104 protein-coding genes, 1 tRNA gene and 1 pseudogene are annotated in these 111,198 nt (G+C 69.4%); 49 read left to right on the forward strand and 57 right to left on the reverse strand.

The features are described 5' to 3' along the window. A pseudogene (locus AB4112_RS24945) lies at window positions 1–218 on the reverse strand (hypothetical protein); the annotation flags it as partial. Between the two features lie 181 nt (window positions 219–399). Between AB4112_RS24945 and AB4112_RS24950 the strand changes: the two are divergent. Further along, window positions 400–918, forward strand: coding sequence for a hypothetical protein (locus tag AB4112_RS24950; protein WP_309799403.1), 519 nt, complete (start codon window positions 400–402; stop codon window positions 916–918). Window positions 919–951: 33 nt separating this feature from the next. Continuing rightward, window positions 952–1,995, forward strand: coding sequence for an L-glyceraldehyde 3-phosphate reductase (gene mgrA / locus AB4112_RS24955; protein ID WP_309799405.1), 1,044 nt, complete (start codon window positions 952–954; stop codon window positions 1,993–1,995). A 145-nt stretch (window positions 1,996–2,140) separates the two neighbouring features. Here the strand turns inward: mgrA and AB4112_RS24960 are convergent, their stop codons facing one another. The 7 genes from AB4112_RS24960 to AB4112_RS24990 all read right to left on the reverse strand — a co-directional run bounded on the left by AB4112_RS24960 (window position 2,141) and on the right by AB4112_RS24990 (window position 9,899). After that, complete coding sequence (locus tag AB4112_RS24960) at window positions 2,141–3,586, reverse strand: glycoside hydrolase family 15 protein (protein WP_441723602.1); 1,446 nt, start codon at window positions 3,584–3,586, stop codon at window positions 2,141–2,143. Next, on the reverse strand, window positions 3,583–3,819 hold the full coding sequence (locus AB4112_RS24965; protein ID WP_441723604.1) for a hypothetical protein: 237 nt from the start codon (window positions 3,817–3,819) through the stop codon (window positions 3,583–3,585). The genes AB4112_RS24960 and AB4112_RS24965 overlap by 4 nt, the downstream gene beginning before the upstream one ends. Window positions 3,820–3,886: 67 nt before the next feature. Continuing rightward, on the reverse strand, window positions 3,887–5,188 hold the full coding sequence (locus tag AB4112_RS24970; RefSeq protein WP_441723606.1) for a glucoamylase family protein: 1,302 nt from the start codon (window positions 5,186–5,188) through the stop codon (window positions 3,887–3,889). Continuing rightward, window positions 5,185–6,936, reverse strand: coding sequence for an ABC transporter ATP-binding protein/permease (locus AB4112_RS24975; RefSeq protein WP_374710652.1), 1,752 nt, complete (start codon window positions 6,934–6,936; stop codon window positions 5,185–5,187). The genes AB4112_RS24970 and AB4112_RS24975 overlap by 4 nt, the downstream gene beginning before the upstream one ends. Window positions 6,937–7,533: 597 nt before the next feature. Beyond that, window positions 7,534–7,932, reverse strand: coding sequence for a VOC family protein (locus AB4112_RS24980; protein ID WP_309799414.1), 399 nt, complete (start codon window positions 7,930–7,932; stop codon window positions 7,534–7,536). A 72-nt stretch (window positions 7,933–8,004) separates the two neighbouring features. Next, entirely contained in the window at window positions 8,005–8,937 is a 933-nt protein-coding gene (locus tag AB4112_RS24985) for a 3-keto-5-aminohexanoate cleavage protein (protein WP_441723609.1), read from the reverse strand. A 17-nt stretch (window positions 8,938–8,954) separates the two neighbouring features. After that, a complete protein-coding gene (locus tag AB4112_RS24990) occupies window positions 8,955–9,899 on the reverse strand; it encodes a 3-hydroxyacyl-CoA dehydrogenase (protein ID WP_441723611.1) in 945 nt (314 codons plus the stop codon). Window positions 9,900–10,096: 197 nt separating this feature from the next. Between AB4112_RS24990 and AB4112_RS24995 the strand changes: the two genes are divergently transcribed. After that, a complete protein-coding gene (locus tag AB4112_RS24995) occupies window positions 10,097–10,873 on the forward strand; it encodes an SDR family oxidoreductase (protein ID WP_441723613.1) in 777 nt (258 codons plus the stop codon). Window positions 10,874–10,876: 3 nt separating this feature from the next. On the opposite strand, the gene AB4112_RS25000 is transcribed toward AB4112_RS24995, so the two are convergent. Further along, complete coding sequence (locus AB4112_RS25000; protein ID WP_441723615.1) at window positions 10,877–11,776, reverse strand: LysR substrate-binding domain-containing protein; 900 nt, start codon at window positions 11,774–11,776, stop codon at window positions 10,877–10,879. A 159-nt stretch (window positions 11,777–11,935) separates the two neighbouring features. On the opposite strand from AB4112_RS25000, the gene AB4112_RS25005 reads away from it, so the two are divergent. From AB4112_RS25005 to AB4112_RS25015, 3 genes are all read left to right on the forward strand, one after another. Continuing rightward, entirely contained in the window at window positions 11,936–12,277 is a 342-nt protein-coding gene (locus AB4112_RS25005) for a cupin domain-containing protein (RefSeq protein ID WP_441723617.1), read from the forward strand. A gap of 20 nt (window positions 12,278–12,297) precedes the next feature. After that, window positions 12,298–12,891, forward strand: a complete 594-nt coding sequence (locus tag AB4112_RS25010) for a DUF4865 family protein (protein ID WP_441723619.1) — start codon at window positions 12,298–12,300, stop codon at window positions 12,889–12,891. 228 nt (window positions 12,892–13,119) lie between these two features. Continuing rightward, window positions 13,120–13,854, forward strand: a complete 735-nt coding sequence (locus tag AB4112_RS25015; protein WP_441723621.1) for a response regulator — start codon at window positions 13,120–13,122, stop codon at window positions 13,852–13,854. Window positions 13,855–13,858: 4 nt separating this feature from the next. Here AB4112_RS25015 and AB4112_RS25020 read toward each other — a convergent pair whose 3' ends face one another. The 10 genes from AB4112_RS25020 to AB4112_RS25065 all read right to left on the reverse strand — a co-directional run bounded on the left by AB4112_RS25020 (window position 13,859) and on the right by AB4112_RS25065 (window position 21,634). After that, window positions 13,859–14,776, reverse strand: a complete 918-nt coding sequence (locus tag AB4112_RS25020; RefSeq protein WP_441723623.1) for a LysR family transcriptional regulator — start codon at window positions 14,774–14,776, stop codon at window positions 13,859–13,861. A gap of 81 nt (window positions 14,777–14,857) precedes the next feature. Beyond that, complete coding sequence (locus AB4112_RS25025) at window positions 14,858–15,739, reverse strand: LysR family transcriptional regulator (RefSeq protein ID WP_309799430.1); 882 nt, start codon at window positions 15,737–15,739, stop codon at window positions 14,858–14,860. 32 nt (window positions 15,740–15,771) lie between these two features. Further along, complete coding sequence (locus AB4112_RS25030; RefSeq protein WP_441723625.1) at window positions 15,772–16,269, reverse strand: DoxX family protein; 498 nt, start codon at window positions 16,267–16,269, stop codon at window positions 15,772–15,774. Between the two features lie 11 nt (window positions 16,270–16,280). Then, window positions 16,281–17,024 carry an HvfC/BufC family peptide modification chaperone gene (locus AB4112_RS25035; RefSeq protein WP_441723627.1) on the reverse strand — a complete coding sequence of 248 codons (744 nt, stop codon included), beginning with the start codon at window positions 17,022–17,024 and terminating at the stop codon, window positions 16,281–16,283. Continuing rightward, window positions 17,014–17,892 carry an MNIO family bufferin maturase gene (bufB, locus tag AB4112_RS25040; protein ID WP_441723629.1) on the reverse strand — a complete coding sequence of 293 codons (879 nt, stop codon included), beginning with the start codon at window positions 17,890–17,892 and terminating at the stop codon, window positions 17,014–17,016. The genes AB4112_RS25035 and bufB overlap by 11 nt, the downstream gene beginning before the upstream one ends. Window positions 17,893–17,924: 32 nt before the next feature. Continuing rightward, window positions 17,925–18,218, reverse strand: a complete 294-nt coding sequence (locus AB4112_RS25045) for a BufA1 family periplasmic bufferin-type metallophore (RefSeq protein WP_309799437.1) — start codon at window positions 18,216–18,218, stop codon at window positions 17,925–17,927. A 173-nt stretch (window positions 18,219–18,391) separates the two neighbouring features. Continuing rightward, window positions 18,392–20,542, reverse strand: coding sequence for an FAD-dependent oxidoreductase (locus tag AB4112_RS25050; RefSeq protein ID WP_441723632.1), 2,151 nt, complete (start codon window positions 20,540–20,542; stop codon window positions 18,392–18,394). Between the two features lie 347 nt (window positions 20,543–20,889). Continuing rightward, window positions 20,890–21,117, reverse strand: a complete 228-nt coding sequence (locus tag AB4112_RS25055; RefSeq protein ID WP_441723634.1) for a hypothetical protein — start codon at window positions 21,115–21,117, stop codon at window positions 20,890–20,892. Between the two features lie 25 nt (window positions 21,118–21,142). Further along, window positions 21,143–21,322 (reverse strand): hypothetical protein, encoded by a 180-nt coding sequence (locus AB4112_RS25060; RefSeq protein ID WP_441723636.1) that lies wholly within the window; start codon window positions 21,320–21,322, stop codon window positions 21,143–21,145. Window positions 21,323–21,424: 102 nt separating this feature from the next. Further along, the gene (locus AB4112_RS25065; RefSeq protein WP_309799445.1) at window positions 21,425–21,634 is read right to left on the reverse strand and encodes a cold-shock protein; all 210 of its coding nucleotides are present in this window, start codon (window positions 21,632–21,634) and stop codon (window positions 21,425–21,427) included. Between the two features lie 324 nt (window positions 21,635–21,958). Here AB4112_RS25065 and AB4112_RS25070 point away from each other — a divergent pair, with 324 nt between their 5' ends. Next, a complete protein-coding gene (locus tag AB4112_RS25070) occupies window positions 21,959–22,270 on the forward strand; it encodes a hypothetical protein (RefSeq protein ID WP_441723638.1) in 312 nt (103 codons plus the stop codon). Here the strand turns inward: AB4112_RS25070 and AB4112_RS25075 are convergent. Next, the gene (locus AB4112_RS25075) at window positions 22,267–23,262 is read right to left on the reverse strand and encodes an ABC transporter transmembrane domain-containing protein (protein ID WP_441723640.1); all 996 of its coding nucleotides are present in this window, start codon (window positions 23,260–23,262) and stop codon (window positions 22,267–22,269) included. The genes AB4112_RS25070 and AB4112_RS25075 overlap by 4 nt on opposite strands. Window positions 23,263–23,702: 440 nt before the next feature. Here AB4112_RS25075 and AB4112_RS25080 point away from each other — a divergent pair, with 440 nt between their 5' ends. From AB4112_RS25080 to AB4112_RS25115, 8 genes are all read left to right on the forward strand, one after another. Next, complete coding sequence (locus tag AB4112_RS25080) at window positions 23,703–25,100, forward strand: PAS domain S-box protein (RefSeq protein WP_441723642.1); 1,398 nt, start codon at window positions 23,703–23,705, stop codon at window positions 25,098–25,100. 118 nt (window positions 25,101–25,218) lie between these two features. Then, entirely contained in the window at window positions 25,219–25,533 is a 315-nt protein-coding gene (locus AB4112_RS25085; protein ID WP_441723644.1) for a response regulator, read from the forward strand. Window positions 25,534–25,730: 197 nt separating this feature from the next. Continuing rightward, complete coding sequence (locus AB4112_RS25090; RefSeq protein WP_441723646.1) at window positions 25,731–27,953, forward strand: cation:proton antiporter domain-containing protein; 2,223 nt, start codon at window positions 25,731–25,733, stop codon at window positions 27,951–27,953. A gap of 92 nt (window positions 27,954–28,045) precedes the next feature. Then, window positions 28,046–28,315, forward strand: coding sequence for a hypothetical protein (locus tag AB4112_RS25095; protein ID WP_309799456.1), 270 nt, complete (start codon window positions 28,046–28,048; stop codon window positions 28,313–28,315). Between the two features lie 106 nt (window positions 28,316–28,421). Then, the gene (locus AB4112_RS25100) at window positions 28,422–30,254 is read left to right on the forward strand and encodes an AI-2E family transporter (protein WP_441723648.1); all 1,833 of its coding nucleotides are present in this window, start codon (window positions 28,422–28,424) and stop codon (window positions 30,252–30,254) included. 69 nt (window positions 30,255–30,323) lie between these two features. Continuing rightward, window positions 30,324–30,530, forward strand: coding sequence for a hypothetical protein (locus AB4112_RS25105; protein ID WP_309799459.1), 207 nt, complete (start codon window positions 30,324–30,326; stop codon window positions 30,528–30,530). A gap of 57 nt (window positions 30,531–30,587) precedes the next feature. Beyond that, window positions 30,588–30,884: a DUF2934 domain-containing protein gene (locus tag AB4112_RS25110; protein ID WP_309799461.1), complete on the forward strand. Its 297-nt coding sequence runs from the start codon at window positions 30,588–30,590 to the stop codon at window positions 30,882–30,884. A gap of 91 nt (window positions 30,885–30,975) precedes the next feature. Next, a complete protein-coding gene (locus tag AB4112_RS25115) occupies window positions 30,976–31,641 on the forward strand; it encodes a GntR family transcriptional regulator (protein ID WP_309799462.1) in 666 nt (221 codons plus the stop codon). Window positions 31,642–31,674: 33 nt separating this feature from the next. Here the strand turns inward: AB4112_RS25115 and AB4112_RS25120 are convergent, their stop codons facing one another. Continuing rightward, window positions 31,675–33,276, reverse strand: coding sequence for a GH39 family glycosyl hydrolase (locus tag AB4112_RS25120; RefSeq protein WP_441723651.1), 1,602 nt, complete (start codon window positions 33,274–33,276; stop codon window positions 31,675–31,677). A 319-nt stretch (window positions 33,277–33,595) separates the two neighbouring features. Between AB4112_RS25120 and AB4112_RS25125 the strand changes: the two genes are divergently transcribed. The 5 genes from AB4112_RS25125 (at window position 33,596) to AB4112_RS25145 (ending at window position 39,313) form a co-directional block, all read left to right on the forward strand. Next, window positions 33,596–35,494, forward strand: a complete 1,899-nt coding sequence (locus AB4112_RS25125; protein WP_441723653.1) for an ABC transporter substrate-binding protein — start codon at window positions 33,596–33,598, stop codon at window positions 35,492–35,494. A 73-nt stretch (window positions 35,495–35,567) separates the two neighbouring features. Then, on the forward strand, window positions 35,568–36,572 hold the full coding sequence (locus AB4112_RS25130; RefSeq protein ID WP_309799469.1) for an ABC transporter permease: 1,005 nt from the start codon (window positions 35,568–35,570) through the stop codon (window positions 36,570–36,572). Between the two features lie 4 nt (window positions 36,573–36,576). Beyond that, window positions 36,577–37,437: an ABC transporter permease gene (locus AB4112_RS25135; RefSeq protein ID WP_441723655.1), complete on the forward strand. Its 861-nt coding sequence runs from the start codon at window positions 36,577–36,579 to the stop codon at window positions 37,435–37,437. Further along, window positions 37,437–38,426 carry an ABC transporter ATP-binding protein gene (locus tag AB4112_RS25140; protein WP_441723657.1) on the forward strand — a complete coding sequence of 330 codons (990 nt, stop codon included), beginning with the start codon at window positions 37,437–37,439 and terminating at the stop codon, window positions 38,424–38,426. Before AB4112_RS25135 ends, AB4112_RS25140 begins: the two co-directional genes overlap by 1 nt. Continuing rightward, a complete protein-coding gene (locus tag AB4112_RS25145) occupies window positions 38,423–39,313 on the forward strand; it encodes an ABC transporter ATP-binding protein (RefSeq protein WP_441723659.1) in 891 nt (296 codons plus the stop codon). The genes AB4112_RS25140 and AB4112_RS25145 overlap by 4 nt, the downstream gene beginning before the upstream one ends. Before the next feature lie 27 nt (window positions 39,314–39,340). Here the strand turns inward: AB4112_RS25145 and AB4112_RS25150 are convergent, their stop codons facing one another. The 3 genes from AB4112_RS25150 to AB4112_RS25160 form a co-directional block, all read right to left on the reverse strand. Continuing rightward, window positions 39,341–40,180 carry an ATP-binding cassette domain-containing protein gene (locus tag AB4112_RS25150; RefSeq protein WP_441723661.1) on the reverse strand — a complete coding sequence of 280 codons (840 nt, stop codon included), beginning with the start codon at window positions 40,178–40,180 and terminating at the stop codon, window positions 39,341–39,343. Then, window positions 40,177–41,253: an ABC transporter permease gene (locus tag AB4112_RS25155; protein WP_309799477.1), complete on the reverse strand. Its 1,077-nt coding sequence runs from the start codon at window positions 41,251–41,253 to the stop codon at window positions 40,177–40,179. The genes AB4112_RS25150 and AB4112_RS25155 overlap by 4 nt, the downstream gene beginning before the upstream one ends. Before the next feature lie 92 nt (window positions 41,254–41,345). After that, window positions 41,346–42,419: a sugar ABC transporter substrate-binding protein gene (locus tag AB4112_RS25160; RefSeq protein ID WP_441723663.1), complete on the reverse strand. Its 1,074-nt coding sequence runs from the start codon at window positions 42,417–42,419 to the stop codon at window positions 41,346–41,348. Between the two features lie 104 nt (window positions 42,420–42,523). On the opposite strand from AB4112_RS25160, the gene AB4112_RS25165 reads away from it, so the two are divergent. Continuing rightward, window positions 42,524–42,877: an aldo/keto reductase gene (locus tag AB4112_RS25165; RefSeq protein ID WP_441723665.1), complete on the forward strand. Its 354-nt coding sequence runs from the start codon at window positions 42,524–42,526 to the stop codon at window positions 42,875–42,877. 23 nt (window positions 42,878–42,900) lie between these two features. Here the strand turns inward: AB4112_RS25165 and AB4112_RS25170 are convergent, their stop codons facing one another. Further along, window positions 42,901–43,677: a LytR/AlgR family response regulator transcription factor gene (locus tag AB4112_RS25170; RefSeq protein ID WP_309799481.1), complete on the reverse strand. Its 777-nt coding sequence runs from the start codon at window positions 43,675–43,677 to the stop codon at window positions 42,901–42,903. Continuing rightward, a complete protein-coding gene (locus tag AB4112_RS25175) occupies window positions 43,665–44,774 on the reverse strand; it encodes a sensor histidine kinase (RefSeq protein WP_309799483.1) in 1,110 nt (369 codons plus the stop codon). The genes AB4112_RS25170 and AB4112_RS25175 overlap by 13 nt, the downstream gene beginning before the upstream one ends. 321 nt (window positions 44,775–45,095) lie before the next feature. Between AB4112_RS25175 and AB4112_RS25180 the strand changes: the two genes are divergently transcribed. The 5 genes from AB4112_RS25180 to AB4112_RS25200 all read left to right on the forward strand — a co-directional run bounded on the left by AB4112_RS25180 (window position 45,096) and on the right by AB4112_RS25200 (window position 59,282). Then, entirely contained in the window at window positions 45,096–51,686 is a 6,591-nt protein-coding gene (locus AB4112_RS25180; RefSeq protein ID WP_441723668.1) for a hypothetical protein, read from the forward strand. Window positions 51,687–51,728: 42 nt separating this feature from the next. Beyond that, window positions 51,729–54,074 (forward strand): hypothetical protein, encoded by a 2,346-nt coding sequence (locus AB4112_RS25185; protein ID WP_441723670.1) that lies wholly within the window; start codon window positions 51,729–51,731, stop codon window positions 54,072–54,074. 103 nt (window positions 54,075–54,177) lie between these two features. Further along, window positions 54,178–55,356: an efflux RND transporter periplasmic adaptor subunit gene (locus tag AB4112_RS25190; protein WP_441723672.1), complete on the forward strand. Its 1,179-nt coding sequence runs from the start codon at window positions 54,178–54,180 to the stop codon at window positions 55,354–55,356. Between the two features lie 39 nt (window positions 55,357–55,395). Beyond that, window positions 55,396–58,560, forward strand: coding sequence for an efflux RND transporter permease subunit (locus tag AB4112_RS25195; protein ID WP_441723674.1), 3,165 nt, complete (start codon window positions 55,396–55,398; stop codon window positions 58,558–58,560). Window positions 58,561–58,595: 35 nt separating this feature from the next. Then, window positions 58,596–59,282, forward strand: a complete 687-nt coding sequence (locus tag AB4112_RS25200; protein ID WP_441723676.1) for a DUF3313 domain-containing protein — start codon at window positions 58,596–58,598, stop codon at window positions 59,280–59,282. Between the two features lie 52 nt (window positions 59,283–59,334). Here the strand turns inward: AB4112_RS25200 and AB4112_RS25205 are convergent, their stop codons facing one another. The 5 genes from AB4112_RS25205 to AB4112_RS25225 all read right to left on the reverse strand — a co-directional run bounded on the left by AB4112_RS25205 (window position 59,335) and on the right by AB4112_RS25225 (window position 63,729). Continuing rightward, on the reverse strand, window positions 59,335–59,625 hold the full coding sequence (locus AB4112_RS25205) for an acetyl-CoA carboxylase biotin carboxyl carrier protein subunit (protein ID WP_441723678.1): 291 nt from the start codon (window positions 59,623–59,625) through the stop codon (window positions 59,335–59,337). 109 nt (window positions 59,626–59,734) lie between these two features. Continuing rightward, window positions 59,735–60,709 (reverse strand): biotin-dependent carboxyltransferase family protein, encoded by a 975-nt coding sequence (locus AB4112_RS25210; protein WP_441723680.1) that lies wholly within the window; start codon window positions 60,707–60,709, stop codon window positions 59,735–59,737. A 10-nt stretch (window positions 60,710–60,719) separates the two neighbouring features. After that, entirely contained in the window at window positions 60,720–61,589 is an 870-nt protein-coding gene (locus AB4112_RS25215) for a 5-oxoprolinase subunit B family protein (RefSeq protein WP_441723682.1), read from the reverse strand. Window positions 61,590–61,614: 25 nt separating this feature from the next. Beyond that, window positions 61,615–62,973 carry an acetyl-CoA carboxylase biotin carboxylase subunit gene (locus AB4112_RS25220; protein ID WP_441723684.1) on the reverse strand — a complete coding sequence of 453 codons (1,359 nt, stop codon included), beginning with the start codon at window positions 62,971–62,973 and terminating at the stop codon, window positions 61,615–61,617. A gap of 27 nt (window positions 62,974–63,000) precedes the next feature. Next, window positions 63,001–63,729, reverse strand: a complete 729-nt coding sequence (locus AB4112_RS25225) for a LamB/YcsF family protein (protein WP_441723686.1) — start codon at window positions 63,727–63,729, stop codon at window positions 63,001–63,003. Window positions 63,730–63,994: 265 nt separating this feature from the next. On the opposite strand from AB4112_RS25225, the gene AB4112_RS25230 reads away from it, so the two are divergent. Next, window positions 63,995–64,912: a LysR family transcriptional regulator gene (locus AB4112_RS25230; protein ID WP_441723688.1), complete on the forward strand. Its 918-nt coding sequence runs from the start codon at window positions 63,995–63,997 to the stop codon at window positions 64,910–64,912. 18 nt (window positions 64,913–64,930) lie between these two features. Here AB4112_RS25230 and AB4112_RS25235 read toward each other — a convergent pair whose 3' ends face one another. From AB4112_RS25235 to AB4112_RS25285, 11 genes are all read right to left on the reverse strand, one after another. Further along, window positions 64,931–66,154: an ABC transporter substrate-binding protein gene (locus AB4112_RS25235; protein WP_441723690.1), complete on the reverse strand. Its 1,224-nt coding sequence runs from the start codon at window positions 66,152–66,154 to the stop codon at window positions 64,931–64,933. Window positions 66,155–66,243: 89 nt separating this feature from the next. Next, a complete protein-coding gene (locus AB4112_RS25240) occupies window positions 66,244–67,290 on the reverse strand; it encodes a CobW family GTP-binding protein (protein WP_441723692.1) in 1,047 nt (348 codons plus the stop codon). Further along, window positions 67,287–67,610 (reverse strand): hypothetical protein, encoded by a 324-nt coding sequence (locus AB4112_RS25245; protein WP_441723694.1) that lies wholly within the window; start codon window positions 67,608–67,610, stop codon window positions 67,287–67,289. Before AB4112_RS25245 ends, AB4112_RS25240 begins: the two co-directional genes overlap by 4 nt. 155 nt (window positions 67,611–67,765) lie before the next feature. Continuing rightward, window positions 67,766–68,647 (reverse strand): polysaccharide deacetylase family protein, encoded by an 882-nt coding sequence (locus AB4112_RS25250; protein WP_309799511.1) that lies wholly within the window; start codon window positions 68,645–68,647, stop codon window positions 67,766–67,768. Between the two features lie 31 nt (window positions 68,648–68,678). Next, window positions 68,679–69,776 (reverse strand): ABC transporter ATP-binding protein, encoded by a 1,098-nt coding sequence (locus AB4112_RS25255; protein ID WP_309799513.1) that lies wholly within the window; start codon window positions 69,774–69,776, stop codon window positions 68,679–68,681. 27 nt (window positions 69,777–69,803) lie between these two features. Next, window positions 69,804–71,039, reverse strand: a complete 1,236-nt coding sequence (locus AB4112_RS25260) for an ABC transporter substrate-binding protein (protein WP_441723697.1) — start codon at window positions 71,037–71,039, stop codon at window positions 69,804–69,806. A 69-nt stretch (window positions 71,040–71,108) separates the two neighbouring features. Next, window positions 71,109–71,867, reverse strand: coding sequence for an SDR family NAD(P)-dependent oxidoreductase (locus AB4112_RS25265; protein ID WP_441723699.1), 759 nt, complete (start codon window positions 71,865–71,867; stop codon window positions 71,109–71,111). A gap of 16 nt (window positions 71,868–71,883) precedes the next feature. Further along, window positions 71,884–72,630, reverse strand: coding sequence for an SDR family NAD(P)-dependent oxidoreductase (locus AB4112_RS25270; protein WP_441723701.1), 747 nt, complete (start codon window positions 72,628–72,630; stop codon window positions 71,884–71,886). Then, on the reverse strand, window positions 72,627–73,478 hold the full coding sequence (locus AB4112_RS25275; protein WP_441723703.1) for an ABC transporter permease: 852 nt from the start codon (window positions 73,476–73,478) through the stop codon (window positions 72,627–72,629). Before AB4112_RS25275 ends, AB4112_RS25270 begins: the two co-directional genes overlap by 4 nt. A 3-nt stretch (window positions 73,479–73,481) precedes the next feature. Then, window positions 73,482–74,390, reverse strand: coding sequence for an ABC transporter permease (locus tag AB4112_RS25280; RefSeq protein ID WP_309799523.1), 909 nt, complete (start codon window positions 74,388–74,390; stop codon window positions 73,482–73,484). An 11-nt stretch (window positions 74,391–74,401) separates the two neighbouring features. Then, window positions 74,402–75,475: an ABC transporter ATP-binding protein gene (locus AB4112_RS25285; RefSeq protein ID WP_309799525.1), complete on the reverse strand. Its 1,074-nt coding sequence runs from the start codon at window positions 75,473–75,475 to the stop codon at window positions 74,402–74,404. Window positions 75,476–75,856: 381 nt separating this feature from the next. Between AB4112_RS25285 and AB4112_RS25290 the strand changes: the two genes are divergently transcribed. The 10 genes from AB4112_RS25290 (at window position 75,857) to AB4112_RS25335 (ending at window position 86,590) form a co-directional block, all read left to right on the forward strand. Next, window positions 75,857–76,879, forward strand: coding sequence for a GntR family transcriptional regulator (locus AB4112_RS25290; protein WP_309799527.1), 1,023 nt, complete (start codon window positions 75,857–75,859; stop codon window positions 76,877–76,879). Window positions 76,880–76,999: 120 nt separating this feature from the next. After that, complete coding sequence (locus AB4112_RS25295) at window positions 77,000–77,899, forward strand: MurR/RpiR family transcriptional regulator (protein ID WP_441723707.1); 900 nt, start codon at window positions 77,000–77,002, stop codon at window positions 77,897–77,899. After that, on the forward strand, window positions 77,896–78,651 hold the full coding sequence (locus tag AB4112_RS25300; protein ID WP_309799530.1) for a COG4280 domain-containing protein: 756 nt from the start codon (window positions 77,896–77,898) through the stop codon (window positions 78,649–78,651). The genes AB4112_RS25295 and AB4112_RS25300 overlap by 4 nt, the downstream gene beginning before the upstream one ends. Further along, window positions 78,648–78,854: a hypothetical protein gene (locus tag AB4112_RS25305; RefSeq protein WP_309799532.1), complete on the forward strand. Its 207-nt coding sequence runs from the start codon at window positions 78,648–78,650 to the stop codon at window positions 78,852–78,854. The genes AB4112_RS25300 and AB4112_RS25305 overlap by 4 nt, the downstream gene beginning before the upstream one ends. A 296-nt stretch (window positions 78,855–79,150) precedes the next feature. Beyond that, a complete protein-coding gene (locus tag AB4112_RS25310) occupies window positions 79,151–80,149 on the forward strand; it encodes an ABC transporter permease (RefSeq protein ID WP_309799534.1) in 999 nt (332 codons plus the stop codon). Window positions 80,150–80,198: 49 nt separating this feature from the next. Further along, a complete protein-coding gene (locus AB4112_RS25315) occupies window positions 80,199–81,233 on the forward strand; it encodes a sugar ABC transporter substrate-binding protein (protein ID WP_309799536.1) in 1,035 nt (344 codons plus the stop codon). An 87-nt stretch (window positions 81,234–81,320) separates the two neighbouring features. Further along, window positions 81,321–83,444, forward strand: coding sequence for an ABC transporter permease (locus tag AB4112_RS25320; protein WP_441723710.1), 2,124 nt, complete (start codon window positions 81,321–81,323; stop codon window positions 83,442–83,444). After that, a complete protein-coding gene (locus AB4112_RS25325; protein ID WP_441723712.1) occupies window positions 83,441–84,517 on the forward strand; it encodes an SMP-30/gluconolactonase/LRE family protein in 1,077 nt (358 codons plus the stop codon). Before AB4112_RS25320 ends, AB4112_RS25325 begins: the two co-directional genes overlap by 4 nt. Window position 84,518: 1 nt before the next feature. Further along, window positions 84,519–86,015, forward strand: a complete 1,497-nt coding sequence (locus tag AB4112_RS25330) for a sugar ABC transporter ATP-binding protein (RefSeq protein WP_441723714.1) — start codon at window positions 84,519–84,521, stop codon at window positions 86,013–86,015. 215 nt (window positions 86,016–86,230) lie between these two features. Continuing rightward, window positions 86,231–86,590, forward strand: a complete 360-nt coding sequence (locus AB4112_RS25335) for a hypothetical protein (protein ID WP_441723716.1) — start codon at window positions 86,231–86,233, stop codon at window positions 86,588–86,590. A 400-nt stretch (window positions 86,591–86,990) separates the two neighbouring features. Here AB4112_RS25335 and AB4112_RS25340 read toward each other — a convergent pair whose 3' ends face one another. After that, window positions 86,991–87,452 carry a DUF4126 domain-containing protein gene (locus AB4112_RS25340; RefSeq protein WP_441723718.1) on the reverse strand — a complete coding sequence of 154 codons (462 nt, stop codon included), beginning with the start codon at window positions 87,450–87,452 and terminating at the stop codon, window positions 86,991–86,993. A gap of 506 nt (window positions 87,453–87,958) precedes the next feature. On the opposite strand from AB4112_RS25340, the gene AB4112_RS25345 reads away from it, so the two are divergent. Beyond that, window positions 87,959–88,912 carry a D-2-hydroxyacid dehydrogenase family protein gene (locus AB4112_RS25345; RefSeq protein WP_441723720.1) on the forward strand — a complete coding sequence of 318 codons (954 nt, stop codon included), beginning with the start codon at window positions 87,959–87,961 and terminating at the stop codon, window positions 88,910–88,912. Between the two features lie 108 nt (window positions 88,913–89,020). Then, window positions 89,021–89,110: transfer RNA gene (locus AB4112_RS25350), tRNA-Ser, on the forward strand. A 56-nt stretch (window positions 89,111–89,166) separates the two neighbouring features. On the opposite strand, the gene AB4112_RS25355 is transcribed toward AB4112_RS25350, so the two are convergent. The 3 genes from AB4112_RS25355 to AB4112_RS25365 form a co-directional block, all read right to left on the reverse strand. After that, on the reverse strand, window positions 89,167–89,646 hold the full coding sequence (locus AB4112_RS25355) for a TIGR02391 family protein (protein ID WP_441723722.1): 480 nt from the start codon (window positions 89,644–89,646) through the stop codon (window positions 89,167–89,169). After that, window positions 89,639–90,310 carry a DUF5343 domain-containing protein gene (locus AB4112_RS25360; protein WP_441723724.1) on the reverse strand — a complete coding sequence of 224 codons (672 nt, stop codon included), beginning with the start codon at window positions 90,308–90,310 and terminating at the stop codon, window positions 89,639–89,641. Before AB4112_RS25360 ends, AB4112_RS25355 begins: the two co-directional genes overlap by 8 nt. An 88-nt stretch (window positions 90,311–90,398) precedes the next feature. Continuing rightward, window positions 90,399–90,959: a hypothetical protein gene (locus tag AB4112_RS25365; protein WP_441723726.1), complete on the reverse strand. Its 561-nt coding sequence runs from the start codon at window positions 90,957–90,959 to the stop codon at window positions 90,399–90,401. A 291-nt stretch (window positions 90,960–91,250) separates the two neighbouring features. Here AB4112_RS25365 and AB4112_RS25370 point away from each other — a divergent pair, with 291 nt between their 5' ends. Together AB4112_RS25370 and AB4112_RS25375 are read left to right on the forward strand one after the other, a co-directional pair. Beyond that, window positions 91,251–92,318, forward strand: coding sequence for a hypothetical protein (locus AB4112_RS25370; RefSeq protein ID WP_441723728.1), 1,068 nt, complete (start codon window positions 91,251–91,253; stop codon window positions 92,316–92,318). 24 nt (window positions 92,319–92,342) lie between these two features. Then, window positions 92,343–92,708 carry a DUF4180 domain-containing protein gene (locus tag AB4112_RS25375; RefSeq protein ID WP_309799551.1) on the forward strand — a complete coding sequence of 122 codons (366 nt, stop codon included), beginning with the start codon at window positions 92,343–92,345 and terminating at the stop codon, window positions 92,706–92,708. A 123-nt stretch (window positions 92,709–92,831) separates the two neighbouring features. On the opposite strand, the gene AB4112_RS25380 is transcribed toward AB4112_RS25375, so the two are convergent. From AB4112_RS25380 to AB4112_RS25395, 4 genes are all read right to left on the reverse strand, one after another. Next, window positions 92,832–93,650, reverse strand: a complete 819-nt coding sequence (locus AB4112_RS25380) for an isocitrate lyase/PEP mutase family protein (protein ID WP_309799553.1) — start codon at window positions 93,648–93,650, stop codon at window positions 92,832–92,834. A gap of 64 nt (window positions 93,651–93,714) precedes the next feature. After that, window positions 93,715–94,254: a methylated-DNA--[protein]-cysteine S-methyltransferase gene (locus tag AB4112_RS25385; RefSeq protein WP_309799555.1), complete on the reverse strand. Its 540-nt coding sequence runs from the start codon at window positions 94,252–94,254 to the stop codon at window positions 93,715–93,717. Next, complete coding sequence (locus tag AB4112_RS25390) at window positions 94,247–95,740, reverse strand: AlkA N-terminal domain-containing protein (RefSeq protein WP_441723731.1); 1,494 nt, start codon at window positions 95,738–95,740, stop codon at window positions 94,247–94,249. Before AB4112_RS25390 ends, AB4112_RS25385 begins: the two co-directional genes overlap by 8 nt. A 52-nt stretch (window positions 95,741–95,792) precedes the next feature. After that, window positions 95,793–96,725: a LysR substrate-binding domain-containing protein gene (locus AB4112_RS25395; protein ID WP_441723733.1), complete on the reverse strand. Its 933-nt coding sequence runs from the start codon at window positions 96,723–96,725 to the stop codon at window positions 95,793–95,795. A gap of 91 nt (window positions 96,726–96,816) precedes the next feature. Here AB4112_RS25395 and AB4112_RS25400 point away from each other — a divergent pair, with 91 nt between their 5' ends. The 5 genes from AB4112_RS25400 (at window position 96,817) to AB4112_RS25420 (ending at window position 103,098) form a co-directional block, all read left to right on the forward strand. Next, a complete protein-coding gene (locus AB4112_RS25400) occupies window positions 96,817–98,856 on the forward strand; it encodes an oxidoreductase (protein ID WP_441723735.1) in 2,040 nt (679 codons plus the stop codon). Window positions 98,857–98,858: 2 nt separating this feature from the next. Continuing rightward, window positions 98,859–99,797 (forward strand): ornithine cyclodeaminase family protein, encoded by a 939-nt coding sequence (locus AB4112_RS25405; protein ID WP_441723739.1) that lies wholly within the window; start codon window positions 98,859–98,861, stop codon window positions 99,795–99,797. A 59-nt stretch (window positions 99,798–99,856) separates the two neighbouring features. Next, window positions 99,857–101,527 (forward strand): ABC transporter substrate-binding protein, encoded by a 1,671-nt coding sequence (locus AB4112_RS25410; RefSeq protein WP_441723741.1) that lies wholly within the window; start codon window positions 99,857–99,859, stop codon window positions 101,525–101,527. A 285-nt stretch (window positions 101,528–101,812) separates the two neighbouring features. Beyond that, entirely contained in the window at window positions 101,813–102,679 is an 867-nt protein-coding gene (locus AB4112_RS25415) for an alpha/beta fold hydrolase (RefSeq protein WP_441723743.1), read from the forward strand. An 8-nt stretch (window positions 102,680–102,687) separates the two neighbouring features. Beyond that, the gene (locus AB4112_RS25420) at window positions 102,688–103,098 is read left to right on the forward strand and encodes a hypothetical protein (RefSeq protein WP_441723745.1); all 411 of its coding nucleotides are present in this window, start codon (window positions 102,688–102,690) and stop codon (window positions 103,096–103,098) included. 60 nt (window positions 103,099–103,158) lie between these two features. On the opposite strand, the gene AB4112_RS25425 is transcribed toward AB4112_RS25420, so the two are convergent. Then, on the reverse strand, window positions 103,159–103,968 hold the full coding sequence (locus AB4112_RS25425) for an AraC family transcriptional regulator (protein WP_441723747.1): 810 nt from the start codon (window positions 103,966–103,968) through the stop codon (window positions 103,159–103,161). 71 nt (window positions 103,969–104,039) lie between these two features. Between AB4112_RS25425 and AB4112_RS25430 the strand changes: the two genes are divergently transcribed. Next, window positions 104,040–104,981, forward strand: coding sequence for a DMT family transporter (locus AB4112_RS25430; protein ID WP_441723749.1), 942 nt, complete (start codon window positions 104,040–104,042; stop codon window positions 104,979–104,981). Window positions 104,982–105,030: 49 nt separating this feature from the next. On the opposite strand, the gene AB4112_RS25435 is transcribed toward AB4112_RS25430, so the two are convergent. After that, on the reverse strand, window positions 105,031–105,897 hold the full coding sequence (locus AB4112_RS25435) for a hypothetical protein (protein ID WP_441723751.1): 867 nt from the start codon (window positions 105,895–105,897) through the stop codon (window positions 105,031–105,033). 136 nt (window positions 105,898–106,033) lie between these two features. Between AB4112_RS25435 and mazG the strand changes: the two genes are divergently transcribed. Both mazG and AB4112_RS25445 read left to right on the forward strand, forming a co-directional pair. Then, window positions 106,034–106,867: a nucleoside triphosphate pyrophosphohydrolase gene (gene mazG, locus AB4112_RS25440; protein ID WP_441723753.1), complete on the forward strand. Its 834-nt coding sequence runs from the start codon at window positions 106,034–106,036 to the stop codon at window positions 106,865–106,867. Window positions 106,868–106,869: 2 nt separating this feature from the next. Then, the gene (locus AB4112_RS25445) at window positions 106,870–107,361 is read left to right on the forward strand and encodes a hypothetical protein (protein ID WP_441723755.1); all 492 of its coding nucleotides are present in this window, start codon (window positions 106,870–106,872) and stop codon (window positions 107,359–107,361) included. A 46-nt stretch (window positions 107,362–107,407) separates the two neighbouring features. Here the strand turns inward: AB4112_RS25445 and AB4112_RS25450 are convergent, their stop codons facing one another. The 5 genes from AB4112_RS25450 to AB4112_RS25470 form a co-directional block, all read right to left on the reverse strand. Then, window positions 107,408–107,764, reverse strand: coding sequence for an FKBP-type peptidyl-prolyl cis-trans isomerase (locus tag AB4112_RS25450; protein WP_309799580.1), 357 nt, complete (start codon window positions 107,762–107,764; stop codon window positions 107,408–107,410). 40 nt (window positions 107,765–107,804) lie between these two features. Next, complete coding sequence (locus tag AB4112_RS25455; RefSeq protein ID WP_309799581.1) at window positions 107,805–108,620, reverse strand: inositol monophosphatase family protein; 816 nt, start codon at window positions 108,618–108,620, stop codon at window positions 107,805–107,807. Window positions 108,621–108,633: 13 nt separating this feature from the next. Further along, window positions 108,634–109,890, reverse strand: coding sequence for a GTPase HflX (gene hflX / locus AB4112_RS25460; protein WP_309799583.1), 1,257 nt, complete (start codon window positions 109,888–109,890; stop codon window positions 108,634–108,636). Window positions 109,891–109,955: 65 nt separating this feature from the next. Then, window positions 109,956–110,198 carry an RNA chaperone Hfq gene (gene hfq, locus AB4112_RS25465; protein ID WP_026870608.1) on the reverse strand — a complete coding sequence of 81 codons (243 nt, stop codon included), beginning with the start codon at window positions 110,196–110,198 and terminating at the stop codon, window positions 109,956–109,958. Between the two features lie 117 nt (window positions 110,199–110,315). Next, window positions 110,316–111,170 (reverse strand): D-amino-acid transaminase, encoded by an 855-nt coding sequence (locus tag AB4112_RS25470; RefSeq protein WP_309799590.1) that lies wholly within the window; start codon window positions 111,168–111,170, stop codon window positions 110,316–110,318. Window positions 111,171–111,198 lie beyond the last annotated feature (28 nt).

Raw genomic sequence — 111,198 nt, forward strand, 5'->3', positions numbered from 1 at the left:
GGGCCGGCGGCGGACTGGGCCGCGGCGGCACGGTCGGCCAGCGCCAGTTCGGTCTTCAGCTCCGCGATCTTGCGGTCCATGGCGGCGCGCAGGGTCGAGGAGGTGTGCATGCCGAGATGGGCGCGCTTCTGCTCCAGCTCCTGCAGCTGCTTTTCCTTTTCCTGGCGGTTCCGGCGAATCGGGGCGCCATCGGACCGTTGCCCGTCGAACGAACGCATGTCGATACCTTAGCTGGGTTTCGAAGGGATGCCCGGACATGACCCCGAAGGCCACGCCGCATCCGCGGAGGCGATGGCCTAGCCGATCTGGGGACGATTGCGCAAGCTGGTATGTGCTCCGGCCCCGCGCTAGGGTCGCCCGATCACAGCGAACGGGCGGGATATGGACGGGGAGGGCATCGTGCGGCCATCGAAGCGCATCCTGCGGCCCTGGCGTGCCCTGCTGGCCGCCTGCGCGCTGATTCTCGTGGCCGCGCCGCAGGCCGGCGCCGGCCCGAAGGAAGACCGCTTCCGCATCACCGACGAGCTCGGGCAGGGCCAGATCGAGGAGCTGATCACGGTCGGCATCGACGGCCGCACCATCGGCGTGCTGCACGTCACCAAGGACGAGCCGACCGCCGAGCTGTCGGTCAAGGTGCCGCCCGGGCGCACGCTGCGCTACGAGCTGTGCGGCTTCCTGATCGTCGAGACGCCGGAGGGCGGGCGGCAGCAGCACCCGGTCAACCACACCGGCACGATCCAGAACGCCGCGGGGCGCGAGCTGCGCGCCTTCAACTCGAACAACGAGATCTTCTACCTGCAGGACGGGTCGCCCGGCGACGGCGACGCGGCGCAGACCGTGATCGGCGGGGCCGGGCAATGCGCCCAGCCCGTCGCCCTGCAGGACGGGATTCGGGCCGGCACTCCGCCGGCCGCGTGACGCCAACGACATTCGACAGGTAGGACGACAGCCATGCAGAAGCCCTGGATCGCCGACGAGGCGCGTTACGAGGCCGCGAAGTTCCGCCGTTCCGGCCGCAGCGGCCTCCAGCTGCCGGAGATCTCGCTCGGCCTGTGGCAGAACTTCGGCGGGGTCGACCACTACCAGACCGGCCGCGCCGTGCTGCGCCGCGCCTTCGACCGCGGCGTCACCCATTTCGACCTGGCCAACAACTACGGCCCGCCCTACGGCTCGGCCGAGGAGAATTTCGGCCGGATCTTCGCCGCCGATTTCCAGCCCTACCGCGACGAGCTGCTGATCTCGACCAAGGCCGGCTACGACATGTGGCCGGGCCCCTACGGCAATTTCGGCTCGCGCAAATACCTGATCGCCAGCCTGGACCAGAGCCTCAAGCGCATGGGGCTCGACTATGTCGACATCTTCTACTCCCACCGCCTCGACCCAGAGACGCCGCTCGAGGAGACCATGGGTGCGCTCGACCATGTCGTGCGCCAGGGCAAGGCGCTCTATGTCGGCATCTCCTCCTACTCGCCGGAGGCGACGCGCCAGGCCGCCGCGATCCTGAAGGACCTCGGCACGCCCTGCCTGATCCACCAGCCTTCCTATTCCATGCTCAACCGCTGGGTCGAGGACGGGCTGCTCGATGCGCTGGAGGAGCTGGGCATCGGCTGCATCGCCTTCTCGCCGCTGGCGCAGGGCATGCTGACCTCGAAGTACCTCGACGGCGTGCCCGAGGATTCGCGGGCCAAGCGCGGCGGGTCGCTGCGGCCGGCGCTGCTGTCGGAGGGCAACATCGCGCGCATCCGCGGGCTGAACGGGATCGCCAAGCGCCGCGGCCAGACCCTGGCCCAGATGGCGCTGACCTGGGTGCTGCGCGACCCGCGCGTCACCTCGGCCCTGATCGGCGCGCGGTCGGTGGCCCAGCTCGACGACAGCCTGGACGCGCTGAAGGGCGCGCCCCTGACCGCCGAGGAGCTGGCCGAGATCGACCGGCACGCCCTGGATGGCGGCATCGACCTGTGGCGGACGTCCTCGACCGCGAAGGCGGCGGGGTAGGAGGGGTCGTCAGACCCGCTCCACACTTCGGTTCTTTCACTGTCATGCCCGGGCTTGACCCGGGCATCCAGGGGTTTTCGAAGGCGGTTCTTGGTGGCCCCTGGATTGCCGGGTCAAGCCCGGCAATGACAGCTATGGGTTGTTGTCAGCGAGCCCGGAGGCTCACCGACGCTTTCCTCCGCGCCGCCAAGGCGGAGATGAAGCCGGCATAGCTCCAGCCCAGGTGCTTGGCTGACGTCTGCGCCCCGGTCGTCCGGTCGAACTGCTCGGACAAGGCGCCGTCATCGGGCGTGTAAGCCCGGACCGTCGCGAGGAAGGCGTCGCCGCGGGCCAGGAAGGCGTCCGCCAGCCGCCGGCGTCCGGCCGGGGATGCGGCGTCCTCCGCGCGGGGCTCGGCGCCCAGCGCCCGGGCCACGAAGCCGCGGTTGTCGGCGGTCAGCGCGAAATCCGTGCCGCCGGCCAGCGCCCCGGCCAGGCGGAAATGGAACTCCGCGGCGCCCAGCGTCGCGATGTACCAGGCGCCGCCGCCGTAATACTGGTCCTCGCGGTAKCGGCCCAGCGCCGGAGCCCGACCGGACGGGCGGTCCTGGTTGATCGGGTAGAGCCCGGCGAACAGGTCCTCGAGAGCGGCCAGCGTCGCCTGGGCGCGCGGATCCAGCACACTGTGCGGACCGTCGGTCAGGCCGGCATGCAGCACGCCGAGGATGACAGCGATGTCGAGCGCCCGGCGCGGCGCGTCGGACGACGCCGGCAGCAGGCTGGCATAGGCCCCGGCATCGGCCTGCCAATGGCCGTCCAGCGCCGTCGCCAGCGCCGCCGACGCCTGCCGGCATCGGTCGGCGGTCCCGGCATCGCCCTGCGCCTCCAGCCACCCGGCGCCCTCGCGCAGGGCGGCGCATTGCACGGCCTGGGTGTAGTAGTCGTGGCCGAGGCTGTCTTCCCAGATCTCGAAGCTCGGTTCGCGGTGATGCGCCAGGGTGAAGGCGAGGTCGATGTGAAGCAGCTCGGCTGCCCCGGCCCGGTCCAGCCCGTCGAGGTCCAGGCCGCGCAGCAGGGTCAGGGCGCGCAGCGCCGGCCCGTCATGCTGCGGCCGCGACCAGTTCAGCGTGTCCAGGGTGCCGTCCGGATTGACCCGGACCTCGCCCCAGATGCGGTCGCCGGCCACGCCGCGCAGATCGGCATCGGAGCGGACATGCTGGACGAAGGCGGGATCGACGCCGCGCTTCGGGTCGCCCGCAGCCAGGACCGCCGCACCGGTCAGGCCGCGCAGATCCAGGCTGAAGCGGATGAAGTCGCGGACCAGGCCGGCATCCGCGGCCGGCCGGCTGCCGTCGGCGATCGCGATCCGCAGCGCATCCATCACCAGCGCCGAATCCCGGTACCAGTGGAAGAAATAGTCGGGATCGGGGTCGTAGGCCCCCATCACCGCCGTCGCCACCACCGAGCCGGGCTTCGGCACGATGCGCTGGCGGAACGGCGGCCGCTGCTTGACCAGATGGGTGGCGGAGACGCCGAGCGTCAGGTTGCGGGCGGAGACGGCGTATTGCCGCTCCGCCCAGCCGGCCAAGCCGTGGCCGTCAGACCAGATCAAGCGTCAATCAGCCCAAGACGGGTTTCGATCTGGTCGAGCCGCCGTTCGACCTTGTCAAAGCGCACAGAGTGCTCGGCAAGAGCAACTTCGGTGCGGGCGAATCCCTGGGCGATGTTCACCTCTAGGCGCCCCACACGAGCGGTCAGGTCGTCCAGGCGATCATGGATGCGATCCATGCCGGCGCGGAGATGCCTGAGATGTTCAAGCACGAGGTTTTCGGTGTTCTCGTTCATGATGCGGTCAGTTTAGCAGAATTCCGGAAAGAAGGGCGGTGAACCTCGGAAGGAGCCCGCCCCGCCGTCAGCGCTTGCCCAGATGCGGGCTTTCGAAGCCGAGCTTGCGCAGACCCTGCTGCACGTCCGGGATGCTCATGAACAGCTTCCACAGCAGGCCGCTGCGGTGGTTCTCGATCATCGCCACGATCGGGCCCTGGTCGATCGCCAGATAGGTGTCGGCGGCCCAGCCGGCCTGTTCCGAGAAGGCGTCGACGAAACCGAACCTGTCCCAGATCTTGTCGCCGAGCGTTTCATAGAAGTGCCGCAGCGCCCGCATCGACTGCTCCGGCGCGTAGGGCATCGCCGACAGCGCCGCGGTCGGGCTGATGACGCCGATGTCGTTGTCCGGCGCATGGGCGGAATAGCCGGTCGGGTTGTCGCTGGCGGTCAGGCCCCAGCAATCCGGCCCGTACCCCTTGAAGTGGTTCGGGTTGCGGACGCAGTGCTCGTAGTTGATGAGCGTGTGCCGGCGGTTCTGTTCCCAGTAATCGGCGTACTGGTCCTTCAGGCCGCGCGGATCGAGGCCGAGGAAGGAGTAGTGGGTGAAGAACAGCGGCCCGCCATAGGGCATGCCGAGCGGCAGCTCGATGTCGTAGTAGGTCCGCTGGCTCAGGAAGTACCGACCCATGGCCCAGCCCTTATGGTAGACCTCGGCGTCGATGGCGTAGCGCGGCGACGAGGCGGCCAGGATGTAGGTGATCAGGCACTCGTTCCAGCCGCGGATCTCGTGGCCCATGCCCCAGCCGTTGTTGGCGCCCCAGTGCCAGAACAGGACGTTCAGCCCGCCACGGGTGTACCAGTTCCACTCCGTCTCGTTCCACAGCCAGGTGATGTGGTTGCGCAGCTCGGTCTCGTTGGCGGCGTCGCGGTCGAAATAGGCGCGGGCGCAGAGCAGCCCCTGGAACAGGAAGGCGGTCTCGACCAGGTCGCCGCCATCATCCTTGCGGCTGAACGACACCGTGGCGCCGGTGCTGCCGTCGAGGAAATGCGGGAACACGCCGTGATGCGAGGTGGTGTGTTCGAGGTGGCGGATGATGACCATCAGCCGTTCCACCGCGGCCGCCCGCTCGATCCAGCCGCGTTCCGCCGCGACGATGATCGCCATGACGCCGAAGCCGGACCCGCCGGTCGTGACCCAGTTGTTCGGCGGCTTGCCGGCGCGGTCGGTGCGGTCGGGGATCATGCCGCTGACCGGGTGCGCCGCATCCCAGAAGAACTGGAAGGTCTGGCGCTGCACGAGATCGAGCAGGGCGTCGTCCGACAGCGCCGCCGCGCCAGACTTCTTCGAGGAGGCGCGGCGGGTCGGGGCAGCAGGCCGTTTCGTCATTCCATCGGTTCTCGGTGATGCAGCAGGGGGGCGTAGCCGGCGGAGGAGGGGATCGCCCGCCGCGGCTGGCGGCCGACCGGCATCCGGCGCGCGCCGGTGACCTCGTCGGTCATGTGCAGCTTCAGGACGCGGGTGTAGAAGCCGTTCTTGACCTCGCGCCGGGCGATGGTGATGACCGCGGTGCCGGGCAGCTCGTGCTCGAAGATCGACATGGCGATCTTGCGCCGCTCCTCGTCCATCGAATCGACCATCTCGTCGATGAACACCCAGTCCGGCTTGTGCAGCAGCAGCCGGGCGAAGGTCAGGGTCTGCAGCTCGTCGCCGGTCAGCTCCTTGTCCCAGTGCTTCACCTGGTCGAGCGAGATCTCGTGATGGCCCATGTCGGTGCGCTTCAGCGCGGCGCAGATCTGGTCGTCACCGAAGCTGGCGGCGTCCTTGGGATAGGCCAGGGCGGCACGCATGGTGCCCGGCGGCAGGTAGGGACGCTGCGGCAGGAACATCATGTTGGCGTCGGGCGGCACCAGGATCCGCCCGGTGCCCCAGGGCCACAGCCCGGCGAAGGCGCGGAACAGGGTGCTCTTGCCGCCGCCGGTGCGGCCGACGATCAGCACGCGCTCGCCCGGCGTGATCCGGACCTTCTCGTCGTCGAGCACGGCCATGCCGCCGGTCGACAGCACGCCGAGCTTCTCGAAGCCGATCTGCTTCGCCGGGCCTACGGCGAACTCGATCTTCCGCGGCTCGCCGTTGAGGTTTTCGAGCGTCAGCAGCGTCTCGCGGAAGCTCATCACCCGCAGCAGCGTTGCCCGCCAGTCGGCGAGGTTGCTGAAATTGTCGACGAACCAGCGCAGGGCCTGCTGCACCTGGATGAAGGCGCCGACCGCCACCATCAGCTCGCCGAAGGTCAGGTCGCCGCCGAAATAGCCGGGCGAGGCGACCAGGATCGGGGCGACGATGGTGAACCAGCCATAGCCGGCGGTGATCCAGGTCAGGCCGGTCACGGCCCGGACATAGCGCAGCATCACCGCGATGACGCGGTCGAGATCGAGGTCGAGCCGCCGGCGCTCGTCGGTCTCGCCGCCGTCGAGCGTGATGCTGTCGACATGCTCGTTGACGCGGACCAGGGCCGACCGCAGGTCGGCCTCCCGGGCGTAGCGTTCGGCGTTGATGCCGATCAGCGGCCGGCCGACGCGCCAGCTGAGCCAGGAGGCGGCGGCGGCGTAGAGCAGGGCGCACCACACCATGTAGCCCGGGATCGAGAAGGCCTCGCCATTGAGCTTGAGGGCGATGCCCTGCGACAGGATCCAGAGCACGCCGACGAAGCTGATCAGCAGCAGGGTCGACTGCAGCAGGCCGATGCCGAGATCGGTGGACAGCTCGGTCAGGTGGCGGGCGTCCTCGTGGATGCGCTGGTCCGGGTTCTCGCCGATCTCGCCGGCCCCGGCCAGGCGGAAGGCGCGCTTGGGCTTCAGCCATTCGCCGAACAGGTCGCGCGTCAGCCCCGCCCGCAGGCGGACCTTCAGGGTCTGGTTCAACCAGGTCTGGGCGACGTTGAGGACCAGCAGCACGCCGGCGATGGCGACGAAGACGAACAGCTGGCGCACGAAGCCGCTGACGCTCTTCTGCGCCAGGGCGTCGTAGAAGGGCTGGTTCCAGGCATTCAGCCGGATCTGCGTCGCGGCGGTCAGCGCGATGACCACGACGATGCCGGCGCACAGGCCGATGATGCGTTTGCGGTCCTGCGACGCCATCAGCGTCCGGAACAAGGTCAGCAGCTGAGCGAGTAAACCCTGACTCGCGATCGAATGCTTATCACCAGTGGTCGTGCCTGACGGCGGCGCCTCGGACGCCTTTGCCATTGAACCTATCCGTTCCCTACTGCTTCCTGCGCTCCCCTTCGGGATGCTTGCCCCCATCATACCGGTGCAGGTGATGTCGGTCGTGCATCGAATCAATAGTTGAGGATTTGTGCGGCTTTGCGCGCCCTTCACGACACGGATCCCTCTTCATCGAGGGCGCCTGCGCGACAGACTCGATCAAACCGAGCGCCGAGGCTCGCGGACAGCAAACACTGATCCGATCGTACCGAAGCGGTAATAGAATCCATCTCTCACACGTCCGCATTGACAATCACTTCGCTTCCGACATCTTCGTGCCGTAGAAACAAAATGACGGGTCCCTGAACAGTCACGCCTTTATTCAGTGTTGTAAGTCGATTCTTGACGACAATCGTAACACTCAATTCCCGATAGCAGATCAAAGCATGCCGTTGGAAGCCGGCAAAACGAAGGCAAGCGGCGACATTCCTGGCGGTAGTGGGATTTCGGCCACATCCGGATGGTAAAGCCCTAGAGATCATTTGGCGGACGGTGGCACACCGCTTCGATCCGGTTGCCGTCGGGGTCGAGCAGGAAGGCCGCGTAATAGGCCGGGTGGTAGTCGCGCAGGCCCGGCGGGCCGTCATCCTGCCCGCCCGCCGCCAGACCGGCCGCGTGGAAGGCGTCCACCGCCGCGCGGTCCGGCGCCCGGAAGCACCAGTGCCGATTGTCCGGCACCAGGGAAGGACCGGAGCTCTGTCCGATCGAGAGATAGGTATGGCTGTCGTCCCAGGGCCGGTTGCGGGTGCCGTAGCCCAGCTGCCGCTCGCTGCGCACCACGCAGGGCACGCCCAGCGCCGTCATCACCGCATCCCAGAACGGGGCAACGCGACCGACATCGGAGACAGTGATGGAAACGTGATCGAGCATAGCCGGAATCCTCGTGAACAACGATGATTCCAGCATAACCCACGACCGCGCGATGTGACCGGCGTTACAGCCCTAGAAGGCGACGCGGTCGCCGCCCTTCAGCTCCAGGATCTCGCGGGCTTCGTCCGGCGAGGCGATCTCCAGGCCCAGGCCCTCGATCACCTGGCGGGCAAGGCGGACCTGCTGGGCGTTCGATTCCGCCAGCCGGCCCGGACCGGCCCACAGCGAATCCTCCAGCCCGACGCGGACATGGCCGCCCATCGCCGCGGACATCGCCGCGATCGGCAGCTGGTTGCGGCCGGCCCCCAGCACCGACCAGCGGTACTGGTCGCCGAACAAGCGGTCGGCGGTGCGCTTCATGTGCATCACGTCCTCGGGATGGCCGCCGATGCCGCCGAGGATGCCGAACACGGTCTGGACGAACAGCGGCGGCTTCACCAGCCCGCGTTCGAGGAAGTGGTGCAGGTTGTAGAGATGCGCGGTGTCGTAGCATTCGAACTCGAACCGGATGCCGTCGTCGCCCAGCGTCCGCAGCACGAATTCGATGTCCTTGAAGCTGTTGCGGAACACCAGGTCGCGCGACGCCTCCAGCGCCTCCGGCTCCCAGGAATGCTTGAACTCCTTGAAGCGGTTGAGCATCGGGAACAGGCCGAAATTCATCGACCCCATGTTCAGCGACGCCACCTCCGGCTTGAAGGTCTGGGCCGGCAGGATGCGCTCCTCGACCCGCATCCAGGGCGCGCCGCCGGTGGTCAGGTTTATGACGCAGTCCGAGCGCTGCTTGATCACCTTGAGGAAGGGCTCGAAGGCCTGCGGCGTCTGGTCGGGCTTGCCGCTCTCCGGGTCGCGGGCGTGCAGGTGGACGATGGCGGCGCCGGCCTCCGCGGCGCCGATCGCCGCCTCGGCGATCTCCGCCGCCGTCACCGGCAAATGCGGCGACATCGACGGGGTGTGGATCGCCCCGGTGACGGCGCAGGTGATGACGATCTTGCGGGATTGGGCCATGGCTGCGGTCCTTCAGCTCAGGAATCGGAGGGGGCGTCGGGCTGCGCCGCCTTGTGGGCCCGCAGCGCCGCCAGGCGGCGGTCGCGCCAGGCGCTGCGGGCGGCCAGCTGCGCGGCGTCGGGGGCCTGGCCCCAGCCGGCCAGCAGGCGGGCGACGGTGGCGTCGTCCCACACCTCCGGCGGGGCCGGGTCGGCGGCGAGGCGGCGGTAGAACCCGGTGTAGCGGGCGCAGTAGTCGGCGATGCCGCCCGGCGCGTTCAGCTCGATGGTGCCGAAGGGGCCGAGGAAGGACCAGCGCAGGCCCAGCCCGTCCTTCACCGTGGTGTCGAGATCCTGCGGGCTGACCACGCCCTCGCCGACCAGCCGGAAGGCCTCGGCCAGCAGCGCGCCCTGCAGGCGGTTCAGCACGAAGCCGTCGACCTCTCGGTTGACCGTGATCGGCTCCTGCCCGACGGCACGGTAGATCCGCCTTGCCCGTTCCACGGTCTCGGGCACGGTCCAGGGCGCGCCGCATAGCTCGACCACCGGCACCAGATGCGGCGGGTTGACCGGATGGGCGACCAGGCAGCGGTCGCGGCCGGCAAGCTCCTCGGTGAAGCGCGAGGCGACGATGGCGGAGGTCGAGGAGGCGAGGATGGCGTCGCGCGGCGCCAGCCGGTCGAGCTCGGCGAACACCGCGCGCTTGACCTCGACCGCCTCGGGCAGGTTCTCCTGCACCAGTTCCACGCCCGCCACCGCCTCGGCCAGGGACGTCGCGGTCGCGACCCGCGCGGCGGCACCGGCCGGATCCTCGGCCAGGCCATGGCCGGCAAGGTCGGCGAGGCCCTCGGCGATCAGGGCTGGTGCTGCGGCCAGCGCCGCGGCGCTGGCATCGGTCAGCCGGACCTGCCATCCGGCGCGGGCGAAGACGATCGCCCAGGATCGGCCGATCAGCCCGGCACCGATGATCGCGACGGTGGGCATGCCCTGCATCCTCCCTTGGCCTGTGCGCCCTGCCACGGTCGGACAAAGCGCCGGCCAGGTCCAGATCGCGATCGGCGAGGCCGGGCTGCGTTTTCGGCGGCTTGCGATTCTCCGCCGGACGCGGCGATGGTTGGGCATTGCGTCATCGATCGCGCCCGGCACGAGGCGGACGAGCGCCAACCCAGGAGGACAACGCCATGGATCTCGGCATCAGGGGATTGCGGGTTCTGGTCACCGCCGGCGCGTCCGGCATCGGCCGCGAGATCGTCAACGCCTTCGTCGAGGAGGGGGCGCGGGTGCATGTCTGCGACGTCGACGCCAAGGCGCTCGCCGCGCTGACCGCGAGCAGCCCTGCCATCACCGGCACCTTGTGCGACGTGTCCGACCGGGCGGCGGTGGCGCGGCTGTTCGACGAGGCGCTGGCGGCGCTGGGCGGGCTGGACTGCCTGGTCAACAATGTCGGCATCGCCGGCCCCACCGGCCGCGTCGACCAGATCGATCCGGAAGCGTGGGACCAGACCCTGACGGTCAACGTCACCGGTCAGTTCAACTGCACCCGGCTGGCCGTGGCGCATCTGGCCAAGAGCGGCAACCCCAGCATCATCAACCTGTCGTCCTCGGCCGGGCGGCTCGGCTTCCCGCTGCGCACGCCCTATGCCGCGTCGAAATGGGCGGTGGTCGGCTTCACCAAGTCGCTGTCGATCGAGCTCGGGCCGCTCGGCATCCGGGTCAATGCGATCCAGCCCGGCATCGTCGAGGGCGACCGCATCCGCCGGGTGTTCACCGCCAAGGCCGAGCAGCACGGCATCTCGATGGAGGAGATGCAGGCCCAGGCCATGGCCCAGGCCTCGATCCAGGAGCTGATCCAGCCGCGCCAGCTGGCCGACACCATCCTGCTGCTGGCGTCGCCGCGCGGCCGCACCATCTCCGGCCAGGCCATCAGCATCTGCGGCGACCTGCAGTCGCTGTCCTGAGTCTCACGCCGCTTCGGCCAGGCCCGGCAGCGCGTCGCGGACCGCCTGCACCAGGATGGCGGCCAGGCGGCGCGTGACCGGGCCGGGCTCGGCCTCTGCCCGGTGCAGGGCCACGGCCAGCGACGGCAGGGGCGGCGCTTCGGCCGGGTCCAGCACGCGCACCCCGGCGGGCAGGCCGAACTCGGTGCGCACGGTGACGCCCAGCCCGGCCGCCACCGCGGCCCACAGCCCGCCCAGGCTGGGGCTGACGAAGGCGAGGCGCCAGGGGATGCCGGCACGGTCCAGCGCGTCGGTGGCCGCCTTGCGCAGCAGGCAGGGCGCCTCCAGCGCTGCGAGCGGCAGCGGTTCGCCGGCTTGCAGCCACGGATCCCAGGAGTCGCCACCGACCGGGCCGACCCAGCGCATCGGCAGCTCGGCCACCCGTTCGGCGTGGGGCGCCCCGGCCGCGTCGCCCCAGGCCAGCGCCAGGTCGAGCTGGCCCGACGTGACCCGGTCGAGCAGGTCGCCGGTGCGGGCGATCCGGGCCTCGATCCGCACCCGGGGATGGGTGCGGGCGAAGCGGCCCAGCACCGCCGGCAGCAGCGCCTCGCCGAAATCCTCGGACAGGCCGAGCCGGACCCAGCCCTCCAGATCGATGCCGCGGACCGCCGCCGCCGCCTCGTCGTTGAGGGCGATCAGCCGGCGGGCATAGGCCAGCATGGTCTCGCCCGCCCCGGTCAGGGCCAGGCCGCGCCCGGCCTTGCGGAAGATCGGCGTCCCCGCATGGTCCTCCAACTTGCGCAGCTGGGCGCTGACCGCCGAGGTCGAGCGGCCCAGGCGGTCAGCCGCCCGGCTGAAGCTGCCCAGCTCCATGCCGGTGACGAAGCTGCGCAGAACGTCGAGGTCGAAGGTGATCCGTCGCATGGAAATCATCCTGTTTTCTGGAATCGATCGTGCGGATCTTCCTGATTTTCAGGATGAATTTGCGACCCCAATGTCAGAGGCGTCAAGACCACCAGATCCAGGAGCTCTATGATGTGCAATCCCGAGGAAATGACCATCCGTCGGGCTGGAACCGGAATCGTGCGTGCGCCGGACGGCATCGCCAGCGGGCCGTTCTGGGTCGAGCGGCTGCTCGACGGCAGCCGGGACGGTGAAATGACCGCGATGCGCGCGACCCTGGATCCCGGGGTGCGCACGCATTGGCACAGCCATCCCCTGGGGCAGCTGCTTTACGTCCTCTCCGGCGTCGGCCTCGCCCAGCGTGACGGCGGCCCGGTGGCGGAGGTCAGGGCAGGGGACTGCGCCTGGTTCGCCCCGGACGAGCGGCACTGGCACGGCGCGTCGCCGGACAGCGCCTTCGCCTATGTCGGCATCCAGGCTGTCCGGGAGGGGACGGCGGTGCATTGGCTGGAGCCGGTCTGATCACACGAGGAGCATTCGCCATGTACGCCATGCAGTACGAGATCACCCTGCCGGCCGACTACGACATGGCGGTCATCCGCCATCGCGTCACGACCAAGGCTCCGGCGCTCGACAATCTTCCTGGGCTCGGCCTCAAGGCCTATCTCATCCGCGAGCGCGGGGTCGACGGGTCGCCGGTCAACCAGTACGCCCCGTTCTACCTGTGGGACTCGACCGACGGCATGGGCGCCTTCCTGTGGGGCGGCGGCGGCTTCGGCGGCATCGTCGACTCCTTCGGCCGGCCCGCCGTGCAGCACTGGACCGGCATCGCCTGCCTCGCCGGGCCGGCACGGAACGCGGCCCCGCGCGCCGCCACCCGCCACACCGAGCCGATCCCGGCTGCGGCCGACCTGACCGCGGTGATCGCCACGGCGGTCGCCGACCTCGGCCGGCGTGCCCGCTTGTCCGGGGTGCACACGGTGGCCTTGGCCGTGGATCCCAGATCCTGGGGGCTGGTGCGCTTCACCCTGTGGGACGACCCTGCCGCGGCGGAGGACGGGATCCGCTACCAGCTGCTGCACCTGTCCACGCCGCATCTCGAAGCGATCACCGGTGGCGGGGTGTCGGGCCTCTGACGCTGAACGATACATTTGATTCGCGGCAAATCTGTTGAAACGTCGCGCGGGCAGGTGACCCAGGTCACCTCCGGAACCGCGACGCGGTGCGATGGTCCCTCCGGTACAGCGTCGGCGGCGAATCTGCGACCAGGTTGGGAGTTGGGTTCGCCGCCGGTCATCCAGTCGGATGCCACTCTGCCCCATGGGCCGAGGCAGGCATGCGACCGCAACCGGCACGATCAGGACATGAACACCATCAGCAGACCGTCGATCCGGGTCCTCATCGTCGATGACGATCCGGCCATCCGGGACATGGTCGTCAACTATCTCGAGGACCAGGGCATCCAGGCGATCTCCGCTTCCGGGCGGCAGGACATGGTTCGCCACTTCGCCGACAGCAAGCCGGACCTCGTGGTCCTGGACCTGCATCTCGGCCAGGAGGACGGGCTCGACCTGCTGCGCGACATCCGCTCGGATTTCGACACGCCGGTGATCATCGGCACCGGGCATCGCCGCGAGGAGATCGACCGCGTCGTCGGGCTGGAGCTCGGCGCCGACGACTACCTGACCAAGCCATTCGGGCTGCGGGAGCTTCTGGCCCGCATCCGGGCGGTGCTGCGGCGGCGCGAACTCGGCCGCGCGGCGGTGCAGCGCGGGCCGGAGCGGGGACGCTACCGGTTCGGCGGCTGGCTGCTCGACCGGCGCGCCCGGCGCCTGACCGACGCCAACGGCACGGTGGTCACCCTCTCGAAGGGCGAATACGCCCTGCTCGTCGCCTTCATCGAGGCGCCCCAGCGGCCGCTGTCGCGGGAGCAACTGCTGCAGGCGACCCGCATCCATGAGGATGTCTACGACCGCACCATCGACGTCCAGGTGCTGCGGCTGCGGCGCAAGCTGGAGACCGAGGCGGCTGCGCCGCAGATCATCCAGACCGAGCGCGGCGTCGGCTACGTCTTCGCCCTGCCGGTCGAGGTGCTTTGATCGCTCACGACTGGCCCGCGGCCTGCAGCGCCAGCGGCTCCTTGCCCAGCCACTGCATCCGCATCGACTCCCGCACCAGCATGCCGAGCGCGGGCGAATGCGGGCGGCCGCGGACGGTCACCAGCGAGACGTCACGCCAGAATTCCGGTTCGACGCAGGCGCGCGCGACCACGCCGGGGTGGGTGATCGAATACTTCGGGATGAAGCCGAAGCCGAGGCCCGCGGCGATCATCGCCAGGACCCAGTCGTCGCGCTCGCTGCTGTAGATCATCGGGCAGCGGACATTCTGGGCGGCGAACACGGCACTGGCGCATTCGTAGATCTCGCAATTGCGGCGGTTGACGTAGCTCTCGCCATCGAGGTCGCGGACGCGGATCTCGCTGCGGTCGGCCAGGTCGTGGCCCGCCGGAATGGCGATCATGAAGAACTCCCGGAACAGGTCGATGTAATGCAGCCGTTCGTTCGCCCGCGCACCGGGAATGCAGTAGATCGCCGCCTCCAGCTCGCCGGCCAGCAGCTGTTCCTCCAGCGCCCGCGCGCTGGCATCGACCATCATCAGCTCGAGCGCCGGGTAGCGCTTGCGCACGACCTCGATCAGGTCAAGCACGATGGCCGGGGCGATCGTGCACATGATGCCGAGCCTCAGCTGCAGCCGCTTGCCGGTGGTCAGCTCCAGCGCGGTCTTCTTCGCAGCCTGGGTCTGGTCGTAGACCTGCTGCAGATAGGGCAGCAGCATGCGGCCGAGCTCGGACAGATGGGTGTTCGCCCGCTCGCGGTGGAACAGCGGGCCGCCCAGTTCTTCCTCCAGCAGCTTGATCGCCCGGGTCAGCGACGGCTGCGCCACATGGCAGATCTCAGCCGCCCGCGTGAAGTTCAGCTGGTCGCAGACGGCGAGGAAGTAGCGGATCTGGTGCATTTCCATGGCGGCTTCCCGGAGACTCGGCTTCGGTGCTCTGTTCGGTGGCAGGTCCGGGATGGGTACGCCGTGCCGCACAGGATGCCGTCAGGCGGCATCCCAGTCGAAGTGCCGGGCCATGCGGATGACCGTCGACACCGCCGGCGAATGCGGCCGTCCGGCCACCGTCGCGATCACGATCCGGCGCGTCACCTCGGGATCGACCAGGGGGCGCGAGGGCAGCCCCGACAGCATCAGCAGGCGCTCCGGGATGAACGAGATCCCCAGCCCCGCCATGACCAGGCCCTGGACCCAGTCTTCCCGCGGGCTCTCGTAGCGTTCCCGCACGGCGACGCCGCGTTCCGCCAGCATGTCGTCGAACACGGCGATGAACTCGCAGTTGAGCCGGGACAGATAAGGCTCGCCGTCGACCTCGGCCAGGGCGACCCGGTCGAGCGCGGCGAAGCGATGGCCGGGCGGAAACGCGACCCGGAACCGTTCCCGGTAGAGCGGCAAGGTGCGCAGCCGGCCAGGGCAGTCCGTCGGCTCGGCCAGGATCGCGAGGTCGAGGTGCCCGGCCAGCAGCAGCCCCGACAGCTCGCCCGGCGCCGCCTCGGTCAGCCGCAGGTCGATCGCCGGCTGGTCCTGGTGCAGCCGCCGCAGCAGGCCGACCAGCCGGGTCGGCCCGATCGTGCACATCACCCCGAGATGGAGCACGGCGCGTTCGAGCGCGACATAGCTCCGGGCCCGCGCCTTCGCGGCTCTGGCCTGGGCCACGGCCATCTCGAAATGCGGCCGCATCAGCCGACCCAGATCGGTCAGGTGGGTGCGCTGGCGCTCGCGGTGGAACAGGGGGGCGCCGAGCTCCACCTCCAGCTTCCGGATCGCCCGCGTCAGCGAGGGCTGGGCGACGTTGCAGGCCGCCGCCGCCCGCGTGAAGTTCAGCGTCCGGCACATCGCCAGGAAATAGCGGAGCTGGTGCATCTCCATGACCACGCGCCCCTGAACGGCAGCACGCCGGCTCAGGGCCGCAGCGGCTTGATCCAGCGCGACAGCAGGTGGTCGAGCGAGATCGGCCCGGGCCCCCGGATCACGATCATCAGCAGCAGGAACATCCAGTAGAAGTGCTCGGTGTTGTCATAGTCCGGGTTGCTGGCCCCGAGCACGAACTGGATTACCAGGCTCATCCCCAGCAGGGGCAGCGCGGCGCAGCGGGTCAGCAACCCGGCCACCAGCAGCACCGGCATGCCCAACTCGAAGGTGGTGCCCAGCAGCGCCGCGACCGGGACCGGCAGCAGCGGCACCTTGTACTCCTCCTGGAACAGGAAGAGCGTCGCGTTCCAATCCGCGATCTTGGTCAGACCCGACAGGAAGAAGACGCGCGCGATCCACAGCCGGATGGCGAGCTGAAGCAAGGGCGCGGCCCAGACCTCGATCGCATCCGTGACTCGCCGGTAGATCGCCGCCGCACGGGCAACGAGAAGAGCGGCCCGGCCGGATGCCGGGACGGTGATGGCCATGTCTGTCTCCCTCAGGCCGGATGCAGCGAGAAGCCGCAGAAGGTGCCGCGCGCGAACTGGGCGGCGAGCACGGCCTGCAGCGCGAAGCCGGGATCGGCGGCTGCGGCGGTGGCGGCTGCGACATCGAGCGTCGTGCCGGCGCGGACCATGCGCAGGAAGGCGAACTCGCCGGTGCTGAGCGCCGCCATCTCCAGCGCGCCGCCGCTGCGCAGCACCAGCACCGCGCCGGCGGCCGCCCTATCCGGCGCCGTGCCGGCCCACAGCGCCAGCAGCGGATAGGCCGAGGCGACCATGCGGACCGTCGGATGCAGCCGAAAGCAGATGTCCGAACTGCGATCCGGCGGCACGGCGGCCAGGCGGTCTGGCCGCAGCGGCTCGGCCTCGGCGGCGAAGCAGGCCTCGACGCGCGCCCATTCCAGCCGGGCGAGGTCCGGCAGCGCGGCATCGCCTGGATCCGGCAGATGGGTCGCCAGGAACGCCGGGAAGCCGTCGCCATAGGCCAGCAGCTGCGGTCGCCGCGGCGGTGCCGCCTCGACGAAGGCCTGGGCCAGCGCCGGGAAGCGCTCGCCCAGCCGGTCCGCGGCGACCGGGAAGGTGGCGCGCAGGGCCTCCGTCAGCGAGGCCAGCACATTGTGTCGATGGATGGCAAGGCGGCGGTCTGCGGCCACGCGGTCACTGACCAGCCCGCTGCAGGCGGCCGCGGCGTCGCCCAGCAGGACCGCGCTGCGGAAGGCAGCCTGGAGATCATGCAGCATGGCGCGCCGCCCGTACGGCCTCCAGCAGCCGATCGGCCTTGGCGGCCTCGGCCAGCAGTACCGGCAGCTCCGGGATCGCCGTGTCCCATTCCACCAGGACCGGCAGGGGGCCGGTGCGCCCCAGCGCCGATTGCAGCAGCCGCCACACGGCGTCGGCGACCGCCGAGCCGTGGTCGTCGATCAGCATCGGTTCGGCGTCGAACTGCGCCACCGCGTGCCCGGCGACATGGATCTCCTGCACCGCATCCCAGGGCACGCCCTCGAGATAGCGGTCCGGGTCGAAGCCGATGTTGAAGCCGGAGACATGGATGTTGTTGACGTCGAGCAGCAGGCCGCAGCCGGTACGGTCGACGATCGCCTGCAGGAAGTCCCATTCCAGCATCGTGGTCTCGGCGAAGGCCAGGTAGCTCGACGGGTTCTCGATCAGCACCTGCCGGCCGAAGGCCTGCTGCGCCTGGTCGACATTGCGGCACAGCACGGCCAGGGCCTCGTCGGTGAAGGGCACCGGCAGCAGGTCGTTCAGGAAGACGCCGCCGGTGACGCTCCAGGCCACATGCTCGGAGACGAGGCCCGGCTCGAACCGGTCGAACAGGCCGCGCAGGGCCGCGAGGTGCGGCCGGTCCAGCCCCTCGGCCGAGCCGAGCGACAGGCCGACGCCGTGGCAGCTGAGCGGGAAGTCCTGCCGGATCCGTTCCAGCGCGGCCAGGCGCGGCCCGCCGGCCGACAGGTAGTTCTCGCTGTGGATCTCGATCCAGCCGATGGCCGGCGGCTGGCGCAGGAAATCCACCACATGGCGGTGACGGAGGCCGATACCCGCTCGCGCAGGTATCGGCGCCGCCGCCGCATTCGCACCGGGGGAGGCACTCATGCGGATCGACCTCGGCTGTCTCGGGGGCTCGATCAGGCCTTCTTCGGGTTCACGCCCTTGAAGGCCTGGGCCTGGCCGCCGAGTTCGGTGCAGATCGCAGCGCTGCCGACCGCACGCCACTCGCTGCCGTCGTAGTTGACCTTTGACTGGCCGGCGCAGGAATGGGTCCCGGCCTGGTTGGCGCAGCTGTTCTGGCCGGCGAGCGAGATGCCGTAGCACTTCGCCAGGTCGGCGGCATTGGCGGCCGGCGGCGCCACGATCGCGGCCAGGGCCACCGCTCCGAACAGGGCGGAGGCAATGTTCAAGGCGGCTGTCTTGCTGGTCATCTGTCGTCTCCTGAAGAAGGGGCGCCGTCCTTGGCGCCGGGACAGGCAGACGCTAATCCGCTGATGTTACAGGACAAAATGCCGTGTCGTTATGAGTTCGATAGCCAGTGGCTATGAAACCTCAGGCCGTCCGGCCGCGAACCGAAGGGCCGGGTCAGCCCTGGTCCCCGGGGTCAGCCCTGATCCCCGCCGGTGATCAGCCGGGTGCTCCGCCGGAATGTCAGATAGGCCCAGAACCAGTCGAAGGCGACGGCGATGCGGTTGCGGGTGCCGGCCAGGAAGGCGATGTGCACCGCGCCCCACAGCCACCAGGCCGCCGGCCCGCTCAGGCGCAGCCAGCCGAAATCCGCGACCGCCTCGCGCCGGCCGATGGTGGCGAGGCTGCCGAGATGGCGATAGCGGAACGGGGCCGGCGCGGGCCGGCCATCGAGCCGAGACCGGATCACCCGTGCGACATAGGCGCCGCCCTGCTTCGCCGCGGGGGCGAGGCCTGGCACCGGCTTGCCGTCCCAGGCCTCCGACCAGGCGGTGTCGCCGATGGCGAAGATTTCGGGCAGCCCGGGCACCGACAGGTCCGGTCCGACCTTCAGCCGTCCGGCCCGGTCGGCCTCGGCCTGCAGCCATTTCGCCGCGGGCGAGGCGACCACGCCCGCGGCCCAGAACACGGTGCGGGCCGCGATCCGCTTGCCGCCGACGACGACGCCGGCCTCGTCGATCGCCTCGACCGTGCGGTCCAGCAGCAGCTCGACGCCCAGCGCCTCCAGCGCGCGGGCCGCCGCGGCGGACAGGGTTTCGGGGAAGGTCGGCAGCAGGCGCGGGCCGGACTGGACCAGCAGGACATGGGCGAAGGCCGGCTCGATCGTCCGGAACTCACGCGCCATGCCGTGGCGGGCGAGCTCGGCGATGGATCCGGCGAGTTCGACCCCTGTGGGGCCGCCGCCGACCACGACGAAGGTCATCAGCTCCAGCCGCTGCGCCGCATCGGCGGTGCCCTCGGCGTGCTCGAAGGCCAGCAGCAGGCGGCGGCGGATGCCGGTGGCGTCCTCGATCTGCTTCAGCCCGGGGGCCACCGGTTCCCACTCGTCATGGCCGAAATAGCCGTGGCGCGCACCGGTCGCGAGCACCAGGTGGTCGTAGCCGACGGGCTGCTCCCCGATCAGCACGGTCCGGTTCGCCGTGTCCACGCCGGTGACCCGGCCGAGCAGGATGCGGGCGTTGGCCTGGTCGCGGAACAGGCCGCGGATCGGGGTGGCGATGTCGGCCGGCGACAGGCTGGCCGTCGCCACCTGGTACAGCAGCGGCTGGAACAGGTGGTGGTTGTGGCGATCGATCAGGGTGATGCGGCAAGGCGCATGGCGCAACGCCCGGGCCGCCGCCAGGCCGCCGAAGCCGGCACCGACGATGACGACATGCGGCCGGTCGGCAAGGGCGGAGAAGGGCATGTCCCGCATCGCCGGGAATCGCCGCAGCAGGCTGCGGCCGATCACCGTGTCGAGCGACAGGGCGCCGGGCCCGCGCAGTGCGACCAGGCCGAGCAGAGCCATCCAGGCGAGAGCATCGGCAGGGTGTGGCGTGGTCATCCCGATCATGGGCACCAGGACGACCAGCGCCAGGGCCACCGGCCGCGCGGCGAGGCCGAGCCCGACCAGAACGGAACCGACGAACGCCGCCGCCGCGCCGAGGGGCGCGGCGTCCGTCATGGCCAGGCCCGCGACGAAGACGGCCGACGCGATCCACAGGCGCAGGACCAGCAGATAGGGCGGTCCGGCGAAGCGGGTGAGGGCGGCGAAGCCACGCGCCACCGGCCGGGCCAGCGGGACGGCCGTCGCCGTGGCGCCGCGGCCGATGCGGCGGTCGAGCGAGATCGGCCCGGCCCCCATCACCGCATACCACCCGAACAGCGCCGCCTGCAGCAGGTTGGTGTCGAGCGGCAGGTAGGCGTATTGCACCACCAGCGCCAGGGCCAGCATCGGGACCGCGGCGAACCGCGTCGCCAGGCCCAGCGCCAGCAGCACCGGCCCGACCAGCTCGACCGTGACGCCGAGCCACGCCGCCAGCACCGGGTTCATCCAGGACACCGGGTATTCGTGCGCGGCTAGGAACAGGGCGGCGTTCCAGTCCGAAGCCTTGACGATGCCCGACACCCAGAAGGCCTGGGCCAGCCCCAGGCGGATCGCGAGGTCCAGCACCGGGACGGCGCCGGCCTCGCCGATCCGGACCAGGTCGCGCCAGGCGGCAAGCGCCCGGGCGACGGGGATCGCCGCCCGGCTGCGCCAGGGCGCACCGGTGCGGGGATCGGCCGGTGTCGGCCGGTCGACGGTCATGATCCACTCCCGTGTCGAGGTCTGCCGACCCGCGCCTGGCGGAGTTTGTCCGCGACGGGTGCGGCTGCGAAGGCCGTGCCTGCATGGCTACCACCGCCCGGACGGGCCGGAGAAATACCGGCTGCCTTCGGATTCGATGCCCGGCGTCTATGGTTGGCGGCAGGCGGACCGCGCCCATCGACGCCGCGAGGTGGAGCCTGGCGCCGGTCTCGATGACAAGGGGGGATGTTCTGCTGGGTGGGCCGGCACGTCAGCGTGCCGAAGCCGAACCCGGGCGGATCGTGGCAAAGTCTCGCCCACGATCCGCGGATGCCGTGGCCCGGGCGGTGCGCCGGGCCGGCGGCCTGCTATTGGCCGGGCAGCCGGCTCATGGTCTTGATCGGGCCGCGGGGATTGCCGGACATCTCGGCGATCTTGCGGTCCTGGGCCTCGATGAAGGCGCGGGCCGGGGCCTCGCCGTCCAAGCCGTCGGCATCGGCGCGCGGAACCTTGCGGTTCGAGCTCAGCGACCCGTCCTGGTAGATGATGTTGAACAGCACAAAGGGGCTGTCGTTCGACTGCTTCTTCCGGGCCATGGCCGGTCTCCGATCACGGTTCGTGTCAGGACGGCTCGGTCTCGCCGTCCTGTTGCGGGGCGTCGCCGTCCTGCGGGGCTTCGCCGTCCGGCGTCTTGCGGCGCGCGGCTTCTTCTTCCCGGCGCTGCTGCTTCTCCAGCTTCTTCGCTTCCTTGGCGCGGTTGCGCTCGCTGCGCTGCTGATTGTAGTTCGGCTTGAACGGCATCGCCGCCTCCGATCCCCCGTGACGCCGTGGCGCCCCGGTTTTGCCCAAGGAAAAGAAGCGCCCGAGCGATCGGGCGCTTCTTCACGGCTTCAAACTGAAGGCTTAGACGGCCTTCAGGTTCTCGGCAGAGGTCTTGTTGCGCTTCGGGTCGCGCTGCTCTTCGTACGAGACCTTCTGGCCTTCATTCAGGCTGCGTAGACCGGCGCGCTCGACGGCGGAGATGTGGACGAACACGTCCGCGCCGCCGTTCTCCGGCTGAATGAAACCAAAACCCTTGGTGCTGTTGAACCACTTGACGGTGCCGGTCGGCATCGCTGTTCTCCCAGAAAAAATGGCGCCGCACGGGATCGCGCAACGCATCAGACGGTAACCGGGAAAGGCAACGATCCGAGGCCGCAATCGCGTGTGGCAGGCCGGCCGTCCGAACCAGAATGACCCGCCAAAGATGGGCGGGTTGCGTCGGAATGGCAAGGTTGAAAGGTTGCCGACCTGTTCCGGGCCGGTTTCGGCGCGGCAAACCACCCGCCATCAGGGGAACGGTAGCACGCAGATCGACCGCTGGAGACCCATGTTTGGGTTTGCCGCGGCGGCCGGCGTGGCGGATGCTCCAGCGAGGCGAAGCGCAGGGCCGTGACCATGGAACGCAGTCCGCGGATCGAACCACCCATCCTGTTCCTGCGCCGGAACGGGATCACCGCGACCATCGCTTCGGCGCTCGAGGCCGCGGCGTGGCTGGAAGGCCTGTACGACAATCTCCATGCCGCGGGATCCCACGACCGGCAGGAGGCCGGGGACAACCGGCCGGCGGATCTCGGCGAGATCGAGGCCCTGCTGTTCCGCCTGGTCGAGGAGATGGAGGCTGAGCCCGAGACGCTGAGCGCCGATCTGCGCGAGGCGCTGGTCGGCCTGATCGCCCGCTACCGCGAGGCCTACCCCGGCGGCGACTAGGAGGCTGGAGCTTCGGGCGCGTGCCGGCCGAGCGCCTTCGCGATCAGCCGGTACTTGACCCGGGCGTTGGTCATGTCGCGGAAATAGTTGACCAGGTCGCCCCAGGGGTCGTTGACCCGGGTCAGGCCGGAGATGAAGGCCACCACGGTGCCGACCTCGGTGCGCCCCTGGATCACGAACCAGCCGCCGACGAACAGGATGCCGATGACCCCGAGCTGGTGCAGCAGGTTCATCAGGAAGTTCATGCCGAACTTGCGGCGGAAGATCTGCATGTTGAGCTTGTAGATGTCGCCGACCCGCCGGCGATAGGTGCCGGGCTTGCGCGGGCCCCGCCGCTCAGCCGCCTCGTCGACGATCTCGACGCTCAGCGCGCGCAGCACCTTGATCCGCGATTCCGTGCGCCGGTTGATCGCCTTCTGCAGGAACGGGATGAACAGGAACTGCGGGAAGAACAGCACCACGGCGACCAGGGCCATCCAGGGCTGCAGCACCAGCATGTAGCCGAACACCGCGAGCAGGAGGCCGCCATTGAGGATGGCGTCGGAGATGCTGGCGCCGATGAAGCCGCCGACCGCCTCGACCTCGGACACGATGATCGAGATGTCGACGCCCTCCTGGCGCGCCGTCTCTGCGCCCTCTGTCCTCTTGGTCGTCTCCGGGCTGAGCTGCAGGCGCAGGCGGCGGTTGGCGGCCTCGCTGACCGCGCCGCGATAGACGTTGAGCCCGTACTTCAGCCCGCCCTGGACCAGCACGGCCGCGACATAGAGCAGGCCGAGCACGATGAGGTCGCGCAGCTCGTGCTTGGCCAGGGCGCCGTTGACGATGCGGCGCTGCAGCTCCAGCGGCGCCAGGTCGAGCAGGAACACCGCCACGGCCAGCAGTGACAGGAAGATCTGGTTCCGCCCGCTGACCTGCCAGATGTAACGATAGAGGCTGCGGGGCATGGTCGATGTCTTGCCGGCGGCGGCCCGCGGGGCGGCGACGTCATTCATGATGGTGCGGCGCCGATCCGACGGGAAAGGGGACGACAGCTAGCCGGATTTGCATTGGCGCAGCCTTGGCCGATCATCGCTTGCGGACGCGGTGGCAATAGGCCTTGGTTTCCCCAGGTTCCACGACCATGCATACAACCCCGCACATTCGTGCAATGATGGGCCGAATGCGATCGGCAGGCGGCGACACGGATGAAGATGTCAAAAGTTAACTTTTGCCACGTGACTGATGACTGTCGAGAATTGGATGGGTGGTTTGCAATCAAAGCTTTGATCTTTCGGCCACAATTCGCTTGTATGTTGGGAGGTTGCGGTCGATCGGCCGGATCGCAACGGATGGTCGGCTGAATGCAGCGGCAACTGGGCCTTGCGCCTTGGCGGAGGCGGCCTTTTCTCCAAAAGGTTACTCGATGACTAGCACTGCCGGTGCAGCGACGCCCTTGACGCCCGAACGAACCAAGCCGGGGATCCCGGCGGGAGAGGACCTGCTGCAGGCGTTGCCGGCAGCGGTCTACACCACCGATGCGACAGGGCGGATCACCTTCTACAACGATGCGGCGGTCGCGCTCTGGGGCGTCCGCCCCGAGCTGGGCCAAGCCGAATTCTGCGGCTCCTGGAAGCTCTATTGGCCCGACGGCACCCCGATGCGGCATGACGAATGCCCGATGGCGCTGGCGCTGAGGGAAAAGCGCGCGATCCGGGGCATGGAAGCCATCGCCGAGCGCCCGGACGGGTCGCGCGTCTCGTTCATCCCCTATCCGACGCCGCTGTTCGATGCCTCGGGTGAGCTCGTCGGCGGGGTGAACATGCTGATCGACATCACCGGCCGCGATCGGGACGACCAGTCCCGGAAGGCGGCCGAGCAGTCGGCGCGCCGGCTGGCCGCGATCGTCGAATCCTCCGAAGACGCGATCCTGGCCAAGGACCTCGACGGCATCATCACCGATTGGAACCAGGGTGCCGAGCGGCTGTTCGGCTACACCGCTGAGGAAACGATCGGCAGGCCGGTCACCATTCTGATCCCGCTGGAGCGGCTGGATGAGGAGCCGGCGATCCTGGCGCGCATCCGGCGGGGGGAGCGGATCGAGCACTACGAGACGATCCGCCGCCGCAAGGACGGCAGCCTGATCGAGATCTCGTTGACGGTCTCGCCGGTCAAGGACGGCAATGGCCGTGTCGTCGGCGCATCGAAGATCGCCCGCGACATCACCGAGCGGCGGCGCGCCGAGGAACGCCAGGCGATGCTGCTGCGCGAGATGAGCCATCGGGTGAAGAACCTGTTCGCCCTCTCGGGCGCCGTCATCACCCTCAGCACCCGATCCGCCAAATCGCCCGAGGACCTGGCGGAGCAGGTCCGGAACCGGCTGGGCTCCCTGGCCCGCGCCCATGATCTGACGCTGCCGGACCTGAAGCACGAGCAGGCGGTGACGCCGACCACGCTGCAGGCCCTGCTGCGGACCGTCGTCTCGCCCTACGAGGAGCAGGGCCGCGACCGCGTCACCACCGTCGGGCCGGAGGTGACCATCACCGGGCATGCGGTGACCAGCCTTGCCCTGCTGCTGCACGAACTCGCGACCAACGCCGCGAAATACGGGGCCCTGTCCACGCCGGCCGGCAGCCTGGCGGTCGAATGGGCGGTCGAGAACGGGACGCTGTCGTTGACCTGGGCGGAGCGGGGAGGGCCGTCGGCCGGGGACGGCGTCGGTGCCGAGGGCTTCGGGACCTGGCTTGTCGACAGCACGATCAAGCGCCAGCTACAGGGCCAGATCTCCCGTCGCTGGGATACCGATGGCCTGACCATCGAAATGTCGATGCCCCTGGACCGCCTGGCGGGGTAGGCGATGATGCACGCATCGGTTGGTCGACGGAACCCGACCGGCCTGCTCCCGTTGAAGTCAATGCCAGCCGGCCTGCCCCCGGTCCGCTTCGGCGGGACAACCATTCGTGGAGCATCCGATGGCGGCGATCCTCATCGCGGAAGACGAACCCTTTTCCAGGATGGTCGTGGAAGCGGCCGCCCGGGATCTCGGCCTGGAGCCGCTGGCCGTCGCCGATGGCGATGCCGCGATCGCCCAGGCCAGGGCCGCGGAGTCGCTGGAGGTGCTGTTCACCGACATCCACATGCCGCCCGGCCCCGACGGCTGGGCCGTGGCCCGGGAGGTGAGGCGGATCCATCCCGATATCCGCGTCATCTACACCAGCGGCCAGGCCGGGCCAGAGGATTACGAGCGCTTCGCCGTGCCCGAATCCTGCCTGCTGCCGAAGCCCTAGACATCCATCGAGCTGGTGGCGGCGATCGCCGGCGAAGGCCTCTCCCACTGACCGGGCGGCACACGGCACGCCACCGCCGCTAAGCTGGGCCGCCGGGCTGGATTGCCGCGGCAAATCTCGAGGGGGGCTTCGTGCCGATCCATCCATCGCCCGGGCCGGGCCCTGCCGCACCGACCTCAGGCCCCCGCACATTGTGGGTGGGCGTCGCCCTGGCGGCCGTCCTGCTGCTGCCGATCGCGGCTCTGGCGGCAGAAGGCCGCGGCGGCGCGCCGTCCACCGCCCTGTTCGTGGCGCAGATCGTCGTGCTGATGCTGGTCGGCCGCCTGTTCGGCGAGGGCATGCAGCGGATCGGGCAGCCGGCGGTGATGGGGGCGATCGTCGGCGGCATCCTGTTGGGCCCCTCGGCCCTCGGCGCGCTGTGGCCCGACGGCCAGCGGATGCTGTTCCCGTCCGATCCGGCGCAGAAGGCGATGATCGGCGGCGTGGCGCAGTTCGGCGTGCTGATGCTGCTGCTCCTCGCCGGGATGGAGGCCGATCTCGGCCTGGTGCGCCGGGTGCGGCGCGCGGCGGCCAGCGTGTCGCTCACCGGCATCGCCATCCCCTTTGCCTGCGGCTTCGCCCTGGGCTGGTTCCTGCCCGAAGGGCTGCAGCCGGACGGCGGGTCGCGGCTGATCACGGCGCTGTTCCTGGGCACCGCGCTGTCGATCTCCTCGGTCAAGATCGTCGCCATGGTGGTGCGCGAGATGGGCTTCGTCCGGCGCAATGTCGGGCAGATCATCCTCGCCTCGGCCGTGATCGACGACACGCTGGGCTGGATCATCATCGCCATCACCTTCGGCCTGGCCGGCAGCGGCAGCCTGGACCTGTTCGCCGTCGGCCGCACCGTCGTGCTGACGCTGCTGTTCATCGTCGCCAGCCTGACCATCGGCCGGCGCCTGGTGTTCTGGATCATCCGCTGGGTCAACGACCGCTTCCGCAGCGAGCTGCCGGTGGTCACCGCGGTGCTGGTGATCATGGGCGGCATGGCGCTGATCACCGACGCGATCGGGGTGCACGACGTGCTCGGCGCCTTCATGGCCGGCATCCTGGTCGGCGAATCCCCGATCCTGACGCGCCAGATCGACGAACAGATCCGCGGCCTGACCACGGCGCTGTTCATGCCGGTGTTCTTCGGCCTGTCCGGGCTGGAGGCCGACCTCACCATCCTCGGCGACCCGCGCCTCCTGGCCATCGGCCTCGGCATCGTCGCCATCGCCAGCATCGGCAAGTTCGGCGGCGCCCTGCTGGGCGGCTGGTTCGGTGGCCTGTCCGGGCGCGAGGCCCTGGCGCTGGGCTTCGGCATGAACGCCCGCGGGTCGACCGAGGTCATCGTCGCCTCGATCGGCCTGTCGATCGGCGCGCTGAGCCAGGACCTGTTCAGCATGATCGTGGCCATGGCGGTGATCACCACCCTGATCATGCCCCCGACCCTGCGCTGGTCGCTGCGGCGCCTGCCGGTGGAGGCGGAGGAGAAGCAGCGCCTGGACCGCGAGGCGTTCGAGGCCCAGGCCTTCGCCCCCAATCTGGAGCAGTTGCTGCTGGCCGCCGATGACGGGCCCAAGGGCCGGTTCGCGGCGCGGCTGGCCGGGCTGCTGGCCGGCAGCCACCGCATCGCCGTCACCGCCTTGATGCTGCGGCCGGAGGAGGGCGGGAAGGAATCGGCCAGGGCCGAGCGGCCGGACGGGATCGTGGCCGCCCAGGCCGAGGCCGGCGCCGCCCGGGTGGCGGAAGGCGAGATGGAAGGCGAGGGCGGGGCGGTCGACGTCGTCTCGATCGAGACCGAAGCGCTGAGCGGCGACAGCGTGGCGGCGGAGGCGGGGAAGGGCTACGACCTGCTGATGATCGGCGTCGAACCCACCGCCGCGCGCGGCGGCGGCTTCGACCCGCGGGTCACCGAGCTGGCCACCGGCTTTCACGGCCCCGTCGCCATCGCGGTGGCCCGCGGCGTGCACCAGGACGACCCGCTGGGCGGCCCGCTCGACATCCTGGTGCCGGTCAACGGCACGGAGGTCTCGCGCCGGGCGGCCGAGGTCGCCTTCGCCCTGGCCCGCGCCGGCAACGGCTCGCTGCACGCCCTCTACGTCGCCACCGGGCAGGAGGGCGCGGCCCGGAATCGGCTGCTGGGGCCGGTGCCGGGGGAGGCGGGGCTGAAGCAGCTGGTGCCGATCGCCGAGCACTATGGCGTGACGATGGAATCCTCGATCCGGGTCGATGTGGCACCGGCCGACGCGATCCTCCGTCAGGCCCGGCGCGGCCGGCATACGCTGATCGTGATGGGCGTCCGCCAGCGGGCGGGCGACGGCCTGTCCTTCGGCGAGGTGGCGGACGCGGTGCTGGAGAGCGCCGACCGCTCCATCCTGTTCGTGTCGCAGGAGGGGTAGGAATCGCAAGGCAGGCCGGGAACCTTTTGGGTTCCCGGGCCTTATGTTACCCAGATGGGCCTTCCGCCATCCGCTCGCAACGGAGTCCGGCGATGATCATGATCAAGTCAACGGTCCTTGTGATAGCCGCAGGTACGGCGCTCGTCGCCTCTCCGGTGGCCAGCGTGCATCGGGCTCAAAGCGATACCGCGATTCAGGGTTTTGCCTCGCCCGATGCGGCCGAAATCGATGCCGTCGCCCTGGTCGGCGCGGACGGGCATGCGCTCGGCGGCATTGTGCCCGCCAGCATCGTCGGCACCCGCAGCGCCGCGGCCGGCCTGGGCGCCGCGGCCGGCGCCGCCGCAGCGACGATGCATTACTAGCCAGCCGGCCGGCGACGTCGGGGACAGCTGAGCGGAGCCAGGGGAACCGGCGGCACGGTCGTCCTGTTCCCTGTCCACGCCCCCTCCCAGCGCCAGGCCGGATGTAATGCAGCCAGACAACGGTCGATCCCCGGGCAGCCTGCCGGCCCTGTCGGCCGACAAGATCGCCGCCCTGTCGCCCAGCGGGGTCCTGCTGATCCTGGCTGCCATCGCGGCGCTGTATTTCGGCCGCGACATCCTGATCCCCTTCGCCCTGGCGATCCTGATCAGCTTCGCCATGGCGCCGGTGGTGCAGCAGCTGCGCAAGCTGGGCGTGCCGCGGATGCCGTCGGTCCTGATCGTCGTCGCCTGCCTGTCGCTCGCCGTCGCCAGCTTCGTCGTGGTGCTGGCCAGCCAGACCATCGACCTGGCCGGCAACCTGCCGCGCTACCAGACCAATCTCGAAGCCAAGATCCAGTCGGTGAAGGAGGTTGCGCCGGGCGGCGGGCTGATCGACCGCCTGTCGGGCATGGTGGTGCGACTGACCAAGGAGGCCCGTTCCCAGGCCACCACGGCGCCGATGGGCGCGGGCGACGACCAGAGCCGCCCGGTGCAGGTCCAGGTGCTGCCCAACCCGCTGTCGCCCTTCGAGCTGGCCTGGGAGGTCGGGCGACCCCTGATCGAACCCTTCGCTATCGCAGGCATCGTGCTGGTCTTCTCCGTCTTCATGCTGTTGGAGCGGGAGGACCTGCGCAACCGGCTGATCTGGCTGCTCGGGCCGCAGGACCTGACCCGCGCCACCGCGGCGATGGACGACGCGGCCCAGCGGCTGAGCCGCTTCCTGCTGGCCCAGGCCCTGCTCAATCTCGGCTACGGCACCGCCTTCGGCCTCGGCCTCCTGATCATCGGGGTGCCGAACCCGGTGCTGTGGGGCCTGCTGGCCGCCGTTCTGCGCTTCATCCCGCTGGTCGGCGGCCTGGCCGCGGCGATCCTGCCGACAATCCTGGCCTTCGCCATCGACCCCGGCTGGCTGATGCCGATCGAGACCATCGGGCTGTTCGTGCTGCTCGACATCATCGTCGTCAATGCCGTGGAGCCGCTGCTCTACGGCTCCAGCACCGGCCTGTCACCCTTCGCCGTGCTGTTCGCGACGATCTTCTGGCTCACCTTGTGGGGCATTCCCGGCCTGCTGCTGGCGACGCCGCTGACCGTCTGCCTTGCCGTGCTCGGCCGCCACGTGCCGCAGTTCGGCTTCCTCGACGTCATGCTCGGCAGCACCCCGGCCCTGGCGCCGGAGGCGCATTTCTACCAGCGCATCCTGGCCGGCGATCCGCTGGAGGCGTCGGAGCTGGCGGAGCGCCACATGCTGCAGCAGTCGCGCCAGGCGCTGTTCGAGACCATGCTGCTGCCGGCGATCCACATGGCCCAGGCCGACCGGCGCCGCGGCGCCCTGGACGGGCCGCGACGGTCGGCGGTGTGGTCCGGCATCCTCGCCGCCGTGGTGGATCTCGAGGACGACGTGCCCGACGGGCCGGCGGCGGTGCTATGCCTCGGCGCGCGGGACGATCTGGACCAGGCTGCGGCGCATATGGTCGCCCAGCTGCTGACGGATGCCGGCATCGCCTGCCGCTGCGCCGAGGGCGCCGGCGCGCTGCCGGGGGCGCCGGAGGCGGCGGTGGTCGTGGTGACCAATGCCGGGCCGGCAACCGAGCACCAGCTGGGCCGGCAGATCCGCCGGATCCGCCGGCGCATCGGTTCGCAGGCCGTGCTGCTGATCGCCCTGTTCGAGCCCGACGACGTCGAGGCCCGGGTGCTGGAGCCGACGGAACCCAGGACCATCGTCACGCGGGGGTTCGCCGCGGTGACGACGGTGGTGTCGCAGCAACTGCCGCGGCCGGCGGCGCCGGACGAGCCGGCCGCCGCCGTCGAAGGCCTGCCCCCGGACATCGCGGCGGCCTGACCTCCCTGGCCGGAACCAAGGCCGCGACGGTCCCGTTCCCCAGGGGTGAGACCCGCATGGGAGGCAGGAATGACGACGTCGCGAAGCCACACCACCCCCGAACAGCAGCCGAAATCCCCCGAGCACAAGGCGGCCAAGGCCAGCCGCAAGGTCGACGAAGCGTCGGCCGACAGCATGGATGCCAGCGATCCGCCGTCGTTCAATCCCGGCACCGCCGGGACCGGGGAGGACCGCCGGTCGGCAAAGCCGGTGCCGAAGGCCCCCGCGCGCCGCTGACGGCCTGCCGGTCGCCTTAAAAGCCCAAATCTGTTCGCCTGAAGAGGAGAGGCCGTCGTGGACGACCTGGACCAGCGCATCCGCGCGCATGCCCATCGGATCTGGATCGAGGAGGGCCGCCCCGAAGGTCGGGAAGAGGCGCATTGGGAGATGGCGCGAGAGTTGGTGGCGATCGAGGACAACCAGCGAGACGCGACCCGGCCCAACCCGGTGGCGACCGAGGGCGAGACGGCCCTGAACTCCGAGCCGGTCGAGCCGATCGAGGCGGTGGAGTCCCTCGGCGACGTGCCGGGCATCACCGACCAGGGCGAACGCCCGGCCTATCCGAAGCGCAGGCGCAAGCAGGCCGGCTGACGCCGCCATCGCCGCGACCAAGGGCTGGCCGGCCCGTCCCGGCTTGAATCAGTGGTAGCCTGTGGCGGACGAGCAGCCGGAGAGGGGCGCCTTGGACGTTGCAGATGGATTATCCCGGGACGGGCATGACGATCTCGCCATCGCCCGTGCCCTGGAGGAGGACATCATCTTCGGGCGCCTGGCGCCGGGAAGCCGGCTGACCGAGGACAGCTTGCTGGCCCGCTTTGCCGTCACCCGCCACGGCGCCCGCCAGGCGCTGGCGCAGCTGGAGACGATGGGCATCGTCATCCGCGAACGGAACAAGGGCGCGACGGTGCGCTCGCTAAGCCCACAACAGGTGCGTGAGATCTACGATGTCCGCGAGCTGCTGCAGCGGCAGGCGGCGCTGTGGATCCCGTTGCCGGCCCCGGCCGAGCTGATCGAGCGGCTGTCGGCGATCCATCTCGACCATGGCCGCTGCATCGCCCAGCGCAACCTGCGCGGGGTGCACGAGGCCAACGACCGGTTCCACCTGACCATGTTCGCCGCCTGCGGCAACGCCCAGCTGGTGCAGACGATCGAGCACTACATGCGGCTGAGCCTGCCGGTGCGCGCCCATTCCATGGCCGATTCCGAGGCCCTGAAGGTGTCGCACGAGCATCACCGGCTGATGATCGAAATGCTGAAGGGGCGCGACAGCTGGGTGCTGGCCCAGCTGTGCGTCGACCATCTGCAGCCGAGCAAGCGGCACTACCTGTCCCTGATCCAGCCCGGCTGACCCGGCGGCCCGAAGCCGCCGGGATGCGGGCCCTTAGGCCTCGATGCGGATCAGCGACACGCCCTGGCGCGGCAGGGCCAGGCGCAGGGTCAGCCCGTCGCCGGACCGGTCCGCCGCGACCGCCTCGTCGACCCGCTGCAGCCGGCCCGCCGCCTCCAGCCGCTCGTACTCCGCGCCGGTCAGGGTCTGCGGCGCGCCCATCGCCTGCCACACGCCGAAGGCGTTGGAATGGTCGGCATCGATGCGGTAATGCCGGATCGCCGCGCCCGACGGGACACCGACGACGGAGAGAGTGACCTCGGCCGTCGGACCGGCCTCGTCGTCGTCGTGATAGTGCCAGACCAGGACGCTGACGCCGCCCTCATCGCGGGTGGCCACGGCGTTGACATGGGGCGTCTCGCGGACGCCATGCGCCATCACGTGCTCGATGCCGACCGCATGGGTGCTGGTGGTGGCGAGCCAGTCGCCGCCGAGCATGCCCAGCATGCGGAAGGCGTTCATCACCGCCTTGTCGATGCCGTTGGTGGCGAGGTCGCGGAAACCGTCGAAATAGGGCTGGTCCTCGAACAGGAACGCCCAGGTGACGGCGCCCTCGATCGGGATGCCGGCGCGCTGCGACAGCTCATAGGTCCGCAACATGGTCTCGACCACATAGACGCTGTAGAGCGGGCCGTTGCGGTAGCCGTTCTGCGGGTGCACCCGGGCCGAACAGGCGGCGCAGCCCTCGGGGTCGGATTCGCCAATCACGACCGGCAGGCCCTTCAGCGACGGGAACTCGTTGATGATCGACAGGTTGGTGTCAATGTCGCGCAGGTGCTTGTGGGCGCCCATCCGGACATGGTCCCGGTAGATCACCGGGTTGCCCTTGGCGTGGAAGGCGATGAAGTCGATCGGCGAGTCGTTTTCGACGACATGCTTCAGGAAGCCGCGCAGGAAGGTGATGGCCTTCTCGTTGCCGAAGGCGCCGCAGGTGTGCGGCCCGCCGACCCGGGCGTTCGGCAGCGCCCGCTTCACCGCCCGGGCGCTGACGTCGTACATGGCGCAGAATTCGGGGATGGTGCCGGTCCAGTAGTGCCCGTCGGGCTCGTTCCAGACCTCCCAGGGCCAGCCCGAGACCACGTCCTCGCCATAGCGGTCGGCCAGGTGCCGCGCCCAGGCCTCGACCAGGTCGCCCCATTTCTTCAGATCGTTCGGCGGCGACGCCCAGCCGGTGGTGATGCTGGCGTAGCGGTCCTCCGGCACCCAGCTGTGCTGGTAGGGGCCGGGGTCGCTGGACAGGGCCTGCGGGGTAAATCCGATCTGCACCAGCGGGATGGCACCGGCCTCGACATAGGCGTCGAAGATCCGGTCCATGATGGTCCAGTCATAGACGGGCTTGCCGTCCGGGCCTTCGGTGTAGGCGTTGGTCGAGCCCCATTTCAGGGCCGGCGTGCCGTCGCCCGTGGTCAGCAGGTTGTGGGTGCGGACCCGGATCGGCTCGGGGCTCAGCTCCGCCAGCTCGCGCAGCAGCTTCCGCCCGTTGTCGGTGTAGGTGAAGTTCGGCTCGTCATAGCCGAACCAGTTCCACAGCGGCCGGTAGGGCCCGGTCGGGCGGTCGGACCGGACATCTATTCCCACAGCGAATGAACTGACCATCGGTTGTCCTTCTCGATCCGTCCGGGACTGCCGGCCGCAGCGGCGCCGGAAGGGCCGCCGCTGCGGCCGCTTCAATCGGACGAGGCTAGGCGATGGAGGTATTTTGTCAATAATCCGATTTGCGGCGCGCTCCCGCTCGACCCACGGTTTGCAAGGAACTGGCTGATAAATGCGAATTTTTTAAACTTCGTGGGTTGCCGTACTCGAAATATTGTCGATAAATGACGAGCGCGCTTCGGGAGGCGCGCCGGCCGACGCCGTCACGGCGGGATCCGAAAGAGAAGAGCTCGCGATGCACGAGTTTTCGAGGAGGAGCCCCATGAAGGTCTTGCGAAACGTGGCGCTGGTCGTGGCGATGTCCCTGCTGGCGCTGCCGGCGCTGGCGCAGGATTTCATCGCCGGCATTCCACGCAACGAGGCCCTGATCATCCAGGGCACGCCGGCCCAGAACGCCGACTGGTTCAACGTCTGGGCCCCCGGCGGCGGCTCCAACGTCAACGGCCTGCAGCAGCTGACCACCGACACGCTGTGGTTCATCAACCCCGAAGGCGGGGCCGACGCCTGGCAGAACGCGCTGGCGTCGGAGCGGCCGATCTACAACGACGACTTCACCCAGATGACGGTGAAGCTGCGCGAGGGCATCTACTGGAGCGACGGGGTCGAGTTCACCGCCGACGACCTCGTCTACACCGTGCAGACCCAGATCGACCATCCCGGCATGGGCTGGAGCGCCCCGTTCGCGCTCAACGTCGCCAGCATGGACAAGCCGGATCGCGACACCGTCGTGTTCCACCTGAAGGCGCCGAATTCACGCTTCCACACGCTGTTCACCTCGCGCTGGAACGCCGCCTGGATCATGCCCAAGCATGTGTTCGAGAAGGCCGGCGATCCCCTGGCCTTCCCCAACAACCCGCCGGTCTCGCTCAGCGCCTATGTGCTGAACAGCTACGACAAATCGGGCAACTGGGCGATCTGGCGGCTGCGCGACGACTGGCAGCGCACCAGCATCGGCATGGATTGGGGCCAGCCCGCGGTGAAGTACGTGGTCTACCGCGCCGCCGGCAACCCGGACGCGCGCGTGATCGAACAGCGCAACCACAACCTCGACGTGATCAACGACATCACGCCCGAGGGCATGTTCACCATCATGCGCGACGCCGCGACGTCGTCGACCGCCTGGCGCAAGACCTTCCCGTTCGCCCATCCCGACCCGACCCTGCCGTCGGTGCTGTTCAACACCAAGGAGAAGCCGTTCGACAGCAAGGATGTCCGCTGGGCGCTGACGCTGGCGATCGACATCCGCGCCGTCGCGCTCGGCTCCTACCGCGGCGCCGCGACCCTGTCGGCCCTGGCCGTGCCGCCGACCGGATCGGCTCCGGACGACTATTTCCGCCCGTTGCAGCAATGGCTGACCGATTTCGAGCTCGACACCGGCAGCCGCAAGATCAAGCCCTATGACCCTGCCATCTCTGGCCAGATCGCCAACATGGTGCGGCCGACCTGGGGCGACCAGATCCCGACCGACCCGGCGGAGCAGCAGAAGGCCTTCGGCTTCGGCTGGTGGAAGCAGGACCTGCAGGCGGCCACCGAGCTGCTGCAGAAGGCCGGCTTTACCAAGCAGGGCAACCGCTGGATGAAGCCGGACGGCACGCCCTTCCGCTTCCGCCTGCAGGTCGAGGGCGACGCCATCCCGACGCTGGCCCGCGCCGGCACCACCATCGCGCAGCAATGGTCGCAGTTCGGCGTCGACGCCAAGGTCGAGGTGGCGGGGCCGACCAACGGCCAGCGCCTGACCGCCGGCGACTTCGACACCGCGATCTATTGGTCGATCGAGACCTGGGGCGGCCATCCCGACCTCAGCTTCTTCCTCGACAGCTACCACTCCCAGTTCATCAAGCCGCTGGGCGAGATGCAGCCGCCGCGCAACCTGCAGCGCTGGGAATCGCCGGAGCTGGACCGCCTGATCGAGGCCAACCGCTCGGTCGCCTTCGACAGCCCGAAGGTGCTCGAACTCGGCCGCGACTTCCTCAAGCTGGCGGTCGAGCAGATGCCGATGATCCCGCTGATGGCCTACAACAAGTTCGCGCCCTTCGACACGACCTACTGGACCGGCTACCCCAGCGTCGACGACCCCTATTCGGCGTCCGGGCCCAACTGGTCCAACCTGCGCTACATGATCGCGCGGCTGAAGCCGAACCCGGCCGCGCCGAAATCCTGATCCCCGCGCCATCGGGCGGGCGGCCCCGGCGCCGCCCGCCACGCCTTCCCCGGCAACCGAGAACGGGACGCCGATGAGCGACTTCTTCGTCTATCTGGCCAAGCGCTTCGCCCAGTTCGTCTTCGTGGTGTTCACCGGCGTCACGCTGGCCTTCGTCATCGCCCATCTGTCGCCGGTCGACCCGATCGAGCAGACGCTGTCGCTGCTGACCTCGTTCGGGTCGACCGATCCGCGCTCGGTCGCGGTTCTGCGCCAGGCTTTGACCGAGCTGTACGGCGTCAACGGCTCGCTGTTCCACCAGTACCTGGCGTTCTGGGGCCGCGTCGTCACCGGCGATTTCGGCCCGTCGCTGTCGGCCTTCCCGACGCCGGTGATGACGGTGATCCTGCGGGCGATGCCTTGGACCGTCGGCCTGCTGACGCTGTCGACCATCTTCTCCTGGATCGTCGGCAACATCCTGGGCGCGCTGGCCGGCTACTACCGCAACAGCCGGCTGCTGAAGCTGTCCGGCATCGTCATCATGGCGATGCAGCCGATCCCGACCTATATCGTCGGCCTGACCCTGGTGCTGCTGCTCGGCTATGTCTGGCCGGTCTTCCCGATCAGTGACGGGGCGCAGATGAACCTGACGCCGGGGTTCAACGGGGCCTTCATCGGCAGCGTGATCCTGCACGGCACGCTGCCGGCCCTGACCCTGGTGCTGGTCGGCCTCGGCGGCTGGTTCATCTCGATGCGGTCGCTGGTCTCGAACATCGTCACCGACGACCATGTGGTCTACGCCGAACTCGGCGGGGTGCCGTCGCGCGCCATCTTCAGCCGCTATGTCGCGCGCAACGCCATGCTGCCGCAAATCACCGGCCTGGCCCTCAATCTCGGCCATGTCTTCGGCGGCGCCGTGATCGTCGAATTCCTGTTCGCCTATCCCGGCATGGGCCGGCTGCTGATCGCCGGGATCTATGCCGGCGACTACAGCCTGGTCCTCGGCGTCACCACCATCTCGATCGTGGCGGTCGCCCTGGCCGTGTTCCTGATCGACATCCTGTACCCGCTGATCGATCCCCGCGTGAAACTGGGCTGACCCGATGTTCAAGATTCTGCGCGACCTGCTGCGCTACAATCTGGAGTTCCTGGCCGGGGTCGTCCTGACGGGCATCGTCCTGGTGCTGGTGATCCTGTCCTACGTCTCGCCCTATGACGAGATGGCGATGTATGCGGTGCCGCCCGACATGCCGCCGTCCTGGGAATACTGGCTGGGGACCACCTCGCGCGGCCAGGACGTGTTCTGGCAGATCACCGCGTCGCTGCGGAACACGCTGTATTTCGGCGCCATCGTCGCCGCGGTCAGCCGGGTCATCGCCCTGGTGGTCGGGCTGGTCTCCGGCTATGCCGGCGGCCGCGTCGACCAGGCCATGATGGCGGTGAACGACACGCTGGGAGCGCTGCCCAACATCCCGATCCTGCTGCTGATCTACTTCGTCATGCGCGACCAGATGTCGTGGTGGCTGCTGGCCCTGGTGGCCGCGCTGCTGGGCTGGACCTACGATTCCCGGCTGATCCGGTCGGTCGCGCTGAGCCTGAAGACGCGGGAGTTCACCCGGCACGCCGTGTTCTCCGGCATGCGGACGCCACAGATCCTGCTGCGCGAGCATCTGCCCTATGTCATGCCGATCGTGTTCTTCACCACCATGAACAACCTGATCTGGGCCATCGGCCTGGAGGTGACGCTGTCGGTCCTCGGCTTCTCCGACATCAACCGGCCGACCGTGGGCGGCATGATCTACTGGGCCAACTCCCACTCCGCCATGGTCGCCGGTGTGTGGTGGTGGGTGGCCTTCCCGATGCTGTTCGTCGCCATCCTCTTCCTGGGGCTGTTCATGCTGGCGATGTCGGTCAACGAGTACATCGATCCGCGCAGCCGGCTGAACCGCATGGGGGCCCAGTGATGCAGGACGTGCTGACGATCAGCGACCTCCGGGCCTATTACGTCAACGATCTGTTCGGCGTCAGGCGTGAGGTCCGCGCCGTCGACGGCATCAGCCTCACGGTCCGGCGCAACGAGGTCTACGGCATCGCCGGCGAATCCTCGAGCGGCAAGACCTCGCTGATCAAGACCCTGGCCGGCGCCATCCGCCCGCCGATGCGGGTGATGGGCGGGTCCGTGGTGTTCGATTTCGGCGGCCGCACCATCGACGTGTACCGCCAGCCGGAGGCGATGCGCCCGGCGCGGTGGCGGCACCTGTCGTACATCATGCAGGGGTCGATGAACGTGCTGAACCCGGTGCGCCGGGTGAAGCACGCCTTCAAGGATTTCGCCGCCCGCCACATCAGGCTCGACCCGTCGGCCTTCCGCCGGCGGGTGGAGGCGCATCTCGACCGGCTGCACCTGGCGCCTTCGGTGCTGGAGGCCTTTCCGCACCAGCTGTCCGGCGGCATGCGCCAGCGCGTCTGCATTGCCCTGGCCACCGTGTGCGAGCCCGAATTCATCATCGCCGACGAACCGACCACGGCGCTGGACGTGCTGGTGCAGCTCGACGTGCTGCGCCTGCTGAAGGAGGTGCAGACCCGCCTCGGCTCCTCGATCGTCTTCGTCACCCACGACATGTCGGTGCACGCCGCGATCTCCGACCGGCTGGGCATCATGTATGCGGGGCGGCTGGTGGAGGAGGGGGCGACGGCGGCGCTGTTCAGCCGGCCGCAGCATCCCTACACCGCCCATCTGATCGCCAGCCTGCCGCGCATCGGCGACACCCGGCCGCGCCGCAGCCTGCAGGGCCGGCCGCCCAACCTGTCGGCGCCGCCGATGGGGTGCCGCTTCCACCCGCGCTGCCCGCTGGCGATCGAACGCTGCGGCCGCGAGGTGCCGGACCTGCTGCCCAGCGCCACCGGCGGCCGCGTCGCCTGCTTCCGCGCCGGCGAGATCTCGGCGCCATGACCGGGGCCCTGCTCCAGCTCGACCGGGTGGTGAAGCGCTTCCCGGCCGGCGGCTTCTTCTCGCGGCGGCACATGACCGCGGTGCGGGATGTGACGTTCACTTTGGCCAGCGACCGGCCGGAGATCTTCGCCATCGTCGGCGAATCCGGCAGCGGCAAGTCGACCCTCGCCAAGATGATCCTGGGCAGCGAAAAGCCCAGCGCCGGCACGCTGCGCTTCGACGGCACCGACCTGGCGACGATCAGGACGCGGGCCGGGCGCGAGGCCTTCATGGCCAAGGTCCAGCCGGTGTTCCAGAATCCGTTCGAGGCCTTCAATCCGCTGACCCGGGTCGACGACTACCTCACGACCACGGCGCGGCGGTTCCGCGGGGCGGCGTCGCGGGCGGAGGCGGAGAGGCTGGCCGACGAGGCGCTGCAGCGGGTCGGCCTGTCGCTGGCCGAGGTGAAGCAGCGCTTCTCGCATGAGCTGTCGGGCGGCCAGCTGCAGCGCGTGGCCATCGCCCGTGCCCTGATCCCGGCGCCCCGGCTGATCGTGGCGGACGAGCCGGTGTCGATGGTCGACGCGTCGCTGCGGATGTCGATCGTCAACCTGTTCCGGGCGCTGCGGGACGACCTCAAGGTCTCGATCGTCTATATCACCCACGACCTGGCGACGACCTACTACATCAGCGACCGCGTCATCATCATGCAGAAGGGCGAGGTGGTGGAGAGCGGCGACACCCGCACCGTGTTCGACGCCCCGACCCATCCCTATTCGATCGCGCTGAAAGCCGCGGTGCTGCCGCCCGATCCGACCCAGGCCGCCGCCGCGATCCGCGGCGAACCGCTTCCGGCCGCCACGCCGGATGCGGAGCGGCCATTGGAACCGGTTCTCGTGGGTCCCTGAGGCCAGCGGGCGAGGGGAGGGTCGCGCCTACGCCGGTAGCGGTCCCGCCTCGGCCGCTGCAGCGGCGATCGCCTTTCGGCCCAGCCCCGATTTGACGATCCGGATCAGCTCCTCCTCGCTGGTCTCCGAGGTCGAGGCGTCGAACACGATCTCGCCGGCGTGCAGGAAGTTGATACGGTCGCAGACCTCGAAGATCTGGTTGTAGTTGTGGACGATCAGGATGACCGAGACGTTGCGCTCGCGGCGCAGCTTCTGGATCAGGCCGAGGACATGGGCGCTCTCGCGGACGCCCAGCGCCGCCAGCGGCTCGTCGAGGATCAGGATGCTCGGCGAGGCGTAGATCGACCGGGCCACCGCCACGCATTGGCGCTGGCCGCCCGACAGCAGGTCGACGGTGCTGTTCACGCTCGGGATCGAGATGCCGAGATTGTCCAGGTACTGCCGCGACAGCTCGCGCATCTTCTGGTTGTCGAGCAGGTTCAGACCCAGCACGCGCTTCTTGTACTCCCGGCCCAGGAACATGTTGTGGAAGACGCTGAGGTCGCCCACCAAAGCGAGGTCCTGGTAGACCGTCTCGATGCCGTGGCTGCGGGCGTCGCGCGGCGAGGCGAAGCGCACCTCCTTGCCCTTCGAGGTGATGGTGCCGGTGTCCGGCTGGTGGAAGCCGGACAGGATCTTGATCAGGGTCGACTTGCCCGCGCCGTTGTCGCCGACCAGCGCCAGCACCTCGCCCTGGCGCAGCTTGATGCTGACATCCACCAGCGCGGTCACGGCGCCGAAGCCCTTGCTGATGTGCGACATCTCGAGGATGACGGGGGCGTCGGGGCCCAGCGGCGCGATGGCCTGCGGGCCAGTTTCCGGATTCATACGCGCCTCCGCGTGCGCAGCCTGTCGACCTGGACGTTCAGGATCATCGCCGCGACGATCGCGGCCCCGAGATAGACGTCGGACACCGTCGCCTGGGCCCCGACCATGACCAGGCCGTTGTTCAGCGAGGCGACCACGAAGGCGCCGATCAGCGCGCCGATCGGCGTCCCGGACCCGCCGAGCAAAGAGGTGCCGCCGATCACCGCCGCCGCGATCGCCTGCAGGGTCAGGAAGGGGCTGCCGCCCTGGGGATCGGCCGAGGCGAACTGGGCGGTGTTGATGATGCCGGCGAAGGCCGCGCAGCCGCCGGCGATCATGAAGTTGTAGACCTTGATCCGGTCGGTCCGGATGCCGATCTCGCGCGCCCCGACGATGTTGCTGCCGGTGGCGATGGTGTGCAGGCCGAAGCTGGTCCGGTTCAGCACCAGCGCGATCGCGCCGACCACCAGGAGAGTCCACAGGAACGGCGTAAAGGCGGTGATGCCGAGCAGGGAGAAGACCGATCCCGCGGGGTCGGACAGGTTCTCGCCGAAGATCGCGTTGAACGGCTCCTCGACCGGGGCGATGATCGGCTGGCTGTTGTAGATCGAGACCACGATCCCCTGCAGGAAGAACAGGGTGCCGACCGTGGTGATCAGCGACGGCACCCGGAAGCGCACCGTGATCAGGCCGTTGATCGCGCCGACCAGCACGCCGACCGCCACGCTGATCACCGCCCCGACGGCCAGGGGCACGCCCCAGGTGATCGACAGCAGCACCATGATGTAGGGCGCCAGCGAGAAGGTGCCGCTGAGCGACAGGTCGATCTCGCCGGTGATCATCAGCAGGACCTCGGCCACGGCGATCAGGCCGAGCCGGCCGGTGTCGCGCAGCACGATGCTCTGGAACTGGGCGGTCAGGAATCCGCCGTCGCTGCCGAACTGGAAATAGATGACCAGGACGACCGCGACGACCGCGATGCTGACCTCGCGGTAGCGGGAGAGGAGGACCAGCGCCCTCTCCAGGATCGTGTCCGGCACCTTGACGCCGACCTTGCGCGCCTTCGCCCCGCCGCTGTCGTTGATTGGCACCATCTGCGCTTTCTCTGGCTCCGAATTCCGGAAGGGATCTCATCCGGCTTCGCCGCGCGGGAGGGCGGCGAAGCCGGATCCGCGGGACGCAGGTGTCAGGTCGGCTCGGCCGTGCTGCGGCCTTCGAAGCGCGTCTCGCCGACATAGGCGTCGACGTTGTCCTTGGTCACATAGGCCTGGCTGGTGTCGCTGTTGGCCGGGCCGACCAGCCCGCCGGAAAGCTTGTAGAGGTACATCTGCTGCACCGGCAGGAAGCCCTGGAGATAGGCCTGCTGGTCGGTGGTGAAGGCGACGTCGCCGGACTTGATGTAGCCCAGCGTCTGCGGGAACAGGTCGAAGCCGGCGGCGACCACGCCGGTCTTGGCCAGCCCGTATTTGTTCGACACGAAGCCGCAGGCATAGGTGTCGGACCCGCCGGTGCCGAACAGGCCGCCGACATTCTTGTGGCTGAGGTAGTAGCTTTCGACCCGCGAGATTTCGGTCGCCGGGTCCGGTCCGGTGTTGACCACGTCGTAGGTCATGCCTTCGCCGTGATCCTTGATCGCCTGGATGTAGCCGTCGAGGCGCGGCTGGGTGTTGAGCGAGCCGGGAACGCCGATCGACAGCATGACATGCCCGCCCTTGGGCACCATCGGGATCCACTTCAGGGCCGAGTTGTAGCCCGACTGGTACAGCGGCTGGCCGACATAGGACAGGCGCTTGTTCGGGCTGCCGGTCGGCACGTCGGCGTTGAAGGCGACGACCGGAATGCCGGCGGCGCTGGCCGCGGCCACCGCGGCGTCGAACGCCTTGGGGTCGACCAGGCAGACGGCGATGCCGTCGGCCTTCTGGGCGATCGCGGTCTGCACCGCGCTGACCATCTCGGACACCACGTTCTTCTGCGACCCGGTCCACTGGTAGCTGCAGCCGAAGGCCGCGCAGGCGTCCTGAATGCCGTAGATCGTCGGGGTGAAGAACTGGTCCAGCGTCACATGGCAGACGAAGAAGAACTTGTAGGGCTTCTTCGGCAGGCCGCTGGAGGCGTCCTCGGCCAGCGCCGTGCCCATCCCGCCGGCCAGGCCCGCGGCGCCGAGCCCCAGCGTGGCCGCGGTCCTGAACATGCCGCGCCGGCCGACCGCGCTGCCGATCAGCGCCGGCGCGTTCCTCTGGTTTCGGGTGTCGTCGTCCACGTCGAACCTCCCTCACTTGGCTTATGGGGACGGGCTGACCTGCCGCTGCAACACGAGCCAGAAGTCATCCAGTCCTCCGGTTACATTGTTGTATGACAAATTATGTGTCAAGCGGCACCAGGATCGTGATCGGCGGCCCCTACAATTCCGGCATCCTGGCCACCGGCGCCGTCCAGCGCGCGACCTTCAACACCCGGCTGGCGCCGAAGCCGGTGCTGCAGCGGGTCCGTCGGATCGAGGCGGTGTGTGCCCGGCATGGCGTGGCGCTGCCGGCTGCGGCCCTGCAGTTCCCCCTTGGACATCCGTCAGTGGTCGGCGTCATCCCGGGGGGCCGGTCGGTCGGGGAGTTCCAGCAGAACCTGGGGTCCCTGCAGCAGAAGATCCCGGCAGCGCTGTGGGCCGACCTCAAGGCCGAAGGCCTGATCGAGGCCGCGTCACCGGTGCCGCGAGAGGTCTGATCCGAGGGAGGGCAGCAATCCCGTCAGGCGCTGACCATGCGGTTGGTCTCGATGCTCTGCCGCAACCGCCGGGCGGCGATGCGGCCGAGGGAGACCGGTCCGATGCCCTCTCCCAGCGACAGGCTGCAGCGCCCGGCGTCCAGCCACTCGACGCGCTCCAACTGGTCCAGGTTGACGATCAGGGAGCGGCTGATGCGGACGAAGGGCGGCTTCGGCAGCTGCTCCTCGAAGTACCGCAGCAGCCGGCACACCAGATAGTCGCGCGCCCCCTTCAGGAAGACGCGGGTGAAATCCGCCTCCGCCGCCAGCATGGCCACGGTGCCCAGCGGCGCGATCACCGACCGGCCGTCGATGCGGAGATGGATGCGCTGGTGCGTGCCGTCATCCAGCTCGACATCGTCCTGCCGCTCCTCCCGTTCGGCAGCCACCGCGGCCCGGGCCGCGTCCTGGCCGTGCCGGCGCAGCCGGTCGATGGTGGCCGCCAGGCGCTGCGGGTCGACCGGCTTCAGCAGGAAATCCAGGGCGGACACGTCGAAGGCCCTGACGGCGTAGAGATCGTGGGCGGTGACGAAGACGATCGCCGGCGGCCGTGGCAGCTGGTCGATCAGGTCGAAGCCCCGGCCGTCGGTCAGTTCGACATCCAGGAAGATCGCGTCGGGACGCTGGGCCGAAGCTTGCGCCCGCGCCTCGGCCACGCTGCCGGCTTCGGCCACGATCTCGATATCCGCATGCGCCTGCAGCAGGCGCCGCAGGCCGCGGCGGGCAGGGGGCTCGTCGTCCACGAGCATCACGCGAAGCATGCGGGGCCTCTCAGCATCAGCCGGGCCAGGACGGTGTCGCCGTCCTCGGTCAGGGTCAATTCGTGGCGCTGGGGATAGTGCAGCTCCAGCCGGCGCCTGGTGTTGGCCAGGCCGACGGCGGGGCGGTCGCCGCTGCGCGCCACCAGCCGTCCGGGGTTGGTGACCTCGATCACGGTGGTGTCGTCGCCCGTCCGCCGCGCGGTCACCCGGATTTCCAGGGTCTCGGCGGAGGATCGCAGGCCGTGCTTCACCGCATTCTCGACCAGCCCCTGCACGATCAGATGCGGCACGGCGACGGAGCGGGCGGCGGGGTCCATCTCGACGACGCAGCGCAGCCGGCCCTCGAAGCGCAGCTCCTGGATGCGGACATAGGCCCGGACGGCCTCGATCTCGTCCGGCAGGGCGCAGACCGGCCGGCTCTGCTGGTCGAGGGAATAGCGGAGATAGGCGGCGATGCGGTGGGTCATCTCCAGCGCCGCGTCGGGATGGTCGGGGATTTCGGACGCCACGGTGTTCAGAGCGTTGAACAGGAAGTGCGGGTCCAGCTGCTGCCGCAGCTGCCGCAGCTCGGCCCGGGTCGCCGCCGCCTCCGCCTCGCTGCGCCGCACCCGCTCCGACCGCGCCTCGACATCGGCCTGGATCCAGAAATACGCCAGCGACCACCCCAGGAAGATCGCGGTGTAGTAGATCGCCGGGATCGCGTCGGCACGCGCCATGCTGGTGTGATCGAGCCCGGCAAAGAAGGCGTCCTTGACGGCGTTGACGATCGCCATCTGCAGCAGCCCGCCCAGGATCGAAAACACCACCACCAGCAGGACGATCACGGCCGGCCGACGCTGCGGCCAGGCCATCAGGGCCTTGTGCGCCAGGGCGGTCAGCCCGAAGCCGATCGGTTCCAGGATCAGCGTCACCGTCAGGGTCAGCGGGATGTCGTCGAAGGCGGCGACGCGCGAGACCAGGCCGAACAGCGCGATGAAGACCCAGGTGGCGACATGCACCCGCCAGAACGATCCCGCCGGGGCGGCCGGGGCGGGCGCCCTCTCCGCGGCGAAGCGGCCCTCATCGCCGGGCGATCCGTATCCTGCGACCGCGCTCATCGACTGCCGCCTTTTGTCCCGCAATGCCGGTGCGCCATCCGTCACCGTGACGTTTCATCGACCCGATCAGCCGATTCATCGAATAAAGAGTGCCACCAGCCGGCAATAATATAAGCATCTTATCCCATTGAAACGCTATTTCGCGTCCACCGGGAGGTCCGCCAAAAAACCTGACTGCCGGCTTGGGAGCCGGCCGAAGGGTGGCGAAGCCTCGTCGGTCGAGCAAGGGGGCATTGCATCATGCGGGCAAAGATCGACGGATCCCGGGGCATCGTACGCGCAGCAACGGCCGGAACCGTCCCGGCGGCATCCCGGCCCGGCATGCTGTGGCCCCGCCTGGCGCTCTTGTCCTCCGTCTCCGCCGCCGGCCTGCTGGCGGCGGTGCCGGGACATTCGGGCGAGATCGGCTGTTCCGGCAGCAATCCGGCCACCTGCAATATCGCCGGCGGCTCCTACAACCAGCGCGAATACGTGTTCCTCACCGGCGCGGCCGGCGATGACGACGTCAAGACCGGCGGCGCCTCGGACAATCTCAGCGTCACCAACAGCGGGACCTTCAATCTCGGCAGTGAGATCTCCCCCTTCATCATCCGGGCCGGCATCACCGCGGCGACGGAGGGCGGTGTCGGCCAGGACGAGGGCGGCGGCGGCGCCGGCGGCGCGGTATCCTTCACCAACAACGGCACGATGACGGCGACGCTGTCGACCTCCAGCTATCCGCTGTTTTACCTGATCGAGGCGATATCCGTCGGCGGTGAGGGCGACCAGGACAACAAGAACGACAACTCCAACGGCGGCACGGGCGGCGCCGGCGGCACGGTCACGGCCACCAACAACAGCCAGCTGAGCGTGACCGGCACGGTCTTCGACGGCATGTACGGCATCTTCGCGCTGAGCGAAGGCGGTAGGGGCGGCGAACAGAACAGCGCCGTCATCGACGACCAGAGGGGCGGCACGGGGGGCGCCGGCGGCAGCGTCACGACCACCAACAACAGCTCCATCCTGTCCGGCAACAGCTCCAATCGCCTGCAGGGCATCGCGAATGGCGGCGGCGTGGTCGCGAGTTCGCTCGGCGGGTCCGGCGGGAACTACAACGGCAATGCCGGATCGGGCGGGTTGGCCACCGCCACCAACAGCGGCACGGTCCAGATCTATTGGAACGCCGCCGCCGGCGGCGACCGGCTGCTCGGCATCGGCGCCCTCAGCGCCGGCGGCAATGGCATCGAATCGACCGATGACAGCGACAATGGCGGCAACGGCGGAAGCGCCAGCACCGCGACGGTCAACAACAATGGGCAGATCCTGGTCGACGTCACCAATGGCGGCAGCCTGGTGGGCGCCGCCATGGCGGCGGAGAGCCGTGGCGGCGACGGCGGCAAAGGTCCGGACAAGGACCAGTATGGCGGCGATGGCGGCATGGGCGGCAGCGCGGTCGCGAACCTGACCGGCGCCGGCACGCTGACCACCCATGGCGATTCGCTTTACGGCATCCTGGCGGAAAGCCTGGGCGGCCAGGGTGGTGACGCCAGCGACGGCACCGCCCTGGCGGGCACCGGCGGCGGCGGCGGGTTCGGCGGCAACGCCGGCGCTGTGACGGTCACCACCGATGCCCAGACCACCATCACCACCACCGGCACCTATGCCGCCGGCATCGCCGCGCATTCGATCGGCGGCGGCGGCGGCACCGGCAGCGATTTCCAGAGCGTGCTGGGCGGCCAGGGCGGCAACGGCGGCAACGGCGGCAATGGCGGCACCGTGACCGTCACCACCGCCGGGACGATCTCGACCTCGGGCGACCATGCCTATGGCGTGCTCTCGCAATCGATCGCGGGCAGCGGCGGCACCGGCGGGCTCGCGACCGGTGAGTTCGTCGCCCTGGGCGGCGACGGCGCCGGCGGCGGCACGGCCGGCGAGGCGATCGTCCGCAACAGCGGCGGCATCACCACGGGCGGCTACTCCTCGCACGGCATCATCGCCCAGTCGGTCGGCGGCGGCGGCGGCGCGGCGGGGTCCGCCACCGGCCTGGTGAGCGTCGGCGGCGACGCCGCGGGCACCACGGACTCGGATGGCGGCAAGGTCCTGATCAACAACACCGGCACGGTCACGACCGCCGGCAAGGCCGCGGTCGGCCTGATCGCCCAGTCGGTGGGCGGCGGCGGCGGCAGCGGCGGCGACAGCAAGGGCATCGCCGGCGTCGGCGGCTCCGGGTCGGCCGGCGGCAGCGGCGGCGAGATCGATCTGATCAATCTCGGCCGGATCCAGACGACCGGAGATTTCGGCCTGGGCGTGCTGGCGCAATCGGTCGGCGGCGGCGGCGGCAATGGCGGCGACGTCCTGACCGTCTCGACCATCGCGTCGATCGGCATCGGCGGCAATGCGGCCAATGGCGGCGACGGCGGCACGGTCTGCGTCGACAACACCGGCGCCATCTGCAGCGACGGCGGCGGCCCGGCCGGCCAGGCGGCGACCCTCACCACCGCCGGCAACTACGCGGTCGGCCTGATGGCGCAATCGATCGGCGGCGGCGGCGGCAATGGCGGCAGCGTCCAGAACTACAGCGCCCTGTCCTTCGTGGCGCTGCAGATCGGCGGCAAGGGCGGCGCCGGCGGCGCCGGCAACGGCGTGACCGTGCAGCAGAACGACCTGGCCGTGACCACCGGCGGCGCCCATGCCATCGGCGTGCTGGCGCAATCGGTCGGCGGCGGTGGCGGCAATGGCGGCGATGCCTCCTACTACAACGTCACCGTCGGCTTCAACGCCTCGCTCGTGGTCGGCGGCAGCGGCGGCAGTGGCGGCGGCGGCGGGGCCGCGGCCGTCAATCTCAACAACTCCCGGATCATGACCGGCGTCCCCGGCCCCGATGTCGACCCCGAAACCTACGCGCCGGACGATGCCTTCGGCATCGTCGCCCAGTCGGTCGGCGGCGGCGGCGGCAATGGCGGCAGCTCCAGCGCCGCCGATCTCGTCGTGGCGGTGCCGACCGGCGAAGGCGTATCCCTCGCCTTCAACTTCCAGGGGGCGGTCGGCGGCACGGGCGGCAGCGGCGGTGCCGGCGGGGCGGCCAGCGTGACCCTGAACGGCGGCAGCTCGGTCACCACGGTGGGTGACGGCTCGCATGCCATCGTGGCGCAGTCGGTCGGCGGCGGCGGCGGCAATGGCGGCGACGCCTCGGTCCTGTCCACCACGCTTGGCGACAAGAATTCGGTCGAGGTGACGGCCGGCATGAGCCTCGGCGGCGGCGGCACCAGCGGCTCCACCGGAGGCACGGTCACGGTTACGCTCGGCGATTCCAGCGGCGCCGTGGTCGGCAGCCCGCCGGCGCTGCAGCTGCCGCCGACCCAGCCGACCCCGGCCTCGACCATCGTCACCTATGGCAACTACGCCGATGGCGTGCTGGCGCAGTCGATCGGCGGCGGCGGCGGCAATGGCGGCATCGGCAGCAGCAACGCCTATTCCCAGGGCGGCGTGGTCAGTATCAAGGCCACGGTGGGGGTCGGCGGCACCGGCGGCAGCGGCGGCAATGGCGGCGCGGTCAATATGACCCAGTACCAGAACCAGACCATCCAGACCCTCGGCTCCGGCTCGCGCGGCATCGTCGCCCAGTCGATCGGCGGCGGCGGCGGCAATTCGCAGGGCGGCACGCTGTTCCTGGCCGCCGGCGCGGAAGGCTACGAGGGCCGGCTGTCCGTCGGGGTCGGCCGGACCGGCGGCAGCGGGGGCGACGGCGGCGCCGTCACCGCCAACACGGACGGCGCCATCACGACGGTGGGCGGCGATGCCGACGGCGTGATGCTGCAGTCGATCGGCGGCGGCGGCGGGCTGGGCGGGTCGATCGGTGCCGATGCCTCGTCCCACCCGATCCTCGACCGCATCGGCGAGTTCAAGGACAACAAGGACCGGCTGTCCGACGAAGGCAACACCTATACCCTGACGGTCGATGTTGGCGGCACGGGCGGCGGTGGCGGCAATGGCGGCGCGGTCGCGCTGACCCATTCCGGGCGGATCGCCACCGCCGGCGACTGGGCCGACGGCATCGTGGCGCAGTCGATCGGCGGCGGCGGCGGCGCCGGCGGGTCGTCGACGGCGTCCGGCAGCAAGGTCCAGGCCAACATCACGGTCGGCGTGGGCGGCAAGGGCGGCTCCGCCGCCACTGGCGGCAGCGTTGCCGCGATCTTCGACGACAGCCACAACAACCAGATCATCACGACGGGCTATGCCGCAAATGCGGTGGTGCTGCAGTCGATCGGCGGCGGCGGCGGCCAGGGCGGCGACGGGTCCGACCAGGCGGCCGGCAACCTGACCGTCGGCGGCGACGGCGGCGGCACGGGTGGCGGCGGCGGCAATGGCGGCACCGTCCAGATCAATCCGCTCACCGATGGCCGCGGCAGCTGGCTGAACGCCCAGACCGGCGGCGACGACGCCATCGACATCCTGGCCCAGTCGATCGGCGGCGGCGGCGGCACCGGCGGCGCCGGCAACAGCACCGCGGCCAAGAACGTCGGCGGCAGTGCGGTCGCGGTCGTGGTCGGCGGCAAGGGCGGCGTCTCCGGCAGTGGCGAGGCCGTCACCCTGACCACCGGACTCGGCCTGTCCACCTCTGGCGCCCGGGCCTACGGCATCGTCGCGCAGTCGATCGGCGGCGGTGGCGGCATCGGCGGCGCCGGGGCGGCCAACAACCTGGCCGGCCTGGCGCTCGGCGGCCAGGGTGGGGCCGGCGGCGGCGGCGGGGCGGTGACGCTGGATATCACCACCAGCAGCCGCATCACCACCCGCGGCGCCGGGGCGCATGCCATCGTGGCGCAGTCGATCGGCGGCGGCGGCGGCATCGGCGGCGATGCGTCGGTGGGCCTGTTCGCGCTGAACCCGACCGGACGTAACGGGGCGGGCGGCAGCGGCGGCGGCACCGGCGGCGCCGTTGCGGTCACGGTCGATGGCAGCATCGCCACCAGCGGCGCCAACGCCTTCGGCATCCTGGCGCAGTCGATCGGCGGTGGCGGCGGCTTTGGTGGGGACCAGTCCGGCGCCTTCGCCGGCAGTACGGACGCGACGGCGGCCGGCGACGGTGGAACCGTGGCCGTGACGCAAAACGGGTCGATCATCACCACGGGCGCAAACTCGACCGGCATCTTCGCCCAGAGCCAGGGCCCGGAGGACAACAACACCGTTACCGTGACCGTCAACGGCGCGGTCACCGGCGGTTCGGGGGGTGGCTCCGGCGTCTGGATCGCAGCCGGCCACGACAATGTGCTGACGGTGAATGCCGGCGGCAGCGTGTCGGCCGCCTCGGGCACCGCCATCCGCTACGACGGCGACTACACGACGGCTTCTGGCAGCCTGCTGACGGTCAACAACTACGGCACCGTCTCCGGCAACATCCTGCTGAACAACACCGACGGGCCAAACGCCGGCACGGTGAACAACTACTCCGATCACACGCTGATCGACGCCTCGCTGTACCAGGCGGACGTGATGAACCAGGGCCGGATGGTGGTCGGGCATTCCGGTACGACCGACAGCACCGAGATCACCGGCAACTTCACCCAAGGGGCGGCCGGCTCCCTGGTGGTCGACACCGACTTCAACAGCAGCACGGCGGACCGTCTGCTGGTGCGCGGCGACGCACAGCTGGGCGGGACGCTGGACCTGCAGGCCACCAGCCTGCGGCCTGGCCGGGCGCTGACCGTGCTGACGGTCGACGGCGCCGCCACCGGTGCGATCACGCCGGAGACGTCGCCGATCTACGGCTTCGCCCTGACGCCGTCGGGCCATGACTATCGCCTGTCGGTCGCCTCGGCCGATTTCGACGCGGATGCGATGAAGCTGGAGGGCAACCAGTCCAAGATCGCCCGCGGCCTGCAGGACATCTGGGATGCCGGCGGCACCGACAGCTTCGGCAAGCTGTTCGCCACCCTCGGCGCCGCCGCGGACCAGGGCAGCAGCAGCTACGGCAACCTGCTGAAGGACCTGTCGCCGGGCATCGCCCTGGCCCCGGCGCAGCAGCTGCAGGCCGGCATGGCGCGCTTCGCCAGCGGGCTGATGAGCTGCCCGGTGTTCAGCGGCACCGACGCCCTGACCGGCGAGACCGACTGCGCCTGGGCCCAGGTCACCGGCCGGTCGACCCAGCAGACCGCCGATGCCGGCACCTCCGGCTTCTCCAACGACAGCATCACCTATCAGGTCGGGGGCCAGCACGAGGTGGCGCCGGGCTGGTTCGTCGGGATGTCGGCCGCCTATCAGAACAGCTGGCTCGACGCCTATGACGACCGGGTCGACGGCAACGGCGACAGCGGCTATGTCGGCCTGACCGTGAAGCGCGAGATCGGGCCGTGGATGGTGGCCGGGGCGATCAGCGGCAGCTATGGCAGCTTCAGCCTCGACCGCCGGATCGCGGTGCCCGGCTTCGAGGACACCGCCTCCAGCGACCCTGATGTCTTCGCCGGGTCGGCGCGGCTGCGGGTGGCGCGGACCTTCGCGTTCTCCGAGATGTACCTGAAGCCCTATGTCGACCTCGACGCGATCTATTCGCGGATGCCGGGATACAGCGAGAACGGCGGCGGCGACCTCGGGCTGAAGGTCGAGGACAGCGACCAGTTCACCTTCGCCTTCTCGCCGTCGCTGGAAGTCGGCGGCCGGGTCGACCTCGACGGCGCCCAGCTGCGGCCCTACGCCTATGCCGGCGTCTCGATCCTCAGCGACGACGACTGGACGGCGAAGGCCCGGTTCGCCGGCGCGCCGTCCGGCACCGGCAGCTTCGACACCTCGTTGCCGATCGACGACGTGGTGGCGCGCATCGGCGCCGGCGTCCAGGTCTCGACCGCCGCCGGCTTCGACATCCGGCTGCAGTATGACGGCGAGTTCTCCGACCGCGTCTCCAGCAACAGCGGCTCGCTGCGCGCCATCATGCCGTTCTGATCCACGTCACCTTCAAGGCTTCGATCTTTCATCGAGGACATCATGCGCAGCACAGCTCGTCTCATCGGCACCCTGTTGATCGGTGCGGCAGCCCTGGGGGCGGCGCCTGTCGCCGCCCTGGCCCAGGCCGGGCCGGCGGCTGTGCCCTCGTTGTCCTGGCCGCGGGATTTCGACCATGGCGACCAGCGGATCGAGATCTACCAGCCGCAGGTCGAAAGCTGGAACGGCGACCACATCGCCGGCCGCGCCGCCATCGCGGTCGGCGCCAAGGAGGGCACCAGCCCGACCTACGCCATCGCCGAATTCAGCGCCGATGCGGACATCGACAAGACCGCCGGCCTGGTCCGGCTGCACGGGATCACCATCGACAAGGTCGACGCGCCGACCGCGCCCGACCAGGCGGCGGGGCTGCAGGCCGCGCTGCAGGCCCAGCTGCCAGCCGCAGGGATGACCGTCGCGCTCGACCATCTCCAGACCAGCTATGCCGCGCGGCAGCAGCTCGACGCCCAGGCTGCCGTGCCGGTGCGGAACGACCCGCCGCGCATCGTCTTCGCCGCGGCGCCGACCGTGCTGGTGCCGATCGACGGCGACCCGGTGCTGCACCCGGTCGACGGAGCCGCCGGCTACCAGCGGGTGGTGAACGCCCGCGCCCTGGTGCTGCAGGACGGGGGCGGGACCTTCCATATCCAGGCCGCCGGGTCCTGGTACGAAGCCTCTGCCCTCGACGGCACCTGGGTGGTGACCACGGCGCCCTCGGCGGCGCTGCGGGCGGTGGCGACGGCGGCCGCCAAATCGGCCGTGCCCGATCCGCTGCTGCCGGAAGGCGGCAAGGCGCCGGCGACCCCGCCCGCGCTGCTGGTGGCGACGCAGCCGACCGAGCTGGTGGTGACCGACGGGCCGCCGCAGATCGCGCCGGTCGCCGGGGTCGGGCTGCTGACCATGACCAATGCCGACCACGCCGTCTTCGTCGACCCCGGCAACAACGCCTACTACCTGCTGGTCTCCGGCCGCTGGTTCCGTTCGACTGGGCTGGACGGGCCGTGGGGCTTCGTCGCAGCGGACGCGCTGCCGGCCGATTTCGCGAAGATCCCGCCGGAAGATCCCAAGGCGGATGTGCTGGTCTCGGTCGCCGGCACGCCGCAGGCCAAGGAAGCGGCGATCGCCGCCGCGATCCCGCAGACCGCCACGGTGTCGCGCAGCAAGGCCAGCCTGCGCGTGTCCTATGCCGGCGGCGCGCCGGAGTTCCGGTCGATCGACGGCACGGCCTTGTCCTATGCCGTGAACACGCCGGTGCCGGTGATCCGGATCGACCCGACGCATTACCTCGCGGTGTCCAAGGGCGTCTGGTTCATGGCCGCGTCGGCGACCGGGCCGTGGCGCATCGCCGACGCGGTGCCGGCGGTGGTCTACGCCATCCCGGTATCGTCGCCGCTGCACTACGTCACCTATGTCCGGATCTATGCGGTGACGCCGCAGACCATCGTGGTCGGCTACACCCCGGGCTATCTCGGCGTCGTGGTCGGGCCTGATGGCACGGTGGTCTACGGCACCGGCTACAGCTACCCGGCCTATGTCTCGGGCGACGTCTGGTACGGATACCCCGCGACCTACGGCTACGGCGCCGGCTTCGGGCTGGGCGCGGCGGAGGGCTTCGCCTTCGGCTTCGCGGCCGGGGCGTTGTGGGGCGCCGCCTCCCCCTATTGGGGCCCGTATTGGGGCTATGACGGCGGCTATGTGAACTGGGGCTATGTCGACGTCAACCAGGTCAACGTCTACGGCCGCTGGGGCCGCGGCACGGTCACCCATGCCAGCGGCTGGAACGGCTGGACCGGGACGGGCTGGAGCGGCAGCCATGTCTCCGGCTTCAATCCCTACACCGGCGCCCATGGCCAGGCCGGCCGGGCAGGGGCCTTCGATTGGGACACCGGCGGCTATGCCGCGGGCCGCCAGGGTTCGTTCGCCAATCCCAGCACCGGCGTGGCCGTGGCCGGGCGCGCCGGCATCACCGGCAATGTCGACAGCGGCGACTACCAGGCCGGCCGCGAGATCGCCGGGGTCGACCGCCAGACCGGCCGGGCCGGCGCCGCCCGGACCACGGTCACGGGCAACGCCCAGGACGGCGACCGCTCGGTCGACCGGCAGGGTGCGGTGGTCAACCGCCGCACGGGGACAGGCGCGGTCTGGAACGACGGCAACGTCTATGCCGGCCATGACGGCAACGTCTACCAGCACACCGACGACGGCTGGCAGAAGCGGGACTCCGGCGGCTGGCAGCCGGCGCAGCGCGACGACCGCACGCTGGGCGATCTCGACGGCCAGCGCCAGGCCCGCGGCGTCGGCCAGCAGCGGCTGAACAGTTTCGGCGACGGCCGCCGGTTCCGGCGCTGACCGGAGCGGCCGCCGCGCCGCTCCCGGAGCACGACAAGCGATCTTGAAGACAGGCGGCAGGGCCGGCAGGCCGGACGCTGCAGAGGGTGGAGCCATGGCAACGATGTGGTCCCGAACGATCGGCGGTCCGGGGGGATGGACGGCGCGGCTGGTGCTGTTCGGCGGGTTGGGCGCCGGCCTGGCCGCCTGCAACGAGCAGAACGCCTATGTGCCGCCGCCGCCGCCCAAGGTGACGGTGGCGCAGCCGGTGCAGCAGCCGGTCACCGCCTATCTCGAGCTGACCGGTTCGACCGAGGCCTTCAACGCCGTCGATCTCGAGGCCCGGGTGCAGGGCGACCTCGTCGCCATCGACTACCAGGACGGCGCGCTGGTGAAGCAGGGCACCACGCTGTTCCGGATCCAGCGCGACACCTATGAGGCGCAGCTGCAGCAGGCCAAGGCGGAGCTGATCCTGCAGCAGGCCGGGCAGGCGAACGCCCAGTCCGAATACAATCGCCAGGCGTCGCTGGGGAAGAACCAGTTCGCCTCCGAGGCCCATGTCGAGGACGCCAAGACCCTTCTCGACCAGAAGACGGCCGCGGTGATGCAGGCGCAGGCCAATGTCGACCTCGCCACCATCACCCTGGGCTACACCGAGATCACGGCGCCGTTCGACGGCGTCGTCACCGCGCATCTCGCCGATGTCGGCGCCCTGGTCGGCTATGGCGGCCCGACCAAGCTGGCCAGCCTCGTCCAGACCGACCCGACCCACGTCACCTTCACCGTCAGCGAGCAGCAGGTGCTGCAGGTGAAGCAGGGTCTCGCGGCCCAGGGCCGCAAGGTGTCGGATCTGCACGAGGTGCCGGTCGAGATCGGGCTGCAGACCGAAACCGGCTACCCGCACCGGGGCACGATCGACTACATCGCCCCGCAGATCGACCCCAGGACCGGCACCCTGACGGTGCGCGGCCTGTTCGAGAACAAGGATCTGGCGCTGCTGCCGGGCCTGTTCACCCGGGTGCGCGTCCCGGTCGGCCCGAAGCAGGCCGGGCTGCTGGTCGACGACACGGCGATCGGCACCAGCCAGCTCGGCAGCTACCTCCTGGTCCTCGGCAAGGACGATGTGGTCGAGCAGCGCCGCGTCACCCTCGGGCCGGCCGACGGGGCGTTGCGCGTGGTCCGCGACGGCATCGGGCCGGACGACTGGGTGGTGATCGGGGGGATCCAGAAGGCCATCCCCGGCAGCAAGGTCGCCCCCGACAGGGCCGCCATGGCCAGCCAGCCTGCCGCCGCCAAGCCTTAGCCGCCGTCGCGCGTCACCTCCAGTCCCCAGAGGGGTCCCATGTTCTCGCGCTTCTTCATCGAGCGGCCGGTTCTCTCCAACGTGCTGGCCCTGGTCATCGTGCTGATCGGGGCGATATCGTTGCTGCGCCTGCCGATCTCGCAATACCCCAACGTCGTGCCGCCGACGGTGCAGGTGACCACGGTCTATCCCGGCGCCAGCGCCCGGACGATCATGGACACGGTCGCCCTGCCGGTCGAACAGCAGGTCAACGGCGTCGAAGGCATGATCTACATGCAGTCGACCAGCGCCAGCGACGGCACCTACACCCTGACCGTCACCTTCGACATCGGCACCGACCCCGACCTGGCCCAGGTGCTGGTGCAGAACCGGGTCGCGATCGCGCTGTCGTCCCTGCCGCAGGCGGTGCAGGTGCAGGGCGTCAACGTCCAGAAGAAGTCGACCGCGGTGCTGCAGTTCATCACGCTGTCCTCCGCCGACGACCGGTATGACGGGCTGTTCCTGTCGAACTACGCCGTGATCAACCTGGAGAAGGAGCTGGCCCGGCTGCCCGGGATCGGCAACGTCACCGTGTTCGGCGCCGGCCCCTACGCCATGCGGGTGTGGATGGACCCGGACAAGCTGCAGGCCTACGGCCTGGTGCCGGCCGACGTCGTCGGCGCCATCCAGCAGGAGAGCCAGGAGGTCACGGCCGGCATGGTCGGGATGCCCCCGGCCCCGGACGGCCAGAACTTCCAGTACACCGTGAACGTCGCCGGCCGGCTGGACGCCGCCGCCGATTTCGAGACGATCGTGGTCAAGGCCGACAACCAGAACGGCGGCCGCCTGGTCCGGGTCCGCGACATCGGGCGGGTCGAGCTGGGGTCGCAGAGCTACAGCCACACCGCGACCCTGAACGGGCATCCCACGGCCGCCATCGGCATCTTCCAGCTGCCGGACGCCAACGCCCTGGCGGTGGCGGGGGAGGTGCGGACGAAGATGGCGGAGCTGGCCAAGGCGTTCCCCCAGGGCCTGACCTACGACATCCCGTTCGACACCACCAAATTCGTCAGCGCCTCGATCGACGAGGTCTACAAGACCCTGATCGAGGCGGCGGTCCTGGTGCTGGTCGTCATCCTGCTGTTCCTGCAGGATTGGCGCGCCATGCTGGTGCCGGCGACCACGGTGCCGGTCACCATCATCGGTGCCTTCGCGGCGATGGCGATGCTCGGCTTCAGCGTCAACACCGCGACCCTCTTCGCCATCGTGCTGGCCATCGGCATCGTTGTCGACGACGCCATCGTCATCGTCGAGGGCGTGTCGCGCCACATGGAGGCGGGGCTGAGCGGCCGGGAGGCCGCGGTGAAGGCGATGGGCGAGCTGTTCGGCCCGATCATCGGCATTACCCTGGTGCTGATGTCGGTGTTCGTGCCGGCCGCCTTCCTGCCTGGGCTGACCGGCCAGATGTACCAGCAATTCGCCCTGGTGATCGCCGCCACCGCCATCATCAGCGCGATCAACGCCGCCACGCTGAAGCCGACGCAATGCGCGCTGTGGCTGAAGCCGCCGACCCCGCCGGAGCAGCGCAACCTGATCTATCGCGGCTTCAACCGGGGCTACGGCGCGCTGGAGCATTGGTATGAACGGCTGGTCCGGCGCATGGTCGGCCACAGCACCCTGATGGTGCTGGTGGCCTTCGGGCTGATCGGCCTGGCGGTCTGGGGCATGTCGCGGGTGCCGACGGCGTTCCTGCCGATCGAGGACCAGGGCTACGCCATCATCAGCGTGCAGCTGCCCGAGGGCGCATCGCTGCAGCGCACCGACCGCGCCGTGGCGGAGGTGACGAGGATCGCGCTGGCCACCCCCGGCGTCGCCAATGTCGTCGGCGTCAGCGGCATCTCGGTGCTTGACAACAACGCCACGCTGTTCAACGCCGGCATGGCCTATGTGATCTTCAAGGACTGGTCGGAGCGCGGCCGCGACGAAAGCCTGCCGGCGATCTACCGCAAGCTGACGGCATCGCTGGCCGACCTGCAGGACGGGGCGGCCTTCGTGCTGGTGCCGCCGCCGATCCAGGGCATCGGCAATTCCGGCGGCTTCACCATGCAGCTGCTGGTCAAGGACGGCAGCGCCGACTTCGCCCAGCTGCAGGGCACCGCGCGCGAGGTGGTGGCCAAGGCGGCGACGCAGTCGGCGCTGCAGCGCGTGAACACCACCTTCAGCGCCGGCACGCCGCAGCTGTTCCTGGCGGTGGACCGGATCAAGGCCGAGACGCTGGGGGTGACCGTCGGCCAGGTGTTCTCGACGCTCGAGGCCTATCTCGGCTCGACCTACGTCACCCAGTTCAACAAGTTCAACAACGTCTTCCAGGTCTACGCCCAGGCCGAGGCGCAGCACCGGCTGGTCCCCGACGACATCCTGAAGCTGAAGCTCCGGACCCCGGACGGGCAGATGGTGCCGCTGGGCAGCCTCCTGACCGTGCAGACGGTGCAGGGGCCGCCGCTGATCAGCCTGTACAACCTCTACCCGTCGGTCACCCTCGCGGGCGGTCCGGCGCCGGGCTTCAGCTCGGGCCAGGCGATGGGGCTGATGGACCAGATCGCGGCGCAGACCCTGCCGCCCGGCTACGGCTCGGACTGGACCGCGATGTCCTACCAGGAAAGGATCGTCGGCAACCAGATCTACCTGATCTTCGGTCTGGCCCTGGTCCTGGTCTACTTCGTGCTGGCCGGCCAGTACGAAAGCTGGACCCAGCCCCTGTCGGTCATCCTGGCGGTGCCGCTGGCCCTGCTTGGCACGGTCGCGGCGCTAAACCTGCTCGGCGTCGCCAACAACCTGTACACCCAGATCGGCGTCATCCTGCTGATCTCGCTGGCGGCCAAGAACGCCATCCTGATCGTCGAGGTGGCGCGGGAGAAGCGGGCCGAGGGCGTGGACATCGCCGACGCGGCGGTGGAGGCGGCGCGGGCCAGGTTCCGGCCGATCCTGATGACGTCCTTCGCCTTCATCCTCGGCGTCCTGCCGCTGGTCTTCGCCACCGGGGCAGGGGCCAATTCCCGCATCTCGATCGGCATCGCCGTGGTCAGCGGCATGCTGGCCTCGACCTGCCTCGCGGTGCTGTTCGTGCCGTCCTTCTTCACCGTGCTGCAGCGGCTGTCGGAACGCAAAGGCGCGAAGGCGCCGCATGCGGCCCCCGCGACCGATGCGCCGGGCGGAAGCCACTGATCGCAGACCATCCGATCCGAACCAGGAGAACCAAGATGAAACTGTTGCAGATACCAGTGGTGGCCGCGGCGATCGCCCTGGCCGCCTGCGGCTCGAACAAGCCGCAAACAACCGCCGGCCTGTCCGGGGAAATGCCGCTCGCCGCGCCGACCGAGGGCAGCACCGCCGCCGGCAACCTCGGCGACAACACCCTCGTCTACCGGTCGCCGAAGCTCGACCTCTCGAAGTATCACGGCGTCTACATCCCGGCCGCCGATGTCTATCGTGGTGCGGATGCCGATTTCGGCGAGGTCTCGCCCCAGGACCAGCAGCTGCTCGGCCTCGCCCTGACGCAGGATGTCGGACGCGCGCTGTCGCGCAACCGCAACGTGGTCTCGCGCCCCGGGCCGGGCATCGTCACCCTGCAGCTCACCCTCGCCGGGATCTCCAAGACCCGGCCGATCCTGTCGCTGACCAGGATCACGCCGATCGGGCTGGGGATCACCGCCATCAAATCTGTCGGGGACATGCCGGCCGCCTTCGTCGGCGCCGTGACCGTCGCGGGCAAGTTCACGGATTCCCAGACCGGCCAGATCCTCGGCGGCTTCGTCACCCGGCAAAGCCCGCCGGCCTATGACCTGCGGTCGTCCGCCGGCACGGTGGAGACGGCGCGGCTCGCCCTGACCCATATGGCGTCCGGTCTGGCCAACGCGATCGACGACGTGGTCGGGAAGCGGCGCTAACGGCCTGGTCCAGGGGTGGAGCGACAGCTCCGTCCCGGCTCCGCGGTTCCGGTCAGTCGATCACGACCACGGTCTGGTCGGCATCCAGCCCCTCGGCGCCCTCGGCGACATGGACCGCAGCGACGGTGCCGGCGACCGGTGCCTCGTGCGGCACCTCCATCTTCATCACCTCCATGATGAACAGGGTGTCGCCGGCCGTCACCGTATCGCCGGGCTTGACCAGCACCTTCCACATGTTGCCGGCGGTCTGGGTCTTCACTTCGGTCGCCATGGTCCTGCTTCCCTGCTGATGGCGATGGTCCGGTCGTCCCCGGCCCGCCCTGTTCCCACCCTTACCTGTCATTGCCCGGCTTGACCGGGCAATCCAGGGGCCGTCGAGAGCCGCTCTGGCCGCCCCTGGATGCCACGGTCGAGCCGTGGCATGACACTGAAGGTTGAATTCCTAGTCGCCGTCACCCGGCCTCGATCGACGTCTCCGTGCACAGGTCGCGCAGCCGGCGTGCCATGGCCTGGGTCTCGTCGACCGAGACCGCCTTGAAATTGTAGATCTCGCCGGGCCGGGACTGGCCCAGCTTCCAGAACACCGCCTGCGGCACCGTGTAGGGGTTGATGAAGCCGCCCATCGACGGGCCGTCGCTGACCAGGATGATCGGCGTCTGCCCGGCCAGGTTGATGGCACCGAGGGGATAGCCCTGGTCGATGATGTTGGACGGCAGCGACCCGTGTTCCGGCGCCTTGTCCGTCGCCTTGGCGGCGAAGCTCCACTCCGGCCCGTCCAGGCGGAAGCCGGTGCGGTCGGATTTCGAGGACAGCTTCCAGTCGGCGGACAGGAAGCGCTCGTGCCCGGCGGTGTCGATCCAGTCGTCGTTCGGCCCGGCCACCACCTCGATGGTCCAGCGCTTGCCGACGGCGAAGGCCGGCCGTGCCGATTCCTTCACCCGGCGGCCCGGCTTCCCCGCGGCCTCGGCCACCGGCACCACCTGGCCCTCCTTCAGCGCCCGGCCGCCCATGCCGCCGACGCCGGCCTTGTGGAAGGTGGCGCGGGCGCCCAGCCAGGGCTCCGTGCTGATGCCGCCGGCGACGGCGATGTAGCCGCGGGCGCCGGTGCGGGCGAAGGCCATCGCCAGCGTCTGGCCGGCCTTGACCGCCACCGACTGCCACAGCGGGAACGGCGCGCCGTCCAGCGTGGCCTGCATCTCGGCACCGGTCACCGCGACCACGCCGTCGCGCTGGAACTTCAGGGTCGGGCCCAGGAACTGGCACTCCAGCCCTGCGGCGCCGGGGTCGTTGCCGACCAGCACATTGGCCAGGCGGAACGACCAGGAATCCATCGGGCCCGAGGGCGGGAAGCCCTGGTTCCAGAAGCCGATGCGGCCCGGCCAGTCCTGCACCGAGGTCTCGAGCCCCGGCTTGATCACTTCGAGCATGCGGGCCTCCTCAGAACCGGCGGGTGAGGTCGAGCGCCCCGACCCAGCGCTTGTACTGGCGGACGGAGAATTTCTGGTACTCGACCACGTTGTAGACGTAGCTGCCGTCGGCGACCCGGCGCTCGGCCTCTTCGAACTCCTCGACCGAGCAGGGCACGAACTTCACCCGGTCGCCGGGGCGGAACAGGCAGATCGAGTGCTCGAACACGTCGAAGCGTTTCTCCGGATCCCAGATCGGCACCGGGATGCGGCCGAAGATCTGGTAGCCGCCGGGCAAATGCTCCGGGTAGATCGCGGTCGAGGCGCCGCCCATCCCGACCGTGCCCTTCGGCGTCCAGGTCCGCGGCGGGTTGTATTTCGGCGCGGTCAGCTTGCAGCGCGGGTCCAGCGCCATCATGAAGGGCAGGCCGGGCCAGAAGCCCAGCGCCGCCACCCAGTATTCGGTGCCGGAATGCACCCGGACGAACTGCTCCACGTCCGACAGCCCGTTCAGCTCGGCCACGAATTCGGGGTCGGTCTGCTTCGGCGCGATCTTGGCGATGTAGTCTTGCACGCACTCCCGGGTCCAGGGGTCGAGATAGACGGTCGGGAAGTAGAAGATCCTGCTTTCCAGCTCGATGTCGTCGGACGGGCCCAGGGCGGCGATCAGCCGCTCCAGCTCGCGCGACAGGTCGGCGTAGGAGATCTCGTCCGGCTCGTAATGGATCAGCATCGAGGCGAAGCAGGGCGCGGTCTCGATCACCCCCTTGGTCTTCTGCTCGGCGATGGCGGTGGCCAGGCCCTGGGCCATGAAGTTCAGCTCGAGATTCATCTCGTTGCCGAACTCGATCAGCAGGTAGCGGTCGCCGCCCGGCCGGAACTGTGGTCTGTCGTAGATCATCCCTGTCTCCCTGCCGGTTCTCGCATCAGCCGATCAATTCAGCCTTGTGGGTGTCGACGAAGCTGGTGGTGGTGCGTCCCGCGCGGAAGGCGGGGTGGCCGATGGTGCGCGCCAGGAACGGCGCGTTGGCCACCAGCCCCTCGACCTCAACCCGCGCCAGCGCCGCCAGCATCCGGGCGATGGCGGCGTCGCGGTCCGCGCCATGGGCGATGATCTTCGCGATCATCGGGTCGTAGAACGGCGTCACCGCATCGCCCTGGCGCACGCCGGTGTCGACCCGGATGCCCTCCATGCCCTCTGGCAGCACCAGCCTTTTCAGCGTGCCGGGCTGGGGCAGGAACATCCTGGCCGGGTTCTCGGCATAGAGCCGGCATTCGATGGCGTGGCCGGATTGGCGGATGTCCTCCTGGCGCAGCGCCAGGGCCTCGCCGGCGGCCAGGCGCAGCTGCAGCCCCACCAGGTCCAGGCCGGTCACCGCCTCGGTGACGGGGTGTTCGACCTGGATCCGGGTGTTCATCTCCAGGAAGAAGAAGCCCTGGCTGTCGTCATCGACCACGAATTCGATGGTGCCGGCGCCGCGATAGCGCACCGCCTCGGCCAGGGCCACCGCCGCCGCCGTCATCCGGGTGCGGGTGGCGGCGGAGATGCCGGGCGAGGGGCTCTCCTCGACGATCTTCTGGAACCGGCGCTGGATCGAGCATTCGCGCTCGAACAGATGCACGGCGCGGCCGTCGCCGAAGCCGAAGATTTGGACCTCGACATGCCGGGCGTTGCGGACATAGCGCTCCAGGAACACCGCGCCGTCGCCGAAGCTGCGCGCCGCCATGCCCTGGGTGGATTCCGCGACGCGGCGCAGATCGGCCTGGGCGTCGACCACGCGCATGCCGATGCCGCCGCCGCCGCCCGAGGCCTTGACCAGCAGCGGGAAGCCGACCGCGTCGCCGGCCGCTTCGATGCCCTCCAGGTCGCCCTCGGGGAAGCGCCGGCTGCCGGGCAGCACCGGCACGCCGGCGGCCTCGGCCAGGGCGCGGGCGCGGGCCTTGTCGCCCATCGCCTCGATCGACTCCGGCGTCGGCCCGACCCAGGTCAGCCCGGCCTCCACCACGGCCCGTGCGAAGCCCTCGTTCTCGGCCAGGAAGCCGTAGCCGGGATGGACGGCATCGGCGCCGGTGGCGCGCGCCGCGGCCAGGAGGGCGTCGATCTTGAGGTAGCTCTCGGCCGGCTTGGACGGTCCGATGCGCACCGCCTCGTAGGCCAGGGCGGTGTGCATCGCGCCGGCGTCGGCGTCGGAATGGACCGCGACGGTCGCCAGCCCCAGCGCCCGGGCGGCGCGGATGATGCGGCAGGCGATCTCGCCGCGATTGGCGATCAGGAGCTTGTTCATGGCCGGTTGTTCATGGCTGGCGGCGCCTCACGCCGCGCGCAGATACGGGCCGATGGCGTCGCGCACCGCGCGCGCCACCTCGACCGCGTTCGGCGTGTCGGAATGGATGCAGATCGATTCCGGCTTCACCGCGATGTCCAGCCCGCCCTGCGAGGTCACCTTGCCTTCGGCCAGGGCGCGCAGCGACCGGTCCGCCGCACGCTGGGGGTCGACGATGCCGCGCGACCGCACGATCACCAGGTAGCCGTCGTCGCCATAGTCGAGGTCGGCATAGAATTCGGAGACCAGGCGGTGGCCGCGGCTCTGGTACACCGTCTCGTGCAGCGTCCCGACCATGCCCAGCAGCGGCACCCGGAACACGTCGGCCGCGTCGCAGATGGCATGCGCCACATGCTCCTGCTGCGCCGCCATGCCGTACAGGGCGCCATGCGGCTTGATGTGGTTCAGCCGCATGCCCTCGGCCTCCAGGAAGCCCTTCAGCGCACCGATCTGGTAGATGATGCAGTTGGCCAGCTCCTCGCGGCCGATCTTCATCTCGCGCCGGCCGAAGCCCTGCAGGTCGGGCAGCGACGGATGGGCGCCGACCCTGACGCCGTGCCGGCCGGCCAGCTGCACCGTGTGGCGCATGTGGTTGAAGTCGGAGGCGTGGAAGCCGCAGGCGACATTGGCGACCGAGATCAGCGGCATCAGCGCGTCGTCGTCGCCCATGCGGTACAGGCCGAAGCCCTCGCCCATGTCGCAGTTGATCTCGGTCATGCCGGGTCGGTCCTCGCCTGGGTCAGGGGGTGGGGCGCGGGGCAGGGGGCGGGCAGGGCACGGCGGTGCCCGGGCGCGGATCGCGCATGGAGGCCTCTCTGTCTGGATCCGGCCGGCCGCGAGCCTCGGGGGCCCGTCATTGGGAACGCCTGGACCGGTTGTGGCCACCAGCATTGCCCGGCGCGGCGGCCCTGTGAAATAGTATCTTCTTCTGACCGATATCTGATTTTCAGATATCGGTCGGCGTCGGGCCGCGGGGGATGGCATGGGCTTCTCGTTTCGCCAGGTGCGCTACTTCATCGCCGCGGCGGAGCTGGGCCAGGTCAGCCACGCGGCGGTCGAGCTCAACGTCTCGCAATCCGCGGTGACGGCGGCGATCAAGCAGCTGGAGGAGCTGCTCGGCACCCGGCTGCTGGTCCGCCACGCCAGCGGCGTGTCGCTGACCCTGGAGGGCGCGCGCTTCCTGCCCCAGGCCCGGGCCATCGCCGCCGCGGTGGCCGAGGCGATGCGGGTTTCGGGCGAGGCGCCGACGGTCGAGGGGCGGGTGCGCGTCGGCGTCTCCTACACCATCGCCGGCTATTTCCTGCCGCCCTACCTCGCCCGGTTCCGCCGCGCCTATCCCGGAGTGACGGTCGAGCTGCGCGAGACCCACCGCACCGCGATCGAGGACGGGCTGGTGCGCGACGAGCTCGACCTCGCAGTGATGCTGACCTCCAACCTCGAGAACACCGACCAGCTGCGCTGCGAGACCCTGTTCCGCTCCGCCCGCCGCCTGTGGCTGCCGGTCGACCATCCCCTGCAGAAGGCCGAGCGGGTGTCGCTGGCCGATGTGGCGCGCGAGCCCTACATCATGCTGACGGTCGACGAGGCGGCCTTCACCGCCCGGCGCTACTGGGACCGCACGCCGCACCAGCCCAATGTGATCTTCCAGACCTCGTCGGTCGAGGCGGTCCGGTCCATGGTCGCGGCCGGGATGGGGGTGACCATCCTGTCCGACATGGTCTACCGGCCGTGGTCGCTGGACGGGCAGCGCATCGACAAGCGGGCGCTGGCGGAGGAGGTGCCGACCATGGATGCCGGCCTGGCCTGGAAGCGCGACCTGGTGGCCAGCCCGGCGGTGCGCGCCTTCCGCGACCATCTCGGCCTGGCGTTCCGCACCCCGATCGCTGCCGCCGCTCCTTGAGCAGGGCGGAGCCCCGTCTCACCCGGCCGTCAGCTCCGACCAGCGGCGGGCGAGGTAGTTGTGCTCGTCCATCACGGTGTTCCACACCGCGATGCGGCTGGCGCGCCGCCAGTAGGAGCCGCCGGAGCGCACGGCGCCAGCCTTCACCGCCACCCGCCCGTCGGTGCCCTCCAGATCCTTGGCCGCCGGCTTGCCCTCGTACCAGTAGTCCCATTCCGCCGGGTCCAGGAACGGGCGCACCCGCTTGGGGATCGACATGTAATAGCCCTGCCGGGCCATCACCGCCCCGGGCCAGCCGGCCAGCCACCAGTTCAGATAGGCATAGGCCACATCAAGCGCCCGGCCGGACAGCGGGGCGGCGATGCACAGGCCGCCATGCCAGGCGCGATAGCCCTCGCGCGGCGCCGCCTCGCGCACCGGCACGCCCAGGCCGGCCAGGGCGACCGCGGCCGGCGCCCAGCTGCTCTGGATCGCCGCCCGGTGGTCCACCATCAGGCGCTTGGCGTCGGCCATGGTCTGCCAGAAGCCGCAGAAATGGCCCTGCTGCTTGCGCGCGATCAGCAGGTCGATCAGCCGGTCGATCTCCGGCAGCGTCATGTTGCCGATGTCGGCGAAGCTGGCCTCGCCGCGGGCCTGCGCCGCCAGCGCCGCGTCGAACACGCCGATCGCCGGCTCGTCGACCAAAGCGACCCGGCCGTGCCAGCGCTCGTCCAGCAGCCAGCCCCAGCTCTCGGTCTCGTAGGGCAGGCCGGGCGGCACCACCGTCGGGTCATAGGCGAAGGCGTCGACGTTGTGCACCGCCGGCAGCATGCTGATGTGGCGCGACGGCTGGGGGCCCAGCGACCGGTCGGGCTGGACGTACAGCTTCTTCACCGGCGCGTCGCCATGGCCGATCATGGCGTCGGCGCCCAGCCGCCCGGTCTTGGTCAGGTCGTTGACCTCGCCCCAATGCTGGATGCGGGCGGTGTCGATCGGTTGGATCGCCTTCCAGAACCAGACGATGTCGAGGTTGTGGAAGCACTGGTCGTAGATGTCGAAGGCGCCGGGCTGGGTCGCCGCCTTCTGCTGGGCCCCGAGGAAGTCGAGGGTCTCATAGCGGATGGTGATGCCGAGATCGGCCTCGGCCCGCTCGCGGATGCTGTCCAGCAGGGTGATCTCGGTGCCCAGGACGCGCAGATGCGGCCGGCCCTCGGTGTGGACCGCCGGCGTGCTCAGAACGGTGTCGGCTGCGTCCGCGGCCATGGTCTTTCCCTCGGGCGAAACCGGTATAGAAGCGGATTTGCTGGCGCCTGACCAGCGCGGCGCAGCGGCTGCCGTTGCCGGTCACGCGGTCACGCCAGGACCGGCGCGACCGTGGCGAAGGCGGCCTGGAAGGCGGCGAAGGACTGTTCGATCTCGGCCCTCGAGATGCCGCGGGTGATGAACACCAGCCGCGACCGCCGGTCCCCGTCCGGCCAGGCGTCGAGATGCGACGGCGCATGCACGATGTGCTGGGCGCATTGGACCACCACCGGGGTGGCGACGCCGGCCACGTTCAGCAGGCCCTTCACCCGCAGCACGTCATCGCCGCGGCTGTGCAGCAGCAGCGTCAGCCAGATGCCGAACACGGTCCAGTCGACCCGGTCCTCGACCGCCAGCACGAAGGCGGCGATGTCGCGGTCGTGGCGGTTGACGTCATGCTCATGGCGGTGCCAGGCGGCGCTGCCGGTCCAGCGCGCCAGGTCGAACCAGCGGCGAATTTCGGCCGGTTTGGTCGCCGGGTCGAAGGCGTCGCTGCCGATCAGGATCTCTGCCGCCGGCGGGGCGTTCGCCGACCGCCACAGCGGCGCCGCCGGGTTCAGGGCGGTCAGCCGCGCCTCCAGCGCCGCCACCGCCTGCGGCGCCGCCAGGTCGGTCTTGGTCAGCAGGATGCGGTCGGCCACCGCCGCCTGCTTCGCGGCTTCCGGCTGGCGGTCCAGCTGCATCGCCCCGTTCACGGCATCGACCGTGGCGATGACGTTGCCCAGCCGGAAATGATGCCGGATCACCGGCTCGCTCATGACCGTCGCCAGCACAGGGATCGGGTCGGCCAGGCCGGTGGTCTCGACGATCAGCCGGCCGAAGGCGGGGATGGCGCCGGCCTCGCGCCGGTCGTACAGGCCGCGGATGGCGCGGCCGAGGTCGCCGCGGATGGTGCAGCAGATGCAGCCGCTCTGCATCAGCACCACGTCCTCGTCCACCATCTGCAGCAGGTGGTGGTCCAGCCCGACCTCGCCGAACTCGTTGATCAGCACGGCGCAGCCGGCGAAGGCCGGGTCGTTCAGGATGTGGCGCAACAGCGTGGTCTTGCCGCTGCCGAGGAAGCCGGTCAGGACGTTGACGGGAATGGGCCCGGTCATCGCGGATCCCTCGCGGCGATCCGGGCCAGGAGGGCAGGGTCGAGCGGGTCGATCGGCCGGCCCAGCATCTGCGCCGCGGCCGCCCACACCGCCGGCAGGGCGTCGACGATCTCGCGCCGGCCGGTGGCGCCGCTCAGCACGAAGGCGCTGCCCTGCCAGTCGTCGAGGCGGAGCCCGTACAGACCGAGGATGCGGTTGGCCGCGGCGGCGCGGTGCAGCCGCTCGGCCCGCCGGGTGCGGGCGGCGCCGAACACCTCGGGCCGCGCCGATTCCGCCGTCCAATGCTCCTCGCCGCCCAACACGCCGCAGACGCCGCACATGGTGAACCCTTCCTTCTCAATCGACGGCAAGGCCAACCCAACTGTCATGCCACGGCTTGACCGTGGCATCCAGGGGCGGCCAGAGCGGCTCTTGGTGGCCCCTGGATTGCCCGGTCAAGCCGGGCAATGACAGTATGGGAGAAGGCGTCTCAGGGTCACTTCTTCCGCGGGTTCCGCCGCGCGAAATCATCGGCCATCTCGTCCATGGTGACGAAGCGCACGCCGGGGTGCTTGATCATGTGGGCGTACAGCCGCTCCAGCATCATCAGCACCTGGGGCCGGCCGGCGACGTCGGGGTGGATGGTGATCGGGAACACGGCGTAATCGTATTCGCGGTAGACCCAGTCGAACTGGTCGCGCCACATCTCCTCGATCTGCCGCGGGTTCACGAAGCCGTGGCTGTTCGGCGACTTCTTGATGAACATCATCGGCGGCAGGTCGTCGAGGTACCAGCTGGCCGGGATCTCGATCAGGTCGGTCTCGACGCCGCGCTGCAGCGGCACCATCCAGTCGCTCGGCTTCTTGGCGAAGTCGATCTTGGTCCATTTGTCGCCGACGCGGACGTAGTAGGGCTCGAAATCCTTGTGCATCAGCGAGTGGTCGTACTTGATGCCCTTCTTCAGCAGCAGCTCGTTGCTGACCGGGCTGAACTCCCACCACGGCGCGACATAGCCGGTCGGCCGGCGGCCGGACAGCTGGGTCACCAGCTCGATGCACTTGTCGAGGACCTCCTCCTCCTGCGCCGGGGTCATGGCGATCGGGTTCTCATGGCTGTAGCCATGGATGCCGATCTCGTGCCCGGCCGCGGCCACCGCCGCCATCTGCTCCGGGAAGGTCTCGATCGAATGGCCGGGGATGAACCAGGTGGTCTTGATGCCGAAGCGCTCGAACAGCTTCAGCAGGCGCGGGCTGCCGACCTCGCCGGCGAACAGGCCGCGCGAGATGTCGTCCGGCGAATCCTCGCCGCCATAGGAGCCGAGCCAGCCGGCCACGGCGTCGACGTCCACGCCGAAGCCGCACAGGATCTCTTTCGCCATCAGGGTCTCCTCCTCTTGCTGGGCTGCGCCGTCACGCGGCGGCCCGGATCACCGTCGCCTCGGCGGGTCGCCAGCCGAGCACGACCTCGGCGCTGGACCAGCCGGCGGCGTATTTGTCGACATGGCTCTCGACCCCGATCTCGCGCCCGTCGGCGAGACCGATGGTCAGGTGCAGCGCGTGGCCGGTGACGGCCTGGCCGATCAGCCGGCCGGGCAGGGTGTCGCCGTGCCCGGCCAGGGCGGCGGCATCGCCGGCGCCGGCCACGTCGATCGCCTCGGACGGCACCACCACCGCGGCGGCGTCGCCGACCGCGAGCGTCGGGTCGTTCAGGGTGCCGTGCAGCGGGCCGAAGCCGGTCCCGACCCGGGCCACGGCGCCGTCCCGCGCCTCCAGCCGCCCCGGCAGCACGGTGTTGCGGCCGATGAAGCGGGCGACGAATTCGGTCTGCGGCCGCCGGTACAGCTCCTCGGGCGGGCTGATCTGCTCCACCCGGCCGCGGTTCATCACCACGATGCGGTCCGACAGCGCCAGCGCCTCGGACTGGGCATGGGTGACGAAGACGAAGGTGATGCCGATGTTCCGTTGGAGCAGCTTCAATTCGGCCTGGATCGACTTGCGCAGATTGGCGTCCAGCGCGCCCAGCGGCTCGTCCAGCAGCAGGATGTCGGGCTCGACCACCAGGCCGCGGGCCAGGGCGGTGCGCTGGCGCTGGCCGCCGGACAGGCCGGCGCTGCGGCGCTCGGCGATGTCGGCCAGGTCCAGCACCTGCATCATGCGGTCGGCCTTGGCCCGGCGCTCCGCCGCCGGCAGCCCCTTCACCCTGAGACCGTATTCGATGTTGTCGCGCACGGTCATGTGCGGGAACAGGGCGAAGTTCTGGAAGATGGTCGAGGTCGGGCGCCGCTCGGGCGGCAGGTCGTTGATCCGCCGCCCGCGCACCAGCACGTCGCCGGCGCTGATGCCCTCGAAGCCGGCGATCATCCGCAGCGTCGTGGTCTTGCCGCAACCGGAGGGGCCGACGAAGGAGATGAATTCCCCCTTCGTCGCGCGCAGGTCGAAGTCGATCACGGCCGGCGTGCCGTCCGCATAGGTCTTGCCGACGCGAACCAGTTCGAGATCGTAGGTCACCTTGCGTCCCCTCGGTCTGCTGTCGGATCAGGCGCTCAGGAACTCGTCCCATTTCTGGATGACGTAGTCGTACTGGTCCGGCCACTGGTGCCAATAGGCGACATGGCCGGCCCGGGTCTCAAGCGACCCGCCATCGCGCAGGTCGCCCTCCTTGATGCCGCGGTCGGGGGCGCCGACCCAGGGCTTGCCCTCGTACCAGAAGCCGTACTTCTCCGGCGCCATCACCGATTTGATGTTGGTGGTGGGCGAGTAGTAGCCCTGCTCGGACACCGCGATCGCCGGCGGGCCGGACAGCCAGTAGTCGGCATAGGCCGTCACCGCCGCCTGGTTGGGCGAGCTGGCGATCAGCGACACGCCGATCGCCCAGGCGCGGTAGCCTTCCTTCGGCACGGCGTAGCGGCAGGGCTTGCCCTGCGCCTTCACCGCCATCACCGCCGGCTGCCAGGCGTCGCACACCACCATCTCGCCCGAGGCCATCAGGTTGACCAGCTCGCCGAAATCGCCCCACAGCGCGCGGAACTGGCCGTCCTTCTTCTTGGACACCAGGAACTTCATGGCCTCGTCGATCTCGGCCTGGCTCGGGTTGCCGGGGTTGACGACCTGCGACAGCCCCAGCGTGTTCATCGCCATGATGGCCTGGCCCAGCGCGATCAGCGGATCGGTGTTCAGGCCGGACCGGCCCTTGAACTTCGGGTCGAAGATCGCGGTCCAGGTGTTGGCTTCTTCGTCGGACAGCACCGACGGGTTGTAGCCGATCGAATCGTAGTTGTAGACCGCCGGCACCATCCACAGCTCGGTCTGCGCCTCGTCCTTCCAGATCTGGCCGACGATCTGGGCGCCGCGGGCCCATTTCGGGTCCGGCTTGGTGAAGGTGTCGCGGATATTGGCCCAGTTCTTCAGGCCCGAGGCTGGGATGGCGGTGACGTTGTTGGTCTGCACCACCGACGGCAGCCGCTCGCCGATCACCTCCCAACAGTCGTAGTCGGTGGCGCCGGACAGGATCTTGGTCTGGGCGTCGGGGAAGGTCGCCGCCGTGCCCTGGGTGCTGCCGACGCCGGAGGCGGTCTTGAAATCGGCCAGGATGCGGTCCTGCACCGTGACCGACAGGCCGATGGTGCGCAGCTGCTCCTTCGCCAGGGCAGCGGCCTGGGCATAGGCGTGGCGTGAGTTCAGGAACGGCGTGCCGCCGCCCATCGCCAGCGCCGCGGCGCCGACCGTGCCTTGCAGGACCTGCCTGCGGCTCAATGCGGGGATCTGTGCCATGTGATGCTCTCCCGTTCTGATGAAACCACCCGAAGCCGGCCCTTCTGCGGGGCCGTCAACACGTCGTGTTCAGTAGCGTCCGACCAGGAGCCCGCCGTCGACGACGATGGTCTGGCCGGTGATGTAGCGGGCCGCCGGCGAGGCCAGGAACAGCGCCACGTCGGCGATGTCGTCCGGCTCGCCGACCCGGCCCATGGGGATGAAGGACGCCGCCTTCTCCAGCCCGTCGGGGCCCAGCGAATGCTCGCGCGACAGGGCCTGGGCGGTGCGGATGTAGCCGGGGGCGATGCCGTTGACCCGGATGCCGCTGCGCGCCAGCTCCACCGCCAGGCCGCGGACCAGCCCGACCACACCGGATTTGGCGGCGGAATAGTGCACGTGCTCGTCCCAGCCATAGGCCACGCCCATGATCGAGGACAAGGCGACGATCGACCCCTGGCCGCGGGTGCGCATGCCGGGCAGGGCGGCGCGGACCACGCGGAAGATGCCCTTCAGGTCGATGTCGAAGGTCTGGTCCCATTTGGCATCGGTCATCTGCGACAGCGGCACCCGATGGGCGATGCCGGCATTGGCGACCAGCGCCTCCAGCGCGCCGTGGCGGGCCTCGACATCGGCGACCACGGCGTTGACCCGGTCGGTGTCGGTAACGTCGAGGGCCAGGAACTCACCGCTGCCGCCGGCGTCGCCGATCGCCTTGGCGGTGGCGCGGCCCTCGGCCTCGAGGATGTCGGTGACGACCACGTGGTGGCCGGCGGCGGCGAAGGCCAGCGCCGTGGCGCGCCCGATGCCGATGCCGGCCCCGGTGATCAGGGCAACCTTGCGGGTCATGATCTCTCCTGGCCTCCTACAGCATCACGTCGCCGGAATTGGGTCCCAGCGTCTGGCCGACATAGATCCGGGCGGCGGGGGAGGCGAGGAAGGCCACGGTCTCGGCCACATCCTCCGGCGCGCCGAAGCGGCCGAGCGGCAGCTGCGCCCGCTTCGCCGCGCGCCACTCCTCAGACAGGGCGCGGACCAGCTCGGTCTCGATCGGCCCCGGCGCCACCGCGTTGACCCGCACGCCGCGGCCGCTGACCTCGCGCGCCAGCGCCTTGGTCAGGCCAATGATCCCGGCCTTGGCGGCGCTGTAATGGACCAGGTCGACGCCGCCGATCTGGCCGAGCTGCGAGGCGATGTTGACGATGGCGCCGTCGCCGGCCGCCAGCATCGCCGGGATCGCGGCGCGGCAGCACAGGAAGGTGCCGCGCAGATGCACCGCGATCATCCGGTCCCAGTCGGCCACATCAAGCGCTTCGAAGGGCGACTGGTGGACATGGCCGGCATTGTTGACCAGCAGGGTGCAGTCGCCGAACGCCTCGCGGGCGGCGGCGAAGATCCGCTCCACCGCGTCGGCGTCCGAGACGTCGGCGCCAACCGCTTCGGCCCGCCCACCGGCGGCGCGCAGCGTGGCCGCGACGGCTTCGGCCCGGTCGGCATGCAGGTCGTTGACCAGCACCGCGGCGCCCGCGGCCGCCAGCCGCTCCGCGATCGCCTTGCCGATGCCGCTGGCGGCGCCGGTGACGACGGCGATGTGGTCGGCCAGCGCCGTCATCGCAGATCCTCCTGGATCGCGACGCGCTTGGCCCGGCGGACCGACAGCGCCATCAGGATCCCGTAGACGGCGAGCAGGGCGAAGGAGAACAGCGTGGTCAGCACCCCGAAGGCGAAGATGTTGGGATGGATCTCGACCGAGAAGGTGCCGTAGATCGTCAGCGGCAGGGTCTGGTCGCCGCCCGCCGTGAACAGGGTGCGCGGGAACTCGTCGTAGCTCAGGGTGAAGGCGAACAGCATCGCGCTCAGCACGCCCGGGAAGATCAGCGGGAAGGTGATCTTGCGGAAGGTGCGGATCGGGCTGACGCCGAGGCTCCAGGACGCCTCCTCGATCGACCGGTCGAAGCGGTTGAAGATCGCCAGCATCACCAGGAAGGCGAAGGGGAAGGTGTAGACCACATGGGTGACGAAGGACGTGCCCCACCAGGTGCGCGGGATGCCCAGGCTGTTGGCGACCAGCGCCACGCCCAGCCCGACCAGCACGCCCGGCACCATCATGCCCAGCACGATCAGGTAGAACACCACGCCCGACCCGCGGAAGCGTGAGCGGAAGGCCTGGGCCGACAGGGTGCCCAGCACGGTCGCCGCGACCATGGTCATGAAGGCGAGGGAGAGCGAGCGGACCAGGGCGTTGCCGAGCTGCAGCGGCGCCACCCGCGACGGCGGCGCCCAGCCGAACAGGTGCTGGTACCAGTAGGTCGACCATTCGATGATCGGGAATTGCGGCCCGCCCTCGGGCCCGGACTGGAAGCTCAGCGTCGCCAGCACCGCCAGCGGGCCGTAGAGGAAGACGATGAACAGCGCCGTGAACGCCATCAGCGCGATGCGGAGAAGCGGCTGCCCCTGCATGGCCTAGAGCTCCTTCCGCAGGTCGACCAGGCGCAGCAGGCCTGCGATCACCACGCCCATCACCACCGTCAGGATCACCCCGACCACCGCGGCGAAGGCCCATTTCAGCGACCCGACCTGGGTGACGATGATGTTGCCGAGCATGTTGACCTTGCGGCCGGACAGGGCGGCCGCGGTGGCGAACTCGCCCAGCACCATGACCGAGACGAAGATCGCGCCGACGATCACGCCGGGCAGGCTCAAGGGCAGGATCACGGTGCGGAAGATGCGGCCGGTGCCGGCGCCCAGGTCCCGCGCGGCCTCGATCAGGCTCGGCTCGATGCGCGACAGCATGAAGGCGATCGGCCCGACCATGAACACGACATAGATCTGGGTCATGCCGATGACGACGCTGAGCTCGGTGAACAGGAGGCCGCCGATCGGCTCCGCGATCACCCCCAGCTTCATCAGCAGGATGTTGACCGCGCCCTCGGTGCCCAGCATCGGCCGCCAGGCCAGGATGCGGATCAGGAACGAGGTCCAGAACGGCACCACGCAGACCACCAGCAGGATGGTCTGGACGGTCTTGTTGCGCACGAACAGGCCGATGTAGAGCGCGACCGGATAGCCCAGCGCCAGCGTGGTCGCCAGCACGATCAGCCAGATCCGGACCGTGGTCCACAGCGCCGACAGATAGGTCGAGGTGCCGAAGAAGCTGGCCCAGTTCTGCAGGGTCAGCACCGGCTCGATGGTGAAGGTCTTCTGGGTCCAGAAGCTGACATAGACCATCATCGCGATCGGGATCACGAGGAAGGCCGTCATCCACAGGGCGCCGGGGGCCGCCAGCAGGGCCGCGACCCGCCATCCGGTGCGGCCCCGGGCGGTCCGGGCCGGCGCCGCCTTGGTCATGGTCATCTCCGCTTCGATCGTCATCGCGCGCCCCCTCAGCCCGGGAACACGAGGGCGTCGGCCGCCGGCCAGCGCAGCGCGTAGCGGCGCCCGGCCTCGAAGCTCCTCGGCCGGCGGTGGCTGAGATGGTATTCGACCTCGACCGGCCGGCTGCCGGCGACGTCGAACAGGTAGGTCACCCGGGCGCCGGAATACTCGCCGGCAATGAAGCGGCCGGCGATGCCGGTCTCGCCCGGCCCGGCCGGCGCCTCGCCCTCCGCGACCGTGACCTTGTCGGCCCGGATGCAATAGGCGGCGGCCCCCGTGGCGGCCGCGCCGGGCAGGGGCAGGGCGGCATCGGTGAAGCGGAAGGCGCCGTCGCCGACAATGCCCTGGAAGATGTTGTAGCAGTTGAGGAAGCGCGCGACCCGGACCGAGCCGGGTTGGTTGTACAGGGTCTGCGGCGGGCTGATCTGGGCGATCCGGCCCTGGTCCAGCACGGCGACCCGGCCGCCCATCGCCAGCGCCTCCTGCTCGTTGCCGGTGACATGCAGGAAGGTTCCGCCGAGCTGGGACTGGATGCGCTTCAGCTCGATCATCATGCGCTCGCGCAGATTGGCGTCGAGTGCGCCGAGCGGTTCGTCCAGCAGCACGATCTTGGGGTCGGCCACAAGGGTGCGGGCCAGGGCGACGCGCTGCTTCTGCCCGCCCGAGACCTGGCTGACGGCGCGGGCGCCGAGGCCGGTCAGGCCGAGCAGCTCCAGCGCCTCCGCGACCCGGCGCCGGATCTCGGCCTCGTCGGTCACCGGGCTGCGGCTGCGATTGCGCAGGCCGAAGCCGACATTGTCGGCGACGCTCATATGCGGGAACAGGGCGAAGCCCTGGAACACGAAGCCGATGCCGCGCTCATGCGCCGGCATCGCCAGGATCGAGCGGCCGTCCAGCCGCACGTCGCCGGCATCCGGCGTCTCGAAGCCGGCGATCACCCGCAGCATGGTGGATTTGCCCGAGCCGCTGGGGCCGAGGATGGAGATGTATTCGCCGGCGCCGACCGCCAGCGACAGATCGGCCAGCGCCGCCGCGCCGCCATAGGATTTGGCAATGCCGCTCAGTTCCAGGAGCAGTGTCATGCGTCCCGAGTCTCCCAAGCCTGTCCCAGGCCCCGGCGCCCCATCCGCGTCGTTCGGCGATGCCGCTGCGGGATGGTCGACGTCTCGGCCTGACCAGACGGTAGTCAAAAATGATTTCGGTATGCAATAGTCTTTTTGAGGCGAGCGGAGATTTGCCGAATGGCCGGTTCCGGGTCAAAATCGCACTGGAATATGGGGATGCTCAGGATTCGGGCGGGCCGTGATGCGTCCTGAGGCGAATTGGGTATGCGATAGTCATTTTCTGCCGGTGCCTGCCTGCCCGATGGGCGGCCGCCTCTTGCGCCCGGCCGCGCATGGCGCCATCAGAGAGATCGGGACGCGACCACCGGGACGACCGACATCGAGACGCTGCGGCATTCCATGACGGATATGGCGACGGACACGGCGACCAACGCGTCCCCTCCACGGCTCTATGAGATCGTCGACCGCGCACTGCGCGCGGCGATCGGGGAGGGGCGCCTGCCCGAGGGGCTGGTGCTGCTGGAAGGCCCGATCGCCGAGATCTTCCAGACCAGCCGCGCCCCGGTGCAGCGGGCCCTGGCCCGGCTGGAAGCCGAAGGGCTGATCCATCGCTTCGAGGGCCGGGGCTTCCTGGTCGGGCCGGAGGCGGCCGGCCCGGCGCCGCTGCGGGCCGACATCCGCGGCTTCGGCCTGGACGCGCCGGAGGAAATCGACGAGGCGCTGCAGTCCCGCGCGTCGTGGGAACGGATCTACGCCGTCGCCGAGCGCCAGGTCGCCTCCTGCCTGGTGTTCGGCCGCTACCGCATCGTCGAAGCCGAGATGGCCGACCATTTCGGCGTCAGCCGCACCGTGGTGCGCGACGTGCTGGGCCGGCTGCAGGAGCGCGGGCTGATCGAGAAGAACCCCAGCTCGCACTGGATCGCAGGGCCGCTGACGGCCCGGGCGATCCGGGAGCTGTACGAGATGCGCCGCCTGCTCGAACCGCCGGCCCTGGTCAGCGCGGCGCCGACGCTGCCGCGGGAGGTGATCGCGGGCATGCTGGAGCGGCTGCGCCAGGCCGAGGCCGCCGGGCCGAAGCCGGAGACCATGGACGCGATCGAGGAGGATCTGCACGTCCGCTGCGTGCTGGCGACGCCGAATGCGCGGCTGGCCGACGCGCTGCGCCACAACCAGCTGCCGCTGCTGGCCACCCACGCCTTCACCCGGTCGCTGGGCATCGCCGACGACCAGCCGATCCTGGCCGAGCACCGGATGGCGCTCGAGCTGCTGGCGCAGGAGGCCTGGCCGGCCGCCGCCGCGGTGCTGGAGACGCACCTGCTGGCGGCCGAGCGCCGCGCCATCGCCCGGCTCAAGACCCTGGCGGTGATCCCGGGCCCGACCAACCTCGCGCCTTACCTCACCAAGACCTCCGATCACGCGTGAGGGCTTCGGCCGATCGGTTTGTTGCGGTTGTCGTGAAAAACGGCATGACGTCATTGCTGCGTAGCGTATGCTTCTCATATATGCTGATGTAGCAAACACAACACAGCCTGTTCCGCAGACATGACAGCGACAGCCAGACCGACCCCATCCAGCTTTGACGAGCTGGTCGACACGGCACTGCCGGGCCTGACGCCCGCCGAGCAGCGGATGGCGCGCTTTTTCGTCGAGCAGAAGGAGGCGGTGCTGCTCGCCTCCGCCGCGCAGATCGCGGCGGAGGCGGGAACCAGCGATGCGACCGTGGTCCGCACCGCGCGGTCGCTCGGCTTCGAAAGCCTTTCGCATCTGCGCGAAACGCTCTTGTCCCATCTGACCGGCTCGACGCCTGGCGGTCGGCTGCGCCGCACTCTGGAAGAGACGGGCGACGATGCCGGCGCGGCCCTCCGCCACGTCCTCACCACGCATCGCGAGGCGTTGGAGGTGCTGGCGGCTCCCGAGGTCCAGGAATGCTTCGGGCGGGTCGTCGACGCCTTGTTCTCGGCCCGGCGCCGCTATGTCTTCGGCATCGGCCCGTCCGGCAGCCTGGCCGAATACGCCGCGCTGCAGTTCAACCGGATCGGACTGGCGACCGGTGTGCTCTCCGCCACCGGCATCGGCCTCGCCGACCAGCTGCTCGAAGTCGGCGCCGGCGATGCGATCCTGATGATCGCCTACGCGCCGATCTACCGCGAGGTGGCGGTGACGCTCGACGTCGCAGACCAGGGCCGCGTCCCGGTGCTGCTGGTCAGCGACAGTCTCGGCCCCTTCGTCCACGGCCGCGTCGCCGAAGTGCTTCCCGTTCCCCGCGGGCGGGCCGGGCACCTCTCGATGCATGCGGGCACCCTGGTCCTGATCGAGGCGATGATCATCGCCCTGGCCGCGCGCGATCGCGACGCCGCCCTCGCCAGCCTGGAAATGCTCGGCGCCCAGCGCGGCAAGATCGACAAACTCTGGCTGAAGCGAGGGGCGAAGAAAACGCCATGACGGACATCACTGCCATCATCTCGACGGTGACCGCGGCCTTCCTCGGATCCTTCGTCGAGGTCGTCGAAGCCTTCACCATCATCCTCGCGGTCGGCCTGTCGCGAGGATGGCGGCCGGCCTTCGCCGGCACGGCGTTGGCTCTCATCGTGCTCGGGGCGCTGATCCTCGTCCTCGGGCCGCTGCTCGAGCTGGTCCCGATCGGACTGCTGCAGTTCGTGATCGGGACCCTGCTGATCCTCTTCGGCCTGCGCTGGCTTCGGAAGGCGATCCTGCGGGCCTCGGGCTTCATCGCATTGCGCGACGAGGAACGGGCCTTTGCGGCGGAGGCGGATCTGCTGAAGCGTCGCAGCGCCGAACGCCGGGCCGATGTCCTGGCGGGCGCCGCTGCCTTCAAGGCGGTGCTGCTGGAAGGCGTCGAGGTGGTCTTCATCGTGATCGCGGTCGGCGCCGGCCGCGGGATGACAGGCTATGCCAGCCTCGGCGCCGCCGCCGCCTGCCTCCTGGTGCTCGCCATCGGGCTGATCGTGCACAAGCCGCTGTCGCGGGTGCCGGAGAACACGTTGAAATTCGCCGTCGGCCTCCTGCTGACCTCCTTCGGCATCTTCTGGACCGGCGAGGGGCTCGGGGCCGGCTGGCCGGGTGCGGATCTCAGTCTTCTCGGCATCCTGGCGGTGGTCGCGATCGCCTCGCTCATGGCCACGCGGCTGCTGCGCTCGGTCCACAATTCACAGACGGGGGCGGCCATCCCATGAGTGTCATCCGGACCCTGATCGCCGAGTTCATCGGCTTGTTCATCGACGACGGGGCCTTGGCGCTGGCGGCGCTCGGGCTGATCGCCGCCATCGCGGCTGCCGTGCATTGGGCAGGCCTTCCTCCCCTTGGCGGCGGCATCCTTCTGCTGGTCGGCTGCCTCGGGATCCTCGCCGAAAGCCTGCACCGATTTGCCCGGAAGTGATCTCGCCGGCCCTTCGGCGCTTTCGATTCCCGTCGCAGAAGGCCGCCCGATCGCGCGGCGGATTGGAACCCCGGCGGATGCCACCGATGCAGGCGAGATTGCAATTTACCTGCAACATGGCCCTGCTGCGGGGAAAACAGGCTGGCTTTGCCACTGTCACGTTGATCTGCAACTCGACGGCAATTGACGCAATCTGAGCCGAAGTCATCATGGAGGATCGGCGGGGAGGGCGGTTGCCAGCCCGACGTCGCCCCCGGCCGTTCGGCGTCATGTGGACCGAGACGTGGACAGTGGACATGGATGAACGCTCGGGCCGACGACCGCAGGCCTACCGGGTGGCGCTGAGCCAGGAACGCATCGTCCTGGCGATCGCCGTGCTGATCTTCGCCGCCGCCGCGGTCGGGCTGCCGGGATTCCTGGCCCCCGACAACCTCATCGCCATTGTCCGCTCGGTCTCGGTGCTGGGCATCCTGGCGCTGGGCATGGGCCTCGTCATCATCGGCCGGGGCATCGACCTGTCGGCCGTCGCGGTGATGGCGATGTCGGTGGCCTGGTTCCTGCAGCTGCTCAACGGCGGCACCAGCGACGGCCTGGCCCTGGCCTACACCCTGGCGGCCGTGCTGTTCATCGGCCTGCTGAACGGCGTGCTGGTCGCCTATGCCGAGGTGCAGCCGATCTTCGTCACGCTGGCGACGGCGTCCTTCGTGTTCGGCTATGTCCGCTCGCAGGTGATCACCCAGGATGCGGTGCCGGTTCCATCAGGCCACTGGATCGAGCGGCTCGGCGGCCTGCGCATCGCCGACATCCCGGTCGAAGTCTTCATCTTCGCGATCCTCGCCCTCGCGGTGTCGCTGTTCCTGCGCCGCACCAAATGGGGCCGCTACGTCTACTTCGCCGGCGACAATCCGGCGGGCGCGCGCAACATCGGCGTCCCGGTCCGGCCGATGCTGGTGCTGCGCTACGTGATCTCGGCGCTGATCGCCTTCGTCGCCGGGCTGCTGACGGCGGCCAGCCTGCATTCGATCAACACCCGCATCGTCAACTCGTCGCTGCTCTACGACATCGTGCTGGTGGCGGTGATCGGCGGCATCGGGCTGTCGGGCGGCAAGGGCGGCGTGCGCAATGTGCTGATCGGGGCGGCGCTGGCCGGCATCCTGCTCAACACCATGACCATCATCGACATCCCGCTGCTGTACCAGAACCTGATCAAGGCGGGGATCCTGCTGGCCGCCATCATCGTCGACGGCATCCTCAACCCGCGCGACGAGCAGACGGCGCAGCAGGGCGACATCTGAAGCATCGCAGGCCCGATCCATGGCCCAACGAAACGGCAGAGAGGTAAGCATGATGAAGTACCTGAAGACGGTTCTGGCCGCCGCGGCGGCCCTGACGATTTCGGCCCAGGTGACGGCCAGCCATGCCGAGGACCTGGCCCAGGACCCGGGTCCTGCCGCCTATGCCCAGGCCCTCAAGGGCAAGCGCGTGATGCTGGTGCCGCTGGCGATGGGCTTCGACCTGGCCCAGGGCTGGACGGCCTATCTCAAGAAGGAGATCGACGCCTGGGGCGGGGTGCTGGAGACCCGCGACCCGAACTGGGTGGTGGATGCCGGCGCCCAGGCCATCACCGACGCGATCGCCTCCGACACCCGGCCGGACGTGCTGATCATCCATGCGCCGGACCTCAACTCCTACTCCAAGCTGATGAAGCGGGCACAACAGGCCGGCACCTATGTCATCCTGGTCGACAATCCCGCCAACTTCCCGGCCGACGCCTTCGTGGGCAGCGACTGGGACCGCCTCGGCCAGCTCGAGGCGGAGGCGGCGGTCAAGGCCTGCGGCCCGGGCTCGTCCAAGAAGATCGGGCTGGTCCAGGGCGACCAGGCCAATTCCTCGAGCCTCTACCAATATGCCGGGATCATGAAGGTGCTGGCCCAGCATCCGGACTTCCAGGTCGTGGCCAAGCCGGATTCCAACTGGGACGCCACCACCTCGCGCAACGTCACCGCGACCATGCTGCAGCAGCACCCGGACATCTGCGCGATCATCGACTTCTGGGACGGGGATGCGACCGGCGCGTCCGCCGCGATCCGGGACGCCGGCCTGCGGGACAAGGTGTTCCTGGTCACCACCGGCGGCGGCGAGAAGTCGGCCGATTGCGACAAGCTCGAGGACGGCACCTATGGCGCCGTGGTGATGACCGACCTGGCGCGCCAATCCGCCGACATGAACGCGATCATCAAGTTCCTGCTGCAGAGCGGCCAGCCGGCGGGGACGTCGCACACCTACATCTACACGCTGGAGAAGGCGACGACGAAGGCCGACCTCAAGCCCGACAGCTGCTGGGACCTGAAGGCGCTGCAGGCCAGCGCCGCGCAGTAACCCCGACTACGACTACGACTACGACGACGGCGGCCGGGGCAACCCGGCCGCCGGACCTTCCGATGCCCGAGCCCAAGGCGATCCCCGATGCCCCTTCGCAACCGCTGGCAGGCCTGGCGCCACGGCTTGGTCCCCAACCATGTCATCGGCGAGATCCTCACCAAGCGCTGGGCCGACAACGCCATACCCTTCCTGGCGCTGGTGGCGACGGTCGCGGTGTTCGGCACCGCCATCGCCGGGTTCTTCCGGCCGTCGGCGCTGCAGGAGACGGCCCGCCAGCTGGGTGAGTTCTCGATCGTGGTGTTCGGCATGACCGTCGTCATGCTCGGCGGCGGCATCGATCTTTCGGTCGGCTCGATCTTCGCGCTCTCGACCTTCGCCGCCGTGTTCGTGTTCTTCATCCTGGAGCAGCCGGTGTGGCTGGCGCTGGCGGCGGCGATCGCCACCGGGCTCTTGTGCGGCGCGGTGAACGGCTACCTCGTGGGATACCTCAGGCTGCGGGCCTTCATCACAACGCTGGTGACCTTCATCCTGGGGCGCGCGCTGTTCGACATCCTGGTGACCTCCTATGCCGCCAAGGTCCAGCTGTCCCAGGCCAGCTCCGACGTCTGGGACTATATCGGCGACGGGGCGTTCCACGGCTTTTCCGTCTCGGTGATCCTGGCGGCCGTGCTGGCCGCGGTCACCCATGTCGCGCTGACGCGGTCGCGCCCGGGATGGCACGTGCTGGCCGTCGGCGGGTCGCGGCGGTCGGCCCACAACGCCGGCATCCGCGTCCGGCGCACGGTGTTCCTGACCTATGTCTTCTCCGGCTTCTGCGCCTCGATCGGCGGCTTCCTGGTCGCCTGCCGGCTGAGCGGGGCAGGGCCGGGCACCGGGGTCAACCTGGAGATCCTGGCGCTGACCGCGGCGGTGGTCGGCGGCAACAGCCTGGGCGGCGGCCGCGGCTCGATCCCCAAGGCGCTGATGGGCGCGGTGGTGGTCCTGCTGATGACCAACGGCCTGATCCGGCTGGGCTATGGCACCGGGACCAACCAGATGGTGCTCGGCATCATGCTGGCGGCGGCCGTCATCATCGATGTCCGCTGGCTGAAGAACCGCCACAAGGTGCTGAACGAGCTGTATGTCGCGCCGGTCTATTTCGAGATGGGCGAGAGCCAGTCGGCGGTGCCCGGCTCCGGCACCAGCTATGAACTCGACAACCGGCTGTCGCAGGCCGGGCCGATCGGCCTCGGCGAGCTCGAAGGCCCCGAGGACGTCATCCTGGACCGCGACGACCATCTCTACTGCGGCACCCGCCATGGCGAGATCGTCCGCTTCTTCGCACCCGGCTACGAGCGGTCGGAGGTGTTCGCCCATGTCGGCGGTTTCCCGCTCGGGCTGGCCTTCGACCGCGCCGGGAACCTGGTCATCTGCGTCGGCGCCATGGGCCTCTATTCGATCGCGCCCGACCGCACCGTGACGCGGCTATCGGCCGAGACCGCCCGGTCGCGCACCTCGATCATCGACGACGCCCGGCTGCGCGACCCCAATGATTGCGACATCGCGCCCGACGGCCGCATCTACTTCACCGATTCCACCACGCGCTACGACGCGCATGACTGGGCGCTGGATTCGATCGAGAACCGCCCCACCGGCCGGCTGCTGGTGTTCGACCCCAAGGACGGGTCGACCCGCACGCTGCTGAGCGGCTACCGCTACACCAACGGCGTCTGCATCGCCCATGACGGCAGGTCGCTGTTCTTCGCCGAAAGCTGGGCCTGCCGGGTGCACCGCTACTGGCTCGAGGGGCCGAAGGCGGGCACGGTCGAATGCGTGATCCGCGACATGCCGGGCTATCCCGACAACATCAACCGCGCCTCCGACGGCGGCTACTGGATGGCGTGGCTGGGCATGCGCACGCCCAGCTTCGACCTGTCGCTGCGCCATCCCGGCATGCGCAAGCGCATGACCCGGCGCCTGCCGCAGGACGAATGGCTGTTCCCCAACATCAACACCGGCGGCGTGGTGAAGTTCGACGAGGCCGGCCGCATCGTCGACACCCTCGGCGACCTGACCGGCGTGTCCCATCCGATGGTCACCTCGATGCGCGAGCACAAGGGCCAGCTGTTCGTCGGCGGCATCCTGAACAACCGCATCGGCCGCTTCACGCTGCCCGGCGCCGATCCCGACTGGACCGGCCCGGACTCCTATTGGGGGCGGCCGTCATGATCCTGGACCCGATCCTCGACCTGTTCCGGGGCAAGGCGGTGACCATCCCGCCGATGGACGGCGCCTTCCGCCCCGACACCCGGCTCGACGAGGCGCCGCTGCTCGCCGCGCTGCCGGAGCCGGACACCCTGGCCTCGATCCACGGCACGCTGGTGGCCGGCAGCGGCAACGCGCTGTTCACGGTCGCGGCCGATGGCGGCGTGACCGTGCGGGAGACGTTCCCGGCGCCCGTCACGGCGGTCGCCGTGGATCCCGCGGGCGACCTCGTCGTGGGGTTGGAGACCGGCCGGCTGGTGATCGGCGGCCAGGAGGAGCGCCTGCCGGACGCGATCAACTGCATCACCGCGCTGGCCTTCGGACCGGACGGAACCCTGTGGCTGGCCAATGGCTCGGCCGTCCACAGCCCGTCGGAATGGGCCGCCGACCTGATGGGGCAGGGGGCGTCGGGATCCCTTTGGAAGCGCGAGGCAGGCACCTTCCGCCAGGTGGCCGGAGATCTCGCCTTCCCCTGCGGGCTGCTGGCCGACCAGGACGGCGTGCTGGTCAGCGAAAGCTGGCGCCATCGCCTGGTGCGCATCGACGGGCGGACGGGCGCACGTTCGACGGTGGTCGACCAGCTGCCCGGCTATCCCGCCACGATAGCGCCGGCCGCGGCGGGCGGGGCCTGGCTCTGCCTGTTCGCGCCGCGCAACCGGCTGGTCGAGTTCGTGCTGCAGGAGACGGAGTACCGGCGTGAGATGATGCAGCAGGTGCCGCCGGCCTACTGGATCGCGCCCAGCCTGTCCTCCGGCCGCAGCTTCCTCGAGCCGCTGCAATGCGGCGGCATCCGGACCATGGGGCTGCACAAGCCCTGGGCGCCGAGCCGGTCCTACGGCATGGTCGTGCGGCTGGACGCGGACCATCGCCCGGTCTCCAGCCTGCACAGCCGGGCCGGCGGGCAGCGGCACGGCACCCGCAGCGCGGTCGAGCATGGCGGCCGGCTGGTCGTCGCCGCCAAGGGCGGGGACTGCCTGGTCGCCATCGACATCGGGGCAGGGACGGGGCCAGGGACGGGGATGGGGGCAGGGCACTGACATGGACGCCATCGTCAGGCTGGAACGGGTGACCAAGACCTATCGTGGGGTCCCGGCCGTCACCGCTGTCGACTTCGAGCTGCGCCGCGGCGAGATCCACGCGCTGCTGGGCGAGAACGGCGCCGGCAAGTCGACGCTGACCAAGATCATGGCCGGGGTGGTCGAGGCGACCTCGGGCCGAATGATCCACAACGGGCGCGAGGTCCGCTACCGCTCGCCGCACCAGGCGCTGGAGGCCGGCATCGCCATGGTGTTCCAGGAGACCAGCCTGGTGCCGTCGATGACGGTGGCGCAGAACATCTATCTCGGCTCCGAGAAGCTGTTGAACCGGCTGCGCGGCGTCTACATCTCGGCCCAGCAGTTCCTGCAGTCGCTGAACTTCCCGGTCGATCCGGCCGCGGTGGTCGAGACCCTGGGCGCGGCCAAGCGGCAGATGGTCGAGATCGCCCGGGCGGTCCACCACAATGCCGGGATCATCATCTTCGACGAGCCGACCGCGGCGCTGACGCCGGAGGAAAAGCGCCACTTCTTCGCGCTGCTGCGCCGCCTCAAGGCGCGCGGCGTCTCCATCGTCTTCATCTCGCACGCGCTGGAGGAGGCGCTGCTGCTGGCCGACCGCATCACCATCCTGCGCGATGGCGAGCTGGTCGCCACCGGCGAGACCGCCGGGTTCGACCGCGCCAGCATCGTCTCCGCCATGGTCGGGCGCACGCTGTCGACCGCGCTGTACCGCAGCCGCGACCAGGGCCGGCTGCGCCCACCGGGCCGCCGGGTGCTGTCGGTGCAGGACGTGTCGATGGGCAAGATGGTACGCAACACCTCGTTCTCGATCTTCGCGGGGCAGATCACCGGGGTGTTCGGGCTGATCGGCTCGGGCCGGACCGAGACCTTCAAGATCGTCTCCGGCATCTTCAAGCGCGATTTCCGCCAGGGCGGCACCATCGAGCTCGACGACCGGCCGGTGCGCTACGCCGTGCCGCGCGAGGCGGTGAAGGACGGCATCGTCTACGTCACCGAGGACCGCAAGAGCGAGGGCTTCTTCGACAACATGTCGATCGCCGAGAACCTGTTTGCCGGGCTGCTGGCCGCCGACCGCGAACAGGGCTGGATCGTCGGCCTGAGGGAAATCCAGGAACTGTCGGCCCGCTGGACCAGGGACCTGAACATCAAGGCCATCAACAGCAACGCCCGGGTGGTCGAGCTGTCCGGCGGCAACCAGCAGAAGGTGGTCATCGGCAAGGGCTTGGTGCAGCGGCCGCGCCTGATCATCTTCGACGAGCCGACCCGCGGCGTGGATGTCGGCGCGATCGCGGAGATCCACCAGATCATCAACCGGCTGGCGGATGAGGGTCTCGCCGTCGTGGTGATCTCATCCTATCTGCCGGAGATCATGAACCTCTCGGACCGCATCCTGGTCTGCCGCCAGGGCCGTGTGGTGGAGGAGTTCCGGGCCGGCGAGGCGACCGAAGAGGACATCATGTTCGCCGCCGTGCACTGAGGGATTCCAGGGCTCGGGCTGCGGCAGAGCCGATCCGGATGACGGTGGCAATACATCGCAAGCAGCCCGGAACAATGATTAGACATTGCTCGGAATCATATTATATTGCATTTTTCTCAATAGTATTCCTCGTCATATCAACAACTTCACCTTGCCGACCCATCAATGTCGATTTAACATTTAAAGGTTATTTGGCATTTCTATGGAGGATTTTCATGGCGATTCTTCGTGGCGTGAATAAGCTCGCCGCTCGGCCGCCCCAGGCGGCATCCCTGGCCGCCAAGACGCCGGGGGAGATGAGCGCGGGCCTCGATCTGTACGGGATACTGTACAACGCGGCGACCCAGACGAACTCTCTCGACAGCTTCGCCGGGGCCATCGAGTCGGCCCTGGACGCGGCATTGGGGCCCAGCAACTACGTCACCTCGCTCGCGCTGGCCGAAAACGGCCACGGCAGTGCGTACACAACCTTCGGGAACAAGCTGCCCAATGCCGCCGTGTGGTGCGGCGACGCCGGTGTGCTGCCCGGGGTCGTCTCCAGCTATTTCGTGATGCTCACCGTGTTCACGGCCTGACGGCTCGACGGGATAGCGGGGCGGCCGTTTCAGGGCCGCCCGCCATCCGAGTTGAAGACCGAGATCCGCGACCGTCGGGGCGTTGCGGACCGCAAGCGGGAGACGAGGGCCAGGTCGACACCAGCACAAACCCTCGGCACCAATCGGCTCGCTGGAATGTTGGGCCGAGGCGAGCAGCCGATTTCGGATCATCCTCGTGACGATGTCGTCAGCACAATCTTATTTTCCATAATATATATTATCCGACTTACAGATGCCGGTGCAAAGTTGGGATGTGAAGCCATCCTGGTCGACGGCCTGCCACAGACGGTGCCCCCTGCCTCATCCACGCCGACCTGTCTCTCAGGGGAAAGCGCATCAACGTTGCCTCACGGTCCCTCCGCGCCTCGGTCATTCTGAGTTACCGCGCCAAGACCAGAATCGCGATGGCGCCGAGAAGCGCCACCGCATCCTCGACGATTGCCGCTGGGCGGTCCTTGCCGAAGGCGGCCGCCAGCCGGGCCCGTACCGCCGCTCCACCCAAGGTGCCGGCGACCGCGCCGACGATTCCGGCCACGGCACCGCCGATCCAGGCACCAGAAGGTGCCGCTATCGCGGCGCCGCTCAGGCAGCCCATCACGATCCTTGCTGCGAATTGCGGCGGCACCTTGCGGCTGGGTGTGGAAGGAAGCTGATCCGTCACCAATTCGGCAATTGCGGCAGCGCTCAGCACCCACGGCGTCCAATGATAGCCGAGGAACGCCAGCCAGGTGCCCGACAGGTCGAGCGCGCCGAGCTGGGCCGCCCAACTGACGGCGGCCGGCGCCAGCATGGCGCGCAAGCCGGCCACCACGCCAAGGAGAAGAGCAGGCAAAAATATCATGGTGCGTCTCCGAATAGATCCAGCCGCGCCCAGGAGGGCGCCGTCAAGTTGTTGCCTGCGTCGAGGCGTGGCCGGGGGCGGCCGCGCCGATCAGCACGATCTGGCCGGCGGTCGGCGCCCACAGGGCGATGCTGATGAGAGGCCGGTGCATGGCGGTGCGGTGCGATCCTTGTCCGGATCGGACCGTAGCCTTCGACCACCGCGAGGGATAATTACGGATCGGACAAGCGGTTTCGCCCACGGCTCCGCTACCCGCCCTGCCCTTCACTGACAGTTCTACTTTGCAGGCCACCCTGACAATTCAATCCGGTGGACACAACAGATGCAGCGGCGGGGATCGCCCCGGGCTCGATTTCCCGCCCCTCCCGACCCACCTTCCGGCTTGCGACGATCTGGCTCGTCGGGGCCGCGCCCGGCGGCGTCCATAATGTCGCACGCCCCGTCGAAGACCGGATCACACGGTCCGCGGGACGCGATCCATCAAACGCCGACGGCGAAAGACCAACATGACCGCGATCAAGACACCCTTGAGCGTCGCCATCCTTGACGACTACCAGAATGTGGCGCTGGAGCTGGCCGACTGGTCGCCCCTCGACGGCCGCGCCCGCATCACCGTCTTCAACGACCATCTGGCCGATCCCGACCAGGTCGTGGCGCGGCTGCAGCCCTTCGACGCCGTCTGCGTGATGCGCGAGCGCACGCCGCTGCCCAAGGCGGTGATCGACCGCCTGCCCCGGCTGAAGCTGATCGCCTCGACCGGCGCCCGCAACGCCTCGATCGATGCCGCGGCCGCCGCCGAGCGCGGCATCGCCGTGGTGAACACCGGCTATGATTCCAGCCCGACCATCGAGCTGACCTGGGCCCTGATCCTGGCCAGCGCCCGCCACATCGCCGCCGAGAACGCGTCGCTGCGGTCCGGCGGCTGGCAGCACACCGTCGGCGACGGCCTGCGCGACAAGACCCTTGGTATTCTCGGCCTCGGCCGGATCGGCTCGGAGGTCGCGCGGATCGGCAAGGCCTTCGGTATGGACGCCATCGCCTGGAGCCAGAACCTGACGCCGGAAAAGGCCGCGGCGCAGGGCGTGCGGCTGGTGTCCAAGGACGATCTGTTCGCCAAGGCCGATGTGCTGACCATCCACCTCGTGCTCGGCCAACGCACCCGCGGCCTGGTCGGCGCGGCCGAACTCGCGGCGATGAAGCCCACCGCCCGGCTGGTCAACACCTCGCGCGGGCCGATCGTCGACGAGGCCGCGCTGATCGCGGCGCTGCGCGACCGCCGCATCGCCGGCGCCGCCATCGACGTCTTCGATGTCGAGCCCCTGCCCCCGGACCATCCGTTCCGGTCGCTGGAGACCGTGCTGGCGACGCCGCATATCGGCTACGTCTCGCGCGAGCTCTACCGTACCTTCTACGGCGACGCCGCCCGGGCCATCGCCGCCTGGACGGACCAGCAGGCCTGAGATTGCGCATCTGGCGACGCCCGCTTCACCGCGCGGGCGTCGCCGGATGCGTTCTGGATCAAGATGCCCTTGCGCCGCGCCGATCCGGCCGTATGTTAGGCGCCGTCCGGAAGGGTGGCCGAGCGGTTTAAGGCTCCGGTCTTGAAAACCGGCGTGGCGGCAACGTCACCGTGGGTTCGAATCCCACCCCTTCCGCCATATCGCCAATTTTGTGGTATGGCGCCATATTCTGCGAGGTAGCTACCGATCATGTGTCAGGGCGGCGATCTGCGGTTCTCGAAGGTACGAAGCAGCACCGACGCAAATGACAGGTGATCTAGGCACAGACCGATGGAATCGGTCAGTATGTCGTGACCTCGGGGGTTTCGTATCGCCGACATCGACCCTGCAAAGACATACCGGAAGCCCATTTGTTCGTCTTTATCACTCGTCGTCAAAAGGTCGTTCAGCTTCACCTTCGGATTATTCTCATTGAACGCAGCCATCATAAGTTTATAGCCACTATCTTGGATACCGGAAACATCTCGCACTTTGTTGTCCAGAAGCTTAAATGCCTCGAACGTGGCCTGCGAGTAATGGCCATCGTCAAAGAGCTTCAACGAGACAGCCGAAATATCTGGATGGATATTGCGTTCATCGAACGGATGGAGCTCGCTGGGTTCTGGCGAGATGCGCGATCCAACATGCCTTGCATTCCGCGCAAACCGCTCGAACGAAGAAAATGAATCAGTCATTCAACAGGTTAGCCTTGATGCTCTTAAAGATGTTGTCATAAGTTTCGGCACTTGCTTCCGCCGGCAAGTTGATTTCAATGCGAACAGTAAGCGCCATATCCTTCTTTGAGGGCACCACCGACACGGGCGGCTTGATAGGAGCAGATGTATGAATCTGCTCCTTTGCCTTTACCGCATTCGGCCTTGGAGCCTTGGTGATCGACTTAGGTGCCCCACTGCTCTTTGACACCGCCGTGGCCTCCTCATGACCCGCCAGCGTCCGGAATGCCCGGAACAGACTTGCTTGACGAGTGCCGATCACTTCACTCGTCTTATCAGCGCTCCGGAAATAGCCGATAAGCGCATCTTTGCTCATAGTCCAGACGTCATCGCCACGTAGATCGAAGAGGTCCTTATACGAGTCCCGTATCAAGCTTTCGAAAGATTTCTTAAACGCTTCTTCATCGTGTGTGGTTAGGATCTCTTGACCACGAACGGTTCTCTTGCCTTCTTCATCAATAACCCCAATGAATTGGAGAGCATTTATTACATAACTCTCGTTCTTAGGCGCAACTCCAAGCTTTCTCACCGTATCGGAATTGACAGTCGCAGGAAAATTTTTACGAAGGAAGCCGATCATCTGTGTGATGTTCCCGGCACCGGATATATACGGATGAGTTGCCATAGTTCCCTCAAATTTCGAGACAGCAGCAAGCGCTAAGCGGCCAACCTCCCGTTAACACACCGTCACTCCATTGATCGTAGCCGCAAGCTTATGCTGGCATTGCCATTGCCTGTATAACGTTGGCGATCTTTTTTGCCTCCGCTTCCGTGAGATCAAACGGCAAACCCTGGATGTGAATCGTCAGGTCTACCCTGATCGGAATGGGAAGGATGCTACTGGCCATCGGCCCTGCAACGGCTGAAGGCGACTGTCGTGGCGCCTCTGGCGTCAAGTCCTCCGAGGTGTTTCTTGTTACTCTAAACGAAGCCTTGCCCGGGATTGGCTTTCGCTCACGGGCCTGTACGCTGGGTTTGAACGCGAGTGGATTTTTCACATAGCTAGAAAAATCGTCTAGGGCTGCCTTCACCCTACTCTTGTAGGTGACGAGGCTCTGAGGGGTGTATGTCTTGCCTTGCAAGTGCCCGAAGCGCCTCATGATGGCATCAAGATCAATCGACGTTACGTCCTGGGCCTCGTCCTCGTCGAGAATTCCCAGCACCTTGCCCACTGCAGCTTTCCGAGCCCGCGCGGTTGCTTGTGCCATCAGACCCTTCTGAGCCACATACTCAAGAAACGTGAGCGCCGCCTCGCGAGATTTGTTTCCGTCCATCTCGGCCTCGCCTCATCCATATGGACATAGATATACATGTCTATTGTCCATTTTGCAATAGACGGACACTTTGGGCATGGCGATGTGTCCCGAGTGAGCTTGCAAAAGATGGACAGCGCAATGGCCGCGTTCCGTCCAGTCGGAGCGAATGTCGTCTATGTCCTCGACAAAAACAGCAGATTCACGGTGACCGTTCATAAGCATTTTCCTGCCATTCTGCGGCCACAGCCCCATCGTAACACTCCGCTCCGAAGGGCTTGGACGCGGGGCGACAGGGTGGGACGGGGGCTCATGAAGCGGTGGATCGTCGGGCTGGCTCTGGCTGCCGCCCTGCTCGCCCCCGCGGTCGCCTCGGCCGAGGACAGCGCTCGGACCAGGCAGCTGCGGCTGCTCTGCGCCCAGCTTTCGGGCGACCTCACCAGCCCGGGCGGCATCGCCCAGTTCCGTCGCTGCCTGTCGCAGGATCCGGTCTCGGCGCTGCGCCAGAACGCCCTGGGCCCGCGCGCCGGCCGGGCCGCGTCGGGGCCGACGCCGTCGCCACCTGCCGGCTACGGCCGCGACAGCCGCACCGTGGTGGCCAGCGTCGCCGCGAAGTTCCAGATCGTCGGCGGCAAGACCGCCTATGTGCTGGCGACCGACCACGGGCTGTGGCGCCAGACCATGGGCGCCCAGGACGCCAGGCTGCTGGACCCGGCCGTCGCCGCGTTCCACGCGCTGGATGACACCGTCTTCTACGCGCTCGACCCCGACGGCAGGCTGTGGCGCGAGACCGGCGACGTCGCCGCACGCCAGGCGGTCGACACCGGCGTGGCCGCGTTCCAGCCGCTGGCGGACGGCACGGTCTATGTGCTGGGCCGCGACGACCGGCTGTGGCGCGGCACCGGCGACATGACCGACCGGGTGCTGGTCGATGGCGGCGTCGCCGCGTTCCAGGCGATCGACGCCACCGTGGTCTATGTCCGCGGCAAGGACGGCATGCTGTGGCGCGAGACCGGCACCGCGGCCGACCGCAAGGAGGTCGCGTCCGCCGTCACCGATTTCCGCATCGCGGGCGACACCATCTATGCCGTGACGGGCGCCGACGCCGCGCTGTGGCGGAGGACCGGCGAAGGCGAGCCGCAGAAGGTCGATGTCGCCGTCGCCGCGTTCCAGCCGGTCGACGCGACCATCGTCTATGTCCTCGACACCTCCGGCCGGCTGTGGCGCCAGGGGGCCACCGCCAGGTCGCGCCAGCTGGTCGACACCGATGTCCTGGTGCAGGCCGGCACAACCTCGTTCCAGGCCATCGACGCCGAGCATGTCCATGTCCTGGACAGCGACCACACGCTGTGGGCGGAAACCATGCCGCCGCTGCCCTGAGCCGCCGGCTGGATGGAGCGACCGATGGCCGAGATGTTCGAATGGGGCGATGAGAGCGTCCTGTCCTGCGATGCGGACGGGCCGGCGATCGACAGCGCCCGGAGCGCCCTGGACCTGGTCGGCGAGGCGCTGGGCCAGCGCGCCTCGGTGATCGCCCTGCCCGCCCGCCGCCTGGGCCCGGCCTTCTTCGACCTGCGCACCGGCATCGCCGGCGAGCTCGCCCAGAAGGCGGTCAACTACCACCTCAAGGTCGCGGTGATCGGCGACATCTCGCGATACCTCGAGGCCAGCACCGCGCTGCGCGACTGGGTGCGGGAATCCAATCGGCGCAGCAGCGTGTGGTTCGAGGCCAGCCTGGAAAGCCTGGCGGCTCGGCTCGGCGGAGTCTGATTGCGCTGCCCCCTCACTTTGTCATGCCACGGCTTGACCGTGGCATCCAGGGGGCGGCCAGAGCGGCTCTTGAAAGCCCCTGGATTGCCCGGTCAAGCCGGGCAATGACAGTTACAGTGGGTGTTACCTCTCCGCCATCAGCGCGTTCAGCTCCGGATACGGCATCGCCTCCGCGACCAGCGGGCCGGAGACGCCGTCCTGCAGGAACGGCTTGGCCAGCGCGGCGATCCGGGCATAGACGGTCTGCGACAGGCCGGAGCCGGCGCTGAGCCGCCGCACGCCGAGCCCCGCCAGCTCCGCCGCGCCGGGCAGGCCGGGCCGGGACATCACGTTCAGCGGCAGCGGCGTGCCGGCGGCGATCGCCTTGATCTCCTCCGCCTGGGTCACGCCCGGCGCGAAGAGGCCGTCGGCGCCGGCGGCGCGGTAGCGCTCGGCCCGGCCCAGCACCTCGGCCACCTCACCGCCCTTGGGGGCGAGGCCGCGGAGGTAGACGTCGGTGCGGGCGTTGACGAAGACATCAGCGCCGCTGCGGGCCGCCACGCGCTTGATCTGCTCGATCTTGGCGCAGAGCAGGTCGGGGCTGCCGGCTCCGTCCTCGATGTTGATGCCGGCCGCGCCGGCGCCGATCAGCCGGGCGACCGCCTCGCCCACCCCGGCCGGGTCTGCGGCATAGCCGCCCTCGGCGTCGACGGTCAGCGGCACCCGGATGATGCGGGCGATGCCGGCGGTGGACGCGACCAGCAGGTCCAGCGGCAGCGCGTCGCCGTCGGGATAGCCATGGGCCCAGGCCACGCCGGCGCTGGTGGTGGCGACGGCCTTGGCGCCGAGGCTTTCGATCACCCGGGCGCTGCCGGCGTCCCAGGCATTGGCGAGCAGCAGCAGCCCATCCCGGTGCAGCTGGCGGAACTGCTGCAGGGCGGCGGCCTGACGGGAAGCGGTCATGTGCGGTTCTCTCCCAGGATTGGTTCAGGCAGGAATCGTTCAGGACAGTGAAGCGAAGGCGGCGTCAGATGGCCAGCGACAGCTGCGGGCTGCCGGCGCCCTCATGGTCCAGCAGCCAGCGCTTGCGGGCGATGCCGCCGCCGAAGCCGGTCATCGACCCGTCGGCGCCGATCACGCGGTGGCAGGGCACGACGATCGGGATCGGGTTGGCGTTGTTGGCCAGGCCGACGGCGCGCATCGCCCCGGGTTGGCCGATCCGCCGCGCGATCTCGCCATAGGACACGGTGGTGCCGCAGGCGATGCCGCGCAGCGCGGCCCACACCGCGCGCTGGAACGGGGTGCCGCCGGCCTCGACCGGCAGCGTGTCGATCGCCGCGAGGTCGCCGGCGAAATAGGCCTGGATCGCCGCGGTCAGCCCGGCGGGATCGCGCTGCGGCGCCAGGGTGAAGCCGCCGGGCCCGGCGGAACGGGCCAGCCGCTCACGCAGCCCCTGCTCCTCCCCCCAGTCGATGGCGCGCAGGCGCCCGGCCTCGTCGGCCGCGATCAGCAGCTCGCCGACCGGGCTCGGGATGCGGTCGAAGACCAGGCGCAAGGGTTCAGCCATTCACCACTCCCTGTCCCGCATCCCGGGCCCAGAGGTGCTGGGCGGCATAGGCCCGCCACGGCCGCCAGGGCTCGGCCCGCTGCAGCAGGTCGGCCGGGCTGGGGCGGATGCCGGCATCGTCGGCGGCGCTGCGCAGCAGCCCGATGTCGCTGGCCGGGAAGGCGTCCGGCTCGCGCAGCGCGCGCAGGGCGATGTACTGCGCCGTCCAGTCGCCGATACCGCGGATGCTGAGCAGCCGGGCGATCGCCTCCTCGATGGTGCCGAAGGGGTGGAACAGCTGCGGGTCGGCGATCGCCGCCTCGGCCAGCGCCGTCAGCGTCGCCCGGCGCGATCCCGGCATGCCAAGGGTGCTGAGATCGGCGGCGGCCACGCGCTCGGGCGACGGGAAGGCGCGGGACAGCGCCGGGTGCAGGCGGTCGGCTTCCGGCAGCGTCGCGCCGCACAGCGCCACCAGCCGGCCGGCCAGCTGGCGCGCCGCGACCACGGTGACCTGCTGGCCCAGCACGGCGCGCACCGCCAGCTCGAACCCGTCCCAGCCGCCCGGGGCGCGCAGCCCCGGCCGCTGCGCCACCAGCGGCGCCAGGAACGGATCCTGCGAGAGATGGGCGCCGATCGCCTCGATGTCGGCGCCGACATCGAACACCCGCCGCACCCGGGCCAGGATCCCCGGCAGCGCGCGCACCGAGGGGAAGCGGACCAGCACCACCAGGTTGCTGCGCGCCGGTTCGTGCCGGATCTCGACGGTGCCGAGGTCGTCGCCATCGGCGACGCTGCGCCGGTAGGTCTCGCCCACCACCTCCTCGATGCCGGCGATGGTGCGGGCCCTGAGATAGGCCAGCATCGCCGGCCAGTCATAGGGCGGCCGGTAGCGCAGCCGCAGCGTCACCCCTGACGCGGCGAGGGAATCGGCCGGCAGGTCGGCCCGGCGGCGCAGCGCGCTGGGCGGGCGGCGGAACAGGTCGTGGAAGGTCTCGTTGAAGCGGCGGATGCTGCCGAAGCCGGCGGCCAGCGCCACCTCCGCCATCGGCATCCGCGTCTCCTGGATCAGCTGCTTGGCGAACAGCACCCGCCGGGTCTGGGCCACCACCACCGGCGAGGCCCCGAGATGCTGCTTGAACAGCCGGCGCAGCTGGCGGTCGCCGACGCCCAGCCGGTCGGCCAGCGCCTCGACCCCCGCCGCGTCGCCGTCCATGCCGCCATCGGCGATCAGCGCCAGGGCGCGCGACACGGTGTTGGAGGTGCCGCGCCAGGAGGCGAGGTCGGGCGCCGTCTCCGGCCGGCAGCGCAGGCAGGGACGGAACCCGGCCTCCTGCGCCGCGGCGGCGGAGGCGAAGAAGCGGCAGTTCTCGAACTTCGCGGTGCGGGCCGGGCAGACCGGGCGGCAATAGATGCCGGTCGAGGTCACACCGACGAAGATGCGCCCGTCGAAGCGCGGATCGCGGGTCACCAGGGCGCGGTAGCAGGCTTCACGATCGAGCAGGTCCATCCGCTGACCATCTCACACCCGCGAGACCGGTGCTCGCGGTTTTCGGACATGGTCATTCCGGCCCGATGGGACCGGACATCGCCTCGGCCTGGGCCACCAGCCAGTCGCACACCAGCGACAACGGCTTGCGCAGGGCGGCGCCGCGGATGGTGATCAAGTAGAAGCGCCGCCCGGTCACGAAATGCCGGGGATAGGCGTCGGCGAGGCGCCCGGCGCGGATCAGGTCGTCGATGATCGGGCGCCAGCCCAGCGTCACCCCCTGCCCGTCCATCGCCGCCTGCAGCGCCACCATGTGGTCGGTGACGCGCAGCGACCGCGCCAGGCCGGGCGCCGGCATGTCCAGCGCCGCGAACCATTCCGCCCAGGTCGCGCGGCGGCGCAGCGCGTCCTCGTAATGGATCAGCTGGCAGCGGTGCAGGCCGGCGGCGTCGCGCAGCGGACCGTGCGCCGCCAGATAGGCGGGGCTGGCCACGGCATGCACGCTCTCATGCCACAGCGGCACGGTGTCGTGGTCCGGCCATTTGCCGTCGCCCAGCCGGATGCCGAGGTCGATGCCGTCCATCCCGGGGTCGAGGTCGCGGTCCACCGTCTGGATGCGCAGCGGGATGGCGGGAAAGGCGTCGCGGAAGGCGGCGAAGCGCGGCAGCAGCCAATGCGCCGCCATCGCGGTCGAGACCGCGACCACGATCTCGCGCCGCGCCGCCGGCCGGCCGGTGATGTCGTCGATGCTCTGGGCGATCGCCGACAGGCTGGTGGCGACCGCGGCGTAGAGCCGCTCGCCCTCCGGCGACAGCTCCAGCCGGCGGTGGTGGCGGACGAACAGCTCGAGCCCGAGCGAGGCCTCGAGCTGGCGGATGCCGTGGCTGACCGCGGACTGGGTGATCGCCAGGTCCTCCGCCGCCTTGGAGAAGCTGAGCCGGCGCGCCGAGGCCTCGAACACCGCCAGGGCATTGAGCGAGGGCAGGCTGCCGCGGAGGGTTTGCATCGACTGGGCTCATGCCGGCGTGAAGGAAATTCGGTTTACCATCGGCCGGCCGGTCGAAAGAGTGAAGACACAGCAACGATCTACACCGGACATGTCGAACGCCGATCCCCTGCTGCAGCCTTACCGGCTGCGCCACCTGACGCTGCGCAACCGCTTCATGTCGACGGCGCATGAGCCCGCCTACACCGAAGACGGCATGCCGAAGGAGCGGTACCGCCTGTACCATTCCGAGAAGGCCAAGGGCGGCATCGCCCTGACCATGATCGGCGGGTCGTCGGTGGTGGCGCCGGACAGCCCGCAGGCCTTCGGCAACATCCTGCTGTACCAGGACGAGGTGGTGCGCTGGCTGAAGGAGCTGTCCGACGACGTGCATTCGCATGGCGCCGCCGTGATGATCCAGGTCACCCATCTCGGCCGCCGCACCAGCTGGTCGAAGGCCGACTGGCTGCCGGTCGTCGCCCCCTCCCCGATCCGTGAGCCGGCGCACCGCGCCTTCCCCAAGGCGATGGAGGACTGGGACATCGAGCGCATCGTCGCCGCCTATGCCGACGGCGCCGAGCGGGTGCAGGCCGGCGGCCTCGACGGGCTGGAGCTCGAATGCTACGGCCACCTGATCGACCAGTTCTGGTCGCCGGCCACCAACCGGCGCGACGACGAATACGGCGGCGGACTGGACAACCGGCTGCGCTTCGCCTTCCGGGTGCTGCGCGCCATCCGCGACCGGGTCGGGCCGGACTTCATCGTCGGCACCCGCATGGTGTGCGACGAGGATTGGGACCGCGGCCTGTCGAAGGCCGAGGGGCTGGAGATCGCCAACCGGCTGGTCGCCAGCGGCCTGATCGACTTCGTCAACGTCATCAAGGGCCACATCGACACCGACGAGGCGCTGTCGCATGTCATCCCCGGCATGGGCGCCCGCTCCTCCCCCCATCTCGACTTCGCCGGCGAGGTGCGGGCGGCGACCAGGGTGCCGACCTTCCACGCCGCCCGCATCCAGGACGTCGCCACCGCGCGCCACGCGATCGAGGCCGGCAAGCTCGACATGGTCGGGATGACCCGGCCGCACATGGCCGACCCGCACATCGTCCGCAAGGTGATGGCGGGGCGCGAGGACGAGATCCGGCCCTGCGTCGGCATGGGCTACTGCATCGACAGCATCTATGGCGGCCAGGCCGCCTGCATCCACAACGCCGCCACCGGGCGCGAGGCGACGATGCCGCATGTCGTGCCCCGCAGCACCGGCCCGCGACGCAAGGTGGTGGTGGTCGGCGCCGGCCCGGCCGGGCTGGAGGCGGCCCGCGTCGCCGGCGAGCGCGGCCATGCCGTGACCCTGTTCGAGGCGGCGGCCGAGCCCGGCGGCCAGATCCGCATCACCGCCGGGCTGCAGCGCCGGCGCGAGATCATGGGCATCGTCGACTGGCGCATGGCCGAGTGCGAGCGGCACGGCGTGGCGATGCGCTTCAACACCTATGCCGAGGCCGGGGACGTGCTGGCCGAAGATCCGGACGTTGTGGTGGTGGCGACCGGCGGCCTGCCGAACACCGGCTTCCTCGATGCCGGCGAGGAACTGGTGACCACCAGCTGGGACATCCTGAGCGGCGCCGTGAAGCCGGCCGAGAGCGTGCTGCTGTACGACGACAACGGCGCCCATCCCGGCCTGACCGCGGCGGAGTTCATCGCCGGGGCCGGCAGCAAGCTGGAGCTGGTGACGCCGGAGCGGATGCTGGCCCCGGATGTCGGCGGCACCAGCTACCCCGCCTATTTCCGCGCCTTCTCCGAGCACGGCGTCGCGATCACCATCAACCTGCGGCTGGAGAGCGTGCGCCGCGACGGCAACCGGCTGGTCGCCAGCTTCCGCGACGAATACGGCCGCCGCCAGGTCGAGAAGCGGGCCGACCAGGTGGTGGTCGAGCACGGCACCCTGCCGCTGGACGAGCTGTATTTCGCGCTGAAGCCGCTGTCGTCGAACCTCGGCGCCGTCGACTACGCGGCGATGATCGCCGGCCGGGCGCAGGCGGTGGCGCGCAACCCGGAGGGCCGCTTCACCCTGTGGCGGATCGGCGATGCGGTCTCGTCCCGCAACATCCATGCCGCGGTCTATGACGCGCTGCGGCTGCTGAAGGACGTGTGAGCGTGGCCATCCTCGCCATCGATGCCGATGCGCTGGCGGTCGACCCGCTGTGGCTGGTCGAGCAGCTGCGGCTCGGGCATCTCAAGGGCATCGGCGAGGTCGAGCGGCTGCTGATGACGGAGCCGGATTCCGCCAACAGCCTGCTGACCTGGGTGGCGTGGCGGCCCGGCGAGGCGCTGGGGGCGAAGCTGGCGGCGGTGTTCCCCGGCAATGAAGGCCGCGACGCCGGGCCCAACATCCGCTCAGTGGTGGTGCTGTTCGACGGGCAGGACGGGCGGCCCGAGGCGGTGATCACCGGCGAGAGCTTCACCCGCGCCAAGACCGCGGCCGATTCCGCCCTGGGCGCCAGCCTGCTCGCGCGGCCGGATGCCGAGACCCTGGCGGTGCTGGGGGCCGGCGCCCAGGCGGAGACCCAGATCCGCTACCTCCTGGCGGTGCGGCCGTCGCTGCGGCGCGTGGCGATCTGGAACCGCAGCGGCGACAAGGCCCGGGCGCTGGCTGCCGGCCTCTCCCTCCCCGGCGTCGAGATCGCCGCGGCCGCGGATGCCGAGGCGGCGGTGCGCGCCGCGGATATCGTCTCCTGCGTCACCGCCTCCGCCATGCCGGTGCTGCACGGGCGCTGGCTGAAGCCGGGCGCGCATGTCGACCTGGTCGGTTCCTTCACGCCGGAGATGCGGGAGGTCGATGACGATACGATGCGGCGGGCGCGGCTGTTCGTCGACACCCGACGCTTCGCGGTCGAGGGCTGCGGCGAGTTCACCCAGGCGATCGCCGCAGGAACCATCTCTGCCACCGATGTCGTGGCCGATCTGGCCGAACTCTGCGCCGGCGCCGCAGGCCGCCGCTCGCCCGCCGAGATCACCTTGTTCAAGAACGCCGGGGGCGGGCATCTCGACCTGATGGCGGCCCGGGCCTTCCTCGCCCTCGCCCGGCTCGGCTGAACCGATCGCAACGAAACCGGCCCAGGCAAGGGCCGGACTGCAACTGACAGGGGTGCATCATGGACGACGAGACCTTGCGCGATCTGCATCCGGCGATTCCGCCGATGGCCGAACAGCTGAAGGCCGGGCGGATCGGCCGGCGCGACTTCATCCGCACCGCCGCCCTGCTCGGCATGGCCGCCCCGGCGGCCTACGCCATGGCCGGCCGGATCACCGGCGACGCCGCGATCCCGCAGGCGATGGCCCAGGACACACCGCGCAAGGGCGGAATCCTGCGCATCGGCATGCCGGTGATGGACTGCGCCGACCCCGCGATCTTCGACTGGTCGGAGAAGGGCAATGTCGCCCGGCTGATCGTCGAGCCGCTGGTGTCGATCGGCACCGACGACATCTCCCGCCCCTGGCTGGCCGAGCGTTGGGAGGCCAATGACGATGTCAGCCAATGGACCTTCCACCTCCGCCAGGGCGTGAAGTGGAACAACGGCGACGATTTCGGCGCCGACGACGTGATCGCCACCTTCACCCGCTGGCTGGACAGCAAGACCGGGTCCTCGAACCAGGGCCGCTTCAGCGGCCTGACGGTGAAGGACGGCGACACGGTCAAGCTGGCGCCGGGCGCGCTGGAGAAGGTCGACGACCACACCGTGCGCTTCCACCTGCAGACCCCGATGCTGCAGTTCCCGGAAAGCCTGGGCGACTATCCCGCGCTGATCACCCATCGCGACTTCGCCAAGGACGGCGCCAACCTGATGAAGACGCCGATCGGCACCGGCCCGTTCCGCCTGAAGGAGGTGGCGGTGGGGTCGCGCGCGGTGTTCGAGAAGCGGCCGGCGGCGGAATACTGGGGCGACGAGGTCTATCTCGACGGCGTCGAATATGTCGATCTCGGCAGCGACCCGTCCGCCTGGCTGGCGGCGCTGGGCTCCGGCCAGGTCGACCTGGTGAGCCAGGTGCCGGTCAACCTGCTCCCCGCGGTCCAGGGTATCCCAGGGCTGAAGCTCTATGACAAGCTGACGGCGGAGACCGGCGTTGCCCGCTTCCGCATCAGCGAGAAGCCGTTCGACCAGAAGCCGGTGCGCCAGGCGATCCAGGCCTGCGTCGACCATGCGCGCCTGACCCAGCTGGCCTATCAGGGCTTCGGCACGCCGGGCGAGGACGTGCATGTCTCGCCGATCCACCCGGAATACACGCCCCTGCCCCTGCCGCCGCCGGACATCGACAAGGCGAAGAGGCTGCTGGCCGAGGCGGGCTATCCCAACGGGCTGTCGATCGAGATCAACTGCCAGGATGCGCTGAAGCACGAGATCGACACCGCCACGGTGCTGTCCGAGATGGTGAAGCCCGCGGGCATCGACCTCAAGGTCAATGTGCTGCCCGGCGCCACCTTCTGGGACCGCTGGACCAAATGGCCGTTCTCGGTGACGCAGTGGCTGACCCGGCCGCTGGCGGTGCAGGTGCTGGCCCTGGCCTACCGCACCGGCGTGGCCTGGAACGAGACCGGCTATTCCAACCTGGAATTCGACCAGGTGCTGGACCAGGCCCAGGCCACGCTCGACATCGAGAAGCGCAAGGTGCTGGTGCACCGGCTGGAGCAGATCATGCAGGAGGACGCGATCGCCATCATCCCGTTCTGGCTGAAGATCTTCACCGCCAGCAGCGACAAGCTGCAGGGCTTCGAATACCACTTCGCCCGCGAGATGCACCTGAACAAGGTCTGGCTGGCGGGGTGAGTTGGCGGGAAAGAGCGGCCTCGCCTGCCCCCTCTTCGTCATTGCGAGCGTAGCGAATCCATCCATGCCAGGCGGCGCCATGGATGGATTCGTCGGCTTCGCCTCCTCGCAATGACGGTGGGGGAGAGGCCGGGCCTCCGCAGCGAGAGCGGCACAGGCGCAGGATCCCGTTGAAAATAGTTCAGTCGGGGAAATATTTCGGTCGGGACATGTCGGATCATGGAACGGCCCTTCGTCTTACAGCCGGCGTTGGCGAAAACGCACGAGATGGAGAGGAAGATCCCCATGATCCGCACAGCCCTGATGGCCGCAGCCCTGCTGGTCGCCGCCCCTGCCCTGGCCGAGGCCCAGCCGGCCGGCGACCGCGTCGAGGTCAACGGCATGCAGATGTATTACGAGGTGTCCGGCACCGGCGCTCCGCTGGTCGTGCTGCACGGCGCCTACATGAACATCCCGTCCATGGGCGCGATCATCCCCAGGCTCGCCGAGACCCACAAGGTCTATGCGATCGAATTCCAGGGCCACGGCCGCACCACCGACATCGACCGCCCGATCACCTATCCCGCCCTGGCGGACGATGTGGCCGCCTTCATGGACAAGGTCGGCCTGAAGCAGGCCGACGTGTTCGGCTATTCCATGGGCGCCGCCGCCGGGCTGCAGCTGGCCATCCGCCACCCGGAGAAGGTGAACAAGCTGGTGATGGCCTCCGCCGCCTACGACGCCCAGGGCTGGCAGCCGGAGTTCACGGCCTTCATCCCGCAGATGACGGTGGAGATGTTCGTCGGCATGCCGGTGTTCGCCGAGGCCTATCGCAAGCTCGCCGCCAACCCCGACGGCTTTCCGGAGCTGGTCCGCAAGCTGATCGCGCTGGAGCACGAGCCGATGGCCTGGGGCGCCGACGTCAAGGCGCTGAGGACTCCGGTGCTGATCATCACCGGTGACGCCGACGTGGCGACCCTCGAGCATTCGGTCGCGCTGTTCCGGCTGCTCGGCGGCGGCGGCATGGGCGACATGGGCAAGCCGCTGCCCGCCTCGCGCCTCGCCGTCCTGCCCGCGACGTCGCACACCGCCGTCATCGGCCAGACCGAGCTGCTGGCGGCCATCATCGAGCCGTTCCTGAAGGGCGAGACGCCGAAGGGGATGTTCGAGTAGAGAGAAACATGGCGTTCGCGATCAAAGCCGAGATTGTCGATCCGAGGGCGGAGACGTTCGCGTTCGCCGCGCAGAAGACGATGTATGGCGGCAAGCATATCGCCGAAGGCGACACGGTCTTCGTGTTCGCGAGCGAGACCGAGGGCGGGCAAGGCCTGATCGCGCGCGGCATCGTCACCTCGGCCGAAGCGATCGCGAAGCTGCCCGGCATCGCCCGGCAGACGCCGCGGGTGAGCCTCACCATCCGGCGCACCGCACTGGCGAAGCGGCCGCTGGGGCGGCGCGAGCTCAAGCTGTTCACCGAGTGGAATGACGGCCGACCCGGGACCGAGCTCAACTTCAAATTCTATCGTCAGGCGACGAACAAGATCGTCGGCCTGTCGGACGAGGCGGCCGCGTTCCTCAGCGAATTCTTCTAGTGCAGACCGGCTGACGGTTCTCTCTCCGCGGAGACGATGCCGGGACCCGGACGCCCTCCGTCACGCCGCGGCGTTGTCCCGGCGGGTGCCGTCCTTGCGCATCTGGTCTGGCGTCGTCCCGGTCAGGCGGTGGAACATGGCGATGAAGGCCGAGGCGTTGCCGTAGCCCAGCGACACCGCCACCTGCCGCACCGGCTGGCCCTCCTCCAGCCGGGACAGGGCGGCCACCAGCTTCATCCGCTGGCGCCATTCGGCGAAGGACATGCCGAGGTCGCGCTGGCAGTGGCGCGACAGCGTGCGCTCGGTGGTGCCGGTGATCCGCGCCCATTCGGCCAGCGATCGGCGGTCCCCCGGATCACGCTGCAGCGCCTCCAGCACGAGGCGCAGCACCGGGTCGTCCGACACCGGCAGGTAGGAGGCGTGGCGCGGCGCCAGCCGGATCTGGTCGACCAGCACCTGGGCCAGCCGCAGATCGGCGTCGCTTTTCGGCACGCGGATCTTCCGGGCGTCGAAATCGGCCAGGATCGCCTTGATCAGCGGGCTGAGGTTCAGGGTGCAGGGCTCGGCCGGCAGGTCGGCGCAGAGTTCGCGCACCACATAGATCGAGACATAGCGCACCGCATCGCGGTTCTGGCAGGCATGTGGCATGTCCGGCGGGTTCCAGATCGCGTAATGCGGCGGCGACAGGTAGTGCACGCCGCCGATCGTCGTCTGCATCAAGCCGCGGACGGCATAGTTCAGCTTGCCCCAGGGCAGTGTCACCACGGGCCAGACCATGCCGGCGGGATAGTCCTCGGTTCGGAAGGACAGCGGGTCGGGCTGATCGCCGTAGAGATCGGGCCTGCGGTCGGGGGATCCGGCGTCAGTCATGTCCAGTCCTCTCCATCGCCTGTCCGAAACTCATTATATATCTCTAAGCCGCCAGACGCTAGGGTTGCGGCATGCCAAACCAGAGCCCCACCCTGCCCTTGCGGTACCTCGCGCTGCCGGTCGTGACCATCGCGATCTGGTCCGGCAACGTCGTCGTCACCAAGCTGGCGGCCACCGCGATCCACCCCAGCGTCATCGCCTTCGAGCGCTGGCTGCTGGCGCTGCTGCTGCTGTCGCCCTTCCTGCTGCACCAGGTGTGGCGGCTGCGGCGCGAGATCCTGCGGCAGCTGCCGAAGCTGGCGGTGCTGGGACTGCTCGGCATGGCGACCTATCAGGGCCTGGCCTATTACGCGGCCGAGACCACCTCGGCCACCAAGATGGGCTTCGTGGTGTCGCTGGTGCCGCTGCTGACCATGGCGCTGTCCAGCCTGCTGCTGGCCGAGGCGCCCAGCCTGGGCATGGTGGCCGGCGGGGTGCTGTCGCTGTTCGGGCTGACGCTGCTGATGGGCCAGGGCGATCCCGCCTCGGTGTTCACCGGTGGCCTGTCGCCGGGCGACGGCATGATGCTGGTCGCCTGCGTCGCCTATGCCGGCTACAGCGTGCTGCTGCGGCGCTGGGCGATGCCGCTGCCGGCCTGGCCGTCGCTGTACATGCAGATCGCCTTCGCCACGCTGTTCCTGCTGCCGGGCTGGGCGCTGGCGCCATCGGCGCCGCACAGCGCGACCGCGATCGGGCTGGTGCTCTATGCCGGGATCCCGACCTCGATCCTGGCGCCGTATCTGTGGATGCAGGCGATCCGACTGCTCGGGGCCAGCCGCACCAGCATCTTCATCAACCTGGCGCCTGTCATGACCGCGGCGATCGCAGTGGCGGTGCTGGGCGAGACCGTGCACCTGTACCATCTGACCGGCGGCGGGCTGGTGTTGCTGGGGGTCCTGCTGGCCCAGCGCTTCAGCCGCCGGCCGGCGCCACGCCCGGTGCCCGACACGGCGCAGGCCGAGGCCGCGGAGTAAGACGGGGCACCGCGTCCCCTAGGGGATGCGGCGCCCGTCCGTCCGCGTCCTACTTCCAGCCGTGCTCGGCGCCGAAGGCGCGCAGCGCCTTGTCATGCTCGCGGCGCAGTTGGGTCAGCTTCCGGGTCAGGTCCCGCCCGAGGATCTTGGCGTAGTCCTGGCCGGTCTTGGCCTTGGCCCAGTCGTTCTCCACGAAGCGGGCGTCAACCCGGCCGGAGCGGGTGACCGACACCGGCGTCTGGGTGAAGCTGCCGGCCGCCTTGGTCAGCTCGGCGACGAAGGTGGCGTCGTCGAGGCCGCTATAGGCCTTGCCCGTGGAGTCGGCGATGTTCAGGAAGAATAGGTCGTGGCCGAAGGCGGTGTAGCCGCCGCCGAGGCCCTTGTTCACCGACGCCGCATGCTCGTAGAAGGCCTGCGCCTCCGGCCCGGTCGGCGCATGGTCTTTGAAGGTGACCACGGCGAAGGCGGTGTTGCCCTGGCCCTCGGGCGTGAAGTCGGTGACCAGCACGCTCCACTGCCGGAAGGTGTAGCCTAGCGCGGCGGCGAGCTTGGTCGCCGTATCGGGGTCGGTCTCGAAGGCGGATTGCAGCGAGGCGTTGGTGTGCAGCTCGTAGCCGCCCGGCGTGACCTCGGTCTGCACCTGATCGGCCGGAAGCTTCAGCAGCTCCAGGATCTTCGGCAGCTCGGTGTCCCGCACCTGCTCGGTGAAGGCGGCGCGCTCGGGGTACTGCGCCTTGTTCTCGTCGAGGCCGAGCGACTTGAAGGTCAGCGCCTCGTAGGAGAACAGCAGGGTCGGGCCAGTCGGGGCCACCGGGGCCGGCGCCGGCGCGTTCTGGTCGGCACAGGCCGACAGGGTCACCGCGGCGGCGAGGCCGCCGACCAGCGCCAGGGTTTTGAGAGATCGCAACAGGTTCATCAGGTAGTCCCCTCCAGATCAGGGCGCGATGCCCGGGCCGGAGTATAGGAAGGATCGTCGGCCGCCGCAGGTCCCCAATTTGCGGGGATCGCCGGGATGCGATACCAGATGGGCATCGTTCGTTCCGGAGACCGACATGACCGACCGTCCCGATGAGTCCCCCGACGCCGGCGACGCCACGCGCCGCCTGATCGAGGTGATGGCGCGGCTGCGCGACCCGCAGGCCGGCTGCCCCTGGGACATCGAGCAGAACTTCCGCACCATCGCGCCCTACACCATCGAGGAGGCCTATGAGGTGGCCGACGCGATCGAGCGCGACGCGATGGACGAGCTGAAGGACGAGCTCGGCGACCTGCTGTTCCAGGTCGCGTTCCATTCGCGGATGGCGGAGGAGCGCGGGGCGTTCGATTTCGCCGGTGTCGCCGCCGGCATCGTCGACAAGATGATCCGCCGCCACCCCCATGTCTTCGGCGACCAGCCGGTCGATGCCGACGGCATGCCGGCGCAGTGGGAGCGGCAGAAGGCGGAGGAGCGAGCGGCCAAGGCCGCCATCGAAGGCCGGGCCGCCGGCGCGCTGGACGGCATCGCCGCCGGCCTGCCCAGCCTGACCCGGGCGCTGAAGCTGCAGAAGCGCGCCGCCCGCGTCGGCTTCGACTGGACCGACCCGGCCGACATCCTCGACAAGATCGACGAGGAGGTCGCGGAGATCCGGGCGGAGATCGACGCCAAGGCGCCGAAGGAGCGGATCGAGGACGAGATCGGCGACCTGCTATTCTGCGCCGTCAACCTCGCCCGCCGTTACGAGGTCGACCCCGATGCCGCCCTGCGCCGCACCAACGCCAAGTTCGAGCGCCGCTTCCGCCACCTGGAGGCCGCGCTGAAGGCCGTGGGCCGCGACCCCGCCGGCGCCAGCCTGGACGAGATGGAGGCGCTGTGGGTCGCCGCCAAGCAGGCGGAAAGGGTAGCGTGAGGATGGCAATGCTGTCAGGCAGGGGCCGCCTCCCCGCCGTCACCGCGATGACGGTCGCATTCCTGGCTTGCACTGCGGCCTTTGCTCAGACACCTGCAGAGCTGCTGATCGGCCGATGGGAACTGGTCTCCCAGCGACGGGTCGTCGATGGAAAGGGCGATACGGATCGGCCCGTCTCGGACAAGGGCCGCTCGATCATCGACTTCAGCACCGATGGAACGTGGCGGATCTTCGCCAGTTCGCACAAGGGATCACACGGCACCTATCGATGGCTGGGACCCGATCGAATCGCGTCGACAACCATCAAGGCTCCGATCCCGGCTGGCAACGGCGCCAGGCGGACCTTGTCCGTTGAGGTCGAGGAGCGGCAACTCACGCTGACGGTGGCGCTCTCGGCGGAGGAGCTGAAAAAGTCCGGCGGACAGGCCAAGCCGGATGTGTCGTATCCGCAGGAGCTGGTGGTCGTCTCCACGTTTCGACGGCTGCCGGACTGACCGCCGAACGCCGGGTCGGCGAGCCGACCCGGCGTTCGGCGAACGATCAGACGCCCAGCAGTTCGACGTCGAAGATCAGGGTGGCGTTCGGCGGGATGACGCCGCCGGCGCCGCGCGCGCCATAGCCCAGGGCGGCCGGGATGGTCAGCCGGCGCTTGCCGCCGACCTTCATGCCGGCGACGCCCTCGTCCCAGCCCTTGATCACCCGGCCGCCGCCCAGCGGGAAGCGGAACGGCTCGTTGCGGTCCTTGCTGGAATCGAACTTCGTGCCGGCGCTGCCGTCGGCGTTCTGCAGCCAGCCGGTGTAGTGCACGGTCACGGTGACGCCGGCCTTGGCCTCGGCGCCGGTGCCGATTTCGACGTCGTCGATCTCCAGCCCGGAGGCGGTGACGGTGCGGGACATGGGGATTCCTTTCGCTTCTTGTCTCGGGTTCTGTCGGGTGTCAGGCCGCGGCGGCGATATCGCCCATGGCGGCGCGGGCGGCGTGCCAGCTGGGCTCGTCGGGCGCCACCAGGATGGGGCCCTGGCGCAGGGTCGGACGGTAGCGGGTGCCGTCCATCACCGCGGCCCAGCCGCCGGCCTCGGCGTGCATCAGCGTCCCGGCCGCATGGTCCCAGGGGAACAGCTTGCGATAAGCCAGGATGTCGATCCGCCCCTCGACGGCGTCGATGTAGTCGGCGCCGGCGCAGTTGACATGGACCTGCGATGCCAGCGCATCGCGCAGCCGGACCAGCCCCTCGGCATAGCCAAGCGGCCGCTTGGCCAGGTTGAAGCCGCCGCGCAGCGCCGCCAGCGGACCCGGCCTGGCCAGGGTCAGGCGCCTGCCGTCGAGCCAGGCGCCCTCGCCGCGGATGGTCCAGGCGGTGCGGTCCTCGACCGGCAGGTGGATCCAGCCCATCAGCGTCTCGCCCTTGCGCGCCAGGGCGACGATGGTGGCGAAGCGCGGCCGGCCGGCGACGAAATTGGCGGTGCCGTCGACCGGGTCGACGATCCAGACCGGGTCGTCGCCGTCCAGCAGGTCGAGCACGGCGGGGTCCTTGGCGTAGGCCTCCTCCCCCAGCACGCGCGATCCGGGCAGCAGCGCGGGCAGCCGCTCGGCCAGCCGGATCTCGCTCTCCTGGTCGGCGATGGTGACGAGGTCGCCGGGCGCCTTCTCCATCACCGCCCCCGCCTCCAGCCGGCCGAAGCGCGGCAGGATCAGCTCCCGCGCCGTTTCGGCGATCAGGGCGGCGACCTGGTCGATCTCGGGCAGGCGCATCAGGTCGGCATCCTCAGTGGCGGGTGGTGCCGAGCTGGCGGTGCAGCCGCGCGGCGTCGTTCGGGTGCAGCCGGACGCGGACGAAGACATGGGCGCCGTCGTCGCGCGCCTCCAGCACCTCGCCATGGCTGTGCAGCCAGGCCATGGTGCGGCCGTCGGCGATATCCAGCTTCACCGTCAGGGTCTCGCGGTCGGCGTTGATCCGGGTCGCGACCAGCGCCAGCAGCGCGTCGCAGCCCTCGCCGGTCAGGGCCGAGATCACCGCCGTGTCGTGGCCGCGACGGCGGCCCGCGGCCGCCAGCGTCTCGCGCTCATGCTCCGGCAGCAGGTCGGCCTTGTTCAGCACCTCGATCACCCGCCCGTCGGCGTCGATGTCGATGTCCAGGTCGCGCAGCACGCCTTCGACGTCCTCGCGCTGGGATTCGGTGTCGGGATGAGCGATGTCGCGGACATGCAGGATCACATCCGCGGCCTGCACCTCCTCCAGCGTGGCGCGGAAGGCGGCGACCAGATGGGTCGGCAGGTCGGAGATGAAGCCGACGGTGTCGGACAGGATGATCTTGCGCCCCTGCCCCGCCTCGATCGCCCGCATGGTCGGGTCAAGGGTGGCGAACAGCATGTCCTTGGCCAGCACCGTGGCCCGGGTCAGCCGGTTGAACAGGGTCGACTTGCCGGCGTTGGTGTAGCCGACCAGCGCCACCACCGGATACGGCACCCGCGCCCGGGCGTCGCGGTGCAGCGACCGGGTGCGGCGGACGTCGTCCAGCTGCCGCTTGATCTGGATGATGCGGTCGTCGATCTGGCGGCGATCCAACTCAATCTGGGTTTCGCCGGGGCCGCCGAGGAAGCCGGCACCGCCGCGCTGCCGCTCCAGATGGGTCCAGGACCGCACCAGGCGCGAGCGCTGGTAGCTGAGATGCGCCAACTCGACCTGCAGCTGACCCTCGCGGGTGCGGGCCCGTTCGCCGAAGATCTCGAGGATCAGGCCGGTGCGGTCGATGACCTTGACCTTCCAGCGCCGCTCGAGGTTGCGCTGCTGCACCGGGCTCAGCGTCGCGTCGACCACGACGAGCCCGGCTTCGGTCGCGGCGACCACGGTCGACAGCTCCTCCAGCGCGCCCTCGCCGATCAGGGTGGCGGGGCGCGGCTGGGCGACACGGACGCAGCGCGCCTCGGCGACCTCGAGGGAGATCGCGCGTGACAGGCCGACCGCCTCCTCGAGTGAGGCTTCGGGGGTGCGGCCGGTGTCGTGGCGGGCGCTGGGGAGCACGGGGTGAATGACGATGGCGCGCCCAGAGGACGCGCCATCCACACCGAGATTCTGTCCCAAAGGGATCAGGCCTCTTCCTTCTGCGGCTCGAACAGCTGGATCGGATGCGCCGGCATCACGGTCGAGATGGCATGCTTGTAGACCAACTGCGAATGCGCGTCACGGCGTAGCAGGACCGAGAAGTTGTCGAACCAAGTGATGATTCCCTGGAGCTTCACCCCGTTGACGAGGAAGATCGTCACCGGGATCTTGTTCTTGCGGACGTTGTTGAGAAACACGTCCTGAACGTTTTGTGCCTTTTCAGACATAGTTCGGATCCTGCTGCTTGATTTTATTGGAGCCCCGTCGGGCCCGAGCCACACGATGTGGCACCGTTGGACAATATGGGAAGCGATAGGCCGGAGAAAAGAGACACATCGACATGATCACGATGCGCCGGCACCTTCGGCATGGGCGACATACGCCTCCAGCAACCGGCGGCCCAGGGCGCCGGGCGTGCCGTCCCCGACGGCGCGGTCATCGATCCGCACCACCGGGGTGACGAAGCTGGTGGCGCTGCTGACGAAGGCCTCGCGCGCCGCATAGGCCTCGTCGAGGTCGAACGGTCGCTCCTCGAAACGCACGCCCTCCGCCGCCGCGATCCTCAGAATCGACTGGCGGGTGATGCCGTTGAGGATGTCGTGGCTGGCCGGTCGGGTGACCAGGGCCCCATCCGCGGTCAGGATCCAGGCGTTGGACGACGTGCCCTCGGTGACGAAGCCGTCCTCGTCCACCTGCCAGGCCTCGAAGGCACCGCGCTCCGCCGCCTCCTGCTTGCCCAGCACCTGGGCCAGCAGGCCGACGGTCTTGAGGTCGCAGCGCTTCCATCGGATGTCGGGGATGGTGATCACCCGGACCCCGGCCCGGGCGTTGGCCGCCAGGGCCGCGCGCCGCGTGGTCATCACCAGGGTCGGCCGCGCCGCCGCGGGGAAGCGGAAGTCGCGCGCCGCCGTGCCCCGCGTCACCTGCAGGTAGATCAGCCCGTTGCGCACGCCGTTGCGCCCGATCAGCCGGCGCATGATCAGCCGCATCACCCGGCGCTCGCAGGGCCAGGCGATGCGCAGCTCGCCCAGACAACGGTCGAGCCGGTCGAGATGGCCGTCCTCGTCGATCAGCCGGCCATTGCGGATGCACACGACCTCGTAGACGCCATCGGCGAACTGGAAGCCCCGGTCCTCGACATGCACCGCCGCCTGGGCATGCGGCACATATCGCCCGTTCACATAGGCGTCGCGCGCCATTCCCTGGTGTCTCCCGCTCTTCCGATGG

It is taken from the genome of Inquilinus sp. 2KB_23, from assembly GCF_052115705.1.
In the GTDB taxonomy this organism is placed as follows: Bacteria; Pseudomonadota; Alphaproteobacteria; order DSM-16000; family Inquilinaceae; genus Inquilinus; species Inquilinus ginsengisoli_A.

What these genes read in the sequence shown, in the direction of transcription:
- mgrA (WP_309799405.1), top strand. Translation starts at nt 952, where the DNA reads ATGCAGAAGCCCTGGATCGCCGACGAGGCGCGTTACGAGGCCGCGAAG.
- AB4112_RS24965 (WP_441723604.1), bottom strand. Translation starts at nt 3,819, where the DNA reads ATGAACGAGAACACCGAAAACCTCGTGCTTGAACATCTCAGGCATCTC.
- AB4112_RS24970 (WP_441723606.1), bottom strand. Translation starts at nt 5,188, where the DNA reads ATGACGAAACGGCCTGCTGCCCCGACCCGCCGCGCCTCCTCGAAGAAG.
- AB4112_RS24975 (WP_374710652.1), bottom strand. Translation starts at nt 6,936, where the DNA reads ATGGCGTCGCAGGACCGCAAACGCATCATCGGCCTGTGCGCCGGCATC.
- AB4112_RS24980 (WP_309799414.1), bottom strand. Translation starts at nt 7,932, where the DNA reads ATGCTCGATCACGTTTCCATCACTGTCTCCGATGTCGGTCGCGTTGCC.
- AB4112_RS24985 (WP_441723609.1), bottom strand. Translation starts at nt 8,937, where the DNA reads ATGGCCCAATCCCGCAAGATCGTCATCACCTGCGCCGTCACCGGGGCG.
- AB4112_RS24990 (WP_441723611.1), bottom strand. Translation starts at nt 9,899, where the DNA reads ATGCCCACCGTCGCGATCATCGGTGCCGGGCTGATCGGCCGATCCTGG.
- AB4112_RS24995 (WP_441723613.1), top strand. Translation starts at nt 10,097, where the DNA reads ATGGATCTCGGCATCAGGGGATTGCGGGTTCTGGTCACCGCCGGCGCG.
- AB4112_RS25000 (WP_441723615.1), bottom strand. Translation starts at nt 11,776, where the DNA reads ATGCGACGGATCACCTTCGACCTCGACGTTCTGCGCAGCTTCGTCACC.
- AB4112_RS25010 (WP_441723619.1), top strand. Translation starts at nt 12,298, where the DNA reads ATGTACGCCATGCAGTACGAGATCACCCTGCCGGCCGACTACGACATG.
- AB4112_RS25015 (WP_441723621.1), top strand. Translation starts at nt 13,120, where the DNA reads ATGAACACCATCAGCAGACCGTCGATCCGGGTCCTCATCGTCGATGAC.
- AB4112_RS25020 (WP_441723623.1), bottom strand. Translation starts at nt 14,776, where the DNA reads ATGGAAATGCACCAGATCCGCTACTTCCTCGCCGTCTGCGACCAGCTG.
- AB4112_RS25025 (WP_309799430.1), bottom strand. Translation starts at nt 15,739, where the DNA reads ATGGAGATGCACCAGCTCCGCTATTTCCTGGCGATGTGCCGGACGCTG.
- AB4112_RS25030 (WP_441723625.1), bottom strand. Translation starts at nt 16,269, where the DNA reads ATGGCCATCACCGTCCCGGCATCCGGCCGGGCCGCTCTTCTCGTTGCC.
- AB4112_RS25035 (WP_441723627.1), bottom strand. Translation starts at nt 17,024, where the DNA reads ATGCTGCATGATCTCCAGGCTGCCTTCCGCAGCGCGGTCCTGCTGGGC.
- bufB (WP_441723629.1), bottom strand. Translation starts at nt 17,892, where the DNA reads ATGAGTGCCTCCCCCGGTGCGAATGCGGCGGCGGCGCCGATACCTGCG.
- AB4112_RS25045 (WP_309799437.1), bottom strand. Translation starts at nt 18,218, where the DNA reads ATGACCAGCAAGACAGCCGCCTTGAACATTGCCTCCGCCCTGTTCGGA.
- AB4112_RS25050 (WP_441723632.1), bottom strand. Translation starts at nt 20,542, where the DNA reads ATGACCGTCGACCGGCCGACACCGGCCGATCCCCGCACCGGTGCGCCC.
- AB4112_RS25055 (WP_441723634.1), bottom strand. Translation starts at nt 21,117, where the DNA reads ATGGCCCGGAAGAAGCAGTCGAACGACAGCCCCTTTGTGCTGTTCAAC.
- AB4112_RS25060 (WP_441723636.1), bottom strand. Translation starts at nt 21,322, where the DNA reads ATGCCGTTCAAGCCGAACTACAATCAGCAGCGCAGCGAGCGCAACCGC.
- AB4112_RS25065 (WP_309799445.1), bottom strand. Translation starts at nt 21,634, where the DNA reads ATGCCGACCGGCACCGTCAAGTGGTTCAACAGCACCAAGGGTTTTGGT.
- AB4112_RS25070 (WP_441723638.1), top strand. Translation starts at nt 21,959, where the DNA reads ATGGAACGCAGTCCGCGGATCGAACCACCCATCCTGTTCCTGCGCCGG.
- AB4112_RS25075 (WP_441723640.1), bottom strand. Translation starts at nt 23,262, where the DNA reads ATGAATGACGTCGCCGCCCCGCGGGCCGCCGCCGGCAAGACATCGACC.
- AB4112_RS25085 (WP_441723644.1), top strand. Translation starts at nt 25,219, where the DNA reads ATGGCGGCGATCCTCATCGCGGAAGACGAACCCTTTTCCAGGATGGTC.
- AB4112_RS25095 (WP_309799456.1), top strand. Translation starts at nt 28,046, where the DNA reads ATGATCATGATCAAGTCAACGGTCCTTGTGATAGCCGCAGGTACGGCG.
- AB4112_RS25100 (WP_441723648.1), top strand. Translation starts at nt 28,422, where the DNA reads ATGCAGCCAGACAACGGTCGATCCCCGGGCAGCCTGCCGGCCCTGTCG.
- AB4112_RS25105 (WP_309799459.1), top strand. Translation starts at nt 30,324, where the DNA reads ATGACGACGTCGCGAAGCCACACCACCCCCGAACAGCAGCCGAAATCC.
- AB4112_RS25120 (WP_441723651.1), bottom strand. Translation starts at nt 33,276, where the DNA reads ATGGTCAGTTCATTCGCTGTGGGAATAGATGTCCGGTCCGACCGCCCG.
- AB4112_RS25125 (WP_441723653.1), top strand. Translation starts at nt 33,596, where the DNA reads ATGAAGGTCTTGCGAAACGTGGCGCTGGTCGTGGCGATGTCCCTGCTG.
- AB4112_RS25130 (WP_309799469.1), top strand. Translation starts at nt 35,568, where the DNA reads ATGAGCGACTTCTTCGTCTATCTGGCCAAGCGCTTCGCCCAGTTCGTC.
- AB4112_RS25135 (WP_441723655.1), top strand. Translation starts at nt 36,577, where the DNA reads ATGTTCAAGATTCTGCGCGACCTGCTGCGCTACAATCTGGAGTTCCTG.
- AB4112_RS25140 (WP_441723657.1), top strand. Translation starts at nt 37,437, where the DNA reads ATGCAGGACGTGCTGACGATCAGCGACCTCCGGGCCTATTACGTCAAC.
- AB4112_RS25145 (WP_441723659.1), top strand. Translation starts at nt 38,423, where the DNA reads ATGACCGGGGCCCTGCTCCAGCTCGACCGGGTGGTGAAGCGCTTCCCG.
- AB4112_RS25150 (WP_441723661.1), bottom strand. Translation starts at nt 40,180, where the DNA reads ATGAATCCGGAAACTGGCCCGCAGGCCATCGCGCCGCTGGGCCCCGAC.
- AB4112_RS25155 (WP_309799477.1), bottom strand. Translation starts at nt 41,253, where the DNA reads ATGGTGCCAATCAACGACAGCGGCGGGGCGAAGGCGCGCAAGGTCGGC.
- AB4112_RS25170 (WP_309799481.1), bottom strand. Translation starts at nt 43,677, where the DNA reads ATGCTTCGCGTGATGCTCGTGGACGACGAGCCCCCTGCCCGCCGCGGC.
- AB4112_RS25175 (WP_309799483.1), bottom strand. Translation starts at nt 44,774, where the DNA reads ATGAGCGCGGTCGCAGGATACGGATCGCCCGGCGATGAGGGCCGCTTC.
- AB4112_RS25180 (WP_441723668.1), top strand. Translation starts at nt 45,096, where the DNA reads ATGCTGTGGCCCCGCCTGGCGCTCTTGTCCTCCGTCTCCGCCGCCGGC.
- AB4112_RS25185 (WP_441723670.1), top strand. Translation starts at nt 51,729, where the DNA reads ATGCGCAGCACAGCTCGTCTCATCGGCACCCTGTTGATCGGTGCGGCA.
- AB4112_RS25190 (WP_441723672.1), top strand. Translation starts at nt 54,178, where the DNA reads ATGTGGTCCCGAACGATCGGCGGTCCGGGGGGATGGACGGCGCGGCTG.
- AB4112_RS25195 (WP_441723674.1), top strand. Translation starts at nt 55,396, where the DNA reads ATGTTCTCGCGCTTCTTCATCGAGCGGCCGGTTCTCTCCAACGTGCTG.
- AB4112_RS25200 (WP_441723676.1), top strand. Translation starts at nt 58,596, where the DNA reads ATGAAACTGTTGCAGATACCAGTGGTGGCCGCGGCGATCGCCCTGGCC.
- AB4112_RS25205 (WP_441723678.1), bottom strand. Translation starts at nt 59,625, where the DNA reads ATGACAGGTAAGGGTGGGAACAGGGCGGGCCGGGGACGACCGGACCAT.
- AB4112_RS25210 (WP_441723680.1), bottom strand. Translation starts at nt 60,709, where the DNA reads ATGCTCGAAGTGATCAAGCCGGGGCTCGAGACCTCGGTGCAGGACTGG.
- AB4112_RS25215 (WP_441723682.1), bottom strand. Translation starts at nt 61,589, where the DNA reads ATGATCTACGACAGACCACAGTTCCGGCCGGGCGGCGACCGCTACCTG.
- AB4112_RS25220 (WP_441723684.1), bottom strand. Translation starts at nt 62,973, where the DNA reads ATGAACAAGCTCCTGATCGCCAATCGCGGCGAGATCGCCTGCCGCATC.
- AB4112_RS25225 (WP_441723686.1), bottom strand. Translation starts at nt 63,729, where the DNA reads ATGACCGAGATCAACTGCGACATGGGCGAGGGCTTCGGCCTGTACCGC.
- AB4112_RS25230 (WP_441723688.1), top strand. Translation starts at nt 63,995, where the DNA reads ATGGGCTTCTCGTTTCGCCAGGTGCGCTACTTCATCGCCGCGGCGGAG.
- AB4112_RS25235 (WP_441723690.1), bottom strand. Translation starts at nt 66,154, where the DNA reads ATGGCCGCGGACGCAGCCGACACCGTTCTGAGCACGCCGGCGGTCCAC.
- AB4112_RS25240 (WP_441723692.1), bottom strand. Translation starts at nt 67,290, where the DNA reads ATGACCGGGCCCATTCCCGTCAACGTCCTGACCGGCTTCCTCGGCAGC.
- AB4112_RS25245 (WP_441723694.1), bottom strand. Translation starts at nt 67,610, where the DNA reads ATGTGCGGCGTCTGCGGCGTGTTGGGCGGCGAGGAGCATTGGACGGCG.
- AB4112_RS25250 (WP_309799511.1), bottom strand. Translation starts at nt 68,647, where the DNA reads ATGGCGAAAGAGATCCTGTGCGGCTTCGGCGTGGACGTCGACGCCGTG.
- AB4112_RS25260 (WP_441723697.1), bottom strand. Translation starts at nt 71,039, where the DNA reads ATGGCACAGATCCCCGCATTGAGCCGCAGGCAGGTCCTGCAAGGCACG.
- AB4112_RS25265 (WP_441723699.1), bottom strand. Translation starts at nt 71,867, where the DNA reads ATGACCCGCAAGGTTGCCCTGATCACCGGGGCCGGCATCGGCATCGGG.
- AB4112_RS25270 (WP_441723701.1), bottom strand. Translation starts at nt 72,630, where the DNA reads ATGACGGCGCTGGCCGACCACATCGCCGTCGTCACCGGCGCCGCCAGC.
- AB4112_RS25275 (WP_441723703.1), bottom strand. Translation starts at nt 73,478, where the DNA reads ATGCAGGGGCAGCCGCTTCTCCGCATCGCGCTGATGGCGTTCACGGCG.
- AB4112_RS25280 (WP_309799523.1), bottom strand. Translation starts at nt 74,390, where the DNA reads ATGACGATCGAAGCGGAGATGACCATGACCAAGGCGGCGCCGGCCCGG.
- AB4112_RS25285 (WP_309799525.1), bottom strand. Translation starts at nt 75,475, where the DNA reads ATGACACTGCTCCTGGAACTGAGCGGCATTGCCAAATCCTATGGCGGC.
- AB4112_RS25290 (WP_309799527.1), top strand. Translation starts at nt 75,857, where the DNA reads ATGACGGATATGGCGACGGACACGGCGACCAACGCGTCCCCTCCACGG.
- AB4112_RS25295 (WP_441723707.1), top strand. Translation starts at nt 77,000, where the DNA reads ATGACAGCGACAGCCAGACCGACCCCATCCAGCTTTGACGAGCTGGTC.
- AB4112_RS25300 (WP_309799530.1), top strand. Translation starts at nt 77,896, where the DNA reads ATGACGGACATCACTGCCATCATCTCGACGGTGACCGCGGCCTTCCTC.
- AB4112_RS25305 (WP_309799532.1), top strand. Translation starts at nt 78,648, where the DNA reads ATGAGTGTCATCCGGACCCTGATCGCCGAGTTCATCGGCTTGTTCATC.
- AB4112_RS25310 (WP_309799534.1), top strand. Translation starts at nt 79,151, where the DNA reads ATGGATGAACGCTCGGGCCGACGACCGCAGGCCTACCGGGTGGCGCTG.
- AB4112_RS25315 (WP_309799536.1), top strand. Translation starts at nt 80,199, where the DNA reads ATGATGAAGTACCTGAAGACGGTTCTGGCCGCCGCGGCGGCCCTGACG.
- AB4112_RS25320 (WP_441723710.1), top strand. Translation starts at nt 81,321, where the DNA reads ATGCCCCTTCGCAACCGCTGGCAGGCCTGGCGCCACGGCTTGGTCCCC.
- AB4112_RS25325 (WP_441723712.1), top strand. Translation starts at nt 83,441, where the DNA reads ATGATCCTGGACCCGATCCTCGACCTGTTCCGGGGCAAGGCGGTGACC.
- AB4112_RS25330 (WP_441723714.1), top strand. Translation starts at nt 84,519, where the DNA reads ATGGACGCCATCGTCAGGCTGGAACGGGTGACCAAGACCTATCGTGGG.
- AB4112_RS25335 (WP_441723716.1), top strand. Translation starts at nt 86,231, where the DNA reads ATGGCGATTCTTCGTGGCGTGAATAAGCTCGCCGCTCGGCCGCCCCAG.
- AB4112_RS25340 (WP_441723718.1), bottom strand. Translation starts at nt 87,452, where the DNA reads ATGATATTTTTGCCTGCTCTTCTCCTTGGCGTGGTGGCCGGCTTGCGC.
- AB4112_RS25345 (WP_441723720.1), top strand. Translation starts at nt 87,959, where the DNA reads ATGACCGCGATCAAGACACCCTTGAGCGTCGCCATCCTTGACGACTAC.
- AB4112_RS25355 (WP_441723722.1), bottom strand. Translation starts at nt 89,646, where the DNA reads ATGACTGATTCATTTTCTTCGTTCGAGCGGTTTGCGCGGAATGCAAGG.
- AB4112_RS25360 (WP_441723724.1), bottom strand. Translation starts at nt 90,310, where the DNA reads ATGGCAACTCATCCGTATATATCCGGTGCCGGGAACATCACACAGATG.
- AB4112_RS25365 (WP_441723726.1), bottom strand. Translation starts at nt 90,959, where the DNA reads ATGGACGGAAACAAATCTCGCGAGGCGGCGCTCACGTTTCTTGAGTAT.
- AB4112_RS25370 (WP_441723728.1), top strand. Translation starts at nt 91,251, where the DNA reads ATGAAGCGGTGGATCGTCGGGCTGGCTCTGGCTGCCGCCCTGCTCGCC.
- AB4112_RS25375 (WP_309799551.1), top strand. Translation starts at nt 92,343, where the DNA reads ATGGCCGAGATGTTCGAATGGGGCGATGAGAGCGTCCTGTCCTGCGAT.
- AB4112_RS25380 (WP_309799553.1), bottom strand. Translation starts at nt 93,650, where the DNA reads ATGACCGCTTCCCGTCAGGCCGCCGCCCTGCAGCAGTTCCGCCAGCTG.
- AB4112_RS25385 (WP_309799555.1), bottom strand. Translation starts at nt 94,254, where the DNA reads ATGGCTGAACCCTTGCGCCTGGTCTTCGACCGCATCCCGAGCCCGGTC.
- AB4112_RS25390 (WP_441723731.1), bottom strand. Translation starts at nt 95,740, where the DNA reads ATGGACCTGCTCGATCGTGAAGCCTGCTACCGCGCCCTGGTGACCCGC.
- AB4112_RS25395 (WP_441723733.1), bottom strand. Translation starts at nt 96,725, where the DNA reads ATGCAAACCCTCCGCGGCAGCCTGCCCTCGCTCAATGCCCTGGCGGTG.
- AB4112_RS25400 (WP_441723735.1), top strand. Translation starts at nt 96,817, where the DNA reads ATGTCGAACGCCGATCCCCTGCTGCAGCCTTACCGGCTGCGCCACCTG.
- AB4112_RS25410 (WP_441723741.1), top strand. Translation starts at nt 99,857, where the DNA reads ATGGACGACGAGACCTTGCGCGATCTGCATCCGGCGATTCCGCCGATG.
- AB4112_RS25415 (WP_441723743.1), top strand. Translation starts at nt 101,813, where the DNA reads ATGATCCGCACAGCCCTGATGGCCGCAGCCCTGCTGGTCGCCGCCCCT.
- AB4112_RS25420 (WP_441723745.1), top strand. Translation starts at nt 102,688, where the DNA reads ATGGCGTTCGCGATCAAAGCCGAGATTGTCGATCCGAGGGCGGAGACG.
- AB4112_RS25425 (WP_441723747.1), bottom strand. Translation starts at nt 103,968, where the DNA reads ATGACTGACGCCGGATCCCCCGACCGCAGGCCCGATCTCTACGGCGAT.
- AB4112_RS25430 (WP_441723749.1), top strand. Translation starts at nt 104,040, where the DNA reads ATGCCAAACCAGAGCCCCACCCTGCCCTTGCGGTACCTCGCGCTGCCG.
- AB4112_RS25435 (WP_441723751.1), bottom strand. Translation starts at nt 105,897, where the DNA reads ATGAACCTGTTGCGATCTCTCAAAACCCTGGCGCTGGTCGGCGGCCTC.
- mazG (WP_441723753.1), top strand. Translation starts at nt 106,034, where the DNA reads ATGACCGACCGTCCCGATGAGTCCCCCGACGCCGGCGACGCCACGCGC.
- AB4112_RS25445 (WP_441723755.1), top strand. Translation starts at nt 106,870, where the DNA reads ATGGCAATGCTGTCAGGCAGGGGCCGCCTCCCCGCCGTCACCGCGATG.
- AB4112_RS25450 (WP_309799580.1), bottom strand. Translation starts at nt 107,764, where the DNA reads ATGTCCCGCACCGTCACCGCCTCCGGGCTGGAGATCGACGACGTCGAA.
- AB4112_RS25455 (WP_309799581.1), bottom strand. Translation starts at nt 108,620, where the DNA reads ATGCGCCTGCCCGAGATCGACCAGGTCGCCGCCCTGATCGCCGAAACG.
- hfq (WP_026870608.1), bottom strand. Translation starts at nt 110,198, where the DNA reads ATGTCTGAAAAGGCACAAAACGTTCAGGACGTGTTTCTCAACAACGTC.
- AB4112_RS25470 (WP_309799590.1), bottom strand. Translation starts at nt 111,170, where the DNA reads ATGGCGCGCGACGCCTATGTGAACGGGCGATATGTGCCGCATGCCCAG.